The organism is Streptomyces sp. NPDC026538, from assembly GCF_055567535.1.
Genome location: NZ_JBVHQG010000008.1, coordinates 109,706 through 219,180, shown reverse-complemented (window position 1 = coordinate 219,180; position 109,475 = coordinate 109,706). Strand labels below are relative to the sequence as shown.

Annotated in this window: 105 protein-coding genes and 5 pseudogenes (1 of these 110 cut by a window edge); 56 read left to right on the top strand and 54 right to left on the bottom strand. The window is 72.1% G+C overall.

Features of this window, described 5'->3' with window-relative positions:
* Positions 1 to 213 precede the first annotated feature (213 nt).
* Positions 214 to 384, bottom strand: coding sequence for a hydrophobic protein (locus ACZ4N4_RS30530; protein WP_467594765.1), 171 nt, complete (start codon positions 382 to 384; stop codon positions 214 to 216).
* Between the two features lie 137 nt (positions 385 to 521).
* On the opposite strand from ACZ4N4_RS30530, the gene ACZ4N4_RS30525 reads away from it, so the two are divergent.
* Positions 522 to 695, top strand: a complete 174-nt coding sequence (locus ACZ4N4_RS30525; RefSeq protein WP_453564220.1) for a CsbD family protein — start codon at positions 522 to 524, stop codon at positions 693 to 695.
* A 146-nt stretch (positions 696 to 841) separates the two neighbouring features.
* On the opposite strand, the gene ACZ4N4_RS30520 is transcribed toward ACZ4N4_RS30525, so the two are convergent.
* The 4 genes from ACZ4N4_RS30520 to ACZ4N4_RS30505 all read right to left on the bottom strand — a co-directional run bounded on the left by ACZ4N4_RS30520 (position 842) and on the right by ACZ4N4_RS30505 (position 4,488).
* On the bottom strand, positions 842 to 1,180 hold the full coding sequence (locus ACZ4N4_RS30520) for an STAS domain-containing protein (protein ID WP_467594762.1): 339 nt from the start codon (positions 1,178 to 1,180) through the stop codon (positions 842 to 844).
* Positions 1,177 to 2,466 (bottom strand): PP2C family protein-serine/threonine phosphatase, encoded by a 1,290-nt coding sequence (locus tag ACZ4N4_RS30515; protein ID WP_467595154.1) that lies wholly within the window; start codon positions 2,464 to 2,466, stop codon positions 1,177 to 1,179. The genes ACZ4N4_RS30520 and ACZ4N4_RS30515 overlap by 4 nt, the downstream gene beginning before the upstream one ends.
* Positions 2,466 to 3,269 (bottom strand): alpha/beta fold hydrolase, encoded by an 804-nt coding sequence (locus tag ACZ4N4_RS30510; RefSeq protein WP_467594759.1) that lies wholly within the window; start codon positions 3,267 to 3,269, stop codon positions 2,466 to 2,468. The genes ACZ4N4_RS30515 and ACZ4N4_RS30510 overlap by 1 nt, the downstream gene beginning before the upstream one ends.
* Before the next feature lie 373 nt (positions 3,270 to 3,642).
* A complete protein-coding gene (locus ACZ4N4_RS30505; protein WP_467594756.1) occupies positions 3,643 to 4,488 on the bottom strand; it encodes an RNA polymerase sigma factor SigF in 846 nt (281 codons plus the stop codon).
* A 278-nt stretch (positions 4,489 to 4,766) separates the two neighbouring features.
* Between ACZ4N4_RS30505 and ACZ4N4_RS30500 the strand changes: the two genes are divergently transcribed.
* The 3 genes from ACZ4N4_RS30500 to ACZ4N4_RS30490 all read left to right on the top strand — a co-directional run bounded on the left by ACZ4N4_RS30500 (position 4,767) and on the right by ACZ4N4_RS30490 (position 7,479).
* Positions 4,767 to 5,027, top strand: a complete 261-nt coding sequence (locus ACZ4N4_RS30500) for a hypothetical protein (RefSeq protein WP_467594752.1) — start codon at positions 4,767 to 4,769, stop codon at positions 5,025 to 5,027.
* Between the two features lie 246 nt (positions 5,028 to 5,273).
* Positions 5,274 to 6,959 (top strand): ribonuclease J, encoded by a 1,686-nt coding sequence (locus tag ACZ4N4_RS30495; RefSeq protein ID WP_467594749.1) that lies wholly within the window; start codon positions 5,274 to 5,276, stop codon positions 6,957 to 6,959.
* Positions 6,960 to 7,173: 214 nt separating this feature from the next.
* Positions 7,174 to 7,479: a hypothetical protein gene (locus tag ACZ4N4_RS30490; protein WP_467594746.1), complete on the top strand. Its 306-nt coding sequence runs from the start codon at positions 7,174 to 7,176 to the stop codon at positions 7,477 to 7,479.
* Positions 7,480 to 7,601: 122 nt separating this feature from the next.
* Here the strand turns inward: ACZ4N4_RS30490 and ACZ4N4_RS30485 are convergent, their stop codons facing one another.
* Complete coding sequence (locus ACZ4N4_RS30485) at positions 7,602 to 7,865, bottom strand: SRPBCC family protein (RefSeq protein WP_467594743.1); 264 nt, start codon at positions 7,863 to 7,865, stop codon at positions 7,602 to 7,604.
* A gap of 12 nt (positions 7,866 to 7,877) precedes the next feature.
* The gene (locus ACZ4N4_RS30480; RefSeq protein WP_467594741.1) at positions 7,878 to 8,366 is read right to left on the bottom strand and encodes an AAA family ATPase; all 489 of its coding nucleotides are present in this window, start codon (positions 8,364 to 8,366) and stop codon (positions 7,878 to 7,880) included.
* A 360-nt stretch (positions 8,367 to 8,726) separates the two neighbouring features.
* Here ACZ4N4_RS30480 and ACZ4N4_RS30475 point away from each other — a divergent pair, with 360 nt between their 5' ends.
* Positions 8,727 to 10,097: an MFS transporter gene (locus ACZ4N4_RS30475; RefSeq protein ID WP_453564205.1), complete on the top strand. Its 1,371-nt coding sequence runs from the start codon at positions 8,727 to 8,729 to the stop codon at positions 10,095 to 10,097.
* Between the two features lie 24 nt (positions 10,098 to 10,121).
* On the opposite strand, the gene ACZ4N4_RS30470 is transcribed toward ACZ4N4_RS30475, so the two are convergent.
* From ACZ4N4_RS30470 to lnt, 4 genes are all read right to left on the bottom strand, one after another.
* Positions 10,122 to 12,089: a helix-turn-helix domain-containing protein gene (locus tag ACZ4N4_RS30470; RefSeq protein ID WP_467594737.1), complete on the bottom strand. Its 1,968-nt coding sequence runs from the start codon at positions 12,087 to 12,089 to the stop codon at positions 10,122 to 10,124.
* Between the two features lie 75 nt (positions 12,090 to 12,164).
* Positions 12,165 to 12,977 (bottom strand): 3-hydroxybutyrate dehydrogenase, encoded by an 813-nt coding sequence (locus ACZ4N4_RS30465; protein WP_467594734.1) that lies wholly within the window; start codon positions 12,975 to 12,977, stop codon positions 12,165 to 12,167.
* A 54-nt stretch (positions 12,978 to 13,031) separates the two neighbouring features.
* Entirely contained in the window at positions 13,032 to 13,511 is a 480-nt protein-coding gene (locus ACZ4N4_RS30460; protein WP_360491558.1) for an NUDIX hydrolase, read from the bottom strand.
* 66 nt (positions 13,512 to 13,577) lie between these two features.
* A complete protein-coding gene (lnt, locus tag ACZ4N4_RS30455) occupies positions 13,578 to 15,191 on the bottom strand; it encodes an apolipoprotein N-acyltransferase (RefSeq protein ID WP_467594731.1) in 1,614 nt (537 codons plus the stop codon).
* Positions 15,192 to 15,374: 183 nt separating this feature from the next.
* On the opposite strand from lnt, the gene ACZ4N4_RS30450 reads away from it, so the two are divergent.
* Positions 15,375 to 16,403, top strand: a complete 1,029-nt coding sequence (locus tag ACZ4N4_RS30450; RefSeq protein ID WP_467594728.1) for an O-antigen ligase family protein — start codon at positions 15,375 to 15,377, stop codon at positions 16,401 to 16,403.
* Positions 16,404 to 16,478: 75 nt separating this feature from the next.
* Here the strand turns inward: ACZ4N4_RS30450 and ACZ4N4_RS30445 are convergent, their stop codons facing one another.
* Together ACZ4N4_RS30445 and ACZ4N4_RS30440 are read right to left on the bottom strand one after the other, a co-directional pair.
* Positions 16,479 to 17,036, bottom strand: coding sequence for a hypothetical protein (locus tag ACZ4N4_RS30445; RefSeq protein ID WP_453564191.1), 558 nt, complete (start codon positions 17,034 to 17,036; stop codon positions 16,479 to 16,481).
* 88 nt (positions 17,037 to 17,124) lie between these two features.
* Positions 17,125 to 17,916 (bottom strand): glutamate racemase, encoded by a 792-nt coding sequence (locus ACZ4N4_RS30440; RefSeq protein WP_467594725.1) that lies wholly within the window; start codon positions 17,914 to 17,916, stop codon positions 17,125 to 17,127.
* 39 nt (positions 17,917 to 17,955) lie between these two features.
* Between ACZ4N4_RS30440 and ACZ4N4_RS30435 the strand changes: the two genes are divergently transcribed.
* The gene (locus ACZ4N4_RS30435; protein ID WP_467594723.1) at positions 17,956 to 19,149 is read left to right on the top strand and encodes a glycosyltransferase; all 1,194 of its coding nucleotides are present in this window, start codon (positions 17,956 to 17,958) and stop codon (positions 19,147 to 19,149) included.
* A 15-nt stretch (positions 19,150 to 19,164) separates the two neighbouring features.
* On the opposite strand, the gene ACZ4N4_RS30430 is transcribed toward ACZ4N4_RS30435, so the two are convergent.
* Positions 19,165 to 20,499, bottom strand: coding sequence for a TerD family protein (locus tag ACZ4N4_RS30430; protein WP_467594720.1), 1,335 nt, complete (start codon positions 20,497 to 20,499; stop codon positions 19,165 to 19,167).
* A gap of 278 nt (positions 20,500 to 20,777) precedes the next feature.
* Between ACZ4N4_RS30430 and ACZ4N4_RS30425 the strand changes: the two genes are divergently transcribed.
* From ACZ4N4_RS30425 to ACZ4N4_RS30410, 4 genes and pseudogenes are all read left to right on the top strand, one after another.
* Entirely contained in the window at positions 20,778 to 21,233 is a 456-nt protein-coding gene (locus tag ACZ4N4_RS30425; protein ID WP_351712867.1) for a DUF6643 family protein, read from the top strand.
* A gap of 128 nt (positions 21,234 to 21,361) precedes the next feature.
* Positions 21,362 to 21,475: pseudogene (locus ACZ4N4_RS30420) on the top strand (MOSC N-terminal beta barrel domain-containing protein); the annotation flags it as partial.
* 642 nt (positions 21,476 to 22,117) lie between these two features.
* Entirely contained in the window at positions 22,118 to 22,723 is a 606-nt protein-coding gene (locus ACZ4N4_RS30415; RefSeq protein WP_467594717.1) for an Rv1733c family protein, read from the top strand.
* 175 nt (positions 22,724 to 22,898) lie between these two features.
* Entirely contained in the window at positions 22,899 to 25,337 is a 2,439-nt protein-coding gene (locus ACZ4N4_RS30410; RefSeq protein WP_467594714.1) for a right-handed parallel beta-helix repeat-containing protein, read from the top strand.
* Here ACZ4N4_RS30410 and ACZ4N4_RS30405 read toward each other — a convergent pair whose 3' ends face one another.
* Complete coding sequence (locus tag ACZ4N4_RS30405) at positions 25,338 to 27,749, bottom strand: hypothetical protein (protein WP_467594711.1); 2,412 nt, start codon at positions 27,747 to 27,749, stop codon at positions 25,338 to 25,340.
* A 341-nt stretch (positions 27,750 to 28,090) separates the two neighbouring features.
* Here ACZ4N4_RS30405 and ACZ4N4_RS30400 point away from each other — a divergent pair, with 341 nt between their 5' ends.
* On the top strand, positions 28,091 to 28,906 hold the full coding sequence (locus tag ACZ4N4_RS30400) for a DeoR/GlpR family DNA-binding transcription regulator (protein ID WP_450764014.1): 816 nt from the start codon (positions 28,091 to 28,093) through the stop codon (positions 28,904 to 28,906).
* A 67-nt stretch (positions 28,907 to 28,973) separates the two neighbouring features.
* Positions 28,974 to 29,432, top strand: a complete 459-nt coding sequence (locus ACZ4N4_RS30395; RefSeq protein ID WP_453564177.1) for an SRPBCC family protein — start codon at positions 28,974 to 28,976, stop codon at positions 29,430 to 29,432.
* A 118-nt stretch (positions 29,433 to 29,550) separates the two neighbouring features.
* Here the strand turns inward: ACZ4N4_RS30395 and ACZ4N4_RS30390 are convergent, their stop codons facing one another.
* The gene (locus ACZ4N4_RS30390) at positions 29,551 to 30,675 is read right to left on the bottom strand and encodes a PLP-dependent cysteine synthase family protein (protein ID WP_467594708.1); all 1,125 of its coding nucleotides are present in this window, start codon (positions 30,673 to 30,675) and stop codon (positions 29,551 to 29,553) included.
* A 352-nt stretch (positions 30,676 to 31,027) separates the two neighbouring features.
* Here ACZ4N4_RS30390 and ACZ4N4_RS30385 point away from each other — a divergent pair, with 352 nt between their 5' ends.
* Both ACZ4N4_RS30385 and ACZ4N4_RS30380 read left to right on the top strand, forming a co-directional pair.
* Complete coding sequence (locus ACZ4N4_RS30385; protein ID WP_352222870.1) at positions 31,028 to 31,351, top strand: hypothetical protein; 324 nt, start codon at positions 31,028 to 31,030, stop codon at positions 31,349 to 31,351.
* 182 nt (positions 31,352 to 31,533) lie between these two features.
* A pseudogene (locus tag ACZ4N4_RS30380) lies at positions 31,534 to 32,049 on the top strand (ATP-binding protein); the annotation flags it as partial.
* Between the two features lie 414 nt (positions 32,050 to 32,463).
* Here the strand turns inward: ACZ4N4_RS30380 and ACZ4N4_RS30375 are convergent.
* Positions 32,464 to 32,754, bottom strand: coding sequence for an SHOCT domain-containing protein (locus ACZ4N4_RS30375; RefSeq protein ID WP_453564171.1), 291 nt, complete (start codon positions 32,752 to 32,754; stop codon positions 32,464 to 32,466).
* Between the two features lie 162 nt (positions 32,755 to 32,916).
* On the opposite strand from ACZ4N4_RS30375, the gene ACZ4N4_RS30370 reads away from it, so the two are divergent.
* The 3 genes from ACZ4N4_RS30370 to ACZ4N4_RS30360 all read left to right on the top strand — a co-directional run bounded on the left by ACZ4N4_RS30370 (position 32,917) and on the right by ACZ4N4_RS30360 (position 35,038).
* Complete coding sequence (locus tag ACZ4N4_RS30370) at positions 32,917 to 33,486, top strand: TetR/AcrR family transcriptional regulator (protein WP_467594704.1); 570 nt, start codon at positions 32,917 to 32,919, stop codon at positions 33,484 to 33,486.
* 62 nt (positions 33,487 to 33,548) lie between these two features.
* On the top strand, positions 33,549 to 34,133 hold the full coding sequence (locus ACZ4N4_RS30365; protein WP_467594701.1) for a DUF4865 family protein: 585 nt from the start codon (positions 33,549 to 33,551) through the stop codon (positions 34,131 to 34,133).
* Positions 34,130 to 35,038, top strand: coding sequence for a phosphotriesterase family protein (locus ACZ4N4_RS30360; protein WP_467594699.1), 909 nt, complete (start codon positions 34,130 to 34,132; stop codon positions 35,036 to 35,038). The genes ACZ4N4_RS30365 and ACZ4N4_RS30360 overlap by 4 nt, the downstream gene beginning before the upstream one ends.
* Positions 35,039 to 35,137: 99 nt before the next feature.
* On the opposite strand, the gene ACZ4N4_RS30355 is transcribed toward ACZ4N4_RS30360, so the two are convergent.
* Together ACZ4N4_RS30355 and ACZ4N4_RS30350 are read right to left on the bottom strand one after the other, a co-directional pair.
* Positions 35,138 to 36,373 carry an ROK family protein gene (locus ACZ4N4_RS30355; RefSeq protein ID WP_467594695.1) on the bottom strand — a complete coding sequence of 412 codons (1,236 nt, stop codon included), beginning with the start codon at positions 36,371 to 36,373 and terminating at the stop codon, positions 35,138 to 35,140.
* Between the two features lie 121 nt (positions 36,374 to 36,494).
* Positions 36,495 to 37,160 carry an alpha-ketoglutarate-dependent dioxygenase AlkB family protein gene (locus tag ACZ4N4_RS30350; protein WP_467594693.1) on the bottom strand — a complete coding sequence of 222 codons (666 nt, stop codon included), beginning with the start codon at positions 37,158 to 37,160 and terminating at the stop codon, positions 36,495 to 36,497.
* A 67-nt stretch (positions 37,161 to 37,227) separates the two neighbouring features.
* Here ACZ4N4_RS30350 and ACZ4N4_RS30345 point away from each other — a divergent pair, with 67 nt between their 5' ends.
* Positions 37,228 to 38,358 (top strand): methyltransferase, encoded by a 1,131-nt coding sequence (locus ACZ4N4_RS30345; protein ID WP_467594691.1) that lies wholly within the window; start codon positions 37,228 to 37,230, stop codon positions 38,356 to 38,358.
* On the opposite strand, the gene ACZ4N4_RS30340 is transcribed toward ACZ4N4_RS30345, so the two are convergent.
* Positions 38,345 to 39,205, bottom strand: coding sequence for a class II fructose-bisphosphate aldolase (locus tag ACZ4N4_RS30340; RefSeq protein ID WP_467594689.1), 861 nt, complete (start codon positions 39,203 to 39,205; stop codon positions 38,345 to 38,347). The two genes, ACZ4N4_RS30345 and ACZ4N4_RS30340, sit on opposite strands and share 14 nt — an antisense overlap.
* A gap of 2 nt (positions 39,206 to 39,207) precedes the next feature.
* On the bottom strand, positions 39,208 to 40,101 hold the full coding sequence (locus tag ACZ4N4_RS30335; RefSeq protein WP_467594686.1) for an SIS domain-containing protein: 894 nt from the start codon (positions 40,099 to 40,101) through the stop codon (positions 39,208 to 39,210).
* Between the two features lie 123 nt (positions 40,102 to 40,224).
* Here ACZ4N4_RS30335 and ACZ4N4_RS30330 point away from each other — a divergent pair, with 123 nt between their 5' ends.
* The gene (locus tag ACZ4N4_RS30330) at positions 40,225 to 41,004 is read left to right on the top strand and encodes a DeoR/GlpR family DNA-binding transcription regulator (protein WP_453564151.1); all 780 of its coding nucleotides are present in this window, start codon (positions 40,225 to 40,227) and stop codon (positions 41,002 to 41,004) included.
* 69 nt (positions 41,005 to 41,073) lie between these two features.
* Here ACZ4N4_RS30330 and ACZ4N4_RS30325 read toward each other — a convergent pair whose 3' ends face one another.
* The 3 genes from ACZ4N4_RS30325 to ACZ4N4_RS30315 form a co-directional block, all read right to left on the bottom strand.
* On the bottom strand, positions 41,074 to 41,469 hold the full coding sequence (locus tag ACZ4N4_RS30325) for a luciferase domain-containing protein (RefSeq protein ID WP_467594684.1): 396 nt from the start codon (positions 41,467 to 41,469) through the stop codon (positions 41,074 to 41,076).
* Positions 41,470 to 41,651: 182 nt separating this feature from the next.
* Complete coding sequence (locus tag ACZ4N4_RS30320; RefSeq protein WP_467594681.1) at positions 41,652 to 42,581, bottom strand: carbohydrate kinase family protein; 930 nt, start codon at positions 42,579 to 42,581, stop codon at positions 41,652 to 41,654.
* Complete coding sequence (locus ACZ4N4_RS30315) at positions 42,578 to 43,255, bottom strand: class II aldolase/adducin family protein (protein ID WP_467594678.1); 678 nt, start codon at positions 43,253 to 43,255, stop codon at positions 42,578 to 42,580. The genes ACZ4N4_RS30320 and ACZ4N4_RS30315 overlap by 4 nt, the downstream gene beginning before the upstream one ends.
* Before the next feature lie 57 nt (positions 43,256 to 43,312).
* Here ACZ4N4_RS30315 and ACZ4N4_RS30310 point away from each other — a divergent pair, with 57 nt between their 5' ends.
* On the top strand, positions 43,313 to 43,966 hold the full coding sequence (locus tag ACZ4N4_RS30310; RefSeq protein ID WP_467594675.1) for a TetR/AcrR family transcriptional regulator: 654 nt from the start codon (positions 43,313 to 43,315) through the stop codon (positions 43,964 to 43,966).
* A 141-nt stretch (positions 43,967 to 44,107) separates the two neighbouring features.
* Positions 44,108 to 45,259, top strand: a complete 1,152-nt coding sequence (locus ACZ4N4_RS30305; RefSeq protein ID WP_467595151.1) for an MFS transporter — start codon at positions 44,108 to 44,110, stop codon at positions 45,257 to 45,259.
* 101 nt (positions 45,260 to 45,360) lie between these two features.
* Here ACZ4N4_RS30305 and ACZ4N4_RS30300 read toward each other — a convergent pair whose 3' ends face one another.
* Positions 45,361 to 47,085 carry an alpha/beta hydrolase gene (locus tag ACZ4N4_RS30300; RefSeq protein WP_467594674.1) on the bottom strand — a complete coding sequence of 575 codons (1,725 nt, stop codon included), beginning with the start codon at positions 47,083 to 47,085 and terminating at the stop codon, positions 45,361 to 45,363.
* A 358-nt stretch (positions 47,086 to 47,443) separates the two neighbouring features.
* Here ACZ4N4_RS30300 and ACZ4N4_RS30295 point away from each other — a divergent pair.
* The 3 genes and pseudogenes from ACZ4N4_RS30295 to ACZ4N4_RS30285 all read left to right on the top strand — a co-directional run.
* Positions 47,444 to 47,944 (top strand): annotated as a pseudogene (locus ACZ4N4_RS30295) (arginine deiminase family protein); the annotation flags it as partial.
* 23 nt (positions 47,945 to 47,967) lie between these two features.
* Positions 47,968 to 48,672, top strand: a complete 705-nt coding sequence (locus ACZ4N4_RS30290; protein WP_467594671.1) for a lysostaphin resistance A-like protein — start codon at positions 47,968 to 47,970, stop codon at positions 48,670 to 48,672.
* Positions 48,673 to 48,818: 146 nt separating this feature from the next.
* Complete coding sequence (locus ACZ4N4_RS30285) at positions 48,819 to 49,553, top strand: maleylpyruvate isomerase family mycothiol-dependent enzyme (RefSeq protein ID WP_453564137.1); 735 nt, start codon at positions 48,819 to 48,821, stop codon at positions 49,551 to 49,553.
* A gap of 9 nt (positions 49,554 to 49,562) precedes the next feature.
* Here the strand turns inward: ACZ4N4_RS30285 and ACZ4N4_RS30280 are convergent, their stop codons facing one another.
* Entirely contained in the window at positions 49,563 to 49,955 is a 393-nt protein-coding gene (locus ACZ4N4_RS30280; protein WP_450764056.1) for a MarR family winged helix-turn-helix transcriptional regulator, read from the bottom strand.
* A gap of 86 nt (positions 49,956 to 50,041) precedes the next feature.
* On the opposite strand from ACZ4N4_RS30280, the gene ACZ4N4_RS30275 reads away from it, so the two are divergent.
* Together ACZ4N4_RS30275 and ACZ4N4_RS30270 are read left to right on the top strand one after the other, a co-directional pair.
* Complete coding sequence (locus ACZ4N4_RS30275) at positions 50,042 to 51,517, top strand: MFS transporter (RefSeq protein WP_467594668.1); 1,476 nt, start codon at positions 50,042 to 50,044, stop codon at positions 51,515 to 51,517.
* 91 nt (positions 51,518 to 51,608) lie between these two features.
* Positions 51,609 to 51,893, top strand: a complete 285-nt coding sequence (locus tag ACZ4N4_RS30270) for a DUF6332 family protein (RefSeq protein ID WP_467594666.1) — start codon at positions 51,609 to 51,611, stop codon at positions 51,891 to 51,893.
* Here ACZ4N4_RS30270 and ACZ4N4_RS30265 read toward each other — a convergent pair.
* The 3 genes from ACZ4N4_RS30265 to ACZ4N4_RS30255 all read right to left on the bottom strand — a co-directional run bounded on the left by ACZ4N4_RS30265 (position 51,854) and on the right by ACZ4N4_RS30255 (position 54,712).
* Positions 51,854 to 52,519, bottom strand: a complete 666-nt coding sequence (locus ACZ4N4_RS30265) for a response regulator transcription factor (protein ID WP_467594663.1) — start codon at positions 52,517 to 52,519, stop codon at positions 51,854 to 51,856. The two genes, ACZ4N4_RS30270 and ACZ4N4_RS30265, sit on opposite strands and share 40 nt — an antisense overlap.
* Positions 52,516 to 53,811: a sensor histidine kinase gene (locus ACZ4N4_RS30260; protein ID WP_467594660.1), complete on the bottom strand. Its 1,296-nt coding sequence runs from the start codon at positions 53,809 to 53,811 to the stop codon at positions 52,516 to 52,518. The genes ACZ4N4_RS30265 and ACZ4N4_RS30260 overlap by 4 nt, the downstream gene beginning before the upstream one ends.
* Positions 53,812 to 54,061: 250 nt before the next feature.
* Positions 54,062 to 54,712 carry a TetR/AcrR family transcriptional regulator gene (locus ACZ4N4_RS30255; RefSeq protein WP_467594657.1) on the bottom strand — a complete coding sequence of 217 codons (651 nt, stop codon included), beginning with the start codon at positions 54,710 to 54,712 and terminating at the stop codon, positions 54,062 to 54,064.
* A 288-nt stretch (positions 54,713 to 55,000) separates the two neighbouring features.
* Between ACZ4N4_RS30255 and ACZ4N4_RS30250 the strand changes: the two genes are divergently transcribed.
* On the top strand, positions 55,001 to 56,104 hold the full coding sequence (locus tag ACZ4N4_RS30250; RefSeq protein WP_467594654.1) for a medium chain dehydrogenase/reductase family protein: 1,104 nt from the start codon (positions 55,001 to 55,003) through the stop codon (positions 56,102 to 56,104).
* 182 nt (positions 56,105 to 56,286) lie between these two features.
* Here ACZ4N4_RS30250 and ACZ4N4_RS30245 read toward each other — a convergent pair whose 3' ends face one another.
* Complete coding sequence (locus ACZ4N4_RS30245; RefSeq protein WP_453564120.1) at positions 56,287 to 56,985, bottom strand: TetR/AcrR family transcriptional regulator; 699 nt, start codon at positions 56,983 to 56,985, stop codon at positions 56,287 to 56,289.
* Between the two features lie 204 nt (positions 56,986 to 57,189).
* Between ACZ4N4_RS30245 and ACZ4N4_RS30240 the strand changes: the two genes are divergently transcribed.
* On the top strand, positions 57,190 to 57,639 hold the full coding sequence (locus tag ACZ4N4_RS30240; protein WP_453564119.1) for a nitroreductase family deazaflavin-dependent oxidoreductase: 450 nt from the start codon (positions 57,190 to 57,192) through the stop codon (positions 57,637 to 57,639).
* Here the strand turns inward: ACZ4N4_RS30240 and ACZ4N4_RS30235 are convergent.
* Positions 57,629 to 58,906: a geranylgeranyl reductase family protein gene (locus ACZ4N4_RS30235; protein WP_453564116.1), complete on the bottom strand. Its 1,278-nt coding sequence runs from the start codon at positions 58,904 to 58,906 to the stop codon at positions 57,629 to 57,631. The genes ACZ4N4_RS30240 and ACZ4N4_RS30235 overlap by 11 nt on opposite strands.
* A 233-nt stretch (positions 58,907 to 59,139) precedes the next feature.
* On the opposite strand from ACZ4N4_RS30235, the gene ACZ4N4_RS30230 reads away from it, so the two are divergent.
* Complete coding sequence (locus ACZ4N4_RS30230) at positions 59,140 to 60,495, top strand: dipeptidase (protein ID WP_453564114.1); 1,356 nt, start codon at positions 59,140 to 59,142, stop codon at positions 60,493 to 60,495.
* Between the two features lie 61 nt (positions 60,496 to 60,556).
* A pseudogene (locus tag ACZ4N4_RS30225) lies at positions 60,557 to 61,124 on the top strand (MBL fold metallo-hydrolase); the annotation flags it as partial.
* 169 nt (positions 61,125 to 61,293) lie between these two features.
* On the opposite strand, the gene ACZ4N4_RS30220 reads toward ACZ4N4_RS30225, so the two are convergent.
* The gene (locus ACZ4N4_RS30220; RefSeq protein ID WP_453564097.1) at positions 61,294 to 62,334 is read right to left on the bottom strand and encodes an NUDIX hydrolase; all 1,041 of its coding nucleotides are present in this window, start codon (positions 62,332 to 62,334) and stop codon (positions 61,294 to 61,296) included.
* 145 nt (positions 62,335 to 62,479) lie between these two features.
* Entirely contained in the window at positions 62,480 to 62,674 is a 195-nt protein-coding gene (locus tag ACZ4N4_RS30215) for a hypothetical protein (RefSeq protein ID WP_453564095.1), read from the bottom strand.
* A 211-nt stretch (positions 62,675 to 62,885) separates the two neighbouring features.
* On the opposite strand from ACZ4N4_RS30215, the gene ACZ4N4_RS30210 reads away from it, so the two are divergent.
* Positions 62,886 to 63,239, top strand: a complete 354-nt coding sequence (locus tag ACZ4N4_RS30210; protein ID WP_467594648.1) for a hypothetical protein — start codon at positions 62,886 to 62,888, stop codon at positions 63,237 to 63,239.
* A 281-nt stretch (positions 63,240 to 63,520) separates the two neighbouring features.
* Positions 63,521 to 65,539, top strand: a complete 2,019-nt coding sequence (locus tag ACZ4N4_RS30205) for an NPCBM/NEW2 domain-containing protein (protein ID WP_467594645.1) — start codon at positions 63,521 to 63,523, stop codon at positions 65,537 to 65,539.
* 116 nt (positions 65,540 to 65,655) lie between these two features.
* Here the strand turns inward: ACZ4N4_RS30205 and ACZ4N4_RS30200 are convergent, their stop codons facing one another.
* Positions 65,656 to 66,612, bottom strand: a complete 957-nt coding sequence (locus ACZ4N4_RS30200) for an ROK family protein (RefSeq protein WP_453564089.1) — start codon at positions 66,610 to 66,612, stop codon at positions 65,656 to 65,658.
* A 194-nt stretch (positions 66,613 to 66,806) separates the two neighbouring features.
* Between ACZ4N4_RS30200 and ACZ4N4_RS30195 the strand changes: the two genes are divergently transcribed.
* Both ACZ4N4_RS30195 and ACZ4N4_RS30190 read left to right on the top strand, forming a co-directional pair.
* The gene (locus ACZ4N4_RS30195) at positions 66,807 to 67,883 is read left to right on the top strand and encodes a LacI family DNA-binding transcriptional regulator (RefSeq protein ID WP_453564088.1); all 1,077 of its coding nucleotides are present in this window, start codon (positions 66,807 to 66,809) and stop codon (positions 67,881 to 67,883) included.
* 7 nt (positions 67,884 to 67,890) lie between these two features.
* Positions 67,891 to 68,688: a hypothetical protein gene (locus ACZ4N4_RS30190; RefSeq protein ID WP_467594643.1), complete on the top strand. Its 798-nt coding sequence runs from the start codon at positions 67,891 to 67,893 to the stop codon at positions 68,686 to 68,688.
* Between the two features lie 119 nt (positions 68,689 to 68,807).
* On the opposite strand, the gene ACZ4N4_RS30185 is transcribed toward ACZ4N4_RS30190, so the two are convergent.
* Positions 68,808 to 70,112 carry a DUF6986 family protein gene (locus tag ACZ4N4_RS30185; protein WP_467594640.1) on the bottom strand — a complete coding sequence of 435 codons (1,305 nt, stop codon included), beginning with the start codon at positions 70,110 to 70,112 and terminating at the stop codon, positions 68,808 to 68,810.
* A 210-nt stretch (positions 70,113 to 70,322) separates the two neighbouring features.
* Here ACZ4N4_RS30185 and ACZ4N4_RS30180 point away from each other — a divergent pair, with 210 nt between their 5' ends.
* Positions 70,323 to 71,273 carry an endonuclease/exonuclease/phosphatase family protein gene (locus ACZ4N4_RS30180; RefSeq protein ID WP_467594637.1) on the top strand — a complete coding sequence of 317 codons (951 nt, stop codon included), beginning with the start codon at positions 70,323 to 70,325 and terminating at the stop codon, positions 71,271 to 71,273.
* A gap of 59 nt (positions 71,274 to 71,332) precedes the next feature.
* Here the strand turns inward: ACZ4N4_RS30180 and ACZ4N4_RS30175 are convergent, their stop codons facing one another.
* The 4 genes from ACZ4N4_RS30175 to ACZ4N4_RS30160 all read right to left on the bottom strand — a co-directional run bounded on the left by ACZ4N4_RS30175 (position 71,333) and on the right by ACZ4N4_RS30160 (position 74,489).
* Complete coding sequence (locus ACZ4N4_RS30175; RefSeq protein ID WP_467594634.1) at positions 71,333 to 72,295, bottom strand: electron transfer flavoprotein subunit alpha/FixB family protein; 963 nt, start codon at positions 72,293 to 72,295, stop codon at positions 71,333 to 71,335.
* A 55-nt stretch (positions 72,296 to 72,350) separates the two neighbouring features.
* On the bottom strand, positions 72,351 to 73,139 hold the full coding sequence (locus ACZ4N4_RS30170) for an electron transfer flavoprotein subunit beta/FixA family protein (protein ID WP_467594631.1): 789 nt from the start codon (positions 73,137 to 73,139) through the stop codon (positions 72,351 to 72,353).
* Positions 73,140 to 73,357: 218 nt separating this feature from the next.
* Positions 73,358 to 73,867, bottom strand: a complete 510-nt coding sequence (locus tag ACZ4N4_RS30165; protein ID WP_467594628.1) for a flavin reductase family protein — start codon at positions 73,865 to 73,867, stop codon at positions 73,358 to 73,360.
* A 208-nt stretch (positions 73,868 to 74,075) separates the two neighbouring features.
* A complete protein-coding gene (locus tag ACZ4N4_RS30160) occupies positions 74,076 to 74,489 on the bottom strand; it encodes a TlpA family protein disulfide reductase (RefSeq protein WP_453564075.1) in 414 nt (137 codons plus the stop codon).
* Between the two features lie 106 nt (positions 74,490 to 74,595).
* Between ACZ4N4_RS30160 and ACZ4N4_RS30155 the strand changes: the two genes are divergently transcribed.
* Both ACZ4N4_RS30155 and ACZ4N4_RS30150 read left to right on the top strand, forming a co-directional pair.
* Entirely contained in the window at positions 74,596 to 75,012 is a 417-nt protein-coding gene (locus tag ACZ4N4_RS30155) for a DUF4395 domain-containing protein (protein WP_453564073.1), read from the top strand.
* A gap of 186 nt (positions 75,013 to 75,198) precedes the next feature.
* Positions 75,199 to 75,927: a lysophospholipid acyltransferase family protein gene (locus tag ACZ4N4_RS30150; RefSeq protein ID WP_467594624.1), complete on the top strand. Its 729-nt coding sequence runs from the start codon at positions 75,199 to 75,201 to the stop codon at positions 75,925 to 75,927.
* Positions 75,928 to 75,930: 3 nt separating this feature from the next.
* On the opposite strand, the gene ACZ4N4_RS30145 is transcribed toward ACZ4N4_RS30150, so the two are convergent.
* The 5 genes from ACZ4N4_RS30145 to ACZ4N4_RS30125 all read right to left on the bottom strand — a co-directional run bounded on the left by ACZ4N4_RS30145 (position 75,931) and on the right by ACZ4N4_RS30125 (position 80,568).
* Positions 75,931 to 76,632, bottom strand: coding sequence for a B3/B4 domain-containing protein (locus ACZ4N4_RS30145; RefSeq protein WP_467594621.1), 702 nt, complete (start codon positions 76,630 to 76,632; stop codon positions 75,931 to 75,933).
* Between the two features lie 10 nt (positions 76,633 to 76,642).
* Entirely contained in the window at positions 76,643 to 77,236 is a 594-nt protein-coding gene (locus ACZ4N4_RS30140) for a transglutaminase domain-containing protein (protein ID WP_467594618.1), read from the bottom strand.
* A 79-nt stretch (positions 77,237 to 77,315) separates the two neighbouring features.
* Positions 77,316 to 78,386, bottom strand: a complete 1,071-nt coding sequence (locus ACZ4N4_RS30135) for a threonine aldolase family protein (protein WP_453564064.1) — start codon at positions 78,384 to 78,386, stop codon at positions 77,316 to 77,318.
* Entirely contained in the window at positions 78,383 to 79,132 is a 750-nt protein-coding gene (locus tag ACZ4N4_RS30130) for an SDR family NAD(P)-dependent oxidoreductase (protein WP_453564062.1), read from the bottom strand. Before ACZ4N4_RS30130 ends, ACZ4N4_RS30135 begins: the two co-directional genes overlap by 4 nt.
* Positions 79,133 to 79,170: 38 nt before the next feature.
* Positions 79,171 to 80,568: a DUF6421 family protein gene (locus ACZ4N4_RS30125; RefSeq protein ID WP_453564060.1), complete on the bottom strand. Its 1,398-nt coding sequence runs from the start codon at positions 80,566 to 80,568 to the stop codon at positions 79,171 to 79,173.
* 414 nt (positions 80,569 to 80,982) lie between these two features.
* Between ACZ4N4_RS30125 and ACZ4N4_RS30120 the strand changes: the two genes are divergently transcribed.
* Positions 80,983 to 81,666 carry a glycerophosphodiester phosphodiesterase gene (locus ACZ4N4_RS30120; RefSeq protein WP_453564057.1) on the top strand — a complete coding sequence of 228 codons (684 nt, stop codon included), beginning with the start codon at positions 80,983 to 80,985 and terminating at the stop codon, positions 81,664 to 81,666.
* Between the two features lie 4 nt (positions 81,667 to 81,670).
* Here ACZ4N4_RS30120 and ACZ4N4_RS30115 read toward each other — a convergent pair whose 3' ends face one another.
* Positions 81,671 to 82,210: a GNAT family N-acetyltransferase gene (locus ACZ4N4_RS30115; RefSeq protein WP_453564054.1), complete on the bottom strand. Its 540-nt coding sequence runs from the start codon at positions 82,208 to 82,210 to the stop codon at positions 81,671 to 81,673.
* Positions 82,211 to 82,348: 138 nt separating this feature from the next.
* Here ACZ4N4_RS30115 and ACZ4N4_RS30110 point away from each other — a divergent pair, with 138 nt between their 5' ends.
* Positions 82,349 to 82,741: a VOC family protein gene (locus ACZ4N4_RS30110; protein WP_453383471.1), complete on the top strand. Its 393-nt coding sequence runs from the start codon at positions 82,349 to 82,351 to the stop codon at positions 82,739 to 82,741.
* A gap of 78 nt (positions 82,742 to 82,819) precedes the next feature.
* Positions 82,820 to 83,584 carry a VOC family protein gene (locus ACZ4N4_RS30105; protein ID WP_467594612.1) on the top strand — a complete coding sequence of 255 codons (765 nt, stop codon included), beginning with the start codon at positions 82,820 to 82,822 and terminating at the stop codon, positions 83,582 to 83,584.
* A gap of 94 nt (positions 83,585 to 83,678) precedes the next feature.
* On the opposite strand, the gene ACZ4N4_RS30100 is transcribed toward ACZ4N4_RS30105, so the two are convergent.
* Together ACZ4N4_RS30100 and ACZ4N4_RS30095 are read right to left on the bottom strand one after the other, a co-directional pair.
* A complete protein-coding gene (locus tag ACZ4N4_RS30100; RefSeq protein WP_453564048.1) occupies positions 83,679 to 84,239 on the bottom strand; it encodes a MarR family winged helix-turn-helix transcriptional regulator in 561 nt (186 codons plus the stop codon).
* Positions 84,236 to 85,891: an FUSC family protein gene (locus ACZ4N4_RS30095; RefSeq protein WP_467594610.1), complete on the bottom strand. Its 1,656-nt coding sequence runs from the start codon at positions 85,889 to 85,891 to the stop codon at positions 84,236 to 84,238. The genes ACZ4N4_RS30100 and ACZ4N4_RS30095 overlap by 4 nt, the downstream gene beginning before the upstream one ends.
* A 200-nt stretch (positions 85,892 to 86,091) precedes the next feature.
* Between ACZ4N4_RS30095 and ACZ4N4_RS30090 the strand changes: the two genes are divergently transcribed.
* The 5 genes from ACZ4N4_RS30090 (at position 86,092) to ACZ4N4_RS30070 (ending at position 90,058) form a co-directional block, all read left to right on the top strand.
* The gene (locus ACZ4N4_RS30090; protein ID WP_453564042.1) at positions 86,092 to 86,637 is read left to right on the top strand and encodes a DUF5134 domain-containing protein; all 546 of its coding nucleotides are present in this window, start codon (positions 86,092 to 86,094) and stop codon (positions 86,635 to 86,637) included.
* Between the two features lie 95 nt (positions 86,638 to 86,732).
* Entirely contained in the window at positions 86,733 to 87,668 is a 936-nt protein-coding gene (locus ACZ4N4_RS30085) for a M56 family metallopeptidase (RefSeq protein ID WP_467594607.1), read from the top strand.
* Positions 87,669 to 87,724: 56 nt separating this feature from the next.
* Positions 87,725 to 88,393, top strand: coding sequence for a phosphatase PAP2 family protein (locus tag ACZ4N4_RS30080; protein WP_467594605.1), 669 nt, complete (start codon positions 87,725 to 87,727; stop codon positions 88,391 to 88,393).
* 136 nt (positions 88,394 to 88,529) lie between these two features.
* A complete protein-coding gene (locus ACZ4N4_RS30075) occupies positions 88,530 to 89,264 on the top strand; it encodes an HAD family hydrolase (RefSeq protein ID WP_453564033.1) in 735 nt (244 codons plus the stop codon).
* A 137-nt stretch (positions 89,265 to 89,401) separates the two neighbouring features.
* Positions 89,402 to 90,058, top strand: coding sequence for a TetR/AcrR family transcriptional regulator (locus ACZ4N4_RS30070; RefSeq protein ID WP_453564031.1), 657 nt, complete (start codon positions 89,402 to 89,404; stop codon positions 90,056 to 90,058).
* 9 nt (positions 90,059 to 90,067) lie between these two features.
* Here ACZ4N4_RS30070 and ACZ4N4_RS30065 read toward each other — a convergent pair whose 3' ends face one another.
* Positions 90,068 to 90,607 (bottom strand): DUF6214 family protein, encoded by a 540-nt coding sequence (locus ACZ4N4_RS30065; protein ID WP_467594602.1) that lies wholly within the window; start codon positions 90,605 to 90,607, stop codon positions 90,068 to 90,070.
* Positions 90,608 to 90,793: 186 nt separating this feature from the next.
* Between ACZ4N4_RS30065 and ACZ4N4_RS30060 the strand changes: the two genes are divergently transcribed.
* Both ACZ4N4_RS30060 and ACZ4N4_RS30055 read left to right on the top strand, forming a co-directional pair.
* Positions 90,794 to 92,143 carry an FAD-dependent oxidoreductase gene (locus ACZ4N4_RS30060; RefSeq protein WP_467594600.1) on the top strand — a complete coding sequence of 450 codons (1,350 nt, stop codon included), beginning with the start codon at positions 90,794 to 90,796 and terminating at the stop codon, positions 92,141 to 92,143.
* A 126-nt stretch (positions 92,144 to 92,269) separates the two neighbouring features.
* On the top strand, positions 92,270 to 93,622 hold the full coding sequence (locus tag ACZ4N4_RS30055; RefSeq protein ID WP_467594597.1) for a nucleobase:cation symporter-2 family protein: 1,353 nt from the start codon (positions 92,270 to 92,272) through the stop codon (positions 93,620 to 93,622).
* A 260-nt stretch (positions 93,623 to 93,882) separates the two neighbouring features.
* On the opposite strand, the gene ACZ4N4_RS30050 is transcribed toward ACZ4N4_RS30055, so the two are convergent.
* Positions 93,883 to 94,350: a MarR family winged helix-turn-helix transcriptional regulator gene (locus tag ACZ4N4_RS30050; RefSeq protein WP_453564019.1), complete on the bottom strand. Its 468-nt coding sequence runs from the start codon at positions 94,348 to 94,350 to the stop codon at positions 93,883 to 93,885.
* A 148-nt stretch (positions 94,351 to 94,498) separates the two neighbouring features.
* Positions 94,499 to 95,488: a pirin family protein gene (locus ACZ4N4_RS30045; RefSeq protein ID WP_467594594.1), complete on the bottom strand. Its 990-nt coding sequence runs from the start codon at positions 95,486 to 95,488 to the stop codon at positions 94,499 to 94,501.
* A gap of 237 nt (positions 95,489 to 95,725) precedes the next feature.
* On the opposite strand from ACZ4N4_RS30045, the gene ACZ4N4_RS30040 reads away from it, so the two are divergent.
* Both ACZ4N4_RS30040 and ACZ4N4_RS30035 read left to right on the top strand, forming a co-directional pair.
* On the top strand, positions 95,726 to 96,757 hold the full coding sequence (locus ACZ4N4_RS30040; RefSeq protein WP_453564014.1) for an LLM class flavin-dependent oxidoreductase: 1,032 nt from the start codon (positions 95,726 to 95,728) through the stop codon (positions 96,755 to 96,757).
* 10 nt (positions 96,758 to 96,767) lie between these two features.
* A pseudogene (locus tag ACZ4N4_RS30035) lies at positions 96,768 to 97,493 on the top strand (NADPH-dependent F420 reductase); the annotation flags it as partial.
* Between the two features lie 98 nt (positions 97,494 to 97,591).
* Here the strand turns inward: ACZ4N4_RS30035 and ACZ4N4_RS30030 are convergent.
* Positions 97,592 to 98,908 carry an SGNH/GDSL hydrolase family protein gene (locus ACZ4N4_RS30030; RefSeq protein WP_467594592.1) on the bottom strand — a complete coding sequence of 439 codons (1,317 nt, stop codon included), beginning with the start codon at positions 98,906 to 98,908 and terminating at the stop codon, positions 97,592 to 97,594.
* Positions 98,909 to 99,335: 427 nt separating this feature from the next.
* Between ACZ4N4_RS30030 and ACZ4N4_RS30025 the strand changes: the two genes are divergently transcribed.
* Entirely contained in the window at positions 99,336 to 100,130 is a 795-nt protein-coding gene (locus ACZ4N4_RS30025; RefSeq protein WP_467594589.1) for a pectate lyase, read from the top strand.
* A gap of 194 nt (positions 100,131 to 100,324) precedes the next feature.
* Here ACZ4N4_RS30025 and ACZ4N4_RS30020 read toward each other — a convergent pair whose 3' ends face one another.
* Together ACZ4N4_RS30020 and ACZ4N4_RS30015 are read right to left on the bottom strand one after the other, a co-directional pair.
* Entirely contained in the window at positions 100,325 to 101,623 is a 1,299-nt protein-coding gene (locus tag ACZ4N4_RS30020) for a lanthionine synthetase LanC family protein (RefSeq protein ID WP_467594587.1), read from the bottom strand.
* Positions 101,624 to 101,723: 100 nt separating this feature from the next.
* Entirely contained in the window at positions 101,724 to 102,479 is a 756-nt protein-coding gene (locus ACZ4N4_RS30015) for a PaaX family transcriptional regulator C-terminal domain-containing protein (protein ID WP_467594584.1), read from the bottom strand.
* Between the two features lie 71 nt (positions 102,480 to 102,550).
* Here ACZ4N4_RS30015 and ACZ4N4_RS30010 point away from each other — a divergent pair, with 71 nt between their 5' ends.
* Positions 102,551 to 104,212, top strand: coding sequence for an acyl-CoA dehydrogenase family protein (locus tag ACZ4N4_RS30010; RefSeq protein ID WP_453564001.1), 1,662 nt, complete (start codon positions 102,551 to 102,553; stop codon positions 104,210 to 104,212).
* Between the two features lie 128 nt (positions 104,213 to 104,340).
* The gene (locus ACZ4N4_RS30005) at positions 104,341 to 106,320 is read left to right on the top strand and encodes a HEAT repeat domain-containing protein (protein ID WP_467594581.1); all 1,980 of its coding nucleotides are present in this window, start codon (positions 104,341 to 104,343) and stop codon (positions 106,318 to 106,320) included.
* Between the two features lie 27 nt (positions 106,321 to 106,347).
* On the opposite strand, the gene ACZ4N4_RS30000 is transcribed toward ACZ4N4_RS30005, so the two are convergent.
* Positions 106,348 to 106,941 carry an Rv1733c family protein gene (locus ACZ4N4_RS30000; RefSeq protein WP_453563995.1) on the bottom strand — a complete coding sequence of 198 codons (594 nt, stop codon included), beginning with the start codon at positions 106,939 to 106,941 and terminating at the stop codon, positions 106,348 to 106,350.
* Between the two features lie 295 nt (positions 106,942 to 107,236).
* Here ACZ4N4_RS30000 and ACZ4N4_RS29995 point away from each other — a divergent pair, with 295 nt between their 5' ends.
* The 3 genes from ACZ4N4_RS29995 to ACZ4N4_RS29985 form a co-directional block, all read left to right on the top strand.
* Entirely contained in the window at positions 107,237 to 107,914 is a 678-nt protein-coding gene (locus ACZ4N4_RS29995; protein ID WP_450764165.1) for a uracil-DNA glycosylase, read from the top strand.
* Positions 107,915 to 108,021: 107 nt separating this feature from the next.
* A complete protein-coding gene (locus tag ACZ4N4_RS29990; RefSeq protein ID WP_467595148.1) occupies positions 108,022 to 108,951 on the top strand; it encodes an N-acetylglucosamine kinase in 930 nt (309 codons plus the stop codon).
* A 142-nt stretch (positions 108,952 to 109,093) separates the two neighbouring features.
* Positions 109,094 to 109,475, top strand: the 5' end (the start) of a protein-coding gene (locus tag ACZ4N4_RS29985) for a sirohydrochlorin chelatase (protein WP_450764167.1). It continues 545 nt past the right edge of the window; 382 of the gene's 927 nt are visible here — the first part of the coding sequence; the start codon lies at positions 109,094 to 109,096; the stop codon falls past the right edge of the window.

Genomic DNA, 109,475 nt, shown 5'->3' with positions numbered 1-109,475 from the left:
CTCCGGGTGAAGCCGGGGCGCGTGCGGCGGGAGGCTGCGCGGGTTCCTTCACGCATGTCCGTCCAGCCCCCGAAAGCAGCCCTGCTTTGCCCTTTGCGGCTCCTTCGCCCGGTTCCGTTGCGGTCGGTGTGCTTGATCGCCCGGCCGTGTCCGTAGGGCCCGGCCGTGACGACGGCCGGGCCCTACCGGTGGGTGCTCGGAAGCGGGGTCAGGTCACCATCGGTACCAGCGGCCGCGGCCGCCGCCGGCGTCGGTGGAGCGCATGACGAAGCCGAGCAGCCACAGCACCAGAACGGCGACCGCCACCCACCACAGGATCTTGACGGCGAAACCGGCGCCGAAAAGAATCAGTGCCAGAAGAAGAACAAGCAGCAAGGGAACCATAGTTATCGACCTCCTGAGTCGCCGGATGCCCCGTATCCCCTCCTTCACTCCCCGGCTGCGCCTTGTTTGTGCAGGGAAAGCCGGGGCACCAGTGGTCTACGCGAAAATGGCACCCACGCTACGAGGAGGCGTATTCCATGACTGCCGGCGAGAAGGCCAAGGCGAAGACCGAACAGGCCGAGGGCAAGGTCAAGAAGGCTGCGGGTAACGCCGTCGGCAACGAGCGCATGGCTGCCGAAGGACAGGTGGAGAAGAGCACGGGCGACGCGCGCGAAGCCAAGGAAAAGGCCAAGGACGCGTTCAAGCGCTGACCCGCTTTCTTTCCTTTTGCTCGAAGGGCCTTCCCGCGTATGAGCGGGAAGGCCCTTCGCTGTATTCCGTGCCCAGGACCGGTTCCCGCCGGGCCGTCTTCCGTCGCCGACGCGAGCGCACCGTCTCGTAGCCAGAACTCCTGCGGTCAGGTCTGGGTGGCGGTGCCGCTGTCAGGGTGGACGGGGAAGATCTGGTCGAGGCCGACGATGCGCAGGACGCGCAGGGTGTGGGCGGGTACGGCTGCGAGTGCCATGTCCGCCTGCGCGGCGTGGGCGTGGTTGTGGGCGGCTATCAGCGCGCCGAGGCCGCTGGAGTCGCAGAATTCCATACCGCTCAGATCCAGGACGAGGCGCTGGCCCGGCCGGAGAGTGATCGTGGAGATCAGTCCACGCAGCTCGCCGGCGGTGAAGTAGTCGAGCTCGCCGAAGATTTCCAGGACGGGACCGGTGGCAGCGTCCCGGACGGTGATCTCCAGTGGGCTCATGCGCTGATTCTCGTCTGTGGGTCGGGGGCCGGCGCGCCGAGGGCGAGCAGGGCGGTGTCATCGTCGAGGCCGTCTCCGAAGGTCTGCAGCAGGCCGGTCAGAGCCGCGATGAGGGCAGGCGGAGGCTTGCCGGCATGGCCGGCGGCGAACGCGAGGAGCGCCTCGTCTCCGAACAGGCAGGTGCGGTCCTCGCCGGTGCGGGCCTCGGTGATGCCGTCGGTGTAGAGCAGGAGGGCGTCGCCAGGGGCGAGGACGGTCTCGGCGGACGCGAAGGGTGCGGAGGGCAGGACGCCGACGAGCAGGCCCCCGGGAGTGGGCAGGAAGTCAGCCGTACCGTCGGCGCGCACGACGATGACCGGAGGGTGACCGCCTGAGGCGAGACGGACGGCGACCTGCCCGGTCGTGGGATCGGGTTCGAGGACGCCGAAGACGGCGGTGCAGTAGCGCGGGTCGCCGCTGGCGGCGTAGCGCTGGTGGAGCACCTTGTTCAGGGTGGTCAGGGCGGATATGGGGTCGGGGTCGTGCAGGGCGGCGGCGCGCAGGGTGTAGCGGGTCAGTGAGGTGACCGCGGCGGCCTGGGGGCCCTTGCCGCACACATCGCCGAGGAAGAACCCGAACCGTTTGCCGTCGATGGGGAAAACGTCGTAGAAGTCCCCGCCGAGCCGGTCGGCATGTGCGGTGTGGTAGTAGGCGGCCGCCTCCACTCCGGGCACCGGTGGCAGGGTATCGGGCAGCAGTGACTGCTGGAGTACGGCGAGGGCGTCCTGCAGCCGGGCGCGATCGGTCTCCGCCTGCTTGCGCGCCTCTTCGGCCGCCTTGCGGCCACGCAGGAGTTCCTCCTCGTAGGCGCGGCGGTCCCGCGCGTCGAAGACGCTGGTACGGATCAGCAGGGGCTCGTCAGAACTGCCGCGTTTGACCACGGAGGAGACCAGTACCGGTATCCGGACGCCGCCGGCCTGCTTGATCTCCAGTGCGATGCCGTTGATCTCGCCCTGCATGCGCAGCAGCGGCGCGAAGTGCGTCTCGTGGTACAGCTTGCCGCCCACGGTCAGGAGGTCGGTGAACCGCATCCGGCCCACCACCGCGTCCCGCTCCAGGCCCAGCCAGTTCAGCAGCGTGGTGTTGATTTTCGCGATGGTGCCGTCCATCAGTGTGGACAGATATCCGCAGGGCGCGTTGTCGTACAGTTCCTCCGCGCTGTCCTCCAGCAGTGAAGCGAACACCGCATTCGAGGTGCTGCTGTCGTCGGCCTCGTGCGGGTCCGGGTGTTGCCCGGTACGGCACATCATCGCAAGTCCGCCAGAAAACTATTTATCACCGCGTTGGTGGCTTCGGGTGCGGACAGGTGCGGGCAGTGTCCGGTCGCGTCGAGGGTGACAAGCGTCGAGCCGGGGATCGCCTGGTGGACGAAGGCGCCGACCTCGCGCGGGGCGATCACGTCCTGGGTGCACTCCAGTACCAGGGTCGGCACGTTGACGCTCTTGAGGTCGTCCCGTGAGTCAGAGAGGAAGGTGGTGCGGGCGAAGACGCGGGCCATGTCGGGGTCGGTGGCGCAGAAGCTGTTCTTGAGTTCCTCGCCGAGTTCGGGGCGGTCCGCGTTCCCCATGATCACCGGTGCCATGGCGGCCGACCAGCCCAGATAGTTGGACTCCAGAGAGGCCAGCAGCTCGTCGATGTCGCCGGCGCTGAACCCGCCGCGGTAGCCGTCGTCGTCGATGTACCGGGGGGACGGGGCGATCATCACATGTGCTCCGATCCGCTCCGGAGCCATGCCGGCGGCCAGCACGCCGATCATCGCGCTGACGGAGTGGCCCACGAACACCGTGTCGCGCAGATCGAGCGCCTCGCAGACCTCGGCCACGTCCCGGGCGTAGCCCTCCAGGGAGGCGTAACGGTCCTCGGAGAACGCGGACCCTTCCGAGCGGCCGGAGCCGACGTAGTCGAACAGCACCACCCGGTAGTCCTCGGTCAAGGCAGGCAACGTGAGCCGCCACATGTTCTGGTCGCAGCCGAACCCGTGCGCCAGCATTACCGTCCGCCCATCCGGGTTGCCGGTGACGGTGACGTTGTTCCTGCGGGCGACATCCATCCCGCGAGTCTCTCAGGCCCCGCCCGTTCTTCCGAAAAGGTCCCTGATCCTCCACGTTCCGTCCGACGCCTTCACATGCCGACTTCGAAAGAGAGGTGCCTTCTGCCGCCTGGCGACCGGCCTACGGGTGGAGTCGACGTTCAGTCCCACGGGCTGAAGCGTTCGCTCCGCACCGCCGATCAACCGGGGCGTGCCTCACAGAAACGGTCCGCTGGCGCCAGACTGGTTCGATCGTGAGCCGGTCGCCTCGCCGTCGCGGTGTTCGATGCGGCGCGGCAAGGGCGCAACTGCCATGCCGGCAAGGTCGGCAACCGGGCGTAATGAGGCCCGCCGCGTGTGCGGCGGGCTTCCGAGAGGGCGGCGGCCGTCGGGCTCAGTGGTGGGTGAGCATGCCTTCGCGCAGCCGGGCGAGCGTGCGCGACAGGAGCCGGGAGACATGCATCTGGGAGACGCCGAGGTGTTCCCCGATCTGGGCCTGGGTGAGTTCCTCCACGAACCGCATCTGGATGATCTGCCGGTCCCGCTCGTCGAGCTCGGCGATCAGCGGGGCCAGGACGTGGAAGTCCTCGACCAGTTCCAGCGCCTGGTCTTCGCTGCCGATGAAGTCCTGCAGGGCGCTCTCGCCGTCCTCGCTGCCGCTGAGGGCGGCGTCCAGGGAGGAGGAGTTGTAGCCGTTGGCGGCCAGACGGGCCTCCCGCACCTCGTCCTCGGGCAGGCTCATCAGCTCCGACAGTTCCTTGACTGTCGGCGTGCGGCCGAGGCGGCTGCGGAGTTCCTCCGTGGCGCGGGCGAGCTGGACGCGGGCTTCCTGCAGCCGGCGCGGCACGTGCACGGCCCAGGAGGTGTCGCGGAAGAAGCGCTTGATCTCCCCCACGATGTAGGGGATCGCGAAAGAGGTGAACTCCACCTCCCGGGAGAGGTCGAAGCGGTCGATCGCCTTGATCAGGCCGATCATGCCGACCTGGACGATGTCCTCCATCTCCTCAGCACCCCGGCTGCGGAACCGGCCGGCCGCGTACCGGACCAAGGACATGTTCATCTCGATCAGCGTGTTGCGCGCGTAGCTGTACTCGGCCGTGCCCTCCTCCAGCACCGCCAGCTGATCGAAGAACAACCGCGACAGCTCGCGGGCGTCCTTCGGCGCCACCCGGGAGGGGTCGGCGACCTCCGGCAACCGGGCCGTCCGCGTGTCCACCACCGGGGTGCTGATGAGCGCCATACTGTTCCCCTCCCAAAAGGTCGAGCCAACCGCTGCTGCCCGCCGAAACGGCCGACGACGCCGCGGTTACCCCTTCATCCTGCACCCATGCCCGTGTTGCGTACGAATCGACCCCGATGCATCGCCTGAACGGAGCGAGGCAACCATGCTGCGGGGCGCGGGCGGCCTGAGCAGGGCGGCGAGACGTGGGCCACCGGCCGGCCGGCTACCGGGGGCGCAGCCGACCGGGCAGTGTGAGAGTGCATACGCCACCGCCCAGTGGCACCCGGGAAGTGATCGTGGGCGAGAAGACAGAGGGTGATGCGGGTGGCCTGCAGCACCGCTCCTTCCCCGTCCTCGTCGTTCCTGCTGTCGTCGGCGAGCCGTGCGCACGTACGGAGGAGTTCTGCGTTGTGCAACCCGGCCAGTTCTTCCCGCAGGTTCGGGCCGGCACTGACGAGGACGGCCTTGAAGTGGTTGATCGCCGGGGTGCGGGCCTTGACCGCCGACCCCTTGGCGAATTTGTACATCCGAGCGATCTGCACCGGTCCATCGCCTGACTCGGCCTGGTCGCGTGCCCACTCAAGAGTCAGACCCCGCCGCAGGACAGCACCCGCCAATTCTCCCCACACTCAAAGCCCCCGGCCCAAAACCGCAGACTTGCTCGATCCCAGCTCTGGAACACCCTGGAAGCGACTCTGGCCGACCACAACGGACCGCGAAGGTCGACATAACGTTCAACCTCGATACTTCAGCGCCCGGGAGTGCGTGCGCGGGCCGTCCGCCTCTCCCGGTAACGTCAAGGTATGAGTCACCCACACCCCGACCTGAAAGCCGCCCCGCCCCTGTCTGAAGGGGGGCTGCGGGTCATCGCCCTGGGCGGCCTGGGTGAGATCGGCCGTAACATGACCGTCTTCGAGTACGCGGGCAAGCTGCTCATCGTCGACTGCGGCGTGCTGTTCCCCGAGGAGACCCAGCCCGGCGTGGATGTGATCCTGCCGGACTTCACCTCGATCCGGGACCGGCTGGAGGACATCGTGGCCGTGGTACTCACCCACGGTCACGAGGACCACATCGGCGGCGTGCCGTACCTTCTGCGCGAGCGGTCCGACATTCCCGTCGTCGGCTCCAAGCTGACGCTGGCGTTCCTGGAGGCCAAGCTCAAGGAACACGGCATCCGGCCGCGCACGGTGCGGGTGCGGGAGGGCGACCGGCGCGGCTTCGGGCCCTTCGACTGCGAGTTCGTGGCGGTCAACCACTCCATCCCCGACGGCCTCGCGGTCGCGATCCGCACCCCGGCCGGGATGGTGCTGCACACCGGCGACTTCAAGATGGACCAGTTCCCTCTCGACGACCGCATCACCGATCTGCGCGCCTTCGCCCGCCTCGGCGAGGAGGGCGTGGACCTGTTCCTCACCGACTCCACCAACGCCGAAGTACCCGGCTTCACCACCTCCGAGCGTGAGCTGAATCCGGCGATCGAGCAGGTGATGCGCACCGCGCCGCGCCGGGTCATCGTCTCCAGCTTCGCCAGCCATGTGCACCGCATCCAGCAGGTCCTGGACGCCGCCCACCAGCACGGCCGCAAGGTCGCCTTTGTCGGCCGGTCGATGGTCCGCAACATGGGCATCGCGCGTGACCTGGGCTATCTGAAGGTCCCGTCCGGTCTGGTCGTGAGCACGAAGGAGCTGGAGAAGCTCCCGGACCACAAGATCACTCTGGTGTGCACCGGCTCCCAGGGCGAACCGATGGCCGCGCTGTCACGGATGGCCAACCGCGACCACGTGATCCGCATCGGCAAGGGCGACACCGTCCTGCTCGCCAGTTCCCTCATCCCCGGCAACGAGAACGCCATCTACCGGGTGATCAACGGACTCACCCGGTGGGGCGCCCACGTGGTCCACAAGGGCAACGCCAAGGTGCACGTCTCCGGGCACGCCAGCGCCGGCGAACTCGTCTACTGCTACAACATCGTCAAACCCCGCAACGTCATGCCCGTGCACGGCGAATGGCGCCACCTGCGGGCCAACGGCGACCTCGCCATCCGTACCGGCGTCGACCCCGACCGGGTCGTCATCGCCGAGGACGGCGTCGTCGTCGACCTCGTCGACGGACGCGCGTCCATCACCGGCAAGGTCCCCGCCGGCAACGTCTACGTGGACGGCATGGAAGTCGGCGGCGCCACCGAAGCGTCCCTCAAGGACCGCCTCACTCTCGCCGCCGAAGGCGTGGTCACGGTGGTGGCGATCGTCGACGCGGACACCGGAGCCCTCGCCGAGGCCCCCGACTTCCTGGCCCGCGGCTTCGTCCACGACGACACCACCTTCGAGCCGGTCATCCCCATCATCGAGAAGACCCTGGCCACCGCAGCCGAGGAAGGCGTCGGGGACGCGCACCAACTCGAACAGCTCGTCGCCCGCGCCGTGGCGAACTGGGCGTTCCGCACCCACCGCCGCAAGCCCCTCATCATCCCGGTCATCATCGACGCCTGAGCCACCGCACGGCAGCACGATCCCCGGTTCCGGCCACGGCCCCGCCACCCCAGCAGGCCGGGGTGGCGACGTACTCCAGATGATGAGTCATCGGGAACACGTCCCATGGACTGGAGGCGCGAAAACCCCCAGTTCAACGGGGGCTCTCCCACCTCGGGGGTCTCTGGAGCGGCCGGAGCGTCCAACGAGCGTCACGGTCACGGCAGGCGACGGTGTGCAGGACCTCGCCCACCTGTACGCCGCCGTCACCCGCGACAAGACCACCGAACCAGCAGGCCGGCACGTCAGGTGTGGCGCCATGACGAAGGTGGACGAGGGCGGCCAGGAGCCGGTCCACGAAGACCAGCTTGTGTTTCGCCCCGGCGCCCACGGCCCGGCGACGGGGGCGCGAGGCGAGATCGGCTTGGTGTCGCTCGTGCCACAACGGCTGCAAGCCCACGGTCACCAGGTCAAGGCCTCCACCGCCCGTTTCCGCACACCTGCTGACATCGCAGCCTTCCTCACCCCCGACCACACCTGAACGAAGAACCCGTAGGAGGTTGGCGGGACGCCAGCCCCCTACGGGTTGTGACACGGGCTCAGCTCGGTTCGCACGACCCGGTCGGGCCGGTCGGGAGGCTGATGTCGTGCTGCTTCGGGCCGTCAGCTGGCCCGGGGTGGCACCGGCTCGCTGTTGTTCTCCGTTTCGATGACGTGGACGCACCGGTCGAGGGCGGCGGCCATGTAGCGGCGCCAGAGCGGGGCGAAGGGGCCGGCGAGGATCCAGCGTCGGCCGGGCAGCGGCTTGAACTCGTAGGTCCAGCGGATGAGTGTGCCCTCGCCGTCGGGGGTTGACGTTGAACTCGCCCCGAGCTCCCGCCTCGCACGTCGCGCCCCGAAGGAGCGAGACGCCCCGCGGGTCAACATCAGGCACAGCGGTCACATGCGTGTCACCAACTGTGTCGACGCACCTGAACCATAAGGCCCTGACCAGGGCAAACACTCCCGACCCGGACCACGTGGACGCCAGAAGACGGATCTGCCTACGTTCTCGCCGAACGTTTCGATCTCGGGGCGATCGACACGTATATCGTCGCCCGCTCTGCGTAGGGCCCGAACGGCCTCCCGGGGCGTCTCCTGGAGCACTACGGGCGAGTGCGTGGCAATGATCGCGATGCCGTTGCGGTCTCTCAGCAGCTCGAACCGGGTTCGCACGAACGTAGACAGCAACGGGGGGTGGAGATGCCCCTCCGGTTCGTCGATCAGGACGAGGGTGCGTTCGGTGGTGTGCTGCACCAGCCGGGCCAGGGTCAGCAGGACAAACTTGTGTCCCGAGCTGAGTCCATCGAAGGACGAACGCGCACCACACCCAGGCGCAGCGCTTTGTCCGTGTCCGCAGAGCCGAACGGCAAAGCCGGGTCGGCCCATCAGTCAGGTCGCCTACCGCGCAACGGCCCTGAGCCGATCAGCCCCAAGATGTCCGAGTTCAACGGAGTGTAGTCAGCACGGGAGCGGTGAGCACAGGTGATGACGTGGGCTTTTAGTCAGCACCAAACCAGCACGGGAGTCAGCACCGCACCGTCAAATCACCCTGAACTACGCGTCCCGGACGGCACTCGTTTCGACCACCAGCGATCCCCTGAACCGTCTTTCCACGAGCCGGCATGGTGGCCGCACGCATAGCCAACCCTCGAACTATGTTGCCCCGCCACATGTGCGTGTGACCTGCGGATTCCTACGGTGTGGCGACACGCAAACGTCCCCGTCACACCCCAGGAAGTGGTGCCGATGTCGTCGCCCGCAACCGCTCCACCGGCCCCGAACAACCTCAAGCGCATCGTCGCCGCGAGCCTCATCGGCACCACCATCGAGTGGTACGACTTCTTTCTGTACGGCTCCGCGGCCGCCCTCGTCTTCAACAAGCTGTTCTTTCCAGGCTCCGACCCGCTCGTCGGCACACTGCTGTCGTTCCTGACCTACGCCGTCGGGTTCGCGGCCCGGCCGCTGGGCGCGCTGGTGTTCGGGCACTACGGGGACCGGCTGGGGCGCAAGCGGCTGCTGGTGCTGAGCCTGCTGCTGATGGGCGGGGCGACCTTCGCCATCGGACTGCTGCCCACGCATGCCACGGTGGGCAGCGCGGCGCCCGTGCTGCTGACCCTGCTGCGGCTGGTGCAGGGATTCGCGCTCGGCGGCGAGTGGGGCGGCGCCGTGCTGCTGGTGTCCGAGCACGGGGACGCGCGCCGGCGCGGGTTCTGGGCGTCGTGGCCGCAGACCGGGGCGCCGGCCGGGCAGTTGCTCGCGACCGGTGTGCTGTCGCTGCTCACCGCCGTGCTGTCGGACGACGCCTTCGTGAGCTGGGGCTGGCGGATCCCGTTCCTGCTCTCCGGTGTCCTGGTGGTCGTCGGACTGTGGGTCCGCCTTTCCGTCGACGAATCGCCCGTGTTCCGCGAGGCGTTGGCACGGTCCGAGGCCCGCCGGAGTGCCGGAGCGCCCGAAGAGCCGCCGCTCGTCTCGGTGTTGCGGCACCACTGGCGTGATGTGCTGGTGGCGATGGGCGCGCGGATGGCGGAGAACATCAGCTACTACGTCATCACCGCCTTCATCCTCGTGTACGCCACCACGTCCGCCGATGTCTCCAAGCAGACCGCGCTGAACGCCGTGCTCATCGGCTCCGCCGTGCACTTCGCCGTGATCCCGGCGTGGGGCGCGCTCTCCGACCGGGTCGGGCGGCGGCCGGTCTACCTGCTGGGCGCGGCCGGGATCGGGCTGTGGATGTTCCCGTTCTTCGCCCTGGTGGACACCGGGCGGTTCGGGTACCTGGTGCTGGCGGTGACCGTCGGTCTGGTGTTGCACGGCGCGATGTACGCGCCCCAGGCCGCCTTCTTCTCCGAGATGTTCGCGACCAGGATGCGCTACTCAGGCGCCTCCGTCGGCGCCCAGTTCGCCTCCGTCGCCGCCGGGGCACCGGCTCCGCTGATCGCCACCGCTCTCCTGTCCGACTACGGCAGCTCGACCCCGATCGCCCTGTACGTGATCGCGGCCTCGCTGCTCACCCTGGTCGCGGTGGCCGCGGCGAAGGAGACCCGGCGGCGGGACCTGGCCGACGACGGCACCGGGACCGTGACGGCGGGCAGCAGGGCCGACGCGCACACCGGGTGAGCGTGCGCCGCTGGTTCCCGGGGATCAGCGGCGCTCCGCCGGTGCCACCAACCGGTGCAGGCGCAGCGCCAGTTGGATCTCCAGGACACGTGCGGGGCTCTGCCAGTCGTCGCCCAGGAGGTGGGCCACCCGTTCGAGCCGCTGCGCCACCGTGTTCACGTGGACATGGAGGTCGTCCTTGGTCCGGGCCGGGCTCATCCCGCAGGCGAAGTAGGCGTCGAGGGTGCGCAGCAGCTCCGTGCCGCGCCGTGCGTCGTACGCGACGACCGGACCGATGGTGCGTTCGACGAATCCGGCGACGTCCCGTTCGCCGGCGAGGAGCAGGCCGAGAAAGCCGAAGTCCTCGGCCGCGGCGCCGTCCCCGCCCCGGCCGAGGAGGTGGAGCACGTCGAGGCAGCGGCGGCCCTCGGCATAGCCGGCGACCACGGTGTCGGGCCGTGCGGCGAGATCGGCGACGGGCGCGGAGGCGCCGACGGTCACCGGCTGGTGGACGGCGGTGCCGAGGTGGCGGGCGGTGCGCCGGGCCACATCGGCGGCGGTGTCGCCGGGGTCGAGGGGCAGCAGCAGGACGGTGCCGCCGTCGCGGGCCGCGGCCAGGCCGTGCCGGGTGGTGGCCAGGTGGGAGGCGGCCGACCAGAGCCGGCGGCGGGCGGCCGCCTCGTCCTCGGCGGCGGCCGCCGGACCGTCCAGCCGGGCTGCCAGTACGACATGGGTCGCGTCGAGGTCGGCGTTCAACCGGGCGGCGCGGTCGCGTAGTTGGCGCGGGTCGCGGTCGCGGGCGTCGAGGAGGTCGTCCAACAGCTCGCCACGCACGCGCTGTTCGGCCTCGGCGGCGGAGCGGCGGGCCAGCAGGAGCAGCGAGGTGACCATGGCGGCGCGTTCCAGGGTGCGCTGGTCGACGGGGTCGAGGCCGGGGTGGCCACGCAGCACCAGCGCGCCGAGCAGCTCGCCGCCGGCGGCGACCGCGGCGATCCAGTCGGCGCCGTGCCGGACCGCGTGCCCTTCCGTGCGCGAGGTCGCCAGCGAGCGGGCATCCGCGGTTTCTGTGAACTCCACGATGCCGCCGAGGACTTGGGAGACGGCTGCGGCCACGTCATGGACTCCGCCGCCGCGCAGCACGAGTTCGGCAAGCCGGTCGTGGACGTCCGAGGCCCGTTCGATCACGGCGCTGCGGTCCTTGATGATCTCGTTGGCCCGCTCCAGGCCGGCCATGGCCGAACGGGTCTCCGTGAGCAGGTTCGCCCCGTCGATGGCGGCCGCCGCCAGCGCCGCGAAGGAGCCGAGCAGCGCGATCTGCTCCCGTTCGAAGACCCGCGCCCGCCGGTCCGCCGCGAACAGCACGCCGATGACGTGCGGCCCCAGCATGAGCGGCACCCCGAGGATGGCGACCAGGCCCTCGTCGCGCACCCCGGCGTCGATGGTGAGGGTGTGCTGGAAGCGGTCGTCCTTGAAGTAGTCGTCGGTGACGTAGGGCCGCGCGGTCTGTGCGACGAGCCCGCCGAGCCCCTCCCCCATGCCGAGCCGCAGCTGCTGGAAGCGGGCCGCGACGGAGCCCTCGGTGACCCGCATGTAGGTGTCGCCGCGCGCCGGGTCGTTGAGGCTCAGGTAGGCGACGTCCGTGCCGAGCAGGGAGCGGGCGCGCTGGACGATCGCCTGGAGTACCGCGTCCACGTCCCGCAGTCCCGCCAGGTCGTGCGCGGTCTCGAAGAGCGCGGACAGCTCGGCCTCACGCCGTCGTCTGCCCTCCAGCTCGGTGCGGACCCGCAGCGCGAGGAGTCTGGCCCGCTCCAGGGCGGCGATCCGCTCGGGCGGGCTGCCTTCGGCACGGGCGACCAGCAGCGGCTGCTCGTAGGCCTCCGCCGCGGCGCCCCTGGCCAGCAGTTCGAGGTAGGTGAACTCGGCACCGGAGAGCATCTCGGCACCCTCGGCGAGGGCGCCGACCGCTTCTGCCGGGGCCGGCCGCCTGGCGGACTGCACGTGATTGCGCGACATGGTCACAGGATTCCGCATCGCCACCGCGGCCCGTCGGGCCTGTGGAAAACTCGCGGACCGGCGGCTGCCGGCCCTTCAGTGGGCAGTCCAGCCGCCGTCGAGCACCAGCGAGGTGCCCGTGACGAAGGACGCCTGGGGACCGCAGAGATAGGCCACGGCCTCGGCGACCTCCTCCGGTTCGAGGAGCCGCTTCACGGCGGTGTCCGTGAGAAGCACCTCGGACAGCACCCGTTCCTCGGGGATGCCGTGCGCCTGGGCCTGGTCGGCGAGCTGTTTCTCGACCAGTGGGGTGCGCACATAACCGGGATTCACGCAGTTCGAGGTCACACCATGGGGTGCGCCCTCAAGAGCAGCCGTCTTGGAGAGTCCCTCCAAACCGTGTTTGGCGGCCACATAGGCGGACTTGAAGGCGGAGGCGCGCAGCCCATGGACGGATGAGACGTTCACGATCCGCCCCCAGCCCTGCCCGTACATGTGCGGCAGCGCGCCCCGGATGAGCCGGAACGGCGCCTCCAGCATCACCGTCAGCACGGTGTGGAAGACGTCCGGCGGGAACTCCTCGATGGGCCGCACCAGCTGGATGCCGGCGTTGTTGACGAGGACGTCGGTGCCGGCGGCGGCACGCTCGGCCGCGTCCAGGTCGGTGAGGTCGAGGAGGTACGGCTCGACGGCACCGGCCGCCGGGCCGGCGACCCGTCCGGCCGCCTCGCTCAGTTCGGCCAGCCCGGCCGCGTCCCGGTCCACGGCTCTCACCTCGGCTCCGGCGGCCGCGAGGCGCAGCGCGCAGGCGCGGCCGATGCCGCCGGCGGCACCGGTGACAAGAGCGGTGCGGCCGCGCAGGTCGAGGGTGGGCGCGTGGGGGTCGGGGAGGAGGCTGGGCGAGCTCATGATCCGACCCTAGGCGGCCCTCCCCCGGGACCACATAGGGTCAGCGCACATACTTCAGCTGAAAGTCGTAGCGTCGAACCATGTGGGTGCATCCGACATGGCCTGCTTGATCCGGAACACACCGAACTCGTTCAGCTCCGGCAGGGCGTCCACGTCGAACCAGGCCACCTCCAGCGACTCGTCGTCGTTGACGCGGGCCTCGCCACCGACGGCCCGGCAGCGGAAGGTGATGTCCATGTACTGGCAGACGTCGCCGTTCGGGTAGGTGACGGGGTTGAGCGCTTGGACAAGGACCACCCGCTCGGCGACACAGCGCACCGCCGTCTCCTCGAAGACCTCGCGCACGGCGCACGCCGCGGGCTGCTCCCCGGGATCCGGAATGCCGCCGATGACAGACCACTTGCGGGTGTCGGTACGACGACCCAGGAGCACTCTGCCCTCGTCGTCGAAGACGATGGCGGTGATCCCGGGCAGCCACAGCAGCTGGTGGCCGGCGGAGGCCCGGATCGCATGGATGAAGTCAGGAGTGGCCATGCGCCGACCCTAACCGCCCGGTTCTCCCGAACGGCCGAAGCCACGGGGCGTACAGCGGGTGTACGGCTACGCGTCACCGGCGCGCCGGGAGCGCAGCCCCGCGCCGATCGCCCAGCCGATCCCGCCCGCCGCTACCAGGACCAACGCGATCTCGGGCAGGATGCCCAGCTTGGTCGCGGGGGTCTCGGAGGTGCGCAGCGGCACCTTCTGGACCAGGTAGGCGGGCACGAACATGCCGGTCCTCTGGGTGATCTTCCCGTCCGGCATGATGATCGCGCTGACGCCACTGGTCACCGGCACGGTGACCGTCCGGCTGAGCTCGACGGCGCGGATCCGGGACATGGCGAGCTGCTGGTAGGTCATCTCGCTGCGGTCGAACGTGGCGTTGTTGCTCGGCACGGAGATCATCTCGGCGCCGTGCGTGACGGTGTCCCGCACGTCCCAGTCGAACGCGGCCTCGTAGCAGGTGGCGAGGCCTACCTTGGTGCCGTCGATGTCGAACACACCGGGCTTGGTGCCCCGGCTGAAGTCCTGCCGGACCATGCTGGTCCAGTTCTTGTTGATGGCGCCGACCAGACCGCGCAGCGGGAGGTACTCGCCGAAGGGCTGGATCTGCCGCTTGTCGTACGTCGCCGTCGGGCCCTTGGCCGGGTCCCAGAGGATCTGCTCGTTGAGGAGCTTGCCGCCCCGCTCGACGACCCCGCCGACCGAGATGGGCACACCCATCGCCGTGGCGGCCTCGTCGATCACGGCGGCCGCGTCGGCGTCGGTGAACGGGTCGACGTCGGAGGAGTTCTCCGGCCACAGCACGAAGTCCGGCTTGGCAACCTTGCCGGCCTTGACGTCGGCGGCCAGCTTGAGCGTCTCCTTCACGTGGTAGTCGAGGACAGCCTGCCGCTGGGACGCGAAATCGAGACCGGCGCGCGGCACATTGCCCTGGATGACCGCGACGGTGACGGAACCGTCCTGCGCCTTGTCGCTCACCAGCGTCCGCGCGGCGATCGCGCCGACCACCGGGACGGCCACGCTGAGCAGGGCCGCGGCCGCCGCACCGCGCCGGATCTCCGGCGTGCGGCGCCCCTCGACGGCCAGGCGCACCACCTCGTACAGACCGAATCCGCACAGCACGACGGCGAATCCGAGGACGGGGGTGCCGCCCACCGCGGCGAGCGGCAGGAAGACGCCCTCCGCCTGACCGAAGGCGATCTTGCCCCACGGGAAGCCGCTGAACGGCACGCGCGCGCGTGCCGCCTCACCGGTGATCCACACGGCGGCCGCCCACACCGGCCAGGCCGGCAGCCTGGACACGGCGGCGACGCCCACACCCACCAGGGCGACGAAGATCGCCTCGATCGCCACCAGCGCGAGCCACGGCCCCGGACCGACCTCGACGCCGGTCCACACCAGCAGGGGCAGCAGGAAGCCGAGTCCGAAGAGATAGCCGAGGCCGAGGGCCGCCTTCCAGGCGCGGCCGCGCAGCACCCATCCGAGTCCGGCGAAGGCGGGCAGGGCCAGCCACCACAGGGTGCGCGGCGGGAAGCTGACGTACAGCAGCACTCCGCTGAGCGCGGCAGTGGCGGCCGGGACCAGACGGAGCAGCAGCCGCAGGCCGCGTGCCCGGGGCGCGGGGCGCGGTGTGAGCTGGTCCGACTGGTCGACGGAAGTTGCGGTGGCGGTCACTCCGGGAGTGTACGGCGGCCGCCCTCGCGGCCGACAGCACGGTCTCGGCATGCAGGAATCACACCGTTCCCGCTCAAGTCATCCACAAACCGGGCATCACCGGTTACGGTGACCGAGGCGGGCGGCGGGGCCCGCCACAGGTCGGGGGACCGGGTACGGGGGGCGACGGTGGGGTCGACCGAGATGACGTCCGCTGCCGGAACGGATGCGGACAACGACAGACGAAACGTTTCTGACGCGGTGGGCGTCGTGGTGCTGGGAGCATGCGCCGTGTGGCCGCTGCTCTCGGCTGCCGGGCGCGACGGACGGCCCGAGGGCGTACTGCTGGCGGTGCTGGCCGTGGCCGCGGGCTATGCCGCGGGCCGGATGGCGGGGTCGCTGTGGCCGGTGGCCGCACCCTGTGTCGGCGCGCTGGCCGGACTGGCGACGGCGGTGGCGATGCCGCAGGCGGCCACGGGCTCTCAGTTCACCACGCCGCTCGGCCATGCCGGTGCCGTCGCGGCGCTGCTGGTCCTCGCGACGGGTGGCGTGTGCTGCGCCGCCTGGGCGACACCGGTGACGGAGCTGCGGTTCGGGCTGCGGGCGCTGGCCGCCGGGATCGCGGTGACCGGTGCCGTCATGGGCTCGGCGACGGGGTGCGCCGCCAGTGCCGCCGTGCTGCTGTGCTCCCTCGCTGCCGGCCGGATACGCCGCCGGGGCGCGGGCATCGCGGGACTGGGCTCGGCGGCCGCGCTGGTGACCGGCATGGTGTGGGCGGTCGCCGCGAACGTCCTGCCCGCCGGCCTCACCGCCGCCCTGGCGGGTCCCCTCACCGAGCGCCGCGTCCAGCTGTGGCGCGACGCCCTGCATCTGGCCCGCCGCAACAGCGCCCTGGGCGTCGGCCCCGGGCGGTTCGGCGAGCTGAGCGGCGCCGCGTCCAAAGCCCTGCCGCCCGACGGCAGGCCGCACTCCGCGCCGCTCCAGCAGGCCGCCGAACAGGGTCTGGTCGGTGTCCTCCTGCTGGCCGCCGCGTTCTGCTGGATCCTCTACGGGCTGTGGCGATCGACCCGCTCCACGCCGGTCGTGCTCACCGCGGGCGCGGCGCTCACGGCACTGGCCGCGGTCTCCGCGGTCGGCAACGCCCTGAGCTTCACGACGGTGTCGGCGGGCGCGGGCCTGCTCGCGGGTCTGGCGACGGCCCGGCCCTGGGTGGCGGGTGTCCCACCGAGTTGAAACCGACGTGCGCGGACGCCGACATCCCAATGGCAGGCACACATGTGTCCGAGCCACACAGTCCCGTGGGCTACCTCAGTGCGCGGTGCCGGGTGTGATCGTCCGCAGGCGTTCCCTGATGACCCGGACCGCCGACTCGGCGTTGTCCACGGTGATGGTGAAGGTGTGGCCGTCCCACAGGCGCAGCACGATGCCCTCGCCGCGGCGGACGACGACGGCCGTGCCCTTCTCGGGCCGCCAGCGATAGCCCCAGCCGCCCCACTGACGCGGCGTGATCTGCGGGGTGAAGTCGGCGCCGACCACATGGGAGAGCGGAATGCGACGGCGCGGTACCCCTATATGCCCGCACCGGACTTCGAGGCACTCCTTGTCGAGCTTCAGATCGACATGCACGAAGGCGAGGGTTCCGAAGAGGACCAGCAGCCCGGCGGCGATGCAGCCCACGACCGACATCACCAGCGGCGCGATCCCCGAGGTCCAGGCCGAGTCCACGGCCAGTTCGACGCCGAGCGCCATACAGGCCGCGCCGACCAGCGCCATCAGCCACTGGACCCGGTTGGTGGCACGCCCCGTCCAGACATCCGGGTGCGGGGCGTCCTCGGCCGGGGAGCGGTCGTGGGGGTGGTCCCTCATGTCTACGAGATTACTCAGGTTTCGCTGCGCGGGCACCGCGTTGCGGAGGGTGACTGCTCACATCGGCGGTATCCGCGACCCCGGAGGGTCACTGGGAGGCGGCGTGGCTGGCCGTTCGCAGCAGCCGGGCCTCGGCGTAACCGAGCGCGGCCTCCGGGAGCTCGCCCTCGCGGCCGTTGAGCAGCACCGTCACCGTCCCGGTGGCCGGTGCGTCGGGGGCGGGCTGCGCACCGATCCGGCGCAGCGCCTGGGCGGCCACCGCTCCGGCGGAGCCGTGCAGGACGACGGGCGCGGCGCCGGGGGGCTGCACGGCGGCGCGGATACGTTCCGCCAGGAGTTCGTAATGGGTGCAGCCCAGGACGACGGTCGTCACGTCGTCCGGTGTGAGCGCGGCCGCCGCGCTCACGGCGGCGTCGACGGCCGCCTGGTCGGCGTGTTCCACGGCCTCGGCGAGGCCCCAGCAGGGCACCTCGGTGACCGGCACGCCGTCGGCGAAGGCCGCGATGAGACCCCGCTGGTAGGCGCTGCCGGTGGTCGCGGGGGTGGCCCAGATCGCGACGGGGCCGCCGCCGGCCGCGGCCGGCTTGATCGCCGGGACGGTGCCGATGACGGGGATGCCGGGTTCCAGGCGGGCGCGCAGCGCCGACAGGGAGTTCACGGTCGCCGTGTTGCAGCCGACGATCAGCGCGTCGGGCCGACGGGCGGCGGCGGCCTCGGCGACGGCCAGGGCACGCTCGGTGATGCCCTCGGGGGTGCGAGGCCCCCAGGGCATGCCCTCGGGGTCGAAGGAGAGGACGAGATCCGCGTCGGGGCGCAGCAGTCGTACCGCTGCGGTGGCCGCCAGCAGGCCGATGCCGGAGTCGATGAGCGCGATCTTCACCCGGCCACGATAGACGATGGGCCGTTGGTGGCAGGTCCCATGGGGCAGACTGCGCGGGTGAGCGCCATCGTGTGGACCGCCGCCGTATCCCTCGCCGCCTGGCTGTGGCTGCTGCTCTGCCAGGGCTTCTTCTGGCGCACCGACGTCCGGCTGCCGCCCCAGGGCGATCCCGGGGAATGGCCGGATGTGTGCGTGGTCGTGCCCGCCCGGGACGAGGCGGCGGTACTGCCCCTGAGTCTGCCGTCGCTGCTGGCGCAGGACTACCCGGGGCGGGCGGAGGTGGTCCTGGTCGACGACGGCAGTACGGACGGCACCGGGGGGCTGGCCCGGGAACTGGCCGCACATCACGGCGGGCTGCCGCTGACCGTGGCCTCGCCCGGCGAGCCCCCGGCCGGTTGGACGGGCAAGCTGTGGGCGGTACGGCACGGCATCTCGCTGGCACGCGCGCGTGGCCCCGAGTATCTGCTGCTGACGGACGCGGACATCGCGCACGAGCCGGACAGCCTGCGGCTGCTGGTGGCGGCGGCGCGCACCGGGGGCTTCGACGTGGTCTCGCAGATGGCCCGGCTGCGGGTGGCGAGCCTGTGGGAGCGGCTCGTGGTCCCCGCGTTCGTCTACTTCTTCGCCCAGCTGTACCCGTTCCGCCGGATCGGCCGGAAGGGGGCGCGTACCGCGGCCGCGGCGGGCGGCTGTGTGCTGTTGCGCGCCGACACGGCGGAGAAGGCGCGCATCCCGGACGCGATCCGGCACGCCGTGATCGACGACGTGGCGCTAGCCCGCGCGGTGAAGGGTGCCGACGGGCACATCTGGCTGGGGCTCGCGGACCGGGTGGACAGCGTGCGGCCCTATCCCCGCCTGCACGACCTGTGGCGGATGGTCTCCCGCAGCGCGTACGCGCAGCTGCGGCACAACCCGCTGCTGCTCCTCGGCACGGTGGCGGGTCTCGCGTTGGTGTACCTGGTGCCCCCGGCCGCGGTGTTGGCGGGAGCGGTCACCGGGGACGCGGCGGCGGCGCTCGTCGGTGCGGGGGCCTGGCTGGTGATGACCGCGACGTACGTGCCGATGCTCCGCTACTACCGGCAGCCGCTGTGGCTCGCCCCCTTGCTGCCGTTCACCGCGTTCCTCTATCTCCTGATGACGGTCGACTCGGCGGTACAGCACTACCGCGGGCGCGGGGCGGCCTGGAAGGGCCGTACGTACGCGCGTCCGGGCGCCGTGGCCGACGAGGGCTGACCCGCTCCGTCACGGTCACTTGCGGCCGGGGGTCCAGTTCATGCCCCAGCCGTAGGCCCGGTCGACGGTCCGCTGCGGGCTCACCCCGCGATCCGGCACCAGATAGCGCGCCTCGCGCTGTACGACCAGGTCACCGCCGGTGTTGGTGAGCAGGGCGAGCGCGCACACGGTCGAGGGGACCGTGCACTCGTCCAGGGAGAAGTCGATCGGGGCGCCGTGCTGGGGCTGGAGGGTCACGGTGGCGTGCAGGTCGGCGAAGGACCTGGCGCCCTGGTAGATGGTCACGAAGATCAGGATGCGCCGGAAGTCCTGTTTGTGGTCGAGGTTGACGGTGAGGTTCTCCCCGCTCGCCACGGCACCGGTACGGTCGTCGCCGTCGAGATGGATGTACGGCGGCCTGCCGAGCGAGCCGAAGGCGTTGCCCAGTGCCTGGACGACGCCCTTGCGGCCGTCGGCGAGCTCGTACAGGGCGCACAGGTCGAGATCGAGGTCGGAGCCGCCGTGCCGGCCGCCCCAGCCACCCGGGGACTGCTTGCGGACCTGCCAGTTGAGGTTGACGCGCAGCGAGCCCGAGGTGCCGCCCTGTTTGGCCAGGGAGACGGCGGGCGCCGCCTTGGTGAGCGTCACCTTGGACAGGCGCACGGGCGCGGCCGGCGGGGGCGGCGGGACCGGCAGGCCGCCGGAGGTCGGCGCCGGGTGCTGCGGGAAGGGGAGTCCACCGGGCGGCGGGGGCACCGGGGCGGCGAGGGGCGCGGTCACCGTGGGCGTGACGGCTGGGGCGGCCTGGGGGACGGGCGGGGGCGCGGCATGCTGCGGTTCGTCCACGGTGATCCCGAAGTCGGTGGCGAGCCCTTCGAGCCCGCTGCTGTAGCCCTGTCCCACGGCCCGGAATTTCCAGCCGCCCTGGCGCCGGTACAACTCACCGAGGACGAAAGCGGTTTCCACCGTGGCGCCGGCACTGTCGAACCGGGCGACCACACTCCCGTCCGCCGCGTCCCGCACCTCGATGTAGAGACCGGGTACCTGGCCGAACGTTCCGCCGTCGGCGGAGGCCGCCAGGACGATCTTCTCGATCGGGGCCTCCACGCGCGCGAGGTCGACGAAAAGGGTGTCGGTGACCTGGCCGCCGGAGTGCCGCTTGCCCTCGTGGCGGACCGCGCCTGAGGCGTGTGCGGGCTGGTTGTAGAAGACGAAGTCACCGTCGGAGCGCACTTTTCCGGCGACCAGCAGCAACGCCGAGGCGTCCGCGTCGGGGGCACCGGGACCGGAGCGCCAGCCCAATTCGACACGCAGTGCCGTGGTCGGCACCGGTGTATTGGATCCTTTCGACATTGTCATGTCCGCCCCCATCGCGTGTCGACATGCCGGGCGCGCCCGGCGGTCCCAGGTCATCCCTACCCGCACAACCTATTCCCGAGGACAGGGAAGTCCCATGAGCGGCACAGGAAGATCCCTGGCCAACCGCCGGTAACCAGCGCGGAACTCGGCCTTTACGCGATCAGAACGTCGATTGCCGTCCTTTTTTGCCGAGTTCGCTCGGATTGGGGATCCAGCGTCACTGCCGACACGGAAAACAACCCTCTTATCGGTCTCCCCAACCAGCACATCGTGGGCTTAACTTATGTGCCATGACCTCCCCCCGCTCCACCTATGGCGGCGGCTACTACTCCGCCTCCTTCCCGGACACTCCGATCTACGACTCCCTCGTGGCCGAGCGGGGCACCCCGCAGATCGCCCCGATCCGGGTCCCCCCCGCCTACGACGCGCCCAGCAGCCTGAACCTGCCCGCGCTCCCGTCGGCACTGCCCGCCCTCCCGGCGGGCCCCTCCCAGCCGGCCCCCGGCTACGGCTACCCGCAGATGCAGCAGCCCGCTCCGCTGCAGCAGGCGCCCACGGCGTACATCCCCCAGCAGGCGACGGCACCGCGTGGCTACCCGGGCCAGCAGCAGCCGCAGCCGCCGCGCCCGATGATGGGCGGCACCGGGTACGAGGCGATGCGCCCGGCGGCTCCGCGCCCCGCGCCGACGGCTCCGTACCAGGACCCGTACAACAATCAGCAACAGCAGCAGTACCGCGGCTACTGATCGGCACCCCCTGATGTCAGTGCCGCCCGGCACGATGACGTCATGGGGTCGCCGAACCGCGGTCGACGCGTGTACACCCGGTCAAGGCGCTCCGGGGCCTCCCGCCCCGGCAGGCCGTCGCAGAGCCCTGGAGGCCGGCCGGTGACCGACGCTGGGCTCTGATCGACGACGGGGGAAAGGTCGTCACCCAGCGCACGCACCCACGCCTGCACGCACCCGCGCCTGCACGCGCCCACGCCTAGCGCCGGCCGCCGCCCAGTTGCCGTCCGGTGGCGGGATTCGTCCGTCCGCGCCCGGGCCCCGGGCGTGGCCCGCTGAAGGCTCCGGTCCCGGAGCCCGCGGCCGCAGTGCCGGCGGACGTCTTCGGCACGAAGGGGAAGGTACGAAGGGGGAGGCGGTCCTCGCGGCGGGTGCCTCGTACGCCTGGTGCGAGGAGGCGGCCCTCGCGGCCGGTGCCTCGTACGCCTGGTGCGGCGATCACCTGGCAGCCGCCGCCCGCCTCGTCCGCACGGACGCCCCCGCCGCCCGCTCTGCCCGGACCACGCGCTGCCGTGCGAGACCGTGCGCCGCGCCGCGAGGGCCGTCCGCCGCTGATCACCGCCCGGGCCCCGGGCCCGCTCGACGCCCTCCCCTTCCTGACGGCACGAGGCGACCACGCCGACGAGCGCCCGCCCGCTCCCCATGAAGCTCCCCCCCGAGCCTGCTTCGACTGCGACCCGAGTGATCTCCGCCCCTGGGGGAACCCAAGCCCGCAGTCCGGTCGTTGGGCGTCGTGAGTAGTTCCTGAAAGCCCTTGCCGGGGTGATTTCGCTCTCTCTTCGGCCGGGCTCCCGGATGAACGGCTCGGGCGGGGGTTATCACGGAGCGGAAGGGGGTGGTGGACGGTGCGAGCGATCCGCGGCCTGTGGCGTTGGCGGCGCAATCCGCTGCGCCGTGCGACCGACCTGGTCGAGGCCTGGGTGGCCCTGGTGGCACTGCTGCTGATCGTGGTGGCCGCGCCCGTACTCGGCTCGCTCGTCGGGGTGGCCGCCCAGGACACCCTTCAGCGGTCCGTCCGGCAGCAGCACCACGACCGGCACCTGGTCACGGCCACCGTCGTACGGAAGCTGGGCGGCTCCCTGGTCGAACCCGACCCCGACGCCACCAGCGCCCACGACACCCGCAGCCGCGTCCTCGCCGACTGGACCGCACCGGACGGCACCCGGCAGCACGGCGCGACCCTGACGGCCATCAAGTCCCCGCACAAGGGCGACCACTTCGGCATCTGGACGGACCGGCACGGTCTGCTGACGGCCCGCCCGCTGGACTCCGCCACCGCGACGACCCATGCCGTGCTGGCGGGGTTCGGCGCGACCCTGCTCGCCGCGGGTCTGGTCGAGAGCGGCAGAAGGATGATCGTCTGGCGTATGGTCCGTCGCAGGTACGCGCGTTGGGACCAGGCCTGGGACCGGGCGGGCCCGGACTGGGGCAAGGCCGGCACCGGCAGCTGAGGGCCTTTCTCTCTGTGGTCGGTGCACCACCTCGGCGCACGCTACGGTGGACCGGCCGAAGCGCATTCGGTATCGACCCGCGCGCGAGCGGACCGCAGGGGCCGGGCATCCTCCGAGGTGGCCGCCCCGAGGCGAGCAAGCGATCTGTACGACGAGGTGGGGGCTCAGCAACGCCATGGCACAGGGCACGGTCCAGGTGACGCACACCGGCACATCGAGGTGGCGGCGCCGCACAGGTGAGTACGCGTCGCTCGCCGCCGCCCTGGAGGCCGCCGCGGACGGCGACGTCCTGACGGTCGCGCCCGGCACCTACCGGGAGAACCTCGTCGTCCAGCGCGCGGTGACGCTGCGCGGCCCGGAGGGCTCGCCCGGCTCGGTGCGCATCGCGCCCGCGGACGGCGTGCCGCTGACCGTGCGGGCCTCTGCGGTCGTACAGGACCTGCATGTCGAGGGCCAGGACGCGGCCGCGCCCGCGCTGCTCGTCGAGGAGGGCACCCCCGAGCTGCTGGACATGCGGATCGTCACGCGCTCCGCCGCCGGCATCGAGGTGCGCGGGGGCGCGCGGCCGACCGTGCGGCGCTGCACGGTGGACAACCCGGCCGGCATCGGCATCGCCGTACTCGACGGCGGCGGTGGCGTGTTCGAGGAGTGCGAGGTCGTGGCGGCCGGTCAGGCGGGCGTCGCGGTGCGCGGCGGCGGCCACCCGCGCCTGGAGCGCTGCCGGATCCACCACGCCTCGGGCACGGGAGTGACGGCGACCGGTGAGAACTCCGCGCTGGAGGCCGTGGGTTGCGAGATCTACGAGGTGCGCGGCTCCGGCGTGCAGGTCACCGCTCGGGCCACGGCGCACCTCACCGACTGCGATGTGCACCGCACCACCGCCGACGGCGTGACCCTCGACACCGACGCGGTACTCACCCTCGCCGACTGCCGGATCCACGACATCCCGGAGAACGCGGTCGACCTGCGCTCGCGCTCGGTGCTGACGCTGACGCGGACGACCGTGCGCCAGTTCGGGCGCAACGGACTGTCGGTGTGGGACCCGGGCACCCGCGTGGACGCCAACCAGTGCGAGATCTTCGACAGCACGGGCGACTACCCGGCGGTGTGGGTGAGCGACGGGGCCACCGCCGTCCTGGACTCCTGCCGGGTGCACGACGTACCGGACGCGTTGTTCGTGCTGGACCGCGGCTCCCGCGCGGACGTCGTCGACAGCGACCTCTCCCAGGTGCGCAACACGGCGGTGTCGGTGAGCGACGGGGCGACCGCGCAGCTGGACGACTGCCGGATCCGGGACGCGGCCACCGGCGCCTGGTTCCGCGACCACGGCAGCGGCGGCACCCTCAACAACTGTACGGTGGACGGCACCCAGACCGGAGTGATCGTCACCAAGGGCGCCGACCCCACTCTCGAGCGCTGCACGGTGGACTCCCCCGCCGAGGCGGGATTCTATGTGTCGGCGGGCGGCCGCGGCACGTTCCAGAACTGCCGGGTCACCGGCAGCGGCGGCTACGGCTTCCATGTGATCGACGGCTGCCGTACGACGCTGCGCAAGTGCCGTACGGAGCGGTGCGCGCGCGGTGGTTACGAGTTCGCCGACGGCGGCCCGGACGCGGGCTCCGGCACCGGCCCGGTGGTGGAGGACTGCACCAGCGACGAGAGCGGCAGCCTGCGCCCGTCCGCGGCGCACGAGCCGGCCGTGCAGACCGCGCACCAGACCGCCGGCCTGCTGGGCGCGATCCCCGGCCAGCGCAGCACCGAACAGGAACCGCTTCTCACCCCCGCCGCGACCCAGGAGCCGGCCCGCACCTCCAAGGCGGTGCTCGGTGAACTCGACGCGCTGGTCGGCCTGGAGAGCGTCAAGCGTGAGGTCCGTGCGCTGACCGACATGATCGAGGTCGGCCGGCGCCGTCAGCAGGCCGGTCTGAAGGCCGCCTCGGTCAAGCGGCACCTGGTGTTCACGGGCTCCCCCGGCACCGGCAAGACGACGGTCGCCCGGCTCTACGGCGAGATCCTCGCCTCCCTCGGAGTGCTCGAGAAAGGCCATCTGGTCGAGGTGTCCCGGGTCGACCTGGTCGGTGAGCACATCGGCTCCACGGCGATCCGCACCCAGGAGGCGTTCCAACGGGCGCACGGCGGTGTGCTGTTCATCGACGAGGCGTACGCGCTGTCACCGGAGGACGCCGGGCGGGACTTCGGCAAGGAGGCCATCGACACGCTGGTGAAGCTGATGGAGGACCACCGGGACGCCGTGGTGGTGATCGTCGCGGGCTACACGGAGGAGATGGAGCGCTTCCTCTCGATCAACCCCGGCGTGGCGTCCCGGTTCTCCCGGACCATCACCTTCAGCGACTACGGCCCGGACGAACTCCTGCGGATCGTGGAACAGCAGGCCGACGAGCACGAGTACCGCCTGGCACCGGGCGCCTCCGAGGCGCTGCGGACGTACTTCACGGTGCTCCCCAAGGGCCCCGCGTTCGGCAACGGCCGTACCGCCCGGCAGACGTTCGAGGCGATGGTCGAACGGCACGCGAGCCGGGTCGCCCAGCTCGCCGACCCGAGCACCGACGACCTCACCCTGCTGTACGCGGAGGACCTTCCGGAACTCTCCTGATCAGCCCGCCGGTTGCGGCCGCTGCCCGGGCAGTTCCGGGCGTAGCCGGACCAGCAGCCGTTCCCGTTCCTCGGCGAAGGCCGGGTCAGCCTGGTAGTCGGAATGGCCCAGGATCGGGGCCGGGAGCGGGTGTCCCGGGGTGCGTCCGTAGGCGAGGGGGTCCTTCAGGGGCGTGTGGTCGACGGCAGGACCGTCGCCGTCGGCGATCCGCACCGGGCCGCCGATGGGGTCGGTGAGGCGGTAGAGGTTGCGCCAGCAGGCGACCTCACGGTGCAGGGAGCCGAGCTCGGCCGGGCCGAAGTGGGCGGGGAACCAACGGCCGTACAGGCGCTCCAGCGGGGATCCGTAGGTCAGCAGGGCGACCCGTTTGCGCACCGACGGGGTCAGCTGCCAGGCCGCCGCGGCCGCGAGGACGCTGCCCTGGGAGTGGCCGGAGATGACCAGCCGGCCGCCGGTGCGGCGGGTCCAGGTGTCCATGCGCCAGGTCAGGTCGGGGACCGCGCGCTCGGCGTAGCAGGGCGGGGCGAAGGGATGGGCGGCGCGCGGCCAGAAGGTGCCCACGTCCCAGAGGATGCCGATGGTGCGCCGGGCTGCGGCGTCCTTGTAGGCACGCCGGCCCCAGGTGACGAAGAGTACGAAGCCGAGCCCGACCAGCCAGGAGCCGAGTGCCTGGGAGACCTGGGCCGCGCCGTGCACCAGGGCGTAGGTCCGGTCGGCGGCCGCGTCCGGGGTCTTCCCGGTGGCGAGCGCGCCCACCAGCGCGCCGGCGCCCAGCACCAGCGTGGCGGCGCACAGCACGGTGACGACGAGCGGCGTCCGGTCGGTGAGGGCGGCCATGGCACGGACTCCGGCGATACGGCGGGTGCGTGCCGTGTCCTCCGGCTCGCCGACGTGGTCGAGGCCTACGGCGGCTCGTTCGGCGTGGCCGAGCCGCGAGGTCCGCCAGGAGAGCCAGGCGACCGCGGCGAGCAGCACCACGAGGACGGGCGGGATCGCCGAGGCCTGCCAGGTCAGCAGGACCGGCGGACCGGCGATGGAGGTTCCGGTGCCGTCCAGCCAGTCGGAGACCCGCTGGGCGACCCCGGCCGAGATCACCCCACCCAGCGCGCAGGCGAGCAGCGCGACCGCGGGGCCGCCCAGACCGCGCATCGCGGCACGCGGATCGGGCAGCCGGCGGTGCAGGTCGTGGGCGACGGCCCCGAGGACGATCACCAGCACGCCCTGGGCCAGCACCAGGCCGCCGAAGGCCGGATCCCCGGCAAGCCGCCCCACGGACCGCCATCCGGGCCGGGACCAGCCGGCGTACAGCGCGACGAGGACCAGCAGGGCGAGCGCGCCGAGCGGCAGGCGGCGTACCAGTTGCCGGTCGAGCTCCTGGTCGAGGAGGTTCTCGCTGCGGCCCCGGCGGCAGACCACCCACACCGCGGCGACCGCCAGGGCGGCCACTGCACCGGACAGCAGCCACCCGGCCGCGTCGAGTACGGCGGGTCCGCCGGTCCGGCGGTCGAAGGCGGCCGCCGGTGCGAGGACCGCGGCGGCGACGGTGAGCAGGCCCGCCGTGGTGTGGGCGGCACGCAGCCGGGCCACCAGCCGGCGCCCGTACCAGAAGCCGGGGCTGCCGAGGGAGGTGTGCCCGGGTTCGGCGTCGTGGGCCAGGGGCCGGGTGGACTCGTAGGCGCTCCAGGTGCGGTGCGAGAGGTACCAGAGCAGTCCGGTCAGCGCGGTGGGCACCAGGGCGGCCAGGCCGAGCCGGCGTCCGGGGGCACTCCACCAGCCGCCGGCGGAGCCGGTGGGTGAGAGGAAAACGAGCCAGGAGTGCCGGCCGGCGCAGGCGGTGACGCCCGCGCACTGCCAGGCGGCCAGGTCCAGGGCGACCTCGCAGGCGGCCGCGACCAGCAGCACCGTCAGGGTGAGGCCGACGAGCCGGACCAGCAGGCCGTAGAAGCGGACGGTGCGCGGCCGGTCCTGGGCGGCGGGGCGCATCCAGTGGGCGAGGTTGACCACCATGAACGGCAGGAGCAGCAGCCACAGGGCGCGGGAGGCGTTGCCGGAGGTGAGGTTGCACCAGACGTACGCCTCGGGCACCGGGCGGTCGCCGTAGTCGCCGGGCCGGGACTCGGCGTCGACGTCGACGGCGCGCCGGAAGACGGCTGCCGTGTCGTCGCCGGTGATCCGCACCGTGCGCGGGTCACCGAGCATCTTCTCGGGCGTGCTGCCGCCGACGCCGTGCACCAGCAGTTCCAGGTCGATCTCCGGCACGGCGGACCGCTCGACGGATTCACTGCTCCCGCCGGTGAGCCGCTGGACAGAACCACCCCGCCCGGCCGACCCGGCCGTCCGCGCGACGAGCCGCCCGGCCGGGTCGGGCCGTGGGGTGTCGGGCGGTCGGGCGGGTTCGGTCCCCGTTGCCACCGGTCGCTCCGCGGGGTCGCCGTTGGTGCGTTCCTGCGCGCGTTCCACTCTTCTCGCACTTCCCCCGTCACGCGCCGATGGTCAGTGTCCGTGCGGGCTTCAGGATCTCCGATTCCGGTGTGACGCACACCACTCGCCACGGAATCTCCCCGATGTGTGTGACACCTGAGGGAACACGTGGTGACCGAATGACATGTGCGCACCGACACAGGGAGTGGCGCAACCGGTGGGGGCCCGTGAAAGGATGGGGCGCCCACGCACCGGAGCCGGGCGGAATGTCCTGGTCGGAGCCGGTACGCAGGGCCTGTCGGACGGCTTGAGGCGAGAGGACCGGAGCGTACGTGAGCGAGAACCAGAACCTCCTCGCGGAGCAGCGCCGCGCCCTGATCCTGGACGAGGTCCGGCGCCGGGGTGGCGTTCGGGTCAACGAGCTGACCCGCAAGCTCGGTGTGTCGGACATGACCGTACGCCGGGACCTGGACGCGCTGGCCCGGCAGGGCGTGCTGGAGAAGGTGCACGGCGGTGCGGTGCCGGTGGTCGAGGCGAGCACGCACGAGCCGGGGTTCGAGGCCAAGTCCGGTCTGGAGCTGACCGCCAAGGAGGACATCGCCCGGGCCGCAGCGGAGCTGGTCGTGCCGGGTACGGCGATCGCCCTGTCCGGCGGTACGACGACGTACGCGCTGGCCCATCAGCTCCTGGAGGTCCCCGACCTGACCGTGGTGACCAACTCGGTGCGGGTCGCGGACGTCTTCCACGCGGCGCAGCGGGTCTCCGGGCAGCGGCAGGGCGCGGCGACCGTCGTCCTGACCGGCGGGGTGCGCACCCCGTCCGACTCGCTGGTCGGCCCGGTGGCCGACCAGGCGATCGGGGCACTCCACTTCGACCTGCTGTTCCTGGGCGTGCACGGCATATCGGTCGAGGCGGGTCTGTCCACGCCGAACCTCGCGGAGGCGGAGACCAACCGCCGCCTGGTGCAGTCGGCCCGGCGGGTCGTGGTGGTCGCCGACCACACCAAGTGGGGCACGGTGGGCCTGAGTTCGTTCGCCAAGCTGGAGCAGGTCGACACGCTGGTCACCGACGCCGGGCTGCCGGCCGGGGCGCGTGCGGAGATCTCCGAGCACCTGCGCCGGCTGGTGGTCGCGGGCGAAACCGACTGAGGGTACAGACAGCTGACGGGCCGTCAGCTACCTTTTCGGGACAGCGTCTCACGAGGAGGTCGGCCCGGTGGCTCACCAACTACGCCCGGTGGGACTCGACTTCGTCGAGACCGCCCCCGTACGGCTCGTGTTCGGACGGGAAATGACGGCAGCGCCCCGGACGGTCTTCCGGGCCCTGGCGGAGGACGTGCCCGGCTGGTCGCGGTGGCTCACCGGGGTGACGTCGGCCCGTCCGACGGAGCACGGCCGTCAGGTGCGTCTCCGGGGCGGTGTGCGTTTCGAGGAGACGGTGCTCGCGTCGCAGGCGCCCGAGGTGTACGCCTACCGGGTGGACGTGGCGAACGTACCGGGTGCGCGCGCGTGGCTGGAGGAGTGGCGCCTGGTGCCGTCCGACACCGGGACGCGGGTGCGGATGACGTTCGCACTGGACGGTACGGCGCCGTTCCGGGCGATGTGCCGACTGGCGGCGCCGGGCATGGGCCGGGCGATCCGCGAAGGGATACGCACCTTGGACAGCGGGCTGTGAACGCCGCGACGGGGGGCGGGACTTCGGGGACGCGGGGCGGTGCCGGACTGCGGCTCCGCCGGGCGGCCGCGACCAGCCCTGGACGGCCCGAGGCTTCAGGCAGCCCGCGGCATCCCCGTCATTGCGGCCACACCCCGGTCGTCAGCAGGGTCTCGATCGCGGCCGTGTAGGGAGCGATGTCCAGCCCCTGCTCCTCCAGCCAGGAATCCGAGTAGTACTTGTCGAGATACCGGTCCCCCGGATCGCACAGCAGCGTCACCACGCTCCCCGTACGCCCCGCCGCCACCATCTCGGACACGATCTTCAGCGCGCTCCACAGGCCGGTCCCGGTGGAACCGCCCGCCTTCCGCCCGATCGCCCGCTCCAGCGCCCGCACCGCCGCCACGCTCGCCGCGTCCGGCACCTTCATCATCCGGTCGACGGCCCCGGGCACGAAGCTCGGTTCCATCCGCGGCCGTCCGATGCCCTCGATCCGGGACCCGCAGTCGCAGGTGACGTCCGGATCGCCGGTGGTCCAGCCCTCGAAGAAGCAGGAGTTCTCGGGGTCGGCGACACAGATCCGCGTGTCGCGCAGGGTGTAGTGGACATAGCGCGCGAGGGTCGCGGACGTACCGCCGGTCCCCGCCGTGGCGACGATCCACGCCGGCTCCGGGAACCGCTCCAACTCCAGCTGGCGGAAGATGGATTCGGCGATGTTGTTGTTGCCGCGCCAGTCCGTGGCCCGTTCTGCGTAGGTGAACTGGTCCATGTAGTGTCCGCCGGTCTCCACCGCGAGGCGCGCGGACTCCTCGTACATCTTCCGGGAGTCGTCCACGAAGTGGCACTGCCCGCCGTGGAACTCGATGAGCCGGCACTTCTCGGAGCTGGTGGTGCGGGGCATGACGGCGATGAAGGGAACGCCGATCAGCTTGGCGAAGTAGGCCTCGGAGACCGCCGTCGAGCCGCTGGACGCCTCGATCACGGGACGGCCCGGCCGGATCCAGCCATTGCACAGACCGTAGAGGAAGAGTGAGCGGGCCAGCCGGTGCTTGAGGCTTCCTGTGGGATGGGTCGACTCGTCCTTGAGATAGAGGTCGATGCCCCACGCCTCGGGCAGCGGAAACCGCAGCAGATGGGTGTCCGCCGAGCGGTTCGCGTCCGCCTGGACTTTACGGACGGCTTCTTTGAGCCAGTCGCGGTACTCGGTGTCGCTGTGGTCGACGTCGAGGGTGGCGCCGGTTCGGATCTGCGGGGTGGTGCTCACGGCGGGCTCCTTACGCTGGGCGCCGAACGGCGTCCGGGCCGACGCACCGATCATAAACACCTTTCTCAGCCCTTCTCACCTGCATAAACGCATCTTTGGGCGCCTCAAAGGCCCCCTGAGGAACAGTGGCTCGAATCCTTCGGGGGCGCATTGTCGCGAGTGCTCCGGGCGCCCCCTGCCCGGCGGCCCGTGCGCACTGGTGCTCCTCGTCAAGGGCGGGCAGACTGCCACCGGACGGGACGAACGTCCCGAACGGGGGCGCACACTGGTCACAACACGAGCCGGAGCACGCCGGCCGGAGCCGCGAGCTCGCGGGCCGGTGACCGAGGTACTCGAAAAGGGGCGGGGCAGGATGGCGGAGCCGGAGTTCACGGCGAAGGGCGTGCGGATCGACAAGCGGCTGCGTTCGCTCACCCGGGCCGGACAGGTCCGGATAAGCGATGGCAGGCTGCAGCTGCTGACCAGCTACGGCAGCGAGATCGACAGCGCGCCCGTGCAGGCGGTACGGGCCTCGAAGCCATGGTTCGCGTCGGAGGACCGGGCCCTGGCCGACCTCAACGGCCAGCGCTACTCACTCACACTGGGCGACCATGATCCGGCGCCGGGCGAGCCCGGGCCGCCCGCGGCGCGCCGCTTCATCGAGGCCGTACGGCGGGCCGCCGGGCGTGACCACTGAACCACGGCGAGTTGCGGGACCGTGCGCACTGGGTCACGCTTGTCTCACGTCACTCTGGGTTTACCAGCGATAACGCTGCGAACCAGCCCGCCGGCCACGACAGCAGGCGGCCCCCTGGACAGCGGCGCCCGCTGGATCCGTTCTCCGTGTTCTTCCGGACCTCACGTCGGGGAGTCGCAGTCGTGATCGAACACCCAAGCAGACACTGCTCGGTGGAGCTCCAAGCCCTGCCCTCGCGGATCGGCCAGATCCGCAGAATCGTATCTGCACAGTTGCGCTACTGGCGCCTGGATCCGTTGATAGACCGGGCCGCGCTCGGTGTGACGGAGTTGCTGACCAACGTCCACCGGCACGCCCAGCCCGACAAGAACTGCACCGTGGAGATCGAGCTCCAGCTCGACCGGCTCACGGTGTCGGTCCGTGACCACGATCCGCGGCTACCGGTGGTCGAGGACGGGACGGACGTCGCGTCGATGGCCACCTGCGGACGCGGCCTGGCGATGGTGGCCGCGGTCAGCGAGAGCTGGGGGGTGCGGCCGCACGATGACGGCAAGGTCGTGTGGTTCACCCTGCCCGCGCCGATCGCCACGCCGAAGGCGGCCCGACCGCAACCCCCTACGGCCGAACCGGCACCCCGGCATGTCATAGCGGCGGGAACGGTGGCCACCGGGGGGCCCGCAGAGCACGCGACCGCCGGCGCCCCCGCCACCGCACAGGTCGGCGCCGGTACCGCCGCTGCCGCACACCTGACCGACGGTGCCTCCGTCGTCGCACCCGCGACCGCCGGCCCTTCCGCCGTCGTACCCGCGACCGCCGGCGCCCCGGACACCGCACACGCTCCCGCCCGCTCGGCTGTCGCCAGTTGAGCGGGCGGTGAGTTTCCTTCCCGGGCAGTGCTCAGAGGCGGCCGGGCGCCCGAGGTGAGGATGCCGAGGCAGACCGCCCGGTGCGTCAGGGCGGACCTGCCGGCACCGGACGGGCCCTGAACGCGGCGGAGTCCCACTCGGGGACGCCGCGTCAGCACCGTCCAGGGCGCGCACGGCGGTGTGGGTACCGCCTTGCGCCCGCCCGGCACGTGGCACGGTCCGGGGCCCGCACCACCGTCGTCGTACTCATGCCGCACCGCCCTTGCCGATACGGCCGAACTGCTCCTCCAGAACCGACAGCCGCCGCCAGTACTCGTCCTCGTCGATCTCGCCGGAGGCGAAGCGGCGGCCGAGGACGGCGAGCGGCGAGTCGCCCGCCGGGCGCCCGGCGTCCATCGGGCGCCAGGGGCTGCCGCGCCCGCGCCACGCGGTGCGGCGCAGAACGGTGACGACGCCGATCACCACGGCCGCCCAGATCAGCGGGAAGAACAGGATCCACGGGCCGGGCCCGCCGTCCCAGTTCGCCAGGGTCTCCATCTCGGTTCAACTCCCTTGCCGGAAAGTCTCGGTGTGTTGCCTAGAGACTGGCGCCCGGGAGGGGTCCGGGTCGTCGTGCGGCCGGCGGCAGTCGCCGTACCCCCCGGGGAGTACTCGGCGGGGGCCGGGCTGCTCCCGCAGGTGCCAACTGTAACTACTAGTATGTACAGTGACGGTGTGAGTACATCGGAGCGTCTGATCGAGTCCACCCGTGAGCTGCTCTGGGAGCGCGGTTACGTCGGCACCAGCCCCAAGGCCATCCTGGAGCGCGCCGGCGCCGGCCAGGGCAGCATGTACCACCACTTCAAGGGCAAGCCGGACCTGGCCCTGGCCGCGATCCGGCGGACCGCCGAGGAGTTGCTGGCCACCGCGGAGGGCGTGCTCACCGGGCCGGGCACGCCGTACGAGCGGATCGAGGCGTATCTGCGGCGCGAGCGCGACGTGCTGCGCGGCTGCCCGGTCGGACGGCTGACCATGGACCCGGACATCATCGCGAGCGACGAACTGCGGGCACCCGTCGACGAGACCCTCGACCGGATCCAGGAGCTGATCGCCGGGATCGTCGAAGAGGGCAAGGAGCTGGGTCAGTTCGGACCGCGGGTGGACGGTGAGGAGATCGCCGCGACGGTCCTCGCGACCGTGCAGGGGGGGTACGTCCTCGCCCGCGCCTCCGGCTCGCCCGCCGCGTTCGACGCCGGCGTGCGCGGACTGCTGTCACTGCTGAGGAGCTGACGTACCCGCGCACGTGTCCGCCCGACCACCCCCCGCCCGAGCGCTGGAGAGAGGCTTCCGCGATGCACGCCCTGCAGTACGAACTGACCCTGCCCGCCGACTACGACATGGGCGTCGTCCGTGACCGGGTGGCCCGCGTCGGGCATCTGCTCGACGACTGGGAGGGCCTCGGCCTCAAGACGTACCTGGTGCGCGAGCGCGGTGTGCACGGCTCGCCGGTCAACCAGTACGCGCCCTTCTACCTGTGGAACACCGTGGAGGGCATGAACCGCTTCCTGTGGGGAGGCGCCTTCCAGGGACTCGTGAACGACTTCGGGCGGCCCACGGCACGGCAGTGGTCGGGTCTTGCGTACGAGGAGGGCGGCGCGGCCGACGCGGGTGCGGCCTTCGCGGTCCGGCGGCGGGAGCCGGTGCCGGACGGGACCGAGCTGTCCGGGCTCATGGCGGACATGGTGCGCGAGACGCGGCGGGTCGCGGGCGAAGACGGCGCGGTGCTGGCGGCGGCCGCCGTGGACACCGCCCGCTGGGAGCTGGTCCACTTCTCGCTCTGGGCCCACGAGGCCCCGAAGGCCGAGGGGGACGTCTTCAAGGTGCTGCATGTGTCGGCACCCGGCCGGGACCGGCTGCCGCGCGGGCGCCAGTGGTGAGCGCCGTCCGTACGGTCCTCGGTGACGTGCGGCCCGAGGACCTCGGTGTGTGCGACGCGCACGACCACCTCTTCCTCCGCAGTCCAAGGCTCCCGGGGCAGGAGCTGGACGACGCCGCCGCCGCGCGGGCGGAGCTGGCCGCGTTCCGCGCGGCCGGCGGGGCGAGCGTCGTGCAGTGGACGCCGTACGGGATGGGCCGGCGGGCCGCCGACCTGCCCGCGCTGTCCCGTGCCACCGGGGTGCATCTGGTCTGCGCGACGGGACTGCACCAAGCAGCCCATTACGCACCGGAGTTGCTCGACGGGCTGGCCGGGCGGCTAGCCGACGTCTTCGTCGCCGAGCTGACCGAGGGCATCGGCACTTCCGGGGTGCGGGCCGGTCTGATCAAGGTGGCGAACGGTTTCCACGCCGTCGACGCACACGCCCGCCGGACGATGACGGCCGCCGCCGAGGCCCACCACGCGACGGGCGCGCCGATCGCCGTGCACCTGGAGCTGGGCACCGGCGCGCTCGACGTACTGGACCTGCTGTGCGGGGAGTTGGGAGTCCCCGGCGAGCGGGTGATCCTCGGCCATCTCAACCGCTCCCCCGACCTGGCCGTGCAGCGCCAGGCCGCCGCCTCCGGCTGCTGGCTGGCCTTCGACGGGCCGTCCCGCGCGAACCACGCCACCGACTGGCGGATGCCGGAGGCCGTCCGGGCCCTGGCCGAGGCCGGCTTCGGGGACCGGCTGCTGCTCGGCGGGGACACCGTGGTGGCGGAGGCGCGGTCGGTGGACGGCGGCCCCGGCATGCCGTACCTGCTGCGGCGGATTCGGCCGCGGCTGGAGGTGGAACTGGGTGCGGAGCAGGTACGACGCGTCCTCGTCGACAACCCGGCCCGGGCCTTCGCCGTCGACTGGCGGTAGCCCACCGGGATGCCGACCGGCGGCCGCGGCTTCGCGGCGGCGGACAGGGCCTCGTGGGCCGGGTGGGTGCGGTAGGCCTCACGGCTCAGTGGTGGGCCCTCACTGCAGCGCCCGCAGCGGATCGTCCAGGACCGGCTGCCACGCCAACTCGGCCGCTCCGACCAGGCTGTTGTGGCTCAGCGTGCACGGCAGGATCGGTACGCCACCGCTCTGGCCCCACAGGCTGCGGTCGGCGACGACGGCACGCAGCCGGTCGGGGTCGGCGTCCAGCAGGGTGCGGTGCAGCCCGCCGAGGATGATGCGGTCCGGGTTCAGGATGTTGACCAGGCCGGCCAGGCCCAGGCCCAGGCGGTCGATCAGGGCCTCGGCGGCCCTGCGCACGGTCGGGTCGGCGTAGTGGTCACGGACCAGGTCCTCGGCCTGCCGGAGCAGCGACACCTCGGGGCCGGGTTCGCGGCCCGCCTCGATGAGCAGCGCCAGCGGATCCGCCTCGACGTCCAGACAGCCCCGGCTGCCGCAGTGGCAGGGCCGGCCCTCGGGGTTGACGGTGAGGTGGCCGACCTCCAGGGCCAGTCCCGAACTCCCCGTGTGCAGACGGCCGTCGAGGACCAGCGCGCCGCCGACGCCCCGGTGCCCGGTGGCCACGCACAGCAGATCGCGGGCGCCCCGGCCCGCGCCGTGCCGGTGCTCGGCGAGCGCGGCCAGGTTCACGTCGTTGCCCGCGAAGGCCGGGCCGGTGATCCCTGCCGCGCGCACGCACTCCGCGAAGATCCGGCGCACCGGCGCGCCCACCGGCCAGGCCAGGTGGAGGGGGTTGAGGGCGAGGCCCTCCGGTTCGGCGACGGCGGACGGCACGGCGAGACCGGCGCCGACGCAGCGCAGGCCGGTGGTGCGGAGCAGGTCGGCGCCCGCCTCCACCACCGAGCCGAGCACCTTCGCCGGGTCGGCGTCGACGGTCTCGCAGCCGGGTGCGGTGGCGACGATCCGGCCGCCCAGGCCGACCAGCGCGGCGCGGAAACCGTCGGCGTGGACTTGCGCGGCGAGCGCGACGGGGCCCTGTTCGGCGACTTCCAGGCGGTGCGAGGGGCGGCCCTGCGAGCCGGCCGCGGCGCCCGGGTGCGCGTCGACCCTGATCAGGCCGAGCGCCTCCAGTTCGGCGGCGACGGCGCCGGCCGTGGCCCGGGTGACGCCGAGTTCGGCGGTGAGCACGGCGCGGGTGGGGGCGCGGCCGGTGTGCACGAGTTCCAGCGCGGGGCCGAGTGCGCCGCGTCCTCGGTCCAACCGGGGTTTCGAGGTTCCGTTCCCCGTCGGGCCGGGGGCCGCCTTGCCGCTCATGAGAGGGAGTCTGCCATGATCCGCACGAGGGGCCGTATCGAAGGTGCGGCGCCGTTGGGGCTGGTCGCGCCCACGCGGCGGCAGCCGCATGTCGATACAGCCTCGCGCCCCCGAAGGGGCGCTACAGCCCGGGCGCGTCGAAGCCGCTCACCCGCAGCGTGACGTTCAGACGGCCGGTCAGGCCCAGCTCCGCCGGGCCCGTGCCCGGGTACACCCTGGGTACCCCGTGATAGGCGAGCCGCGACTCGCCCCCGAACACGAACAGGTCGCCCGAGCGGAGTTCCACGTCCGTGTACGGCTTCGTCCTGGTCTCGGTGTTCCCGAAGCGGAACACGCAGGTGTCCCCCAGGCTCAGTGACACCACCGGTGCGTTCGACCTCTCGTCGGCGTCCCGGTGCATGCCCATCCTGGCGTCGGCGTCGTAGAAATTGATCAGTCCGATGTCGTACGACAATCCGCCCACCGCCTGCGGGCCCAGCGCGTCGGTCACCGCGCGGCGGCCCAGTTCGTCGAGCCAGGCCGGGAACGGCTTCACGGGGCTGTGATCGCCGTCGACGACGCTGCGGGCGTAGGCGTACGGGTACCAGTGCCAGCCCAGGCAGACCTGGCGCGCGGTCATGGTGCCGCCCTGCGGCGTGCGCACCGTGCGCAGTCCGGCGGGTGGCCGGGCCCACTCCCGGCAGGCGGCCAGCAGCTCACGCTGGCGCGGCGCGCTCAGCCAGTCGGGGACGTGCACGGCGCCCGGCGCGACCTGGGCGCACACCCTCGGGAACAGTTCGTCCTCCATGCCCCCATCCTGCCCGACCAGGTCTGAGCTGCGGCTCCGCTAGCCTGGACGCACGATGAGCGACCGTATGACGACTGCGTGGGGCGAGTACGAGCTGTCCCGTTTCCCCCAGGATCCGAGCGACCGGCTGCGTGCCTGGGACGCCTCCGACGCGTATCTGCTGAGGCATCTGGCCGAGGAACGGACCGGGCTGTCCGGCACGGTCGTGGTCCTCGGCGACCGCTGGGGCGCGCTGGTCACGGCGCTGGCCGAGCACCGGCCGACGCAGATCACCGACTCGTACCTGAGCCAGGAGGCGACCCGGGCGAACCTGGCGCGCGCGGGTGTCGAGCCGGGTACGGTGCGGTTGCTCACCACCCAGGACCCGCCGCCGGAGCGGGTGGACGTGCTGCTGGTGCGGGTGCCGAAGAGCCTGGCGCTGCTGGAGGACCAGTTGCTCAGGCTGGCGCCCGCCGTGCACGCGGACACGGTGGTGATCGGCACCGGCATGGTGAAGGAGATCCATACCTCGACGCTGCGGCTGTTCGAGCGGATCCTCGGCCCGACCCGTACCTCGCTGGCCGAGCAGAAGGCCCGGCTGATCCACTGCGCCCCAAACCCCTCGCTTGGGCGGCCGGTGAACCCGTGGCCGTACAGCTACGAGCTCCCGGACGGCGTCGGCGCGGTATCGGGGCGTACGGTCGTCAACCACGCGGGTGTCTTCTGCGCCGACCGGCTCGACATCGGTACCCGGTTCTTCCTCCGTCATCTGCCCGAGGGCGGGCGCCGGATCGTGGACCTGGGGTGCGGCAACGGGGTGGTCGGTACGGCGGTGGCACTGGCCGATCCGACGGCCGAGGTGCTGTTCGTCGACGAGTCGTTCCAGGCGGTGGCCTCGGCGGAGGCCACCTACAAGGCCAACGGCGTGCCCGGCCATGCCGAGTTCCGGGTCGGGGACGGGCTGGCCGGGGTCGCGGCCGGCAGCGTGGACACGGTGCTGAACAACCCGCCGTTCCACTCCCACCAGGCGACCACCGACGCCACGGCGTGGCGGATGTTCACCGGGGCGAAGCGGGCGCTGCGACCGGGCGGCGAGCTGTGGGTGGTCGGCAACCGGCATCTGGGCTACCACGTGAAACTGCGCAAGCTGTTCGGCAACAGCCAACTGGTCGCCAGTGACCCGAAATTCGTCGTGCTGAAGGCGGTCAGGCGGGGATAGTCCGCAGGACTCCGATGATCCGTGTGACCTCCCGGGCCATCGCGTCCCTGCCCACGCTGAGGTACTTGCGGGAGTCGACCGCCTCGGGGTGGTCCGCGAGGAAGCCGCGGATCGCGGCGGTCATCGCCATGTTGAGCGCCGTGCCGACGTTGACCTTGGCGATACCACCGGCGACCGCGGCGACCAGGCCGTCGTCCGGGACTCCGGAGGAGCCGTGCAGGACCAGCGGTACGGGCACGGCGGCGGACAGGCGTGCGAGGAGGTCGTGGTCGAGGGCCGCGGTGCGGGTGGTCATGGCGTGCGCGCTGCCGATCGCCACGGCCAGCGCGTCTACCCCGGTGCCGGCGACGAAGGCCCGTGCCTCCTCGGGATCGGTGCGGGCACCGGGCGCGTGCGCGTCCACCGGCGGGCGGCCGTCCTTGCCGCCGACCTCGCCCAACTCAGCCTCGATCCAGAGCCCTTGGGTGTGGGCCCAGTCGACAGCCGTCGCGGTCGCGGCGAGGTTCTCGGCATACGGCAGCCTGGAGGCGTCGTACATCACCGAGCTGAAGCCGGCCGCGGGCGCCTGCCGGAGCAGTTCGTCGCTCTGGACGTGGTCGAGGTGCAACGCGACGGGCACGCGGGCCCGTTCGGCGGCCGCGGTGGCGGCGCGGGCGAGCGGGAGCAGCCGTCCGTAGCGGAACTTGACGGCGTTCTCGCTGACTTGGATGACCACGGGTGAGCCGGACGCCTCGGCGCCGGTGACGACGGCCTCCACGTGCTCCAGGGTGATGACGTTGAACGCGGCGACGGCGGACCGGGCCTCGGCGGCCCGGGTCAGCAGCTCACCGGTGGCTGCCAGCGGCACGGTCACGCCTCCCCGGACGGGGCGAGGATCACCGAGCGGGTGAGGTGGCGAGGCTGGTCGGGGTCGAGGCCCCGGACGGCGGCGAGGGCGACCGCGAGGCGCTGCGCGCGGACGAGTTCGGCGAGCGGGTCGAGGGCGCCCTCGATCCACAGGGCCCCGGTGGCGCGGACCTGTTCGGCGAGTCCGGCGGGCGCCGGGCCGAGCATCCAGGTGGCCGTGGAGCGGGTGGTGATGCTGATCGGGCCGTGCCGGTACTCCATCGCCGGGTAGGCCTCGGTCCAGGCCAGCGCGGCCTCGCGCAACTTCAGCCCGGCCTCGCCGGCCAGTCCGACCGTCCAGCCTTGCCCCAGGAAGGTAAACTGCGTGGACTCGACCAGGCCTGACGGCAGGGGGGCCGAGAGCGCGGTGCGGGCGTCGGCGACCACCGCGTCGGTGTGCAGGCCGAGATGGGTGCGCAGGAGGGTGAGGGCGGTGGTCGCGAACCGGGTCTGGACGACGGAGCGTTCGTCCGCGAAGTCCAGGACGACAAGGTCGTCGGCGGCCCGCCGCACCGGGGTGCCGGGGTCGGCGGTGATCGCCGAGGTGCGCACGCGCCCCTTCAACTGCCCGAGCAGGTCGAGCACTTCGGTGGTGGTTCCGGACCGGGTCAGGGCGAGCACCCGGTCGTAGGAGCGTCCGTGCGGGAACTCCGAGGCGGCGAACGCGTCCGTCTCGCCCTGCCCCGCGGACTCCCGCAGTACCGCCGCCGCCTGGGCCATGAAGTACGAGGTGCCGCATCCGACGATGGCGACCCGCTCCCCCGCCGCCGGCAGCGCCCCCGCGTGCAGCCCGGCCTCTTCAGCGGCCCGTATCCAGCACTCGGGCTGGCTGTACAGCTCGTCCTCGACATGGGTCATGCCGCACCCTCCCCAGATTTGATTGTTCTTGCAAGATAGAGGCAACTTTCGCGCACAATCAAGCATTCCGACGGGGACGGGGTGGGTTAGGGTCGCGGGGAGATCGAGGAACGGAGGCGGTTGATGTCGCGCGACGCCCGCTGGAAGGCGCTGCTCGAGCTGCTCGTCGAGCGCGGCCGTCTGGAGGTCGAGGAGGCGGCGGCGGAGCTGGCGGTGTCGGCGGCGACCATCCGCCGGGACCTCGACCAGCTCGCCGAGCAGCAGATGCTGGTGCGCACCCGGGGCGGGGCGGTGGTGCACGGGGTGTCGTACGAACTGCCGTTGCGCTACAAGACCGCCCGGCGGGCTTCGGAGAAGCAGCGGATCGCCAGGGCGGTGGCGGAACTGGTCGCACCGGGCGAGGCGGTGGGGCTGACCGGCGGTACGACCACCACGGAGGTGGCCCGCGCCCTCGCCGTGCGCGGCGACCTCGCCACCGGCACGCCGGCCCTGACCGTCGTCACCAACGCGCTCAACATCGCCAACGAGCTGGCCGTACGGCCCCAGTTCAAGATCGTGGTGACGGGCGGGGTGGCACGCCCGCAGTCGTACGAGCTCATCGGGCCGCTCGCGGACGGCGTGCTGGGTCAGATCACCCTCGATGTGGCGGTGCTCGGGGTGGTCGCCTTCGACGTCGTGCACGGTGCCGCGGCCCATGACGAGGCGGAGGCCGCGATCAACCGCCTGCTGTGCGAGCGTGCCGCCCGTGTGGTCGTCGCCGCCGACTCCAGCAAGCTGGGCGGCCGGGCCTTCGCCCGGATCTGCGCGGCGGAGCTGGTGGACACGCTGGTGACGGACACGGCGGCGGCGCCGGAGACGGTAAGTCGGTTCGAGGAGGCGGGGATCCGGGTCATGGCCGTGTGACCCGGCCGCGGAACCCGTCGGACACCGGCGTGTCCGCGCCAGGCCGGACACCCCGGCATCCGCGCCGAGTCAGATACCGCTGATGTCCGCGCTGACGAAGCCCGTGCCCCGCTGGTCGTTGCAGCCGAACACGGGCCGGTCGGCCGGGTCGGGCCAGCTCTGGTGGGCCTGGAGGGCGACGCTCACCAAGGTCAGCAGCAGATCGACGTCGCTCGCGGCGTCGAGTCGTATGGTCACCCACTGCGAGCCCGGGACGATGCGGATCGCCCCCGTGCTCCTGAGGTCCTTGGCGAAGTGCCGGATGGCATGGGTGGTGAGACGCAGGTCCACATCGCGCTCCGAGTGGAAGTGCGCGATCTCGCCCTGCGACGAACTCACGGCCTGACCAAGACCACAGCTGGGTACCGCCTGGGTCAGGTGGGGCCAGGTCGCCAGTTGCGCCAGCGCGCGCGAGGCCAACGTCATGGGGCCATCATGGACCGCTCACTCTCCGGTAACCAACCAGCGAGCAGTTATTAACCGTGCTGTTGCCGGACTCCGTCCGAACACAGATGCCCGAGGTGAGTGAATATCCGCAGGATTTCAGCGGTTCGAGGGACGGAAGGTATCTCTCGGACGTCCGGGACTCGCGTGGCGAACGTCACGTTTTACGCACGTCTGGCACCGGTGGCCGCGAACGCGTCGGCGGCCGCGAGGTCGAAGTCCCCGTGGTCGCTGCCGAGGCCCTGGGCGACGAGGGCCGCCACGGCGTTGCCGAGCACCGCGGACTCCTGTGGGCCGCGGCCCAGCCCCATGCCGTAGACGAATCCGGCGGAGAAGGCGTCGCCGCAGCCGGTGGTGTCCACGACGTCGACCTCGAAGGCCGGGACGGCCTCGGTGCCCCCGGCGTTGACCAGCAGGGCGCCGTCACCGCCGCGGGTGACCGCGACGAGTCCGGCCCCGGCGCCGACCAGCTTCCTCGCGCCGGCCACCAGGTCGTCCTCGCCGGAGAAGCCCAGCACCTGGTCGTCGTTGGGGAGGAGGTGGTCGACGTAGGGCAGTGCCGCGGCGATCTGCTCGAAGCTGCCGAGCACACCGGGCGCGAGCAGGTCCACGGAGGTCGTCACCCCGTGCTCCCTGGCGAAACGCAGGATGCGCGTGGCGGCCTCGACGCCGATCAACTCCGGTCCGCCGAGGTGGAGATGGCCGGCCTCGGCAAGGGCGTCCCAGGGCACGTCGTCGACGCCGTAGGTGATGTTGGCGCCGAGCAGATGGAGGGAGGGCCGCTCGCCGTCGGGACGGATGGGCAGCACGCTGGCCGAAGTGGCGCTGTCGGTACGGCGGACGAGGAACCCGGTGTCGATTCCGGCCCTGGCCAGCAGCTGTACGAGCAGGTCGCCGGTCGCGTCGGTGCCGACGGCCCCGGCGCTCTGCACGGTGGCGCCGAGCTTGGCCAGGGTGAGCGCCGTGCCGCCGGCGGTCCCGGCGGCCGTCACCCTGATGTCCTCGACCAGCGTGGTGCCTTGCCCCTCGGGTATCGCGACCACCGGCCGCACCAGCACGTCCAGCACGTGCACGCCCATCGTGATGACCCTCATGGCCTGCCCTTCCGCAGGGATCGGGTGGTGCCGTAGTCCCGGGCGATCGCAGCCTCGATCACCGCGAGTTGCTGCTGCTCGTCGAGGACGCGGGGCGTTCCGATCGCCGCCGCACGCTGGTAGACGTCGCAGGCCCATTCGAGCAACAGGGCGTTCTCGACGGCCTTGTCGAGGGTCGGGCCGACGGTGACCGCCCCGTGGCCGGCCAGCAGCGCGGCGCTGCGGCCGTGGAGCGCGGTGAGTACCGACTCGGCGAGTTCCGGGGTGCCGAAGGTGGCGTACGGCGCCACCCGCACGGTGCCGCCGAGGGCGAGCAACTGGTAGTGGATGCACGGCAGTTCGTCGAGCACGCAGGAGAGGGCGGTGGCCACCGGTGCGTGGGTGTGGACGACCGCACCGGCGCCGTAACGCCGGTAGGCCCCCAGATGCAGGTCGAGTTCGGAGGTCGGCTGCAGGAACCCGGCGACGACCTTTCCGTCGAGGTCGACCACCGTCACCTGGTCGGCGGTGAGTCGGGCGAGCACCGCCCCGGTCGCGGTGACCGCGATCAGGTCCCCCGCCCGCACGCTGACGTTTCCCGTCGTGCCGAAGAGCAGGCCCGCCGCCCCCAGACGACTGCAGGCGTCCGCCACCGCTACCCGCTCCTGGATCAGCGCGGAGCTTGAGACCGTCATGGCCGCGACGGTAACGTAAACCTGAAACAAAGTCACGTTCAGATTCAGGAGCCGTGAGTGAGCGAGCCGACCGCCGAGGCGACCGGGGCCGCCCTGCGCAGAACTCCCCAACAGGCCCGCAGCAAAGCCCGGTTGGCGCGAGTACTGGAGGCCGCGGAGCGGGTTCTGGTCGCCGAGGGAGTGGCGGCGCTGACCACGACCCGGGTGGCGGCGGCGGCCAAGGTGTCGGTCGGCTCGCTGTACCAGTACCTGCCCGACCGGGACGCGATCATCGACGCGCTCGCGGCGACGTACTTCTCCCGGCTGGAAGGGGCGATGGACGATCTCGTCCGCGCCGCGGGCACCGAGCACTGGGACGACCCCGTGGGGGTGCTCATCGACGGCTTCGCCGCGCTCTACCGTGCCGAACACGGCTTCCGGGCCCTGTGGTTCGGCAGCGGACTGACCGACCGGGCCCGGGAGGCGGACCGCGAGCACAAGCGCCGTATGGCCGACGGGGTGCGCCGGACACTGCTCGCGCTCGGGATCGTCGGCGACACGGAGGCGCTCGGCCGGGCCTGCCACGCCGCCGTCCTCGTCGCCGACGCCCTCGCCCAGGAGGCCTTCCGCCGTGACCCCGAGGGCGACACGGCCCTCCTCGACGAGGCGAAGGTCATACTCCGCGGCTATCTCTCGGTCATCGTGGGGCGCGCGGAGCCACGGGACACCTGAGCGTCCACCGCGACCGCGATCGCCCACCTGAACACGGGCACCCTGGGGGCAGACCCGCCCGCCGACGGCCTTGCCCCAGGACGGCACCCCACCTAGCCTGATTTTGTGCCGCAAATAAACAAAGCCCGAACCCACAACGACGTGCCGGGCACCGACGACCGTCTCTTCCGGCTCCGCGTCATCCTCACGGCCTTCTTCGCCCTCGACGGCTTCGTCTTCGCCGGCTGGGTCGTCCGCATCCCCGCCATCAAGCACCAGACCGGCGCCTCGGCCGGCACCCTCGGCCTGGCCCTCCTCGGCGTCTCCGCCGGAGCCGTCGTCACGATGATGGTCACCGGCCGCCTCTGCCGCCGCTACGGCAGCCACCCGGTGACCGTGGTGTGCGGCGTGCTGCTGTCGCTGAGCGTCGCCCTGCCTCCGCTCACCCACTCGGCACTGGCCCTGGGCCTCGTCCTGCTGGTCTTCGGTGCCGCCTACGGAGGGCTGAACGTCGCCTTCAACAGCGCGGCGGTCGACCTGGTCGCCGCCCTGGGGCGCCCGATCATGCCGAGCTTCCACGCGGCCTTCAGCCTGGGCGGCATGACCGGCGCGGGGCTGGGCGGCCTGGTCGCCGGGGACCTCTCGCCCACCCGGCACCTGCTCGGCCTCAGCGTGATCGGCCTGCTGGTCACCGCTGTCGCCGGCCGTGCCCTGCTGCGCTGCGAGGCGCCGGTCCCGCACGCCGCGGAGCACTCCTTCACCGCCCCGCGCCGCCTGAACCCGCGCACGCGCCGGCTGGTCGTCGTCTTCGGCCTGATCGCGCTGTGCACGGCGTACGGCGAGGGCGCGATGGCCGACTGGGGCGCGCTGCATCTGCGCCAGGACCTGGATGCCTCGCCGGGTCTCGCGGCGGCTGGTTACACGTGTTTCGCCCTGGCCATGACGGTCGGCCGCGCGAGCGGAACGCGGCTGCTGGAGCGGCTCGGCAGGTCCCGCACGGTGGTCTTCGGCGGCAGCACGGCCGCGGCGGGCATGCTCCTCGGCTCGCTCGCGCCCTCGGTGTGGGCGACGCTGATCGGCTTCGCCGTCACAGGACTGGGCCTGGCCAACCTCTTCCCCGTGGCCGTGGAGCGAGCGGGCGCCCTGGCGGGCCCGTCCGGCGTGGCCACGGCATCCACGTTCGGTTACGGCGGCATGCTGCTGGGGCCGCCGGCGATCGGGTTCATGGCGGAGTGGACATCCCTGTCGACTGCGTTGACGAGCGTGGCGGTGCTGGCGGGGGCAGCCACCCTCATAGGCGTGACGACAAGGTGACGGACGCAGGTGACGGACCCGGGTGACGGACCCAGGATGTGGGGCTGCACGGGATGCGCCGCCGTACGGGACCCTCGTCTCTCAGTCCTGCGGCGGCCCCGTCAGTCCAGCAGCCCCGGCTCCCGTACCGACTCCAGCAGGCCGGAGAGTCGCGCCGTGTCGGCGGCCGTCCAGCCCGGTGGCCGCGTGATCTCGGCCCACGCGCTCGTCGGCATGGTGCCGTACCGGTGCCCGTAGCCGTCCGGCACGCTGTCCGCGCCGGCCAGATCGCAGGCCACCTGCCAGAACGTGAGCAGCGGGTGCCAGCGCATCGCCGGTGAGACGTCCCGGGCGCGCGGGCGGTCCAGCCAGTCCGGCTGGTGGAAGGCGAGGGCGGGTGACCACCAGACGACGGGGTCGGAGCCGTTCTGGAGGTAGACCGCGCGGGGCTCTCCCCAGGGCGCGAGCGGGATGCCGTAGTCCTTCGGCACCTGCGCGAAGCGCACATGCGCACCGTCGTCGACCACCGGCCGCCACTCGGGGCTGCCCGGCTGTCGCTGCGCGGTGACCTTCTTCCACAGCGGATTGTCGTAGGTCGGCCCGACGAACAGCGCGCCGCCGGTCTCCGAGGTGAGCGTGGACAGGGAGCCGTCGAGGGCGGACTCCATGGAGAAGGAGCCGAGGCTCTCGCCGTAGACGAGGAGGCGGGGGCGGGAGTCGGCCGGGAGGGTCTGCCACTTGGCGTAGACGGCGTCGAAGAGGGCGCGCCCGGTGTCGGCGGCCTCGTCCTCGGTGAGCGCGGAGACCCAGCTGGGCAGGTAGGAGTACTGCATCGCGACCTCGGCGGTGTCGCCGCCCCACATGTACTCCAGGGGTTTGCTGCCCTGGTCGTTGATCCAGCCGGTGCCGGTGGTGCCCATCACCGCGAGGATCTTCCGGGAGAAGCCGCCGGTGCGTTCGAGTTCGCGCACGGCGAGGGCCGCGCGTTCGTCGAGGGTGTCGGCGGTGCGCAGGCCGACGTAGACGCGTACCGGGTCCTTGGCCGGACGGCCGGTGAAGGCGGTGATGTCGGCGCGGGTGGTGGCCGTACCGACGAAGTCGCGGCCCCTGGCACCGAGAGTGTCCCAGTGGGCGGCGGACCGGGGGGTGCCGGAGAGGGTGGGCAGGCCGGGCTGGTGGACGCCCTCGGCGGTGCCCTGGTCGGCGAGGGACGCGGCGCTCTCGATCGCGTCCAGCGCCCCGCGCAGCAGGAATCCCTGGACGATGCCGACGATCACGAACGCGACGAGGGCGACCCCGGTGGCGTACGCGACCGGGCGCGGGATGTGCGCGCCGAGCGGGCGGGCGACCAGGCGGGTGCCGAGCCGTACCGTACGGCCGAGCAGGAGCAGCACCGTGCCGACGAGTGCGGCGACGACCGGGACCAGCGCCCACTGCCACCAGACCACCTGCGGGGGCAGGGTCACCGCGCGGCGGACCTGCCCCTCCCAGCGGACGCTCCAGGCGGTGACGGCGACGACCGCGGCGGCCCCGAGGACCCCGAGGGCCGCCCACACGATCCTGCGGACCCGCGGGCGGATGCGGAAGCCCGCCCAGCGGAGCAGAGACCGGGCGAGCGTCTCCAGTACGGCGCCGACGGCGTAGCCGACGACCGCCGAGACGCCGGCCACAAGGCCCTGGAGCAACCAGGCGCGCGGCAGCAGGGAAGGAGTGAGGGACAGGCAGTAGCACAGGACCGCCACGGCGATTCCGCACCAGCACGGCCGCCGCCGGACCACTCGGTCGGGGCCCGCGTGCCGGCGCACCCGCTCCGTCACCCGACGGGTCCAGTCCCTCGTACGATTCACGGCATCGCCCGCAACACCCACTTGGCCACCTCGGGACCACGATCGGCCACCGCACCGGCCGCCGCATCCGGAAGGTCGCCGAGCCCGCCCTCGAGCCCGCCCTCCTGGGCGGCAAAAGGTGCAGAGCAGTACGGGATATCTCATCGTGGTGGGCATGGCACAGGCCCAGACGACCGAGAGTCCCCGCTCCTCGCCGCCTGCGGCCAAGCTGACGCTGCCCACGCTCACCGCGATGGCGGTCGGCTCGATGGTCGGCGCCGGTGCGTTCCCGCTGCCGCGCCGGTTCGCCGAGGAGACCGTCAGCGTGGGGCTGATCGTCTCGGTGCTCGGCGCGTATCTGGCGTGGACGCCGATGGCCGCCGAGGTGCTGTTCGACCAGGGGGCGGCCCGGCACGTGATCGTCGCCGGGATGCCCAAGCTGCGCTTCGCGACGCACCTCGACACGGTGTTCACCTTCGCCGACCGCGACCTCGTGCCCCGCTACCCGGCGATCATGAACGGGGTGCACACCTTCCCGCTGCGCCCTGGCGACAAGGCTCCCGGCATCGAGCTGACCGACGAGGCCACCACCCCGTTCGTCGACGTGGTCGCCAAGGCGCTGGGACTGCCGGAGCCGCGCGTCGTCGAGACCGGCGGTGACGTCTGCGCCTCCGAGCCGCAGCAGTGGGACAGCGGCAACAACGCGGTCGCGTTGGAGCCGGGCGTGGTCTTCACCTACGACCGCAACCCCCAGACCAGCACCCTGTTGCGCAAGGCGGGCGTCGAGGTCATCACCATCGTCGGGGCCGAACTGGGCCGGGTAAGCGGCGGCGGGCACTGCAGGACCTGCCCGCTGCTGCGCGACCCGGTCGAGTTCTGACTCCCCCCGGCCCGGACCCGGAGATGCCCCTCCCCCGGCTTCCCACCCGGGCCGCCCTGGTCGCGGTGGTGGTCGTACTGGTGGCGGCCAATCTGCTGGACAACCGCTGGGCACGGTCCTGGATCCTGCTGACCGCGGTCGCCGCCTCGGCGGTCCTGGTGGCGCTGCTGTTCTGGGCCGGGGGCGGCTGGGCGGAGCTGGGACTGGGCCGGAACACGCTCGCGGACGGGGTGCGTTGGGCGGTCGCCCTGATCGGGATCGTCGCGGCGGTCTATCTGTGCGGGGCCCTGATCCCGGTCACCCGCGGGCTGTTCACCGACCAGCGGACCAATGCGCTGGACGGGGCGCAGATCGCCTTCAAGGCGCTGGTGGCGGTGCCGGTGGGGACCGTACTGCTGGAGGAGATCGCCTTCCGCGGGGTGCTGTTCGCGCTGCTGCGCCGGCTGCGCACGGCGACGACGGCCGCCGTCCTGTCCTCCGTGCTGTTCGGTCTCTGGCACATCCTGCCCTCGCTGAACCTCAACAAGGACAAGCCGACGCTGGGTTCGGTCTTCGGGCAGTCGGTCGCCGGGGCGGTCCTGGTGGACATCGGGGCGGTGCTGTTCACCGCCGTGGCGGGCTGTCTGCTGTGCTGGCTGCGCGACCGCAGCGGCTCCCTGCTGGCACCGATGGCCCTGCACTGGGCGGTCAACGCGCTGGGCTACGCGGTGGGGTTCCTGCTGCGCTAGGGCTTGCCGCCACGCCGACGGTACGCACCGCCGGGCCTGCCACAGTGGTACGTGCCGCACGGGTGCACACCGCCGGAGCCTGCCGCGCCGGCGCGTGCCACCGGGCCCGCCGTACGGGCGCGTGCCGTATCGGGCAGACTCGCGGCATGGAGACTGCCGAGTATCTTCAGATCCTGGACCGGGAGGGCAGGTCGCTGGCCGCGGCCGCCGTGGTGGCGGGCCTCGACGCCGAGGTGCCGACCTGCCCGGACTGGCAGGTGCGCGACCTGCTGCGGCACACGGGCACCATCCACCGGTGGGCCGCCGGGGTAGTCGCCGACGCCCACCCCGGACCCCGGCCCATCCCGGACCCGCCCGACCTCGACGGCACCGAGTTGACCACCTGGTTCCGGGACGGCCACCGCATCCTCGTCGACACCCTGGCCGGCGCACCGCGGAACGTGACGTGCTGGACCTTCCATCCGGCCCCCGTCCCCTCACCACTCACCTTCTGGCTGCGCCGCCAGGCCCACGAGACGACCGTGCACCGGTACGACGCCGAGGCCGCCCGGGGCGGGCCGGTCTCCCCGATCGCCACGGACTTCGCGGTGGACGGTATCGACGAACTGCTGCGCGGCTTCCACGCCCGCTCCCGCAGCCGGCTCCGTTCCGAGTACCCGCGGGTGCTCCAGGTGCGCGCCGCGGACCGGGACGCGGCCTGGACCGTGAGGCTGTCGGCGGAGCCGCCCGTCACGGAACCCGGCGCGCTCCCTGGCGCGACGGCCGAACTCTCCGGCCCCGCCGACGAGTTGTACCTGGCACTGTGGAACCGGGTACCGGTGCCGAAGGTGATCGGCGACCCGGAACTGGCCGACCTGTGGCGGACCCGGTCCGGGATCTGACCGCCGGCTCTAGCCGGCCAGCATCCGGGTGAGCACCGCGCGCTGCACCGGCAGCACCTCGCCGTGCAGCGCGCGCCCCTTGCCGGTGAGCGCCACCCGCACGCCCCGCCGGTCCTCCGGGCACATGGCCCGCTCGACCAGGCCGTCCTTCTCGAGCCGGGCGACCAGCCGGGACAGCGCGCTCTGGCTCAGGTGCACCCGCTCGGCGATCTCCTGGACGCGGTAGCTGCAGCCGCCGTCAGCCGCCGAACCGTCGGAGAGCAGGTCGAGGACCTCGAAGTCACTGGCGCACAGGCCGTGGCCGTGCAGGGCGCGGTCGAGTTCGCACTGGGTGCGCGCGTGCAGGGCCAGGATGTCCCGCCACTGCTCCACGAGCGCCTGCTCGGGCTTCTTCGCCGCCATTCCCGCACCGTAGCAGAGAAACAGGATTGTTGCATCGTAATTAAATGCACTTGCATCCGATGCATGTGCATGTAGTGTCTGTGGGCATGACCTCTCCGCTCACCGCCCCTGTCTCCGAGGGACGCTGGACTCCCCGCCTCTGGGGCACCCTGCTGGTGCTCTGCGCCGCGATGTTCCTGGACGCCCTGGACGTGTCGATGGTCGGCGTCGCGCTGCCCTCGATCGGCTCCGATCTGCAGCTGTCGACCTCCACGCTGCAATGGATCGTCAGCGGCTACATCCTGGGCTACGGCGGCCTGCTGCTGCTCGGCGGCCGTACCGCCGACCTGCTGGGCCGCCGCCAGGTGTTCCTGGTGGCCCTCGGCGTCTTCGCCCTCGCCTCGCTGCTCGGCGGCCTGGTCGACTCGGGCCCGCTGCTCATCGCCAGCCGCTTCATCAAGGGCCTGAGCGCGGCCTTCACCGCGCCGGCCGGCCTCTCGATCATCACCACCACGTTCCCGGAGGGCCCGCTGCGCAACCGGGCCCTCGCCATCTACACCACCTGCGCGGCCACCGGTTTCTCCATGGGCCTGGTGCTGTCCGGCCTGCTCACCGAGGCCAGCTGGCGCCTCACCATGCTGCTGCCCGCCCCCATCGCCCTGATCGCGCTCGTCGCCGGCCTCAAGCTGCTGCCGCGCAGCGCCCGCGAACGCGACCACAACGGCTACGACATCCCCGGCGCGGTCCTCGGCACCGCGTCCATGCTGCTCCTGGTCTTCACCGTGGTGGAGGCCCCGCAGGTGGGCTGGGCATCGGCCCGCACCCTGCTGTCCTTCCTCGCGGTCGCCGTCCTGCTGACCGTCTTCGCCCAGGTCGAACGCCGCTCCCCCGGCCCGCTCATCCGGCTCGGCGTGCTGCGCTCCGGCAACCAGGTCCGCGCCCAGCTCGGCGCGGTCGCCTTCTTCGGCTCCTACGTCGGCTTCCAGTTCCTGACCACCCTGTACATGCAGTCCCTGCTCGGCTGGTCGGCGCTGCACACCGCCCTGGCCTTCCTGCCCGCGGGCGCCCTGGTGGCGGTGTCCTCCACCAAGGTCGGTGCGATCGTGGACCGCTTCGGCACCCCACGGCTGATCGCGGCGGGCTTCGCGTTCATGGTCCTCGGCTACGCGCTGTTCCTGCGCATCGACCTGGACCCGGTGTACGCGGCGGTGATCCTGCCCTCGATGCTGCTGATCGGCGCCGCCTGCGCGCTGGTCTTCCCCTCGCTCAACATCCAGGCCACCAACGGGGTCGACGACCACGAGCAGGGCATGGTCTCCGGGCTCCTCAACACCTCGGTGCAGGTGGGCGGCGCGATCTTCCTGGCGGTCGTGACGGCCGTGGTCACGGCGGGCGCCCCGGCGCATGCGACGCCGCAGGCGATGCTCGACAGCTACCGCCCCGGCTTCATGGTGGTCGCGGGCGTGGCCCTCGCCGGGCTCCTGATCACCCTCACCGGGCTGCGCACCAGGCGTCCGCAGCAGAGCGTGGTGATCGCCAAGTCCACCACCCTGGAGGCGGAGCGCGTGTCCGTGCGCGACTGACGCGCGACGCGCGGCCACAGGGGGACGCCTCCGAACGTGCGCCCGGCGGGGCTGGTTGCTCCGCCGGGCGCACGGGCGTGAAACTGCCGGAATGACGGGTCACGGGGAACGGCGCGGTCAGGCCGAGCGGGACGCGATCACCGTGGAGATCGGATACGCGCTCTGCAGTGCGGTGTTCGCGGCCGTGGTGGTCCTCGGAGCGGTGGCGGGACCGGTACTGCTCTTCGATCTGCCCGGCGGCCTCGAACGTGCGCTGCCACCGGTGGGCGTGGCCCTGGCCACCGTGATGTTCTTCGCCCGGGTCGTCAGCGTGCTGGTCCGCTTCCAGCGGTCCTCTCAGCCCAGCCAGCCGGGCCGGACCAGCCCCGACTCATAGGCCAGGACGACCAGTTGGGCCCGGTCGCGGGCGCCCAGCTTGACCATCGTGCGGCTCACATGGGTCTTTGCGGTGAGCGGGCTCACCACCAGGCGGCGGGCGATCTCCTCGTTGGACAGGCCGATGCCGACCAGGGCCATCACCTCCCTCTCCCGTTCGGTGAGTCGGGCGAGGGCGTCCGCGGCGGCCGGCTCCTTGGAACGGGCCGCGAACTCCGCGATCAGCCGCCGCGTCACCCCCGGCGACAGCAGTGCGTCCCCGCCCACCACCGCCCGGACGGCCCGCACGAGTTCCTCCGGCTCGGTGTCCTTGACCAGGAACCCGGAGGCGCCGGAGCGGAGCGCCTCGAAGACGTACTCGTCCAGTTCGAACGTCGTCAGCATCACCACCTTGACGTCCTTCAGCTCCTCCTCCCCGGTGATACGGCGGGTCGCGGCCAGACCGTCGAGATGCGGCATACGGATGTCCATCAGGACCACGTCGGGGCGCAGTTCGCGCACCTTGCGCAGTGCCTCCTCGCCGTCCGCCGCCTCCCCGGCCACCTCGACGTCCGGCTGCGCGTCGAGCAGCGCCCGGAAGCCGGCCCGCACCAGCGACTGGTCGTCGGCGAGCAGCACCCGGATCATCGGTCCTCCCGGTCGGTCGGGGGCTGTCCGGCATCGGTCAGGGGCACCGCGACGTCGGTCGGGGGCAGCCCGGCAGCGGTCAGGGGCAGTACGGCGAGCACCCGGAAGCCCCCGTCGGCGCGCGGCCCCGCCTCGATCGTGCCACCCAGGGCGGCCGCCCGTTCCCGCATTCCGGCCAGTCCGTTCCCGCTGCCGCCCGCGTCCGCGCCGGTCGCGGGGCCGTCGTCGTCGATCCGCAACCGCAGCTCCCCGCCCCCGGGTTCGAGCCGTACGCGCGCGTGCCGTGAGCCAGAGTGCCGTACGACATTGGTGAGCGCCTCCTGCACGATCCGGAAGGCGGCCAGATCTGCGCCGGGGGGCAGCCGCGGCGGCTCCCCCTCCACGGTCACCGTGAGTCCGGCGCTCGCCGCCTGTTCGACCAGTTCCGGCAACCGCCCGAGCCCGGGAGCGGGCGCGCGCGGCGCGTCTCCCGGCGCGCGCAGGGTGTCGAGCACCTGCCGCACCTCACCGAGCGCCTCCTTGCTGGCGGCCTTGATGGTGGTGAGCGCGGTCCGGGCCTGTTCGGGGTCGGAGTCCAGGAGCGCGAGCCCCATGCCCGCCTGGACGTTGATGACGGAGATGCTGTGCGCCAGCACGTCGTGCAGCTCGCGGGCGATCCGCAGCCGTTCCGCGTCCGCCCGTCGCCGGGCCGCCTGGGCGCGGTCGGCCCGCTCCCGCGCCCACTGCTCGCGCCGCAGCCGCACCAGCTCGGCCACGGAGACGACGATCAGCACCCAGGTAGCGATGATCAACTCCTGGCCGGGATGCGCCCCCGTGTCACCCGGTGGAGGCAGCCGGCGGTACAGCCAGAGCGAGATCAGCAGGTGGCCGCCCCACAGCATGCCGACGGCCGCCCAGGCGGCCCGGCGGCGCCCGGCGACGACGGCACTGAAGCAGGCCACGGCGACGGCCGCGAAGACCGGCCCGTACGGGTAGCCGGCCCCGACGTAGACGAGCACGAGCGCCGCCGTGCCGAACACCACGGGCACGGGGCGCCGGTGCCGCCACAGCAGCAGTGCGCAGGTGGCCAGGAGCAGCAGGCGGCCGTATGCGTCGAGGGGTTCGCGGTGCGGCTGCTCGTGGGCGGCGAAGTTCGAGCCGACCAGTACCAGCACGGCGAGCGGGACGGTGGTGCGCCAGGGCAGCCGGCCGCGCGCCGGCTCATGCATGCCGTCGTCGTCGCGGTGCCACGACGGGGGGCCGTAGTGCCCCCACTGCGCGGGGCCGCGCTCCCGTTCCCGCTGCTCGTCCATGTCCGCCACGCTAGACGGCACCGGCCCGTGCGAGCGTCAGCCCGCCGAGGTGATCAGGCGTACTCCCAGGGAAGTAGGCAGCCGGGTGCGGTGGCGCAGCGTGCGGTGCGGTGCCGTACCCGGTCGGTGCGGCGCCGGTCGGTGCAGCGCCGTGCCGTGCCGTGCGGCGCCATGCCCGTGCGGCGCCGTGCCCGTGCGGCGCCGTGCCCGTGCGGTCCAGTGGCCTGCAAAACCGTGCCGCGCGGTGGCGTCAGCGGCCGGGCGTGAGTTCGGCGACCTCCGCGTCGAACAGCCGCTCCGGGTCGAAGCCCATGCCCGCGAACTGCCCGGCGAGTTCGAGGGAGAGGACGCCGTGCATCCGGGTCCAGAACGCCAGCGCCCGACGCAGCACCCCCGGCGACGCGGGGTGGTCCCCGGCCCACTCGCGGTGCTGGGCGAGGTGCGCGGTGAAACCGGCGGAGGCCGGCGCCTCGGGCTCGGCCGCCGCGCAGACGTCGAGCAGTGCGGCCATGATCTCCCGGGCGATGGCGGTGATGTCCTCGGGCGCGTGATAGCCGGGCACCGGCGTGCCGTAGATGAGGAAGTACCGCTGGGGGTCGTCGAGGGCCCAGTCGCGCAGGGCGCGCGCGAGGCCCTCGATGCCGGCCCGGGAGTCGGCGGCGGTGCGGAAGGTGTCGGCCAGGCCGCGGTAGGCGTCCCGGATCAGCTCGGTGATCAGCTCGTCCCGGCTGCCGAAGTAGCGGTAGAGGGCGGGGCCGCTCATGCCCAGTTCCTTGGCGATCGCGTTCAGGGACAGGCCCGACGCGCCGGACTTGGCGATCTGCTCCCAGGCGCGCGCCTTGATGTCGGCCCGTACCTGACTCCGGTACCGCTCGCGGGGGCTCACCGCATCTGCCGCCATGACCTGCACGCTCCTCTCGCTGCTGACGTCCCGGTCTCCCGAAGCCCCGGTGTCCCAGAGCCTCGAGCGCTTCGGGCTCCGGGTTTCCGAGCCTCTGACCTTCAGGACTATTTCGACCGTTTCAACCTATCAGTTTAGAGATGCCATCTAACAGTAGTTAGAGCACTCCGCGACGCGAGAGCTTGACACCTTGGCTAGACACAGTCATTTTAGTTATAGCTTCTAACGCAAGCGAGAGACTCTCTCGCTTGTGACTGCACCTACCGGGAGACCGTCATGGAGATCATCATGGAAACGGCAGGAAACGCCGCCCCCCAGGGCACCACCGCAGGCACCCAGCTCGTCGAGGTCGTCCTGCCGGGCATCGTGGAGCCCGAGGGGCTGCAGATCCGGCACGGAGAGATCCCGGCTCCTGGCGCCGGCCAGATCGTCGTACGCGTGGAGGCCACCGGCGTCTCCTTCGCGGAGCAGCAGATGCGCCGCGGCCGCTACTACGACCAGCCGCCGTTCCCCTTCGTCCCCGGCTACGACCTGGTCGGCACGGTGCTCACGGCCGGTGCGGGGGTCACGCCCGGGCTCGTCGGCAAGCGGGTGGCGTCCCTGGTCAAGGTGGGCGGCTGGGCCAGTCACGTCGTGCTCGAGGCGGCCGACGCCGTGGAGGTGCCGGCCGGGGTCGGCGCGGCGGAGGCCGAGACGCTGGTCGTCAACGGCATCACGGCCTGGCAGATGCTCCACCGCAAGGCCAGGGTGCGGCAGGGCGGAACGATCCTGGTGCACGGCGCCAACGGCGGAGTTGGCACGGTTCTCGTCCAGCTCGCGCGTGCGGCGGGCCTGCACGTCATCGGCACGGCCTCGCCCCGCCATCACGACGCGCTGCGGGAGTTGGGCGTCACCCCGGTCGACTACCGCGCCGAGGACGTCCCGGCCCGGGTCCGTGAACTGGCCCCCGGCGGTATCGACGCCGTCTTCGACCACCTCGGCGGCCGCAGTGTCGTCGACTCCTGGAATCTCCTCGCCCCCGGCGGCACCCTCGTCGCCTACGGCAGTGCCACCACCCGGGACGACTCAGGCTCCAAGCAGCTGCCCGTGCTGAAGATCCTCGGCCGGGTGTGGCTCTGGAACGCGCTGCCCAACGGCCGGCACGCGTACTTCTTCAACGTCTGGGAGGGCCGCGCCCTCGGCAAGGACCGCTTCCGGGCCCGGCTGAGCGCCGACCTCACCCAGGTGTTCGAGTCCCTCCAGCGCGGTGAGGTGACCGCCCGTATCGCCGCCCGGCTGCCCCTCACGCAGGCCGCCGAGGCTCTGCGGCTCGCCGAGTCCGGGACGGTCGCGGGCAAGATCGTCCTCGTCCCGGAAGACGGCGCCGGCACGTCGGCCGCCCCGGTGCGGTGACCACCGTCGGCGCGTCGACGGTCGCAGGTGCAGTGATGGCCGGAGGCACGGTGACGGCCGGGGGCGCGGTGACGGCCACCGGCCCGGCGACCGCTTTTCGCGAACGCCCCGTCGTCCGCGAGGACGGGCCGGCGCCGAGGCGGCGGCGAGTCCGGGTTCGTCGCCACGCTCGCCGGAGCCCGCTACGGGAAGACCAGGCCCACCCCGTGGGCGAGCTGGGCCGCCGCATGCCGGAAGAACCGGTCACGGTCCTCCACGACCCCCTTGAACTGGCCGAACAGTTCGAACCCGACCAGCCCGAACAGCTGCGCCCACGCCGCGGCCATGGCCACGGCCACCTCTGGCGGGAGGCCCGGCACGAGTTCGTCGGCCATCCGGCGGGCCTCGGGCGCGAGGTCGGCGGGCACGGGGGTACGGGCCAGACCGCGCCGCTCGAACGCGTCGAGCAGGATGCCGATCAGGACGAGGGCGACCCGGGCGGCCGGCTGGATGGTGGTGTCCGGGGCCGAGTAGCCCGGCACCGGCGAGCCGTAGATCAGCGCGTACTCGTGCGGGTGCGCCAGCGCCCAGCCGCGCACCGCCTCGCACACGGTGACCCAGCGCTGCGCCGGTACGGCGTCGTCGGCAACGGCGGCGGCGTGCGCGGCTTCGGCGGCCTCGCCGAGGGAGTCGTAGGCGTCGATGATCAGCGCGGTGAGCAGGTCGTCACGGCTCGGGAAGTAACGGTAGAGCGCCGAGGAGACCATGCCGAGTTCGCGCGCGACGGCCCGCAGCGACAGCTTGGCCGCGCCCTCGGCCGCGAGCTGTCTGCGCGCCTCGTCCTTGATGGCCGCGGTGACTTCCATCCTGGCTCGCGCGCGGGCGCCCTGTGCGGTGCTCATGAAGAGCAGTCTGCCACGCATGTAGAGCGGTGCACACAATTTGGAGCAGTGCACTCGCACGTGAGCACCGCACCCATTTCAGTGCACCGATCCCGAACAAGTGCACCGCACAAAAAAGAGAGCACTGCTCTTGCTTTGGATCGCCGATCTCCCCCACACTGGAGTCAAGCGAGAGCACCGCTCTCCCAAATAGTGGGGGTCACCGTGTCGACACACGTCCAGAAGCCCGGCTGGTTCACCGTCAACGTTTTCAACCGGACCGTGGCCTGGCTCACCCGGCGCGGTATCAGCATCTGGGGCTCCCGCGTCCTCGCCGTCCGTGGACGCAAGAGCGGGGAGTGGCGGACCACCCCCGTGAACCTGCTGACGGTGGACGGGCAGCAGTACCTGCTCGCGCCGCGCGGCCACGTCCAGTGGACCCACAACATGCGCGCGGCCGGCGGCGGCGAGCTGCGGCTCGGCAAGAACGTGGACGCCTTCACCGCCACCGAGGTCGCCGACGACGACAAGGTCGAGCTGCTGCGGGCCTACCTGAAGCGTTGGAAGGCCGAGGTCGGCGTCTTCTTCAACGGGGTCGGCCCCGACTCTCCCGACGCCGACCTGCGCCGCATCGCTCCCGACCACCCGGTCTTCCGGATCGCCGTCACGAAGTGACCGAGTCCTCGCTGTCCGTGTCGTCCGCGTCCGCCTCGGCGGTCTTCTCCGACCCGGCCGGCTCCGGGGCCAGGGTGGTGAGAGCGCGCTGGGCGAGCGGGTGGGAGCGGACGAGTTCGCCGAGCGAGGTCCGTCCCTGGGTGATCTCCTTGAACGCGCGCCAGGCGGGGCGGAAGCCGGTCAGGACCGCGTGGAACAGGCCGGGCCTGCGCTCGAACACCGCCAGCATCCGCTTGCCGACACTCATCTCGACGCCGAGGCCCGCCTTGACGGCGAAGGCGTAGTTCAGCGCCTGACGGCGGGTGTCCACCGCGTCGTGCGCCTCGGCGATCCGCACCGCCCACTCCCCCGCGAGCCGCCCGGAGCGCAGCGCGAAGGAGATGCCCTCGCGGGTCCACGGTTCGAGCAGACCGGCCGCGTCACCGCACACGAGCACCCGGCCGCGGGACAGCGGCGAGTCGTCGGCGCGGCAGCGGGTCAGGTGGCCGGAGGAGATGCTCGGCTCGAAGCCGGCGAGGCCGAGCCGGGCGATGAAGTCCTCCAAGTACCGCTTGGTGGCCGCACCTTCGCCGCGTGCCGAGATCACGCCGACGGTCAGGGTGTCACCCTTGGGGAAGACCCAGCCGTAACTGCCGGGCATCGGGCCCCAGTCGATGAGCACCCGCCCCTTCCAGTCCTCGGCGACCGGCTCCGGCACCGGGATCTCCGCCTCCAGGCCGAGATCCACCTGGTCGACCTTCACGCCGACGTGGGCGCCTATCCGGCTGGCGCTGCCGTCGGCGCCGACGACCGCGCGGGCCAGCACGGTCTCGCCGCCCTGGAGAACCACGGCGACCGTGCGCCGGTCGGGGACGGCCGAGCCGTGCTGTTCGACGCGCTGCACGGCGGCGCCGGTGCGCAGTTCGGCACCCGCCTTCTGGGCGTGCTCGACCAGCTGCTGGTCGAACTCGGGCCGGTTGATCAGCCCGAACATCATCTGCTTGGAGCGGCGGGTGCGGGTGAACCGTCCGTTGTTGGAGAAGGTGACCGCGTGCACCCGGTCCTTGAGGGGCAGCTCGAAGCCGGGCGGGAGCGCGTCGCGCGAGGGTCCGATGATGCCGCCGCCGCAGGTCTTGTAGCGGGGCAGCTCGGCCTTCTCCAGCAACAGCACGCGCCGTCCCGCGACCGCCGCCGCATAGGCCGCCGAAGCCCCGGCGGGTCCCGCGCCCACCACGACGACGTCCCACACCCGCTGCATGTCGTCCGCCGAAGAATTCTCACCGCTCACGATGGTCCGCTGCTCCGATCAAGCCGTAGAAGCCGTAGGTGCCGTATGCCATATCAAGCCATAGGTGCTGAACCAAGCCGTAGTGCCGTACGACCCGTGGGTCAGGCCCTGTCCGTCCGTAGCCGCGCACCTACCACCTGTCCCCCGCATCCTACGGCGGAGATCGCCGCAGGCCGCTGTGGGAGGATCGGTGTACTCACCAGTTCAACGTCGCACCCACGAGGAGCGTGCCCATGTCGTCCAATCCGGTCGCCGAGACCGTCGCCGCCCTGTTGCCCAGGGCGAAGGCGGAGCTCGCCGAGCTGGTGGCCTTCAAATCGGTGGCGGACTTCGTCCAGTTCCCGAGGAGCGAGAGCGAGGGCGCCGCGAACTGGGTCGCCGACGCGCTGCGCGCCGAGGACTTCGTGGACGTCGCCGTGCTGGACACCCCGGACGGCACACAGTCGGTGTACGGCTACCTGCCTGGGCCGGAGGGTGCCAAAACGGTCCTGCTGTACGCGCACTACGATGTCCAGCCGCCGCTGGACGAGGCCGCCTGGACCTCGCCGCCGTTCGAGCTGACCGAGCGGGACGGCCGCTGGTACGGGCGCGGTGCCGCCGACTGCAAGGGCGGCGTGATCATGCACCTGCTGGCGCTGCGTGCGCTGAAGGCGAACGGTGGCGTCCCGGTCAACGTCAAGGTGATCGCCGAGGGCTCCGAGGAGATGGGCACCGGCGGCCTGGAGCGGTATGCCGAGCAGCACCCCGAACTGCTGGTGGCGGACACGATCGTCATCGGCGATACGGGCAACTTCCGGGTCGGCCTGCCGACGGTGACCACGACCCTGCGTGGCATGACCCTGGTCCGGGTCCAGATCGACACACTTCAGGGCAATCTGCACTCCGGGCAGTTCGGCGGTGCCGCCCCGGACGCGCTGGCCGCGCTGATCCGGGTGCTGGACTCGCTGCGCGCCGAGGACGGTTCGACGACGGTCGACGGGCTCGCGCCGGAGTCCGGCTGGGAGGGGCTGGAGTACGACGAGGGGCAGTTCCGCAAGGACGCCAAAGTGCTGGACGGCGTCGGGCTGATCGGCGACGGGTCGGTCGCGGACCGCATCTGGGCGCGTCCGGCGGTCACGGTGCTCGGCATCGACTGCCCGCCCGTGGTCGGCGCCACCCCGTCGGTGCAGGCGAGCGCCCGTGCCCTGGTGAGCCTGCGGGTGCCGCCGGGCGTGGACGCGGCCGGGGCGAGCAAGCTGCTCCAGGCCCATCTGGAGGCGCACACCCCGTGGGGCGCCCGGGTGCGGACCGAGGCGGTCGGCCAGGGCCAGCCGTTCCGTGCCGACACCACCAGCCCGGCGTACCAGGCGATGGCCGACGCGATGGCCGTCGCCTACCCGGGCGAGACGATGCAGTACGCCGGTCAGGGCGGCTCCATCCCGCTGTGCAACACCCTGGCGAGCCTCTACCCGCACGCCGAGATCCTGCTGATCGGGCTGAGCGAGCCGGAGGCGCAGATCCACGCGGTCAACGAGAGCGTGTCTCCCGAGGAACTGGAACGCCTGTCGGTGGCCGAGGCGCTGTTCCTGCGGAACTACGCGGCGGGCTGAACCGCTCTGCCCACGGCAGAGGGCTCTCGTCTGCGGACGGGGGCCCTCCTACGGTCGGGGCATGGACGTCATCGAACTGCTCCCCCGGCTGCACCTGCTGCGCTTCCCGGTCGGGCAGGCCTACCTCTGGCACGACCCGGACACCGGCGCCTCGACGCTGGTCGACACCGGCCCGCCCGGCTCGGGCAGGCCGATCGCCGACGCGCTCACCGCGCTGGGGCGGTCCCCTTCCGCGGTACGGCGGATCGTCCTCACCCATTTCCACGAGGACCACGTCGGCGGGGCGGCGGAGTTCGCCGCGCTGAGCGAAGCCGAGGTGCTGGCCCACCGCCTGGACGCCCCGGTGATCCGGGGCGAACTCCCGGGTCCCCCGCCGGTGTTCGAGGACTGGGAGCTGCCGATCCACGCCGCGGCGGCCGAGCTGCTGCCCGTCGGTTGGGCCGGTCCCCCCGGCGGAGGTGACGGAGCTGTCCGACGGGGATGTCCTGGACTTCGGCGGTGGTGCCCGGGTGGTCCAGGTCCCCGGGCACACGCACGGCAGCATCGCCCTCCATCTGCCCGTGTACGGTGTGCTGTTCACCGGGGACGCGGTGGCGGCCGCGCCGGCCACCGGTGCGGTGATGCCCGGGGGGACATCACCGGGAAGTGTTCGACGAGGTCGCGGACCTGGAGGACGGGTTCGCCGGAGCCGCCGTGGCCGGGCAGCGGGGGCAGGGGGCCGGTCATGGGGCAAAGTCCTCCAGGGTTCCCCGTCAACTCGACCAAGATCGCGGTGACGTGACAGTCAGTCAGAATATGTCAACCGATCGGGACGCCGGCCTCCAGGTAGAGCGCGGCACCGCGCTCGCGGGCCCGCAGCGCCCAGCGCAGCCGTTCGTAGCGCACCGGGGGCAGCATCTCGGCGGCCTCCTGTTCGGTGACGAAGCGCCAGCCGCGCAGCTCGGGGCCCGGCAGCACCAGCCGGCCGGCCTCGGCGGAGTCCAGCCGGCCGCCGTCGAAGAGCAGCCGCAGGCCTCCGTAGCGGGGCGGCACGGGCTGCTCCCAGTCGACGACCAGCAGCCGCAGCACCTTCTCCAGCCGTAGCCCGGTCTCCTCCTCGACCTCGCGCACGCCCGCCCGCGCGGGGGCCTCGCCGGGCTCGACGACACCGCCTGGGAACTCCCAGCCGGCCTTGTAGGTGGGGTCGACGAGCAGGACGCGGTCCTGCTCGTCGAAGAGGAGCACCCCGGCGGCGAGGGTCTCGGCGGTGGGCTCCGGGGTCTGCACGATGTCGCAGACGGACGCGGCACCCGTGCCGACGGCCTCGGCGATGTACAGGGCCGTCTCGTACGGGGTGAGGGCGCTGGTGTCGACGAGATGGGCGTCGGCGCCGATCCAGGAGGCGAGGGCCGCACGGTAGGGCTCGATCTGGTCGTACGACCACTGCCGGACGCGCATCTCGCCGTCCGGCAGGCCGGACGGGATCTCCCGCCCGGCTATTCGCTCGCGCAGGATCGTTTCGGCCGGGGTGAGACACACATGCCGGACGGCGATCCGGCGGGCGGCGAGGCCGCCGAAGATCTCGTCGCGGTACTCCTGGCGCAGCAACGTCATGGGAACCACCAGGGTCCCGCCCAGCTCGGCCAGCATCGCCGCCGCCGTGTCGATCACCAGTCGTCGCCAGATCGGCAGGTCCTGGAAGTCGCCGGCCTCGGCGAGGTGCTTGGCCGGTAGCAGGTGTGTCAGTGCCCCGCCGATGACCTCGGGGTCGAAGAGCGTGCTGTTCGGGATCAGTTCGATCAGTTCACGTGCGGTGGTGCTCTTCCCCGCACCGAACGCGCCGTTGACCCAGACGATCACGGACTCCCCCTCTTCTGTTGGCCCCCTGAGGCTTGCCCGCTCCACACTGCCACGGAAACCAGTTCCCGTTGAGGGCGCGCAAAACGGAGTGCCGGTGCTCCCTCGGCGGAACACCGGCACCGTCGTTCGCTCCTGCCCCGCCGGGCTACTCCTGGCCCAGGAAGTCCCGATCGGTCTGGAAGCTGTCCTCGCCCACGAGATGCCCGACGTGCTCCAGGGTGTCCGAGATGTGCAGGTCGTCGAGCGGACCGTCGGCGGCGACGGCGTGCGACGGAGTGATGGCGGCCACGACGAATCCGGTGGCCAGGCTGGCGATGGCGAGCATGCTGCGCTTCTTCATGCCCCGTCCAACTACGCGGGCGGCCAGGGGTCACGGGCGGACCCGCGAGGGGAGCAACGCGGCGGGTCGGCGCGGCGGCGGTGACCAGGCGACGGCCCGCGGTGGGCGCCTCGTCGTCGGTCCCGCGCGGAAACCGGATGGCCCCGGCGATCACCGCGCGGCTAGCCTCGGGAGACCCGATCTCCCGACCGCACGGAAAGACCTGCGCGCCATGACCAGCCCGCGACCGACCACGACCCTCTGGCGCCCCACCGGCCCCGTGGAGCTCGCACTGGTCCGGGAGCTGGAGTGGGGCGCCTGGCCGCCCCGGCTGCCCGAGCAGCCGATCTTCTACCCGGTGCTCGACGAGGACTACGCGATCAGGATCGCCCGCGACTGGAACGTCAGGCACGACGGCGCCGGCTTCGTGACCCGCTTCGAGGTCGACACGGAGTTCGTCCGCCGCTACCCCGTCCAGCAGGCGGGCGGCAGCACGATCCTGGAGCTGTGGGTGCCGGCCGAGGAGCTGGACGAGTTCAACGCGCACATCGTCGGCACGATCGGCGTGGTCCACGAGTTCCGGTGAGGCCGGGTGCCGTCGCCGCACCAGGACATCGGATGTCCTACCCGGCCACCCCACAGACAGGTCCAAGAGACCTCATAGTCTCCCGGGTTCGTCAGTCAACACAACCCAACGCACGCGACGGCGCCCCATCCCCAACAGGCCCCATAACCAGGCCAGTACGGGAACTGGAGCAACCTTCACCACTTCCCTTCCAACACAGCTCAACAGCTCCTACCATAAGCGCGCACCGATGACGCCTCTCTGTCGTCATCCCACCTTTCGCGAGTCGGAGGAGCGTAACGATGCGTCACCCTCACACCCGCACAACCCGCCGAAGAGTGGTCGGAGCACTCACCGCGGCACTGCTGTGTACCGCGGGCCTCGCCGCACCCGCCGCCGCCGGCGGCGGGCCTGCCGGCTCGCCCGCCCCCGCCGACGGTCTCGCCCTCACCCCGCCGATGGGCTTCAACAACTGGAACTCCACGCACTGCGGTGCGGACTTCGACGAGACCATGGTCGAGGGCATCGCGGACCTCTTCGTGGCGAAGGGCCTCAAGGACGCCGGCTACCGGTACGTCAACCTCGACGACTGCTGGGCCCTGCCGAGCCGCGACGCGGACGGCAAGCTGGTCCCGGACCCGGCCCGCTTCCCCCACGGCATCAAGGCGGTCGCCGACTACGTGCACGCCAAGGGCCTCAAGCTCGGCATCTACACCAGCGCGGGCACCAGGACCTGCAACGACGCGGGCTTCCCGGGCGCCCTCGGCCACGAGTACAGCGATGCCCGGCAGTTCGCCGACTGGGGTGTCGACTATCTCAAGTACGACAACTGCAACAACCAGGGCGTGGACGCCAAGCAGCGCTACCTCACCATGCGGGACGCGCTGAAGGCGACCGGGCGGCCCATCGTCTACAGCATCTGCGAATGGGGCGAGAACAAGCCCTGGGAGTGGGCGTCGGACGTCGGCCAGCTGTGGCGCACCACCGGGGACATCAGCGACAGCTGGGGCTCGATGGTGTCGATCCTGAAGCAGAACCTGCCGCTCGCGCCCTACGCGGGCCCCGGGCACTGGAACGACCCGGACATGCTGGAGGTCGGCAACGGCGGCATGACCGACACCGAGTACCGCTCGCACTTCTCGATGTGGTCGATGATGGCCGCCCCGCTGCTCATCGGCACCGACCTGCGCAAGGCCTCCCCGGCGACCTTCGACATCCTGGACAACAAGGAGGTCATCGCCGTCGACCAGGACCCGCTCGGCAAGCAGGGCACGGTGCTCTCCTCTGCCGGCGGACGCTGGGTCGTGGCCAAGCAGTTGCAGGACGGCAGCCGCGCGGTCGCCCTCTTCAACGAGTCCAGCTCCCCCCAGCGCATCGCGACCACCGCCCAGGCGGCCGGCCTCCCGAACGCGCCCGCCTACACCCTGCGCGACCTGTGGCGGCACCGGAGCTACAACACCGCGGGCACCCTCTCCGCGGTCGTCCCGGCACACGGCACCGTCCTGGTCCGGGTCGCCGCCGACCGGCACTGGACGGCCAACCCGCCGGCCGTCGAACTCGGCCTGACCGGCAGCCGGTTCGTCGAGCCGGGCAGCACGGCCGCGCTCACCACCTCCGTCACCGACCTCGGCCGCAGCACCGCCCGCAAGGTCTCCGTGGCGCTCACCGGTCCCCGGGGCTGGACCGTCACCCCGACCTCGCCGACCAGGACCGCGGCACTGCCGACCGGCCGCGCCCTGCGCACCGGCTGGAAGGTGACCGCTCCCGCGGGGACGCCGAAGGGGTCGTACGACCTCGGGCTCCGGACGAGTTACCGGTCGCCGGCCGGAGTGCGCGCCGAGAGCACCATGACGATCACGACGACCGTCGCGGACCCGCCGCCGGCCGGAAGCTCCTATCTCAGCGACCTACCCTGGCTGTCGGCCGACAACGGCTGGGGCCCCGTGGAGCGCGACACCAGCAACGGGGAGACCGCCGCGGGCGACGGGCATCCGATCACCGTCGGCGGGGTGGTGTACGCCAAGGGGCTCGGCACCCATGCTCAGAGCCAGGTCGACTACTACACCGGCAAGGCGTGCGAGAAGGTCACCGCCGCGGTCGGCGTGGACGACGAGGAAGCCGCCGACGGAAGCGTCTCCTTCGAGGTCTGGGCGGACGGCACGAAGGTCGCCTCGACCGGCGTCCTGACCACGGACATGCCCGCCCAGCCGCTCACCGCCGACGTCACCGGCGCCGAGGTCGTCAGCCTGGTCGTCACCGACAGCGGGAACGGCGTCACCTCCGACCACGGCGACTGGGCGGACGCGCGGATCACCTGCTGACGGTCCGCGGCCACCGCGTCACACGTCCCGGCCGGCCGTCCCCGAGCGGCCCGGTCGGCCGGTCCTGAACCCCGGCCGACCGGGCCTGAACGTTCCTGCCGAGTATGGCGGCCGCTTCAGACGCCGGCCGCCGTCACGTCCGTGCCCATCCGCGCCAGCGCGGCCGCCGCGGCGCCCACCAGTCCCGCGTCCGTGCCCATCTGGGCCGGCACGATCGTCAGGCGCTGCACGAAGGAGAGGGTCGCGTAGTCGGTGAGGGCCTTGCGCAGCGGCGTGAAGAGGATGTCCCCCGCCTTGCCCACCCCGCCGCCGATCACCGCGATGTCGATCTCGACCAGGGTCGCGGTCGCCGCGATCCCGGCCGCCAGCGCCTGCGCGGCCCGCTCGAACGACGCCACCGCGACCGGGTCGCCGGTCCGGGCCGCGTCCGCGACCGCCGCCGCCGAGGTGTCGCCGTCGGGACCCGGCTGCCAGCCGCCCTCCAGCGCGCGCCGGGCGATGTTGGGGCCGCTCGCGATGCGTTCCACGCAGCCGCGCGATCCGCAGGGACAGGGGTCCCCGTCGAGGTCGACGCTGATGTGGCCGATGTGGCCCGCGTTGCCGGTCGGCCCGGGGTGCAGTTTCCCGCCGAGCACCAGCCCGCCGCCGACGCCCGTCGACACCACCATGCACAGCGCGTTGTCGTGGCCGCGGGCCGCGCCCTGCCAGTGTTCGGCGGCCGTGATGGCGACGCCATCGCCGATCAGCTCGACCGGCAGCCCGCCGGCGGCCGCACGGACCCGCTCGACGAGCGGGAAGTCCCGCCAGCCCGGCACGTTGACCGGACTCACGGTGCCGGCGGAGGCGTCCACCGGGCCCGCGCTGCCGATCCCGAGCGAGCCGGCCCTTCCCCACAGGGGTGAACCGGCGAGTTCGCCGACCACCTCCTCGACGGCCCCCATGACCGTCTCGCCGTCCTGCTGGGCGGGCGTCGCGCGCTGGGCACGCGCCTGGATCCGTCCGTGACCGTCCACCAGTGCGCCGGCGATCTTTGTGCCGCCGATGTCGAGGGCCGCCACGAGGTCGGTGTGCATCAGAGTCAGATCTCCCCGTCAACCATGAGTAACCGAGTGAAAGGCAGCCGTCCAGCGGTGGGGGCGCGGGCCGGAGATTGCGGTGGACAGTCTCCCTCGCATCTGACAACGTTGTCCAGGCTCTATGCTCGACGCCACATCCTCATACAAACCCATGGACCTGTGCATCCCCCGTGGACAACAGGAATCCCACCGTGGACGACAGGACAGGACGCCGCATCGTGCCCGAGACCTCCCGCCGCGCAGACCGTCTTCCCGGCTCCCGTTACGGGACCCGGCCGACGATGAAGGACGTGGCTGCGCGCGCCGGTGTGGGCCTGAAGACGGTGTCCCGGGTGGTCAACGGCGAGCCCGGGGTGACCCCGGACACCGAGCGCCGGGTCCAGGAGGCGATCGACGCGCTCGGCTTCCGCCGCAACGACAGCGCACGGGTGCTGCGCAAGGGCCGTACCGCGAGCATCGGTCTGGTGCTGGAGGACCTCGCCGACCCGTTCTACGGCCCGCTCAGCCGTGCCGTCGAGGAGGTGGCCCGGGCCCATGGCGCGCTGCTGATCAACGGCTCCAGCGCCGAGGACCCGGACCGGGAGCAGGAGTTGGCGCTCGCGCTGTGCGCGCGGCGGGTGGACGGGCTGGTGGTGATCCCGGCCGGGGACGACCACCGTTATCTGGAGCCGGAGATCAGGGCGGGCGTGGCCACGGTGTTCGTGGACCGCCCGGCCGGAAAGATCGACGCCGACGTGGTGCTGTCCGACAACTACGGCGGGGCCCGTGACGGGGTCGCCCATCTGATCGCGCACGGCCACCACCGGATCGGCTTCATCGGTGACATGCCCCGCATCCACACGGCGGCGGAGCGGCTGCGCGGCTACCGGGCCGCGATGGAGGACGCCGGGATATCCGTCGAGCCGGCGTGGACCTCCCTCGGCATGACGGACCCGGAGCGGGTGCGCCGGGCCGCCGAGGAGATGCTGTCCGGGCCCGCCCCGGTGACCGCGATCTTCACGGGCAACAACCGGGTGACCGTCACCGTGATCCGGCTTCTCGCCGAGCGGACCCGCCCGGTCGCACTCGTCGGCTTCGACGACATCGAGCTGGCCGATCTGCTGCATCCTGGCCTCACGGTCGTCGCCCAGGACGCGGCCCTGCTCGGCCGTACAGCCGCCGAGCGGCTCTTCCGTCAGCTGGACGGCACTCTCCTGGCACCGGAACGCATCGAGCTGCCGACCCGGCTGGTCACCCGCGGCTCGGGCGAGCTGCCGCCCGCGGAGTGAGCGGCGCATGAGCGGCCGTACGCTCGCGGAGCTGGGCCTCGACCAGGCACCGCGCGACCACCCGCTGACCTACCCCGGCGTCTGGCCCGCCGACTCCGGACTCCTCGACGGCGACCGGCTGTTGCCGCTGGACCGGCTGGTGCACGACGACGGCCGGGTACCGGTGCTCGCGGTCGGCTCCAACGCCTCCCCCGCCCAACTCCAGCACAAGATGGCCGAGTCCGGGGTGCCCGGGCCGATCCCCATGGTGCGCACCCGGGTGACGGGCCTCGACGTGGGCGTCTCCGCGCACGTCAGCCGGCTCGGCTATGTCTCGGCGTCCCCGCTCCAATCCCCCAACACGGTACGGGAGTTGTTCGTCGTCTGGCTGGACGGGCCCCAGCTGGAGGTGATCGACGCGAGCGAGGGCGTACCGCTGCCGGGCGGCAACTTCGAGCGGGCGTGGCTGCCCGCCCCGCACGTGCGCGTCGCCCTCGCGGACGGCACCACGCTCCCCGGCGTCCACACCTACGTCAACCGGCACGGCGTCCTGCACGACGGCACCGGCACGCCTCGCCGCCACCCCGGCGAGCACGCCCTCCTCACCGAACTCCTGGAGGAATCAGCCGCGTTGAGGGAGCTGTTCGGTGTCACCCCCGAGGAGTTCTGCACGCGTGCGCGGGCCGACGCCGAACTGTGCCGCCGGGGTACCCGGTTGTTCGCAGAGCGGAAGTGGGCGGTCGCGTCGGGCCTGGAGCGGTACCTGCGCGTCGAGCGGACGGGAAGTCCGGGGACCGGCTCGTCGTCCGCGCCGCCGTCGACGTAGACGTCGCTGATGTACCCGCCGGTGTCGCCGCTGCCGTCGGCTCTGACCCTCCGGACGTCGGTACGCCTGCCGTGGGTCTCCCGGCGGCCCGGATCTCCCGCACCCGGATACGCCGGCCGCTACTTGCCGGAGGCCGTCAGGTCGCCGCGCCGGGGTGCCGCGAAGCCCTCCAGGTCGGCTCGGGTCAGACCGGTCAGCCGGGCCACCTCGGCGATGTCGAGGGCGCCGCAGTCCAGTCCGCGCAGCAGGTAGCCGCTGAGGGCCTTGGCGGTGGCCGGCTCGTCCATGACGTCGCCGCCGGTGCGGTTGGCGTACCGGGCGAGCCGGGCGGCGGCCTGCTCGAAACCCTCGCGGTAGAAGGCGAAGACGGCCGCGTACCGGGTCGGGATGTGGCCGGGGTGCATGTCCCAGCCCTGGTAGTAGGCGCGGGCCAGGGCGCGCCGGGTGAGCCCGTAGTGCAGCCGCCAGGCGTCGTGCACCTTCGCGGTGGGGCCGACCGGCAGCACGTTGGTGGAACCGTCCGACACGCGTACGCCGGTACCGGCGGCCGCCACCTGCATGACCGCCTTGGCGTGGTCGGCGGCCGGGTGGTCGCTGGCCTGGTAGGCGGCGGAGACGCCGAGGCAGGCGCTGTAGTCGAAGGTGCCGTAGTGCAGTCCGGTGGCGCGGCCCTCGGCGGCCTGGATCATTCGGGCGACGGTGGCGGTGCCGTCGGTGGCGAGGATGGACTGGCTGGTCTCGATCTGGATCTCGAACCCGATCCGGCCGGGCTCCAGGCCGTGTACCTTCTCGAAGGCCTCCAGGAGCCGGGCCATCGCGGTGACCTGCTCGGGGTAGGTCACCTTGGGCAGGGTCAGCACCAGGCCCTCGGGCAGGCCGCCGGCCGCCATCAGCCCGGTGAGGAAGATGTCGAGGGTGCGGATGCCCCGGTCGCGCACCGCGGCCTCCATGCACTTCATCCGGATGCCCATGTACGGTGCCGCCGTACCCTCGGCATACGCGTCGGCGATCAGCCGCGCCGCCCGGGCCGCCGTCTCGTCCTCCTCGGCGTCGGGGCGGGGGCCGTAGCCGTCCTCGAAGTCGACGCGCAGGTCTTCGATCGGCTCGCGCTCCAGTTTGGCGCGGACCCGGGAGTGGACAGGCTCGGCGAGTTCGTCGGACAGGCCGAGGACGGCGGCGAAGGAGGCGGCGTCGGGGGCGTGTTCGTCCAGGGCGGCCAGCGCCCGGTCGCCCCAGGAGCGGATGGTGTCCGCGGCGAAGGCGTCACCGGGGACGTACACGGTGTGGACGGGCTGACGGGTGCCGGGGTCGCCCGGGTAGCGACGCTCCAGTTCGGCGTCGACCGGCGCGAGGGAAGCGCTGATCTCCTCGCTGACGGCGCCCGCGAGACTCGTCGCCACCTTCTGCTGCTGGCCCTGACCCATCCCACACCCTCCTGTTTTCCACTGTACGGAATCAACAATCCGTTGAATGAAGTTATCCGGGCGCCTTCGGGATGGTCAACACCATGTCCACCGTGCGACACGCCCCCATCTGGACATGTTCACGCTCGACTCACACCTGGGTAGCACACTCTCTGCGCAGGACTCGCCTTACGCACGCCGCGCCCGGCCGTCGCCACCGAAGGAGCACCCGTGCCGAACCAGCGCCGAGTCACCCGCCGTCTGGGCCTGAAGGTCCTGTTGGCCGCGGCGGTCACCGTGCCCCTTTCCAGCGCCGTGGTCTCCGCCTCGTCCGCCTCCTCCAGACCGTCCGCCACCCTGCGGGCCGGGCGGGCGGCCCCCTCGGCTCCGTCGCGGCGCGCGCCCCGGCTCGACGTCATGACCTGCAACCTGCGGTACGCCGACAACGCCGAGCCCAACAGCTGGGCCGACCGCCGCCCCGTGATGCGCGAACTGCTGCACCGCGCGCACCCCCAGGTCATCGGCACCCAGGAAGGCCTCTACCAGCAGCTGCGCGACATCGACGCCGACCTGGGACCGCACTACGACTGGATCGGCACCGGCCGCGAGGGAGGCAGCCGGGACGAGTCCACGGCGATCTACTACGACATCCGGCGCCTGGCCCCACTGGAGCACTACACCTTCTGGCTCTCCGACACCCCGGAGGTCATCGGATCCAACACCTGGAACGCAGCCTTCCCCCGCATCGTCACCTGGGTCCGGTTCCGCGATCTCGCCGACGACGGCCGGGAGTTCTACGTCGCCAACACCCACTTCGACCAGAAGAGCCAGTACGCCCGCGAGCGCAGCGCGACCCTGCTCACCCAGCGGATCGCGGAGTTCGACCCCGCGCTGCCGGTCGTGGTGACCGGCGACTTCAACGCCGCCGCGCACAAGAACCCGGCCTACGACACCCTGGTGGACTCCGGGCTCGTGGACGCCTGGGACGCGGCAGAGCGGCGCGGCACCCTGTACGGCACCTTCCACGGCTACCACCGGCTGAAGCAGGACGGCGACCGTATCGACTGGATCCTGACCTCGCCGGGTGTGACGACGCACCAGGCGACGATCGACACCTTCTCGATGCACGGCCAGTTCCCCAGCGACCATCTGCCCGTGCAGGCCTCGCTGAGCCTGCGCTGACACCACGAGGCCCCCGTGACCGGTGTCGGTCACGGGGGCCTCGGACAGCCTCGCGGTGATCAGCCCTTGCGGGTGTTGATCTCCTCGGTGAGCTGGGGGACGACGTCGAAGAGGTCGCCGACCACGCCGAAGTCGACCAGCTCGAAGATCGGGGCCTCGGCGTCCTTGTTGACCGCCACGATGGTCTTGGAGGTCTGCATGCCCGCGCGGTGCTGGATGGCGCCGGAGATGCCGTTGGCGATGTACAGCTGCGGGGACACGGACTTGCCGGTCTGGCCGACCTGGTTGGTGTGCGGGTACCAGCCGGCGTCGACGGCGGCACGCGAGGCGCCCACGGCCGCGCCGAGGGAGTCGGCGAGCGCCTCGATGATGGCGAAGTTCTCGGCGCCGTTGACGCCACGGCCGCCGGAGACCACGATCGCGGCCTCGGTCAGCTCCGGACGCCCCGTCGACTCGCGCGGGGTGCGGCCGGTGACCTTGGTGCCGGTGGCCTTGTCGGAGAAGGTCACCGCGAGGGCCTCGACCGCACCGGCGGCCGGGGCGGCCTCCACGGCGGCGCTGTTGGGCTTGACCGTGATGACCGGAGCGCCCTTGGTGATACGGGACTTGGTGGTGAAGGAGGCGGCGAACACCGACTGGGTGGCCACCGGGCCCTCGTCGCCGGCTTCCAGGTCGACGGCGTCGGTGATGATGCCCGAGCCGATGCGCAGCGCGAGGCGCGCGGCGATCTCCTTGCCCTCCGCGGAGGAGGGGACCAGCACGGCGGCCGGGGAGACGGCCTCGACGGCGGCCTGCAGCGCGTCGACCTTCGGCACGACGAGGTAGTCGGCGTACTCGGACGCGTCGTGGGTGAGGACCTTGACCGCGCCGTGCTCGGCGAGGGCGGCGGCGGTGTCGGCGGCGCCGTTGCCGAGGGCGACGGCGACGGGCTCGCCGATCCGGCGGGCCAGGGTCAGAAGCTCCAGGGTGGGCTTGCGGACGGCACCGTCCACGTGGTCGACGTAGACGAGGACTTCAGCCATGGGAATGCTCTCCTGCTTGCGAAAGTTGAGGGGCGGCGGTCAGCTACTGCAGGACTCAGATGAACTTCTGGCCCGCGAGGAACTCGGCGAGCTGCTTGCCGCCCTCGCCCTCGTCCTTGACGATCGTGCCGGCCGTGCGGGCCGGACGGGCGGTCGCGGTCTCCACCGCGCTCCAGGCACCCTCCAGACCGACTTCCTCGGCCTCGATGTCCAGGTCGGACAGGTCCCAGGACTCCACCGGCTTCTTCTTCGCGGCCATGATGCCCTTGAAGGACGGGTAACGCGCCTCACCCGACTGGTCGGTCACCGACACGACCGCCGGAAGCGAGGCCTCCAGCTGCTCGCTGGCGGCGTCGCCGTCACGGCGGCCCTTCACGGTGCCGTCCTCGACCGTGACCTCGGAGAGCAGGGTGACCTGCGGGACACCCAGCCGCTCGGCCAGCAGGGCCGGGACCACACCGGCGGTGCCGTCGGTGGAGGCCATACCGGAGACCACCAGGTCGAAGCCGGCCTTCTCGATCGCCTTGGCCAGCACCAGCGAGGTACCGATCACGTCGCTGCCGTGCAGGTCGTCGTCCTCGACGTGGATCGCCTTGTCCGCACCCATGGACAGCGCCTTGCGCAGCGCGTCCTTCGCGTCCTCGGGGCCCACGGTCAGGACGGTGACCTCGACGTCGTCGTCGGAGTTCTCGGCGATCTGCAGCGCCTGCTCGACCGCGTACTCGTCCAGTTCGGAGAGCAGACCGTCCACGTCGTCACGGTCGACGGTCAGGTCATCGGCGAAGTGCCGGTCGCCAGTGGCGTCGGGCACGTACTTCACAGTGACAACGATCCTCAGGCTCACGCCGGCTCTCCTACTGCATCGTCTTTTCTGGCCTGCCTCTTGAAGGCAGCATAGGCGCCTCAAGCGGCTCATCCCGGTCGGGGCGGCCGCGCGCTCCGAACGAAATATTACTCGTCAGTACACCCAGTTCGTACCCGCTAAGCAAGCGCTTTGAACTGTGACCTTCGCAACGCAGCGTAACCGGAACTCGACGCCTCCGCAGAACGAGGAGCGCGTGATCAATCACGCAATCCGTTGAAACCACCCTGGTGATAGAGGAGCGGCCGGCCGGCCCGGGAGGGATCTCCGACGACCACCTCGGCCAGCACGATGCGATGGTCGCCGGCCGGTACCCGTGTGACGACCCGGCACACCAGCCAGACCAGCACGTCGTCGAGGACCGGAACCCCCGCATGACCCTCGCGCCAACTGGTGGGCGCCCCGAACCGGTCGGCGCCGCTGCGCGCGAAGGTGGCCGCGAGCTCGGCCTGGTGCTCGCCGAGGATATGGACGCCTATGTGCTCGGCGGTGGATATCGCGGGCCAGCTGGAGGCGCCCGTGCCGACGCCGAAGGAGAGCATCGGCGGCTCGGCGGAGACGGAGGAGAGGGAGGTGGCGGTGAAGCCGACCGGGCCGCCGGCCCCGCGCGCGGTGATCACCGCGACTCCGGCGGCATGCCGCCGGAAGGCTGAGCGGAGCAGGTCGGGAGAGGCGAGCCGGGAGGTGCCGAGGTCGGGCGTGGCCGTCATGGAGTTTTCCTTCTGGGGGAGGCGGCGTTCGGGTCCGGGGGCGTTCAGCGACCCGGACAGCGCGCGCTCGCGGTGCGGGCCAGATCGACGTGGACCCGCCCGAAGAGAAGGAGTTCATGGGGCATACGGTCAGGCTGACGATAGGTGGTACGCCCAGTCAAGTACGTTCCGCGATATGGGAGCTGCCCCTCCGTCATCGGCACGTCCGTCAGACCGCCTCTCCCAGCGCGGCGATGACGTCCGCCTTCCGGGGCTGCCCGGTGGCCCGGCGCACCACCCGGCCGTCCGCGTCGAGCACCAGCACGGTGGGCGTCTTGAGGATCTCCAGTTCGCGCACCAGGTCCAGGCGGGCCTCGGCGTCGATCTCGACGTGGGTGACCCCGGGGACCATCTCGGCGACCTCGCCGAGCACCCGCCGGGTGGCCCGGCAGGGGGCGCAGAAGGCGCTGGAGAACTGCACCAGCGTTGCCCGTCCACCCAGTTCGCCGCCGAGTTCGGCCGCTCCGAGCCGCTTGCCGTCGTCCCGCCCGCGCACCCTCACCCTCCCGCTCCGCCGCTTGTGCAGCACTCCGTAGACGCTCGCCATCGCGAGCACCGCCGCGCACACCATCAGTCCGGTCATCACGCGCACCAGCTTTCCCGACGCCGCCCGCCCTTTCGACCAGCGTTCACGAGACTGCAAAGATTCCCGGCTCCCCTGACGGCCTTCGGGGCGGAATCCTGGGTTCATGGACATCGACGCACGTGGACCGCGTTTCGCGGCGGCCGTGACGACGGTCGTACTGGCCGCCGCGCTGATCACCCGGAGCCCCTGGATCCTCGCCTGGCAGACGCTGGTCTTCGCGCTCGGCGCGGCCGCCGGCGTGAGCCGTTCGCCGTACGGCTGGGCGTTCCGGACGGCCGTACGCCCGCGGCTCGCTCCCCCTACGGAGTTCGAAGCACCCGAACCCCCGCGATTCGCACAGGCGGTGGGCCTGGTGTTCGCGGGACTCGGTCTGGTCGGCTTCACGCTGGGACCCGGCTGGCTGGGTCTCGCGGCGACCGGGATGGCGCTCGCCGCGGCCTTCCTGAACGCGGCGTTCGGGTACTGCCTGGGGTGCGAGATGTTCCTGCTCATCCGCCGAGTAGGGGTACGCGCAGAGTAAAGGCAGGTTAAAAATACGAGGTGGATCATAGGCCGACGTGACGAGGATCTCGCCACTCCGGGGCACCAGGGCTGGCTACCCGTCCGTTCTTCGGGCACGATCTGCGATACGCCGTAAACCTACGGCTCCGTAACTTCCCGCCGGGATCCCCTTTCCCAGGCAGAGCAGAAAGGGTCCGCCCCGCCCATGGCCGAGCTGGTCTACCGTCCCGTCATCGGTTTCGCCAAGACGCTGTTCAAGGTCTGGGACCTGAAGATCGACTGCCAGGGTTCCGAGAACATCCCGCGCTCGGGCGGAGCCGTGCTGGTGAGCAATCACATCAGCTATCTGGACTTCGTCTTCGACGGCCTGGCCGCTCTCCCGCAGAAGCGCCTGGTGCGTTTCATGGCGAAGGAGTCGGTCTTCCGGCACCGGATCTCCGGTCCGCTGATGCGCGGGATGAAGCACATCCCGGTGGACCGCACGCAGGGCGAGACCGCGTACCAGCACGCGCTGGACTCGCTCAAGTCGGGTGAGATCGTGGGGGTCTTCCCGGAGGCCACGATCTCCCAGTCGTTCACGCTGAAGAGCTTCAAGTCGGGTGCAGCGCGCCTCGCCCAGGAGGCCGGCGTCCCGCTGATCCCGATGGCGCTGTGGGGCACGCAGCGGCTGTGGACCAAGGGCCAGCCGCGCAACTTCAAGCGCAACCACCTCCCCGTCACCATCCGGGTGGGCGAGCCGGTCGAGGCCCCGCGCGACCAGTACGCGGGCGCCATCACCCGCCGCCTGCGCGACCGCGTCCAGGACCTGCTGGACGCGGCCCAACGCGCCTACCCGGCCCGCCCGAAGGACACGACCGACACCTGGTGGCTCCCGACCCACCTGGGGGGTACGGCGCCCACGCAGGAGCAGTTGAAGGCCGCCGAGGCGATCTGAGTCTCAGCCCGCCGACTCGGGCGCCCGTACCTCGATACGCGCCCCGGGGCTGAACTTCTCCAGCAGCTCGGCGAGTTCGGCGCCCGCCGCCTCGACGTCGGCGACCGGCATCGGGGCGAGGCTCTCCAGGAGGAAGAGCGCCGAGGTGGTCCGCTCGGTCAGGCGGGTGCGGGGGCCCTGGCGCCAGTTCCAGCGGCGGCAGGTGACGCCCGCTTCGTCGCACCACACGACCTCGCCGGCGTCCGGGTGCTCGACGGCCTCCTCGCCGCCCGCGACCGTCACGAAGTCCTCCTCGCCCGTGGCGCGCACGAGGCGCATCCCGCCCTGGATGAGATCGAGGTCCTCGCCGCCGACGGGGATCAGGTGGGCGACGCTGATGGCGTTGTAGAGGTCCACGAGCAGGTTGATACGGGGCAGACCGCCGTCCGCGAGGGCCCGCTTGGCCAGCGCCTCGGCGGAGTTCCGGGTACGGGACGGCTTGGAGCCGAACGCCGTGTAGGCCGCACGCCAGGCCGCCATGTGCGGGTCCTCGTGCGGGGCGCGCCCGTCCAGGCGGGCGGCGAGCCGCCGGGCCGCTTCGTCGAGGAGGGCCGAACTCGCCTCCGTGCTGGGCCCGTTGACCAGACCGTGGGCCTCGATCGCGAGATGCGTGAAGCCGGGCGCGAGTGCGCGCACCTCGTCGGACACGGTGAGCGTGAGAGTCATCTGCCTTGCCTCAGAGTGCGGTGGGGAGCGTCTTCCACAGGTACGGACGGTCGGGCGCCGCTTTCAACGCGCCGAGCACAGCCGGGTGAGGTTCAGCGTACAGGACCGGATAGTCCATCTCACTGGACTCCGGATCAGGGATCCAGGCCAGCCGCTCACCGTCGAGGGAGAACCGCGCATCGACGCCCGGTCTATTGCCGCGTGGATCCTGCCGGTGCCAGCCACCGTTGAAGCGCACGGCGACCAGTCCGTGCACGACGTGGCCGGCCCCGTCGTCGGCCGCCAGCCGCTGGTAGCACAGGGCCGTGGGGATGTCCTCGGCACGCAGCAGGGCGGCGAGGGCGTGGGCCTTGGCGTAACAGATGCCGGTGCGCAGCTCCAGCACGTCCGACGCACGCCAGGTGACACGAAGATCACCGGAGTCGGCGGAGTGCGGGATGGCGTCCCGTACGAACTCGTACGCGGCCTGTGCATAGGCATACGAGTCCTCGGCATCCGACGCCAGCCGGGCCGACGCCTCCCGGACCAGCGGATGATAGTGGTCGATGACCTCGTCAGCGGCCAAGTACGCGGACAGGTCGGGGGTGCTCTGGATCAGCTCCATGGGTGCAGAGCATAGAAATGCGACCACCCGAGCGTCAATGACTTTTCAGGTGACCGCATATCTATGCATCAATTCCCGGTCAGCGCGCCATCTCCTCCTTGAGCGCCGCCACGAACGCGTCCACGTCCTCCTCGGTCGTGTCGAAGGCGCACATCCAGCGCACGTCTCCGGCTGCCTCGTCCCAGAAGTAGAACCGGAAGCGCTTCTGGAGGCGCAGGCTGACGTCGTGCGGGAGCCGGGCGAAGACGCCGTTGGCCTGCACCGGGTGGAGGATCTCCACACCGTGCACGGCGCGGACGCCCTCGGCGAGCCGCTGGGCCATCTCGTTGGCGTGCCGGGCGTTGCGCAGCCACAGGTCCTTGGCGAGCAGGGCCTCCAGCTGCACGGACACGAAGCGCATCTTGGAGGCGAGCTGCATGGACAGCTTGCGCAGGTGCTTCATGTGGCTGACGGCGTCCTGGTTGATCACCACGACCGCCTCGCCGAACACGGCACCGTTCTTGGTGCCGCCCAGGGAGAGGATGTCGACGCCCACCGCATTGGTGAACGTGCGCATCGGGACGTCCAGGGAGGCCGCCGCGTTGGCTATCCGGGAGCCGTCCAGGTGCACCTTCATGCCGTGCGCGTGGGCGTGCTCGCAGATCGCGCGGATCTCGTCCGGCGTGTAGAGGGTGCCCAGCTCGGTGCTCTGGGTGATCGAGACGACCTGCGGCATCGCGCGGTGCTCGTCCTCCCAGCCGTACGCCTGCCGGTCGATGAGCTCCGGGGTGAGCTTGCCGTCGGGCGTGGGCACGGTGAGCAGCTTGAGGCCGCCCATGCGCTCGGGGGCGCCGCCCTCGTCGACGTTGATGTGCGCGCTCTCGGCGCAGATCACCGCGCCCCAGCGGTCGGTGACCGCCTGGAGCGCGACGACGTTCGCACCGGTGCCGTTGAAGACCGGGAAGGCCTCCGCGGTCGCGCCGAAGTGGCCGCGGACGATCCGCTGGAGGTTCTCGGTGTACTCGTCCTCGCCGTAGGCCACCTGGTGGCCGCCGTTGGCGAGAGCCAGGGCGGCCAGTACCTCGGGGTGGGTTCCGGCGTAGTTGTCACTGGCGAAACCGCGGACCTCCGGATCGTGGTGGCGACGCGCGTCGGTCTTCGGAGGGTTCACGGCTGCTCGGTCAGCCACAGACGGTTTCCGTTCACTTCGGAGGCGGGCCTGCTCCAGACGCCCTCGACGGCCTCGGCGAGGTCCGTGACGTCCGTGAAGCCCGCGAACTTCGCGTTGGGCCGCTCGGCGCGCATCGCGTCGTGCACCAACGCCTTCACCACCAGGATGGCAGCAGCGGAGGCCGGGCCCGCCTCGCCCCCGGCCTTGCGGAAGCCGTCGGCCATGGCGAGCGTCCAGGCCTCGGCCGCGGCCTTGGCGGCGGAGTACGCGGCGTTCCCGGCGGTGGGCTTGGACGCACCGGCGGCGCTGATCAGCACGTACCGGCCCCGGTCGCTGCGCTGCAGGCCGTCGTAGAAGGCCAGGGAGGTGTGCTGGACCGTGCGGATCAGCAGCTTCTCCAGCAGGTCCCAGTCGGCCAGGTCGGTCTCGGCGAAGTTCGCGCTGCCGCGCCAGCCGCCGACCAGATGGACCAGGCCGTCGACACGGCCGTGGTCCTTCTCGATCCGGTCGGCCCACGCCCGGGTCGAGTCCAGGTTGAGCAGGTCGACCGTCTCACCGGTGACCACGGCGCCGCCGCCCGCGTAGCGGGCCGCGTCCACGGCCTCGGCCAGGCGCTCGGGATTGTTGTCGGCGCCGACGACGGTCGCGCCCGCCTCCGCCAGCCTGACCAGGGTCGCGTGCCCGGCGGGTCCGCCCGCCCCGGCCACCGCGATCACCGCACCACTGAGAGACCCGTTGCCCGCCATGTGCTTCCCCTCTTGAGCCGTGTTCCGGAGGCGGTCGCTCACGCGGCGACCGGCTCGGCGCTGTCCGCCGTGATGCCCTTGGTCTCGGCGATCACGTTCTTCAGTTTCTTGGACAGGGCCTCGTAGAACATGCTCAGCGGAAACTCGTCCGGAAGCACGTCGTCCACGAGCTTGCGCGGCGGCAGTGTCAGGTCAAGGGCGTCCGGGCCCTTGGCCCACTTGGAGCCGGGATGCGGGGCGAGGTAGGTGGCGACCAGTTCGTAGCCGGCGAACCAGTGGACCAGCTTCGGGCGGTCGATGCCGTCCCGGTAGAGCTTCTCGATCTCGGCGCACAGCTGGTTGGTGACCTGCGGGGCGCGCTCCCAGTCGATGGTGAGCTTGTTGTCGGTCCAGCGGACCACGTCGTGCTTGTGCAGGTACGCGAAGAGCAGCTGGCCGCCGAGCCCGTCGTAGTTGCGGACGCGGTCGCCGGTGACCGGGAAGCGGAACATCCGGTCGAAGAGCACCGCGTACTGCACGTCACGGGCCTGCGGAACGCCGTCGTCGGCCAGCTTCACGGCCTCCTTGAAGGCGGTGAGGTCACAGCGCAGCTCCTCGAGGCCGTACATCCAGAACGGCTGGCGCTGCTTGATCATGAACGGGTCGAACGGCAGGTCGCCGTGGCTGTGGGTGCGGTCGTGGACCATGTCCCACAGCACGAAGGCCTCTTCGCAGCGCTTCTGGTCGTGGACCATGGCGGCGATGTCCTCGGGGAGTTCCAGGCCGAGGAGGTCCACGGCCGCGTCGGTGACCCGGCGGAAGCGGGCGGCCTCGCGGTCGCAGAAGATTCCGCCCCAGGAGAATCGTTCCGGCGCCTGGCGCACGGCGATGGTCTCGGGGAAGAGGACGGCCGAGTTGGTGTCGTAGCCGGCCGTGAAGTCCTCGAAGGTGATGCCGCAGAACAGCGGGTTGTCATACCGGGTGCGCTCCAGCTCGGCCAGCCAGTCGGGCCAGACCATGCGCAGCACGACCGCCTCCAGGTTGCGGTCCGGGTTGCCGTTCTGGGTGTACATCGGGAAGACGACCAGGTGCTGGAGGCCGTGCGCGCGGCCCGCGGCCGGCTGGAAGGCCAGCAGCGAGTCGAGGAAGTCGGGCACCTGGAAGCCGCCCACGGCCCATCGCCGCAGGTCGGTCACCAGGGCACGGTGGTACTCGGCGTCGTGCGGGAGCAGCGGGGACAGCTCCTCGACGGCGGCGATCACCGTGTCGACGGCCCGCTCCACGTCGGCGCGGGCGGGGGCGCCCTCGGCGTCGAAGTCGATGGACCCGTCCTTGGCCTGCCATGGCCGGATCCGTTCCACGCCATCCTTGAGCACGGGCCATGCCGGGTGCTCGACCACCCTGGTCACGGGAGGAACCCGCTCCTCCGAACCCACCTGCACAAGAATTTCCGTCATGACCCATCCTCCACGGGAGCACCTCGCGTTAGGACACCGTATGCATACGTGCTTTCTCCCAGCAAGGGGCCCCTCGGGAAATTATCCTGCGGCGCTCCACCTTCACCGCGCTTTTTCCTGTCCGAAACCGTGAAGGCGCTCACATTCACTACGAGCGGTGACGAGGTGTCAGTTCCCGGGCATCGCATGGATCCGGCCGGTCAATACACGGCGGGACGCGCCCACCCCCGGGTGACCGCCGACAGGGGCACGAGCCAGGCACCACGCGCCCGGCGCACCAATCCCCCGTGTACGTACGGGTTCATCGCGACGGGCGGCCATTAGGCTGCGCCCAGCCGCGTGGACAGCGACGTCCCGTCGTAACGGTCCGCGCGCGTGCATCCCCCGCCGCCGTCGACGGAAGCGAGTTGAATCTTGAACTTCCTTACCATCGGTCACCGCGGAGTCATGGGCGTCGAGCCCGAGAACACCCTCCGTTCCTTCGTCGCCGCCCAGCAGGCCGGCCTCGACCTGATCGAACTCGATCTGCACCTCAGCAAGGACGGCGCCCTCGTCGTCATGCACGACGCGGAGGTCGACCGCACGACCGACGGCACCGGCCCGATCGCCGAGAAGACCCTGGAGGAACTGCGCACCCTGGACGCGGGCCGCGGTGAGCGCGTGCCGGTGTTCGAAGAGGTCCTGGACGCGGTACGGGCGCCGCTGCAGGCCGAGATCAAGGACGTGGCGGCGGCCCGCGCGCTGGCCGAGCTGATGCAGCGGCGGGATCTGGTGTCCCGGGTGGAGGTGTCGTCGTTCCACGACGAGGCCGTCGCCGAGATCGGCCGGCTGGTGCCGGGCGTGCGCACCGCGCTGATCGCCAGCCGCTACGGCCCCGACGTGGTGGAGCGGGCCAGGGAGGCGGGCGCGGCGACCCTCTGCCTCAACATCCGGCGGCTGACCCTGGAAGTCGTCGAGCACGCCCGCAAGGCGGACCTCAGGGTGATCGGCTGGGTGGTGAACACCCAGGACGACCTGCGGCTGGTGCGCGCCCTCCAGCTGGACGGCGCGACGACCGACTATCCGGAGATCAAACGCACCGCCCGCTTCACCGCGTGAGCCGTCACACCAGGGGCTTGACCAGCAGCTCGAACTGCAGGTCGGCGCGGAGCGGGATACCGAAGCGCTCGTCGCCGTACGGGAAGGGCGTCATCTTTCCCGTACGGCGGTAGCCGCGTCGCTCGTACCAGGCGATCAGGTCGTCGCGCACGGAGATCACCGTCATGTGCATCTCCGTGGCGCCCCAGTCCTGCCGGGCCCGGCGCTCCGCCTCGGCGATGACGACCTTGCCGAGGCCTGCGCCCTGGAGGGCGGGGCTGACCGCGAACATGCCGAAGTAGGCGTGGGTGCCGCGGTGTTCCAGCTGGCAGCAGGCGACGACCCGGCCGTCCCGCTCGACCGTGAGCAGCTTGCCGTCCGACGCCTTGACGACCTCGAGGACGCCCTCCGGGTCGGTCCGCTGTCCCTCCAGGATGTCCGCCTCGGTGGTCCAGCCGGCCCGGCTGGCGTCGCCCCGGTACGCCGACTCGATCAGCGCGACCAGCGCGTCCACGTCGGCGGCGGTGGCGTCGCGGAAGGTCAGTCCGGCGGCGGCGTTCTCCATGGGCGGTTTCTCCGATCTCGGGCGGGCTGAGCCGGCCACGAGCCTAACGTCGCCGCTCGGCGGCCGGCGGACCGGTGGTCCCCGAGGCGGCCCCCGGATGCGGGGCGCCGGCGTCGGCCGGCACTACGCTCCGGTCGCATGGTGCACGTACTGAGCAGTCGTACCCTTGTCCACCCGACCGACCCCGAGCGCTCCCGGGCCTTCTACGGCGAGCAGCTCGGCCTCCCCGTCTACCGCGAGTTCGGCACGGGCCCCGAGCGGGGCACGGTGTACTTCCTGGGCGGCGGCTTCCTGGAGGTCTCCGGGCGCGCGGACGCCCCCGCTTCCCCCGCCGTGCAGCTGTGGCTGCAGGTCGCGGACGCCGGCGCGGCACACGAGGAACTGGTGGCCAAGGGCGTCGGGATCGTACGTCCGCCGGTGAAGGAGCCGTGGGGCCTGGTCGAGATGTGGATCGCGGATCCGGACGGCATCAGGATCGTGCTGGTGGAGGTGCCGGCCGACCATCCGATGCGGTACCGCCCGGGGATCTGACGATGCGCCGGTGTCCGATGGCCGCTGTCGGTGGCGGGGTCTAGCGTTCGGAGGAGAGATCCCCCTGGAGGAGTGGCCATGGAGTTCGACAAGCCGGTGCCGGGCGGCCCCTGCTGGACGGAGCTGGGGACCGACGACCTGGAGGGCGCCAAGCGGTTCTACGCGGAGCTGTTCGGCTGGCGTCCGGAGACGGATCCCCGGCAGGAGGCCGGCGGCTACACCGTGGCGCATCTCGGGGACGCGGCGGTCGCGGCCATCAGCCCGCTGTACCAGGAGTCCCAACCGGTCGCGTGGAACGTGTCGTTCGCGGTGACCGAGGCGGACGCGACCGCGCGGCTGGTGGAGGAGGCCGGCGGCACGGTGGTGGTCGGACCGATGGACATCTTCGACGTGGGCCGCTTCGCGGTCGCCCTCGACCCCACCGGCGCGGCCTTCCAGCTGTGGCAGGCCCGGAGCTTCCCCGGTGCCGGGCTGCTCAACGCGCCCGGCGCGCTGGGCTGGGTGGAGCTGGCGACCCGGGACACCGGGCGGGCCGGCGGCTTCTACACCACCGTCTTCGGCTGGAGCGCGGAGCCCTCCGAGTGGTACACGGAGTTCGCCGTCGGCGGGCGGCGGTTCGGCGGGATGGCCGACATGGGCGACCGGTTCCCGCCCGAGGTGCCGCCGCACTGGCTGCCGTACTTCGCGGTCGAGGACGTGGACGCCACGGCCGAGGTCGCGGTGGCGGCGGGCGCGACCGTGCGGGCGGCACCGATGACGGTCCCGGACGGCCCGCGCATCGCCGTACTGGCCGATCCGCGGGGTGCGGGGTTCGGCGTCTTCCGGGCGGAGGAGAAGAACTGAGCCGGGGATCACCCGTGCCGCGTACGGTGCCCGCCGGAAGCCGGTCGGCGGCCGGCGCTCCAGCTGTCGCCGTACCGTCCGTCGCGTTTCGCGGTCAGGCCCGCAACGCGGCCGCCCGGCCCTCCAGTCGCCCCAGCAACTCGGCCAGCAGACCGGCCAGTTCGCCCTGTCCGTCGGGGGCGAGGACGGACAGCACGGCCGTCTCGTAGGCGAGTTGCTCGGGCAGGATGCCGTCGACCAGGTCCCGTCCGGCGTCGGTGAGGCGGAGGTGGGCCACCCGCCGGTCGCGGGCGTCGCCGCGCCGCTCGACGAGGCCGCGCTCGGTGAGCTGCTTGAGGCGTTTGGTGACGGCGGCGCCGGAGGAGAAGGTCTCCTTGGCCAGCTCGCTGGGGGTCAGTTCGTGGCCGGTGCGGCGCAACGCGCCGAGCAGGTCGAACTCGGGGCGGCTGAGTCCCGCCCGGCGCAGCGGGGCGTCCTCGGCCTGCTGGAGGAGGGCGGCACAGCGGTTGATCCGGCCGATGACCTCCATGGGTCCGGTGTCCAGCTGGGGGTGGACGGCCTGCCACTGCCGGACGACGCCGGCGACCGTGTCGTCTCTGCCCGTCCCCCCTTCCGCGTCGCCGCCGGCCGCCGGTCCTCCGTTGGTCGCCGTCATGGCCGTACGTCCTCCGTAGTCCTCGTGCCGTCCCAGGAGTGCGGTCCCTGGCGTCGTACCGTCGCCGCGAGCGTACGGTGTCCGGACTGCTCGGCGAGCACGACCCGCTCCTCGGGCAGTGCGCGCTGCCACCACTCGCCGGACGCGGCGTCGGCCGTGGCCCTCAGCTCGGCCAGGGCGGCGGACAGGGTGCGCCGGGCGGTCCCCAGGGCGCGCGGGGCCGGATGCGGCTCGGCCAGCAGCCGGGCGGCCTCCTCCCGGGCCCGCTCGACGGCGGTCAGGGCGTGTTCGATGCGGTCGCCGGCCCGCCGGTTGGTGACCACGACGGCGGCGACGAAGCCGACGAGCGCGCCGACCAGGGTGTCCAGGACCCGCTCGGTGATCAGCTGCCCGGAGTCCTGGGTACGGGCGAACTCGGTGATGAGCAGCGCCATCGGGGTGACGCAGACGCTGCCGAGCCAGTAGTTGCGGCCGATCAGCGCCTCGGCGCCGAAGTTGAAGGCGAGGCAGCTCAGCACCAGGACGGCCGGGTGCAGATGGGCCAGGGGCACGACGGCGGCGAAGACCAGGACGCCGAGCAGGTTGCCGACGACGCGCTGGACGCCGCGGCTCCAGGTGAGGGTGACGTTGGCCTGGTACAGGGAGGCGGCGGTGACCAGCGCCCAGTAGGGGCGGCCGACGCCGAGGGCCAGGGAGGCGTATCCGGCGAGGGCGCAGCCGAGCGCGGTACGGGCGGCGAGCGGGGCGAGCGGGCCCAGCCGGCGCCACAGCGGGCGGTGCGGCAGGGCGCGTTCGGTGTCGACGCCGAGGAGTTCGTCGTCGGCGCCGGCCACCCGCGGGACACGTCCGGTGCCGCGCAGTTCGCGGGCCCAGCCGCGCAGTCGCCCGGGGTCGGCGTCGGCGGGCGCGGCGAGGGCGACCTCGGCGCGGACGACGAGGTGTTCGAGGGCACGGCGGGTGCGGTCGGTACGGGCGCCGGTGGCGAGCAGGGTCTGCCAGGCGGCCTGCACGGCGGCGGCCGCGGCGGCCCGGGTCCGGGCGTGGTCCGCCCCGGTACCGCAGGTGGCGGCATGGGCGGCGGTGGCGTTCAGGGCGTGGGCGGTGGCCCGGCGCTCCGGGCCGTGCGGGCGCAGCAGCCCGGGTGCCATGCCGACCAGCCAGGCCCAGGCGCCCGCGAGCAGGGCGAGTCCGACGTGACCGGGCACCTGGCCGAGGGTCCCCGGGGCGAACAGGGAGGCGGAGCTGATGAAGGTGAGGACCACGTTCCCGGGGGGACCGACCCGGGTGGCGTCGCACAGGGCCTTCTGCGCGGCCGCGAGCAGGGCGCCGACGGTGACCAGGACGACCGCGTTCGTGGTGAGCGAGGCGGCGAGCAGGGCGACGGCGAGACCGCAGGTCATGCCGAGGACGACCCGGGCCAGGGTGCGGGCGCGGGCGGGGTAGGGGCGGTTGTGGCCGTAGAGGGCGCACAGCGAGCCGGCCATCATGTACATCGCCAGGTCGAGGCGGCCGAGGGCGAGCAGGGTCAGGTTGGGCGGGGCGACCGCGGCGACCACGCTGAATGCGGGTTTGAACCAGATGTCGGTGGGCCGGCCGAGGCGCAGCACACCGGTGAGGGGCAGACGGCGGGTGGTCGGGGTCGCGGTGCTCATATCCATCAATTTAGCATGTGTTTTACTCGTAAAACAATCTCGAACATGCCGCACGGCCGGTCGTCGGCCATATCTCGAGCAGGCCGCCCTCACCTGCTGTGCTCCGCCGAGTGCTCCCCGTGTACATCTCTGCGCTCGCGTGCGCGCCGTGCGGGCGGGGCATCGCATTCCTCGACGCGACGTCGAGCGGGGAGGTGCGCGTGCACGGACCGGCTTCGCCCGGCTGGCTGCTGGTCGCGCTGTGCGCGGCGACCGGGGCCTACTGCCTGCTGCGGATGCGCAGCAGCGTCGAGGAACAGCGGCGCGCCGCGGGCGGCGAGGCGCTGATGGGGTTCGGCATGGCCGCGATGGCCGTGCCCGCGACCGTCTTCACCCCGCCGCTCTGGGCATGGCCGCTGTACGCGGCGGTGTTCGGCGCGGCCGCGCTGCGTGCCCTGTGGAGCGCCCGCGGCAGCATGCACCATCTGCACCACCTCGTGGGAACGGCCGCGATGGCCTACATGGCGGTGGCCATGGCGGCCTCCCCCGGCGCCCACCACCACGGCGGTGCCGGAGTACCGGCGGTGACCGGGCTGTTGCTCCTCTACTTCACCGGCTACGTCCTGCTGTCCGGGGCGCGTCTGGTTCCGGTCGCGGTGGCGGCGGCCGGGAGCGGGACGGCCGGATGGGGCGACCGGCCCGAGCTGGCGCGGGCGTGCCGGCTGTCGATGGGAATCGGGATGGTGGCGATGCTGCTGGGGCTGTGAGCCGGTGACGGCACTCGGGGCGCACACGTTGCTTGCGTCACTTTGGCGCAATGGGCTGTACCCCTGGGCGGTCCCCCGCTCATAGGGTGCTGGCCATGATGGTCCCCGTGGCACTGCTGCTGCTCGGCACCCTGACGGCCGTGGCCGGTCCCCGGCTGCTCGCCCGGGCCGACTGGACGGACCGGGAGCCGGTGGTCGCCCTGTGGGTCTGGCAGTGCGTGGTGGCGGCCGTACTGCTGTGCTGTGCGCTGTCGATGACGCTGAGCGCGGCGGCGGCCTGGCAGGCGGCACGGGGACAGCTGTTCGCGACCGCCCCGAGCGGGGTGGCGGACGCCTATCCGCTCGTCGCGACCGGTCCCTGGGCGGCGGCGACCGCGGTGACGCTGGCCCGCGCCGGACTGTGGAGCGGGGCGATGCTGGTGCGGGAGATCGCGGGGGCCAGGGCCCGACGCCGACAGCGGCGGGCCGAACTCCTGCTCCGGGCACCACTGTTGCCGGGCGAGGAGAGGTCCGCCGACCGCCTCGTGGTGCTTGAGGGGGACCGCTCCGACGCCTGGTGGCTGCCCGGCGCCCCGCCCCGACTCGTCGTGACCACGGCCGCGTTGCGCCGGCTGAAGGGGCGTCAGCTGGACGCGGTCCTCGCCCACGAGCAGGGGCACGCCCAGGCCCGGCACGACTGGCTGCTGCACTGCTCGGCCGCGCTGGCCGGCGGGTTCCCGCAGATCCCGGTGTTCGCCGCGTTCCGCGACGAGATGCACCGGCTGGTCGAACTGGCCGCGGACGACATGGCGTCACGGCGTCACGGCCGTCTCACCACCGCGCTCGCCCTGGTCGAACTCAACGAGCACCGCGGCGTGTTCGGCCCCGGCCCGGCCCCGCACGCTCATGTCCCGCAGCGCGTCGACCGGTTGCTCACCGCCCCCGACCGGCTCCCCGCCCGGCACCGGCTGCGGCTGACCGCGACCGCCGCCCTGGTTCCCGTGATCCCGGTGCTGGTGGCGCTCGTTCCCGGACTGCGCGCGCTCGGGTAAAGCCGTATCCGGCAGGGGAATTGCCCTTCGAGCAATGATTCGGCAAAGATCACGCCATGCGCCCCCCGCCCAGCGACCGTCCCGCCCCGCTTCTCGCGACCGCCGTCCTCGCCCTCTCCTCGGCGCTGCTGCTCGCCCTCGTCGCCGGCGAGTGGCCTCCGCTGGTCGCGCTGGACGAGGACATCGCCGGCACCACTCATCGCTGGGCCGTCGCGGACCACGGCACCACCCATGTACTGCGCGTCCTGACGGACTGGGCCTGGGACCCGCTGACCATGCGCCTGCTGTGCGCGGGGGTCGCGGTGTGGCTGGTGTGGCGGCACTCGGCGTGGTGGACCGCACTGTGGCTGGCCGTGACCTGCGCGCTCGGCACCGTCGCCCAGCAGTCCCTCAAGGTCGCCGTCGGCCGGCCGCGCCCACAGTGGCCCGACCCGGTCGACTCCGCCCACTACGCGGCCTTCCCCTCCGGGCACACCATGACGGTCACCGTGGTCTGCGGCCTGCTGCTGTGGCTGCTGCACCGCTGCGGCACCGGCGGCGCGCTGTGGCGTACGGCCCTGGTCGCGGCCGGTGTCTCGGTCGTCGGCGTCGGCCTGACCCGGGTGTGGCTCGGCGTCCACTGGCCCTCGGACGTACTGGGCGGCTGGCTGCTCGGGGCCCTGGTGGTGGCACTGGCGGTGGTGGCGTACGAGTGGGAGCGCGACGGCCGGGGACGCGCTCACTAGGGCCTGCCCGACCTTTCCCGTCGGCCTCGCGACGCCCTTCGCGCACTCTCGCCGCACCGGACGCGGGCCCGAGTACGGAACCGATCTCCCCAGGCGCCGGCCCGCGCCGGACAACGGCCCGGGTAATGTCCGGCGCATGACTGCCGTGCTCTTCGACTTCTCCGGGACCCTCTTCCGTATCGAGTCCACCGAATCCTGGCTGCGGGCGGTGCTCGCCGAGTCCGGAGCGGAGTCCGGGGCGCGGCTCGCCGACTCGGAGTTGGCCGCCGCCGCGCGGGCGCTGGAGGCGGCCGGGGCGCAGCCCGGCGGAGCGAACCCGCTGGAACTGCCCGCGGAACTGGCCGGGGTGTGGGCGGTGCGCGACGAGAGCGCGGAACAGCACCGGGCCGCGTACACCGGGCTGTCCCGCCGGGTGCCGCTGCCGGACCCGGCCCTGCACGAGGCGCTGTACGAGCGGCACATGGACCCGGACGCCTGGACGCCGTACCCGGACGCCGCCGAGGTGCTGCGGACGCTGCGCCGGCAGGGGATCGCGGTCGGTGTGGTCAGCAACATCGGCTGGGACCTGCGCCCGGTCTTCCGTGCCCACGGGCTCGACGCGTACGTGGACGCCTACGTCCTGTCGTACGAACACGGTGTGCAGAAGCCGGATCCGCGGCTCTTCACGGTCGCCCTGGAGGCGCTCGGGGCCGCGGCCGCCGAGACGCTGATGGTCGGGGACAGCAGGCCGGCCGACGGCGGGGCGGCGGCGCTGGGCTGCCGGGTGCACTTCGTGGACCATCTGCCGGTGGCCGAACGGCCGGACGCGCTGCTGCCGGTGCTGGGCCTGGTGGGCGTGGCCCGCCGACCGGCCACGCCCACACAGGCCTGACCTGTTGGCGCCGCCCGCCCGAGACGCTCCCCCGTGTCGTCCCGGACGGACGGCAGCCCTGAACAGGCCCCGCGCAGAGCGGTGCCCGCTGCGTCGATTATAGTTGGCTGGCAGCCAGTCAACGCAGGAGTTCCAGCATGTCCCCTCGCAGCGCCTCGGTCAATGAAGAGTTGCGGAGGCGTTCCCGGGAGCGGCTTCTGCAGGCGGCGGTCGAGCTGGTCGACGAGCACGGTTTCGAGGCCACCACCCTGGGCGCCATCGCCGACCGGGCCGGGTCGGCGCGCGGACTGGTGTCGTACTACTTCCCCGGCAAGCGCCAGCTGGTCCAGTCCGCCGTGCACCGGCTGATGCACCGCACGCTGGAGGAGGGACTGGAGCGCGAGCCGCACACGGAGGACGGCCGGGAGCGGCTGGCCCGGGCCATCGACGCCATCCTGGGTCTCACCCGCGACCGGCCGGTGCTGATGCGCCAGCACATGGCGGGCCTGCTCCAGGCGGAGGGCTTCGTGCAGTGCCCGGAGCAGCGCCGGCTGTCGGAGCTGCTCGGCGACACCGTCGCCCGGTACGGCTCGCACGACGTCACGGCCGACTACCCGATGCTGCGCGCCCTGCTGATGGGCGCGGTGTACGCGGCGCTGGTGCCGGGGGTGCCGATGCCGATCCCGGTGCTGCGGGCGGAGTTGTTCGAGCGCTACGGGCTCGACTGGGAGCTGGGCGTTCCCCCGGGGTCCGCGCCGGAGCCGCAGGACCTGTCCCGGTTCTTCGCCACGGAGGACCGGACCGGGTCCGAGTGACCTGCCGCGTCAGCGGCGTGCGTGACGCGGTGTCAGAAAGCCCGCGTCGCGCGCCTGGGCGATGAGCCGGAGCGAGCGCCGGCGGCCGTGCCCGGTCGCCGACATCACGGCGAGGACGGGATCGGCGCCCTCCTCCTGAGCAGCCCGGTACTTCTGGGCGACCAGCCACCGCCCCTCGATACCCCGCGGCCAGGCGGGCCGGGCGCGCCGCGGACCCATGGCGCCCTCCGTACCTTCCGCGCCCTCCACACCCACCGCGCCGTCCGCGCCGTCCGCGCCGTCTTCGAGGTCCTCCCCGGCGGGCTCCTCGTCCGCGTACGACTCCATCCCGCACGCCCTGAACAGCGGCTCCTCGATCCAGTCGGCCAGCACCGTCAGATCGGCCAGGGACAGCGCGGGCCGCGCCTTGACGTCCTCGATCGACACCCGCCCCCCGGCCACCACGGCGAGCGCGTCGACCTGTGCGCCGTCGCCGAAGGCCAGCCTGACCTGGAACCAGGACGTGGCTCCCGTGTGCTCCTGCACCTCCCAGGCCGGCGACACGGACACCGTGCCGTCCTCCGTACGCCGATCAGAAAGATTAAGAAAGGATGCTTCTAGCACACACGAAACGTAACCGCATGATCACACTCCATGCGAACGGACACGCGTCCGCTTCACCCCAGCGGCCCCTGTCGAGGCGGCCACGCCGGTGGGATGCTGGATTCACCAGCCCCTCGGGCAAGGAGTTCCCCCGTGTTGCGTGTCGCCGTCGTCGGCTCCGGGCCGAGCGGGTGCTACACCGCCCAGAACCTCGTCCAGCTCGACCCCACGGTGGTCGTGGACGTCCTGGACCGGCTGCCGTGCCCGTACGGACTGGTGCGGTACGGAGTCGCCCCGGACCACGAGAAGATCAAGTCGCTGCAGGGCAATCTGCGCACGGTCCTCGAACACGAACGGGTCCGGTTCCTCGGCGGGATCCGGATCGGCGGCGGCCCCGGCGAACTCCCGGTGGATCGGCTTCGCGAGCTTTACCACGCGGTGGTGTACTGCGTGGGGGCCGCCGGCGACCGGCGGCTCGGCATCCCGGGCGAGGAGTTGCCGGGCAGTTGGTCGGCGACCGAGTTCGTGTCCTGGTACAGCGCGCATCCGGACGCGATCGACGCCGGTTTCGTGCGCGACGCCCGCTCCGCGGTGGTCATCGGCGTCGGCAACGTCGCGGTGGACGTGGCCCGGATGCTGGCCCGTGGCGTGGCGGAGCTGAGCCCGACCGACATGCCGCAGGCGGCGCTCACCGCGCTGGCGGCGAGCCGGATAAGAGAGGTCCACGTGGTGGGCCGGCGCGGCCCGTCCCAGGCCCGCTTCACCACCAAGGAACTGCGCGAGCTCGGCGCCCTGCCGGACACCGAAGCCCGCGTGGATCCCGACGAGTTGGCGCTCGACCCGGGCTTCGCCGACCCGTCCGCGCTGCCGGCCGCGCAGCGCCGCAACGTGGAGGTGCTGCGCGGCTGGGGCGCGGCCGGTGCCCGTGGTGCGGAGCGCCGTATCTGGCTGCGGTTCTTCCTGCGCCCGGTCGAACTGCTCGCGGACGGCGGGCGGGTGAGCGCGGTGCGCTTCGAGCGGACGGAGCCGGACGGGCACGGCGGGGTGCGGGGCACCGGGCGGTACGAGACCGTCGACGCACAGCTGGTGCTGCGATCGGTGGGCTATCGCGGGGTACCGCTGGACGGGCTCCCGTTCGACCCGGTGACCGGCACCGTGCCGCACACGGCGGGCCGTGTCCTGCACGGCCCTGCCGGAGTCCCGGGCGGCGACTACGTGGCCGGCTGGATCAAACGCGGCCCGACCGGCGTCATCGGCACCAACCGGCCGGACGCCAAGGAGACGGTGATGTCGCTCCTGGCGGACGCGCCCGTACTGCTCGGCAGGGCGGTGCCGGAGGATCCGGTCACGGAGCTGCGTGCGCTGGGTATCGAGCCGGTCGCGTGGTCGGGCTGGCAGGCGATCGAGCGTGCCGAGGCGGCGCTCGGCGCCCGGCTCGGCCGCAGCGTGGTCAAGCTGGCCGACTGGGACACGCTGCTGACGGCGGCGCGGTCGGGGGCATAGCGGAGTCGACCGCGACCAGGTGGGCAGGACACGTAGCGGCAACACCGCGGAAATCAACAAACTGTTCAATCCGCTTACGGTCTGGTCCTGACCGGATGTCGTCCCCGCCGCCGCTCTGGAGTCCTCGTGTCCACCACCGCCGCCCCCGCTGCCTCCCCCGTCCATCCCGTCGACGAGGTCCCACCCGTACGGCGACTGGCCGCCTTCGGCCTGCAGCACGTGCTCGCGATGTACGCGGGTGCCGTCGCCGTCCCGCTGATCGTGGGCGGTGCGATGAAGCTGTCGCCCGCCGACCTGGCTTACCTCATCACCGCCGACCTGCTGGTGTGCGGGGTCGCGACGCTCATCCAGTGTGTCGGCTTCTGGCGCTTCGGCGTCCGGCTGCCGATCATGCAGGGCTGCACCTTCGCCGCGGTGTCGCCGATGGTCCTCATCGGTACGACGGGCGGCGGACTGCCCGCGATCTACGGCTCGGTGATCGTCGCGGGCCTGGCGATCATGCTCCTGGCCCCGGTCTTCGGAAAGCTGCTGCGCTTCTTCCCGCCGCTGGTCACCGGCACGGTGATCCTGATCATCGGGGTCTCGCTGCTGCCGGTCGCGGGCAACTGGGCGGCGGGCGGCGCGGGCGCCAAGGACTTCGGGGAGCCGAAGAACCTGGCGCTGGCGGCCTTCGTCCTCGCGGTGGTGATAGGCGTCCAGCGGTTCGCCCCGGCCTACCTCGCCCGGATCGCGGTCCTGATCGGCATCGTGGTCGGCCTGGCGGCGGCGGTGCCCTTCGGGTTCACGGACTTCGGCGGGGTCGGCGACGCGGACTGGCTGGGCATCAGCACGCCGTTCCACTTCGGCACGCCCACCTTCAGGGCGTCCGCGATCGTCTCCATGCTGGTGGTGGCCCTGGTCACCATGACGGAGACCACCGGTGACCTGATCGCGGTCGGCGAGATGACCGGCCGGAAGGTCGAGCCGCGCTCCCTCTCCGACGGTCTGCGCGCCGACGGTCTCTCGACCGTCCTGGGCGGTGTCTTCAACACGTTCCCGTACACGGCGTACGCGCAGAACGTGGGCCTGGTCGGTATGACCCGGGTGCGCAGCCGCTGGGTGGTCGCGGCGGCCGGCGGCATCCTGGTGCTGCTCGGCCTGCTGCCCAAGCTGGGCGCGGTGGTCGCGGCCGTACCGGCGCCGGTGCTCGGCGGTGCGGGACTGGTGATGTTCGGGACGGTCGCGGCGAGCGGCGTGCGCACGCTCTCGACCGTCGACTTCAACGGCAACAACAACCTGACCGTGGTGGCCGTCTCGGTGGCGGTCGGGGTGCTGCCGATGGGGGTGCCGACGGTCTACGAGAAGTTCCCCGACTGGTTCCAGACGGTGATGAACAGCGGTATCAGCGCGGGCTGTCTGACGGCGATCGTCCTGAACCTGCTCTTCAACCACCTGCCGGCGAAGGCGGATCCGGGCGCGCAGGCGGTGGAGGCCGCGTAAGAGATCGCCCGGGGTCCGGGCCGGTCGCCCACCGCCGCGCGGACGGCCTGCCCGTCCGCGGCGTCGGCCGGGAGCGCCGCGCGGCCCGCGCCCGTCGATCCCACACGGGCCGCCCTGCCTGCCGGGCCAGGTCAGCCCAGCTCGATCTTTATGTTCACTCGCCGGTGGGACGCTCCCCCAAGGGAACGCATCCGACCGCGCCCACGCCCCTCAGGCCCGGGTACTCCCTCGCACCTCGCCGCCCACCCCGGGCCGCCCGATCAGGTCGGGTCCTCGTCCAGCCTCTCCACCACTCGGTCGGAGAGCTGAGCCAGCATTCGCAGCTCCGCCGGCGTGACATGGTCGAGGAACAGTTCGCGCACCGCCTCCACATGCCGCGGCGCGGCCGCCTCGATCGCCGCGCGCCCCTCCTCCGTGATCACCACGAAGGCGCCGCGGCCGTCCTCGGCGCACTCGTCCCGAACCACCAGCCCACGCTTCACCATGCGGGCGATGTGATGGGACATCCGGCTCTTCTCCCATTCCAGCGCCCGGGCGAGATCCAGGATCCTCCGCCGCCCGTCCGGTGCGTCCGTCAGCTCGACCAGCACCCCGAAGTCCGCGGCCGACACATTCGACTCCGTCGACATCAGACGCGACAGCCGGCCCCGCAGCCTGTCGTTCAGCCGGAGGAAGCTCCGCCACGCGTGCTGCTCGTCGGCCGTCAACCAACGCACCCTCTCGCCCATGAGTCGAGTGTAAGCGTGGTTGACATTTCACCGACCCCCTGTCGTCCCGACCTCGTCCCGTGGTGGACACCTCACGTCTGGTTGATGTGTCATCACGCCCCACGGGCCCCCTTGCGCCCCCTTGAGGAGGCACCGCCGCGCCGGGATTTCAGCGGCGTGGCGGATTCCCGCGCGCAGTGATGACGGCGTTCGGCAGGGCGGGGGCGGGAAGACGGCGGCCGGGGTAGCCGTCGACGGTTCCGAAGCGGTCGGAGGCCGCCTCCCAGTCCGCTCGGGCCCGGACGATGTCGTCATGGCTCCGGCCGATGAAGTTCCACCACATGACGATCTCCTCCTCGAAAGGAGGTCCTCCGAGCAGGATCGTCCGCGCCGGGCCGTCCGACTCGTTCACCAGCGTCAGGGTGTCCGCGCCGCAGGGGACGTACCCCAGTTCGGCCGGCCGTATCACGGTGTCGATCAAGCGGACGTCCCCGCTGTCCACGAGGAGGCCGTGCTCGAAGTCAGGCGCCACGGCGAGGGTGACCGTCGCCCGCGGTTCGAGAACGACCTCTGCCCCGAGGAGCGGGGTGAAGCTCCGCACCGGAGAGGCGCTGCCGGCGAGCGAGCCCAGAAAGACCCTGATCTCCGCCCCGTCGACACGCGCGGGTTCCGGCACGTGGTGCTGGAAGTCCCGGTCGGCGCCACGGTGCTGCCCGGGCAGCGCCACCCACAGTTGCACGCCGTGGAGGGCGGTGGTGTCCGGGGTGGAGACCTCCGAGTGGGCGATGCCGTGACCGCCGGTCATGAGGTTCATCTCTCCGGGACGGATCAGGGCATGGGTGCCGAGGCTGTCCCGGTGCTCGATCTCGCCGCTGAACAGCCAGCTCACCGTCTGCAGTCCGGTGTGCGGATGCGGGGCGACGTCCATGCCACCCGTGGCGGACACATCGACGGGGCCGTAATGGTCGGCGAAGCACCAGGCCCCGATCAGCGTCCGGGCCCGCTGAGGCAGCGTCCGACGTACGAGCAGCGCACGCGGGCCGCCCAGGGGCACTTCGCGCGCAGACAGCACATCGACCCGGGGTGCTCCGGCCGGCCGGTTCCCGTCGGCCGGGGCACCGCACCGCACTTCCCCAGGCCGGGTTTCCACGTTGCTCATGGGGACCATCTCCCGCACACTTTGGTTGCCGTATCAACTATCATGCCATGAGCACGGCCCCGACGGGACACAGGGCTGCGACCGACGCCCCGCTCGACCGCAAGCACCGGCCGGCGGGACACGCCGTGCACCGTGCCGCGGACACGACGCCCTCCCCTTTGGTTGACATATCAAGTACATTCCTCGGGGATGGAAGTCACCCGCGGGTGAACCGACCACTCACGAAGGAGTCCACCCATGTCCGATCTCGTCTTCGGCCTGGACACGTTCGGCGATGTGCCGGAAGACGACTCCGGCACCCCGGTCTCCGACGCTCACGCCATCCGGCAGGTCCTCGACGAGGCCGTACTCGCGGAGGAGACCGGCGTCGACGTCATCGCCCTCGGTGAACACCACCGCCCGGAGTTCGCGATCTCGGCCCCGGAGACCGTCCTCGCCGGGATCGCGACCCGAACCAGCCGCATCCGCCTGTCCTCCGGCGTGACCGTGCTGAGTTCCGACGACCCGGTAAGGGTGTTCCAGCGGTTCGCAACCGTGGACGCGCTCTCGAACGGCCGGGCCGAGGTCATCCTGGGCCGCGGCTCCTTCACCGAGTCGTTCCCGCTCTTCGGCTACGACCTCGCCGACTACGACGTGCTGTTCGAGGAGAAGATCGAGCTCTTCGCCAAGCTGCTGGAGGAGAAGCCGGTCACCTGGAGCGGCACCAAGCGCGCAGCGCTCAAGGACGCCGACGTCTTCCCCAAGACCGAGTCCGGGCACCTGAGCACCTGGGTCGGTGTCGGAGGTTCACCCCAGTCGGTCATCCGCACCGCCCGCTACGGTTTCCCGCTGATGATCGCCATCATCGGCGGCGCGCCAGAACGCTTCACGCCGTACATCGACCTCTACCAGCGCGCCACCGAGCAGTTCGGCACGACCGCTCATCCGGTCGGCGTGCACTCGCCCGGCTTCATCGCCGACACGGACGAGGAGGCCAAGGAAGCGCACTGGCGGCACTACAAGGTCATCCGGGACCGCATCGGCGCACTGCGGGGCTGGCCGCCGGTCCGCAAGGAGGAGTACGAGGCCGAGATCGAGCGCGGCTCCCTCTACATCGGGTCGCCGGAGACGGTCGCCCGCAAGATGGCCCGCACGATCAAAGCCCTCGGCGTCGGCCGTTTCGACCTCATCTACACCACGGGCGCGCAGCCGATCAGCGCTCGTCTGCGCGCCGTCGAGCTGTACGGCACCAAGGTCATCCCGATGGTCCGCGACCTCCTCGCGGGCTGACACCAGGAACGGAGAAGAGATGTCCGCCACCACCGTCCGCACCGTCGGCATCCTGGGTGCCGGAAAGGTCGGCACCGTGCTGGCCCGCCTGGCCCTGGCCGCCGGGTGTCGCGTGCTCGTCGCGGGATCGGGCGACCCCGGCAGGATCGCCCTCACCGTCGAAGTCCTCACCCCCGGCGCGATCCCGGTGACCGCGGCCGAGGCCGCGGCGGGGGCGGATGCCGTCATCCTGGCCCTTCCGCTCGGCAAGTACCGCAGCGTGCCCGCCGACGCCCTGCGCGGCAAACTCGTCATCGACGCGATGAACTACTGGTGGGAGGTCGACGGCAGCCGCGAGGACCTCACCGACCCGCTCACCTCTTCGAGCGAGACCGTGCAGGCCTACCTGCCCGAGGCACGCGTGGTCAAGGCGTTCAACCACATGGGCTACCACGACCTGGAGGACGGGGCCCGGCCCGAGGGAGCCCCGGACCGCAAGGCGATCGCGATCGCCGGCGACGATCCGGACGACCTCGCCACCGTGGCCGGCCTCGTCGACGCGTTCGGATTCACTCCTGTCATCGCGGGCCCGCTCGCCGAAGGGGTACGCCTCGAACCGGGCACCGAGCCCTTCGGCGCCGACGTCGGCGCCTCAGAACTGCGCGCGATGCTCGGCCACTTCTCGGAATCGGAGCGAGGACGGGCCGTGATCAGCGCGCGGACCGCGGCTTCGGCACGGGGTGCGGACGCGGCCTGACCACCGGTCGGCCGCCGCGGCCAGGAGGGCACCGGCCGTCGCGCCTCGGCGGACCCTGGTGGCGCGGCACGGCAACGGTGCCGAACGCCCGCGAATCGTCAGCCACGGAGAAACAGTTCCGCCGGCACCGCCCCCGCCAGGACCCGGTAACCGGCCGGGTTGAGATGCAGCCAGTCCCCCACCTGGAGGCCGGCCCGCAGTCGGCTCGGATCGGCCGGATCCCGTACCACCCGGTCGAAGTCGACCACGGCATCGAAATGACCGCGGATCCAGGCGTTCACCCGCTGCCGGGCCGCCTCGCGGACACCCGCCCCGTCGTCGTACGCGTTGCCGCCGAAGGGCAGCAGGGTGGCGCCGTAGACCCGGATGCCCTGGGCGTGGGCGCGGATCACGATCTGCCGGTAGGCGGCGATCAGGTCGTCGGCCACGGCGCGCTGGGCGTCCGGGGTGGCCGCGGTGGTCCCGATGTCGTTGACGCCCTCGAAGACGATCAGCCAGGAGACCCCGCTGCGGGACAGGACGTCCCGGTCGAGGCGGGCCAGGACATTGGGGCCGAGGCCGTCGTCGAGCACACGGTTGCCCCCTGCCGCCTGGTTGAGGACCGCGATGTCCGAGGTGGCCGGGCGGGCCTGGAGGCGGTCGAAGAACTGGTCGGGCCAGCGGTCGTTGCCATTGGTCGTGGATCCCCGGCCGTCGGTGAGCGAGTCACCGAGCACGGCCACCGCCCGGGTCGCGGCCGGTGCCGCCACCTCGACGTCGCTCAGCAGATACCAGTGGTCGGCCGAGGCGGCGCCGGTCAGGTCCGGGTCCCGGGTGTGGTCTCCGTTGACGAGGTACGACGTGGTGCGCGACCCCGGATGCGAGGTGAGCGCCAGATCGGGCTGGCCCTGCGCGGTGTAGGCGGTGACGGTGAGGTTGGATCCGGGGGCCAGCTCGAAGTCGACGGGATCGGAGACGACCTGGGCGCCCACCGGGACCACGGTCGCGGTACGGCCCGAGAAGGTGACCGGGTGCAGGCTGCCCGGCACGATCGCGCTGACCCCCGCCCGCCCGTCCCGCGGGAGCGCCACGGTCACCGCGGTGAGCGGGAGCGGGGTGTCGCCGTAGGCGTTGGAGAAGCGCAGCCGCAGCCGATGACCGCCGCTGGTGACGCGGACGGTCTGGCGCAGGGTGGTGTCGACCAGCACCGACCTCTCCCCCGTGAAGGGCGCGGGCGGCAGGTTGCCGGCCTCGGTGAGCTGCGGCATGCCGGTCCAGGTGTTCACCCAGTGGCCGCCCCGGTCCGGCTGTGCGCCGGCCGGCCGGGGACCCCGGACCAGCGCGGTGACGGCCGTGGCGGTCACCACCAGGGCGAGAGCCAGGACGCAGGCGCTGAGGAGCGTGACGAGCGGTGTTCTGCTGGACTGCGGCTTCACGGGAGCCTTCCTGACGAGGGACGACGGGGGCGCCGTCGTCGACTGACCGTGCAGGTGGTGCCGTTGCGGGTGTCTGTCTGTGGTGGGGGCGCGCTGTTGCCCGTCGTTGTCCCTTTCCGGTCGCGGCTCGGTGCGGCTTCGTCGTGCGGGGATCCCCCGGCATCGTGGCATGGACATGGTCGCCATGGAAGCGCTCCCACGCGAGTTCGGGAGGCAAGGCCCGGACGGGAACTGATGCTGCGCGAGGCGTTGACTAGAAAGCGCTTGCATCCTACGTTCCGTTCAGCACCGTGACCACCGAGCCCAGCAATGGTCCCCACCGGGCAGGCGTCAGCATTTCCGGTTTGGCCATTTGGACGTCGTTCACGTACGCGTTCATTCGTCGAACCTCCAGAAGGCCCCCCACTCGACAGAAGGCATACGGGACATGACTTCACGAGCACCAACCAGCACGCGGGCACTGGCGGGCGGGCTGGCCGCCTTTGGACTCTCACTTGGCATGATCATGGCTGACGGAGCACAGGCGGACGCGGCCACCTGGCCGACCGCGAGCGGCAGCCAGGCCGTCACCGCGACCATCAAGCTGTCGGGCACGAAGGACTACGGGATGCTGCGCCTGTACGGCAGCGGCGACCTGGGCAGCGGTGGCCAGAGCGAGGACCAGGACCCGATCCTCGACCTGGCGGCCGGCACCGTCCTGAAGAACGTCATCATCGGCACGCCCGCCGCGGACGGCATCCACTGCGAGGGCGGTTGCACCCTGCAGAACGTGTGGTGGGAGGACGTCGGCGAGGACGCGGCGACCTTCCGCGGCTCCTCCTCGTCCAACGTCTACACCGTCTCCGGCGGCGGCGCGAAGGAGGCCGGCGACAAGGTGTTCCAGTTCAACGGCGCCGGGACGCTCAACGTGTCGGGCTTCGCCGTGCAGAACTTCGGCAAGCTGGTCCGCTCGTGCGGCAACTGCTCCACGCAGTACAAGCGCACGATCAACCTCAACACCATCGAGGCGACCTACAAGGGCAGCGCGCTCGTCGGGATCAACACCAACTACGGCGACAGCGCGACGCTGAAGAACATCACGATCGTCGGGGACAGCGGCAAGAAGATCGTGCCGTGCCAGAAGTACATCGGCAACAACACGGGCGCGGAGCCTCCGACGAACGGAAGCGGGCCGGACGGGACGTACTGCAAGTACGCGAGTTCGGACATCACCTACAGGTGAGCCCGAGCGGTGGGGTCGTCGCCCCCTACCGGGCGGCGGCTCCACCGCAGCGGGTCCGTGTCCGCTCCGGGGCGGGGACCCTCACCGGTGTGAGGGCCGAACGAGGGGACCGGGAGAGGGAGTCGGGGATCACGGCGGAGAACGTCGAGCCCCGGCAGGTCATGCGGACAGGCCGGGCCCACACCCCCGGCCCGTCACGTCACGGCGTCGGTGGCGCCGTGGTGGGCCGTGGCCCGGGCGGGCACCGGAGGCTGGTCCGGCCAGGCGAACGCGTACCGGGGATCGCCGCCGCGGTTCAGCCGTACGAAGCGCAGGAGTTCGCGGACGATGCCCGCGTTGCCCATCGCCCAGCCGGTGCGCGGTTCGAGGTCGCTCGGGGTGGCCCGGTGTTCGACGTTGGACCAGCGAGCGCCCTCCTCGTCCCGGATCGCGCGGGCGGCCAGGTCCGCGACGAGGACGTGGGCGAAGTCGTACGGGTCCTGCTGTTCGGCGATCCGGTCGCAGGCCAGCGCGAGGACGCCCGCGGTGCCGCAGCAGCGGCCGTTGTTGTCCCAGAAGCCGGGGCGCAGCCGCTGGGGCAGGCCGGAGTGCGTGACCGTGTGCCAGCAACGGTCGGCGAGGGCGGTCCAGCCGGGGTCGGCCGTGACGTCCCGCAGCAGCCGGAAGGCCTGGGCGTCGCCGGCCGGGCCGTGGCACCAGCCGTAGCTGATGGGCTCGATCACGTCGGGGCGGAACTGAGGGCTGGAGTGCGGCACCAGGAAACCCTCCGGCCCCGCCTGGTCACGCGCCACGACGTCCGCGGCACCGGCCAGCGCCAGTTCGACCAGATCCGCACGGCCGGTGGCGCCGCCGACCCGGGCCAGCGCCAGGACGATACCGAGCGCACCGTGGGAAACGTGGTGCAGGCGGGAGTCGACACCCGTGCGATGGGGCCACTGGACGCCCGCCGGAGTCGGCTCCGCCGTCCGCAGGTACGGCTCCACGGCCAGGACGGCCAGTTCGGGGTCGCCGGCCACGAGTGCCCCGAGGCCGATCCCCGCGTTCCCGCCCATCAGCTCGAACAGGTCGCCCCAGCGGGTGCCGTCGAAACGTGACCGCACGGCCGTCAGCGCGCGGTCGGCCGCGGCACCGGCGGCGTTGTCGCCGAGTACCTGCTGAAGTGCCCGCAGGACGAGCGCCATTCCGGTACGGCCGAAGTACAGGGAGTCGTCGTCGATGCCGTCGACGGCGTCCGCGATGCTGCGGCCGGTGCGCAGGGCGGTGTCGGCGTAGGAGTCGTCGCCGAAGTGCCGCCACGCCTCCAGGAGCACCAGGACGTGCCCGGCCGTACCGCTGTAGAACATGGGGTTGAGTTCGTCGTCGGAGCGGCGGTTCGGCCAGGCGAGTGCCCCTCCTGGGGTCTCCCGTGCGGACTCGGTCAGCCAGCGCAGCCCGTCCAGCGCGAGTCCCTCGACTTCGTCAACCGCCAGTGTCGTGGCCTGTGATGCAGTCATGGGCCCACTCTTCCATGATCTTCAAGGGTCCCCCGGGCCGGAGTTCCTCGGAGCCCCGGAACCCGAGGCTCTTCAGCGCCCGGTCCGACGTCCGGTGGCGTCAGCCGGCCGGATCCCCCGTCGGCTCGCCCAGTTCCGCACGGTAGGCCGCGTAGGCGGTGCGCAGTCGGTCGCCCGGCCAGTCGGCGGGCAGGAGTTCCGACGGCAGGACGGGGTCCGTCAGCAGGTGACGGACCACCGCCGCGAAGAGCGTCAGGCGGTCGGGGGGACGGGGGGATTCGGCCGCGCGGGTCAGCAGGGCGCGGGCGGTGTCGGACCAGGTGGTCAACGGCCAGAGCTGGGCGGCCAGTTCGGGGGCGGGTCGGGAGGGGCGGGCCGTGCAGGGCTCGGCGATCGCCAGCACCTCGTCGGGGAGGGGTCTGGTGAGGTTCGCCGGGCGCAGCCAGACGCCCTCTCGGAGTTCGGCCAGGCGCAGGGCGGTCAGCCGGGTGCGCAGGTCCGCGCGTTCGGCGGGGCCGCGGCCCGTGGTCGTGATGATCAGCATCTCCCAGTCGCCGTCCCACGCGCGTGTGCGGGGCCGTACCGCCTCGTCCTGGCGCCGCTGGCGGGCCAGGAGCCGGTCGCTGAGGCCGTAGACGGCGTCGTCGGTGCGGCGCAGGTCGCCGGCCGCCGTCATCCGGCTGAGCGCGGCCCGGAGCGCGGAGCCGCCGACCCCGAACGGCTCCACGAGGCGGAGCAGGTCCTTCACCGGCAGCCGCGGCGGATGCGTGCCCAGCAGCAGGCTCAGCACGACCGACCGGGCGGACAACGGCCGCAGGTCGACGCCGGCGGGCTCGGCGGACACGTTCATGCGCATGGTCACGTACTGTACGTGCGGCTTGTTATTGCATCATTGCTACAGCCGTAGCGAGAGTGCAACATGGGGGCATGGACTCGACCGCCGCGCTTCCGCAGCCGCAGTACGCCACTCACGACGTCACCAACCAGCCACCGCCGCTCGCCCCGTACGACGCCTCCGACGATGCGGCCCTCCTGGAGGGGCTGCGCCGGGAGGGCGCCGAGTGGGCCGAGCAGGGGATCCGGCGGCTCGGGGCGCGAGCCGGGAGCGCGGAGGCTCAGGAGTGGGGCGAGCTGGCCAACCGGCACGAGCCGGAGCTGCGCAGCCACGACCGGTACGGCAACCGGATCGACGAGGTCGACTTCCACCCCAGCTGGCACCACCTGATGCGGACGGCCGTGGCCGAGGGGCTGGCGGGGGCGGCCTGGGCGGACGGCCGGCCGGGTGCCCATGTCGCGCGGACGGCCGGCGGCCTGGTGTGGGGGCACACCGAATCCGGCCACGGTTGCCCCACCTCGATGACCTATGCGGCGGTCCCCGCGCTGCGCGCCACACCCGAGCTGGCCAAGGTGTACGAACCGCTGCTGACCAGCCGGGAGTACGACCCGGAGCTACGGGTGCCGACCGAGAAGCCGGGCCTGCTCGCCGGCATGGGGATGACCGAGAAGCAGGGCGGTTCGGACGTACGGACCAACACCACGGCCGCCACGCCCACCACCGAGCCGGGCGTCTACACCCTGCGCGGGCACAAGTGGTTCACCTCGGCGCCGATGTGCGACGTCTTCCTGGTGCTGGCACAGGCACCGGGCGGGCTGTCGTGCTTCCTCGTGCCGCGGGTGCTGCCCGACGGCAGCCGTAACACGTTCCGCATCCAGCGGCTCAAGGACAAGCTCGGCAACCGGTCGAACGCGTCCTCCGAGCCGGAGTTCGACTCCACCGTGGCCTGGCTCGTCGGACCCGAGGGGCGGGGTGTGAAGACCATCATCGAGATGGTCAACTGCACCCGGCTGGACTGTGTGATGAACTCGGCGACCCTGATGCGCAAGACGCTCGTGGAGGCCGGTCATCATGTGCGCCACCGCAGCGCGTTCGGCGCCCGGCTCGTCGACCAGCCGCTGATGCGCAACGTCCTGGCCGACCTGGCGCTGGAGTCGGAGGCCGCGACCACGCTCACGCTGCGGCTGGCCGGCGCCGCCGACCGCGCGGTGCGCGGCGACGAGCAGGAGCGGGCCTTCCGGCGGATCGCCACGGCCGTCGGCAAGTACTGGGTCACCAAGCGCGGCCCGGCCTTCACCGCGGAGGCCCTGGAGTGCCTCGGCGGCAACGGCTACGTCGAGGACTCCGGTATGCCCCGCCACTACCGCGAGGCACCCCTGCTGTCGATCTGGGAGGGCTCCGGCAACGTCAACGCGCTCGACGTACTGCGGGCGCTCGCCCGTGAACCGGGCGCCGCCGACGCCCTGTTCGGGGAACTCGCGCACGCGAGCGGGGCGGACGCCCGGCTGGATGCCACCGTGACCCGGCTGAAGACGGAATTGGCGGAAACCGATCAGGCGGGCGCCCGCCGGCTGGTCGAGCGGATGGCGCTCGCCCTCCAGGCCTCCCTGCTGGTCCGGTACGCTCCGGCCGCCGTCGCGGACGCCTTCTGCGCGACCCGGCTCGGCGGCGACTGGGGATACGCGTTCGGCACGCTGCCCGCCGGAGCCGGGCTCGACGCGATCCTGGAGCGGGCGCTGCCTGGCGGGAACTGACCCCTCCACGGAGTGTCGTCGGCCGGTGACCGTCGACGGACCGCACACAGTCGTCGTCCGATTCCGCATTGTTGTCAGTGCCGTGGTGCAGACTCCTGATCAGGTGGTACTCGCCCGGGGAGGACAACGTGTTCACGGGGATCGACGAGGTCGACTGGGCCTCGCTGCGGCACGCGTACGGCAGCGCGGAGGACGTGCCCGGCCTGCTGCGCGCACTGGCCTCGCCGGACGCGGCCGAACGAGAGGTCGCGCTCGACGGGATGTACGGCTCGGTGCACCACCAGGGGAACGTGTACGACTCGACGCTCGCCTGCGTCCCGTTCCTCTTCGCGCTCGCCTCCCGCGCGGAGGTGCCGGACCGGGGCGCCATAGTCGAACTGCTGGTCAGCATAGGGGCGGAGGGCGCCGGCCCGTCGGCCCAGGCCGCGGTGCGCGCGGGCGCCGAGGCCTTCGTGCCGCTGGCCGACGACCCCTGCCCCGGGGTACGGCGGGCGGCCACGGCCGCGCTGGTCCGGTTCCTGGACGAACCCGCGCGGGTGCTGGAGCTGCTGCGCCGGCGGATCACGGTGGAGCGCGACGAACAGGTGCTGCCCACCCTGACCGCGGCCCTCGGCCTGTTCGTACGACGCCATCCCGCCGACGCGGCCGGGGCGGTGGAGCTGCTGGTCGCGCAGAGCCGGCCGCCGCACTCTCCGGGGATGCGGCTCGCCGCGCTCGGCCAGCTGGCCCTCGGTGCGCCGGAGCGGCTGCCCGCCGGCCTGGTGCCGACGGCGGTCCGGCTGCTCCGGGAGCGGTCCGAGCGGCGCGCCACACATCCGGACCGGATGGAGCCGGACACGCTGGTCGGCCGGATACGGCGGCTGCGGCCCTCGGACGAGGAGGGCTCGTATCTGCTGCGTACCCTCCACCGGGCGCTGGACGACCGGGTGGCCGACCGGATCGCTCTGCTGGTGGGCCAGTTGGGCAGTCCGGACGCGATGGACCGGTGCAACGCGGTGCGGATGTCGGCCGGCCTGTTCCGGGAGTGGCGGGCGGACTTCAGCGCGCCCGTCTCGTTGATCGGCGCCCAACTGGGCTGCCAGGAGGATCAGTTGCGCGACGCGGCCGTCTCGGTGCTCGCGGAGCTGTTCGGGCTGGCCGCGCCCGCCGCCGACGAACTGCACGCGCTGGTGATCGCGCGGCCCGACCTGTGGGTGCACACCTGGGAGCGCGGCAGGCCCTCGCTGGGCGGACCGCTCAAGGCGCTGGCCAGAAGCGGTGATCCGCGCGCGGTCCCGGTCCTGGCCCAGTTACTGGCGGGCCCGGCGGCTCCCGCCGGGCTGGGCTTCGAGGTGGTCCGGCTGGGCCCGGCCGCGGCTCCGCTCGCCCCCGCGCTGCGGCACCGGCTCGGCCAGGTCCCGCTGGACTCCCCCGAGACCGCCGAACTGGCCGCTCCGCTGCTGGCGGCGCTCACCGCCCTCAGGGATCCGGCAGCGGTGCCGGAGGTGCTGCGGCTGCTGCGCGGCGCGCCGGACGGACTCGGGGCGCGGGAGGCCCTGGCAGGGCAGGCGGTGCGGGCACTCGACGCCCTGGGTACGGCGGCCCGGGCGGCGGCGCCGGTCCTGCGCGGGCTCCTCGACACCGGGCACGCGGCCCTGGCGGCGGGGGCCCTGTGGGCGGCGGAGGGCGACGCCGGCGCCGTACTCCCCGTGCTGATCCGGGAGTTGACGCACGGTCGCGGCCGCAGCACCCGGACGGCTGCCGAGCAGCTGGGGCGGCTCGGGGCCGCCGCCCGCGACGCGCTGCCCGCGCTGCGCGGGCTGGCCGGATCGGGCCGGGTGTGGGAACGGACCGCGGCGGCGCAGACCTGGTGGCGGATCGAGGGGGATCCGGATCCGGTACTGCCGGTGCTGCGGGCCGCCTGGGCGGAGAATCCGTACGCCCGCGGTGCGATCGCCGAGTGCCTGGCGGAGATGGGCCCGGCGGGCGCACCGCTGCGCGACCTGCTGACGGCCGAACTCGCCACCGACCGACGGCACACGGCCCGGCCGGGCGGGTACGGCAGCCACGACATCGCCCGGGACGAGCGGCTGCTCGCCAACTGCCGGACGGCGCTGGCGAGTCAGTGACCCCGAAGCCCCGGAGCGGGCGCCGGCTCAGCCGATCGTCCGGCCCCATTGCGGCCCGAGCCGCGACCACTCCGCGTCCCAGCGGTCCATCCGCCGCCGCTCCAGCCGGCCGCGCACCACGAGTCCGGCGACGAAGGGGACGGCGGCCGCGCTCAGCCCGACCAGACCGCCGATCAGCGCGGACCGGAAATGCGCCTCGGACGCGGTGGCGGGCCGGGTGACCAGATGCCCCTGGAGATCCGTCCAGACGGTGACCGGGGTGCCGACCTCGCTGCCGGCCGGGACCCGGGCCTGGCCGGTGTGCGCGGAGCCGTCGTCGACGGTCCAGCCCACCCTTGCCCAGACCCGTTCGCCGCCGGAGGACTCGGACTTCGGCCCGGAACGTCCTGGGGCCTTGTCCATGACATGGGCCACGACCGGGTGCCATTCGGCGCGCTCACGGGCAAGACCGTCCTCGACCGACCGGGCCGCCGCGAGCCCGCCGAGCACCCCGGCCAGCAAGGTGAACAGCCAGGCGCCGAGCAGCACCCAGGCCTCCAGTGTGTCGGCGCGCCGCTTCAGCGGGTTGCTCCGCCAGCGCCACAACCAGACCTTCGGACCACGGAACGCCTTCAAAGGCATCCTCCTCACGCGCGCACGGACAGCCCGGACCGCCCTCCCATACGGGAGAGGCCGCCCCGTTGCTCACGGCGAACCTCCGAGTCGACGGTCGCACGACTGAGCCCGCTCGCGCAGGCGTCTCCCGGAACGAGTCCCGGCACCCTGTTCGGCCGGGTCGGCACGGCGGCCGCGACCTGTGCCGACGAAGGGTCCGGAGGCCGCGGTTTCTGTCATACGAGCCGACGGTCCGGTCATCCTCGGTCGTCCCGCGACCGTGGCTTGATCACCGACCTGTGTACGGCAGTAGGGTGACGCCGTGGCACCACGACCCTTGCATGAAATCGTCGAACCGGGCTGGGCGAAGGCCCTGGAACCCGTGGCCGGGAAGATCGCCGCGATGGGCGACTTCCTGCGCACGGAGATCGCCGCGGGACGCACCTACCTCCCGGCCGGGCCGAACGTCCTGCGGGCCTTCCAGCAGCCCTTCGACGACGTTCGCGTCCTGATCGTCGGTCAGGACCCGTACCCCACCCCGGGGCACGCGGTGGGCCTGTCGTTCTCGGTCGCGCCCGAGGTACGCCCGCTGCCGGGCAGCCTGATCAACATCTTCCGGGAGCTGAACACCGACCTGGGCCTGCCCCAGCCGTCCAACGGCGACCTCACCCCCTGGACCCGGCAGGGCGTCCTGCTGCTCAACAGGGCGCTCACGACGGCTCCGCGCAGCCCGGCCGCGCACCGGGGCAAGGGCTGGGAGGAGGTCACCGAGCAGGCGATCCGGGCACTGGCCGGGCGCGGCAAGCCGCTGGTGTCCGTCCTGTGGGGCCGCGACGCCCGCAACCTCCGTCCGCTGCTCGGCCAGTTGCCGGCGGTGGAGTCCGCGCACCCCTCGCCCATGTCGGCGGACCGCGGTTTCTTCGGCTCCCGCCCGTTCAGCCGGGCCAACGACCTGCTGATCCAGCAGGGGGGACAGCCGGTGGACTGGCGTCTGCCGTGAGCGCAGGCGGCGGCAGGGTCCCCGGCGTCGAGGGCCGCGCCGTCGGTTCCGGGGGCGCCGAGGGCCTCGGGTCCGGCTTTCTCGCCGTCGACTCCGGCGGTTCCGGGCTGCGAGCCGTAGTAGGCGTACCGGGGCGGGAGCCGTCGGTGCCGCGGGAGTCCCGGGAGCCGGTGCGTACGGGCGCGCGAGGCCTCGACCCCGGGCATCTGCTGGAGCAACTCCTACCCATGGCACGGGCGCTGATCGGCGAGTACGGCCTGGACGGGGTGACGACGGCGGTCGTCGGCGCCGCCGGACTGGCCAGTCTCGGGGACGCCCTGCGGGCCGACCTGCCGGACGCGCTGGCCCGTGAACTCGGGGTGCGGACGGTCGCCCTGGCCGCCGACGCGGTGACGGCGTACGTCGGCGCCCTGGGCCCGCACCCGGGCGCGGTGATCGCCGCCGGTACGGGGCTGATCGCGATCGGCACGGATCTGGCCGGGTGGCGCCGGGCGGACGGCTGGGGGCATCTGCTGGGCGACTGCGGCGGTGGCGCCTGGATCGGCCGGGCGGGCCTGGAGGCGGCGCTGCGCGCCTTCGACGGGCGGGACGGCGGCTCGGCCGCGCTGCTGGCGTGCGCCGAGGAGCGGTTCGGGCCGCCGGCCGGGCTGCCCGGGCAGCTCTATCCGCGCGCCGACCGGCCCGCCGTACTGGCCTCCTTCGCCCCGCTGGTCGCCGACTGCGCCGCCCACGACCCCGTCGCCGCCGGGATCCTGCGCGCGGCGGCCCGGCACATGGCGGAGTCGGCCGCCGCCGTCTGCCCCACGGCCGGTGCGCCCCGAGTCGCGCTAACAGGCGGCCTGTCCAAGCTGGGCGACCCGCTTCTGGTGCCGCTGGCCGAGGAGTTGGCGAGGCTGCTGCCGAGGGCCCGGCGGGTTCCGGCGGAGGGCGGTCCGCTGCACGGAGCGGTACGCGTCGCGACTGACCTGGTCACCGGACGGCTCACTCTGCCGGGTGATGAAAAGCTGCTCTCCGTAGTACATACAAAAAGGGATTGATCCCACTGGGACACGAAGTGTCCGACAGTTGACGGGATCACCTCCGAATCATGCGTAACTCATCAGACAAAACCGGACGGATACCGCTCACCTGCACCCTCCCCGAACAGGGGAGCCCAATAAGCCAGTAACATGCGTCGCCATGAGCTCCCCCACTGGGCCCGCGTCCGGCCTGCCAGTACGAATGCCGCGACCTCGCCAGCCCGGGCGGCACCGCCGACCCGAGCCGCTGGTGGCTCCCGAGGACGCGCCCGCGCTCGTCCTCGCGGTGCCGGGTACGCCCAGCGCGGTCACGCGCTCCCTCGCCGAGGAGGTCGTGAGCATCGCCCGCTCCGAGCTGCCCGGCCTGGACGCCCGCATCGGGTACCTGGACGGGGACGACGCGGAGTTCCCCACCCTCCAGTCCGTGCTCGCCCGCGGCGCCGAGGAGCGCGCCGCCCGCTACGAGCAGGCCGTCGCCGCCGGTGTCGAGGGCGTCAAGATGCCCGACGGCCCGGTCGCGGTCGTCGTGCCGCTGCTGGCCG

Bases quoted from the DNA above. Each gene is read 5' to 3' on its own strand.
- ACZ4N4_RS30530 (WP_467594765.1), bottom strand. From the start codon at position 384: ATGGTTCCCTTGCTGCTTGTTCTTCTTCTGGCACTGATTCTTTTCGGC.
- ACZ4N4_RS30525 (WP_453564220.1), top strand. From the start codon at position 522: ATGACTGCCGGCGAGAAGGCCAAGGCGAAGACCGAACAGGCCGAGGGC.
- ACZ4N4_RS30520 (WP_467594762.1), bottom strand. From the start codon at position 1,180: ATGAGCCCACTGGAGATCACCGTCCGGGACGCTGCCACCGGTCCCGTC.
- ACZ4N4_RS30515 (WP_467595154.1), bottom strand. From the start codon at position 2,466: ATGTGCCGTACCGGGCAACACCCGGACCCGCACGAGGCCGACGACAGC.
- ACZ4N4_RS30510 (WP_467594759.1), bottom strand. From the start codon at position 3,269: ATGGATGTCGCCCGCAGGAACAACGTCACCGTCACCGGCAACCCGGAT.
- ACZ4N4_RS30505 (WP_467594756.1), bottom strand. From the start codon at position 4,488: ATGGCGCTCATCAGCACCCCGGTGGTGGACACGCGGACGGCCCGGTTG.
- ACZ4N4_RS30495 (WP_467594749.1), top strand. From the start codon at position 5,274: ATGAGTCACCCACACCCCGACCTGAAAGCCGCCCCGCCCCTGTCTGAA.
- ACZ4N4_RS30485 (WP_467594743.1), bottom strand. From the start codon at position 7,865: ATGTTGACCCGCGGGGCGTCTCGCTCCTTCGGGGCGCGACGTGCGAGG.
- ACZ4N4_RS30480 (WP_467594741.1), bottom strand. From the start codon at position 8,366: ATGGGCCGACCCGGCTTTGCCGTTCGGCTCTGCGGACACGGACAAAGC.
- ACZ4N4_RS30475 (WP_453564205.1), top strand. From the start codon at position 8,727: ATGTCGTCGCCCGCAACCGCTCCACCGGCCCCGAACAACCTCAAGCGC.
- ACZ4N4_RS30470 (WP_467594737.1), bottom strand. From the start codon at position 12,089: ATGTCGCGCAATCACGTGCAGTCCGCCAGGCGGCCGGCCCCGGCAGAA.
- ACZ4N4_RS30465 (WP_467594734.1), bottom strand. From the start codon at position 12,977: ATGAGCTCGCCCAGCCTCCTCCCCGACCCCCACGCGCCCACCCTCGAC.
- ACZ4N4_RS30460 (WP_360491558.1), bottom strand. From the start codon at position 13,511: ATGGCCACTCCTGACTTCATCCATGCGATCCGGGCCTCCGCCGGCCAC.
- ACZ4N4_RS30450 (WP_467594728.1), top strand. From the start codon at position 15,375: ATGACGTCCGCTGCCGGAACGGATGCGGACAACGACAGACGAAACGTT.
- ACZ4N4_RS30445 (WP_453564191.1), bottom strand. From the start codon at position 17,036: ATGAGGGACCACCCCCACGACCGCTCCCCGGCCGAGGACGCCCCGCAC.
- ACZ4N4_RS30435 (WP_467594723.1), top strand. From the start codon at position 17,956: ATGGGGCAGACTGCGCGGGTGAGCGCCATCGTGTGGACCGCCGCCGTA.
- ACZ4N4_RS30430 (WP_467594720.1), bottom strand. From the start codon at position 20,499: ATGGGGGCGGACATGACAATGTCGAAAGGATCCAATACACCGGTGCCG.
- ACZ4N4_RS30425 (WP_351712867.1), top strand. From the start codon at position 20,778: ATGACCTCCCCCCGCTCCACCTATGGCGGCGGCTACTACTCCGCCTCC.
- ACZ4N4_RS30410 (WP_467594714.1), top strand. From the start codon at position 22,899: ATGGCACAGGGCACGGTCCAGGTGACGCACACCGGCACATCGAGGTGG.
- ACZ4N4_RS30385 (WP_352222870.1), top strand. From the start codon at position 31,028: ATGGCGGAGCCGGAGTTCACGGCGAAGGGCGTGCGGATCGACAAGCGG.
- ACZ4N4_RS30375 (WP_453564171.1), bottom strand. From the start codon at position 32,754: ATGGAGACCCTGGCGAACTGGGACGGCGGGCCCGGCCCGTGGATCCTG.
- ACZ4N4_RS30370 (WP_467594704.1), top strand. From the start codon at position 32,917: ATGTACAGTGACGGTGTGAGTACATCGGAGCGTCTGATCGAGTCCACC.
- ACZ4N4_RS30365 (WP_467594701.1), top strand. From the start codon at position 33,549: ATGCACGCCCTGCAGTACGAACTGACCCTGCCCGCCGACTACGACATG.
- ACZ4N4_RS30355 (WP_467594695.1), bottom strand. From the start codon at position 36,373: ATGAGCGGCAAGGCGGCCCCCGGCCCGACGGGGAACGGAACCTCGAAA.
- ACZ4N4_RS30350 (WP_467594693.1), bottom strand. From the start codon at position 37,160: ATGGAGGACGAACTGTTCCCGAGGGTGTGCGCCCAGGTCGCGCCGGGC.
- ACZ4N4_RS30345 (WP_467594691.1), top strand. From the start codon at position 37,228: ATGACGACTGCGTGGGGCGAGTACGAGCTGTCCCGTTTCCCCCAGGAT.
- ACZ4N4_RS30335 (WP_467594686.1), bottom strand. From the start codon at position 40,101: ATGACCCATGTCGAGGACGAGCTGTACAGCCAGCCCGAGTGCTGGATA.
- ACZ4N4_RS30330 (WP_453564151.1), top strand. From the start codon at position 40,225: ATGTCGCGCGACGCCCGCTGGAAGGCGCTGCTCGAGCTGCTCGTCGAG.
- ACZ4N4_RS30325 (WP_467594684.1), bottom strand. From the start codon at position 41,469: ATGACGTTGGCCTCGCGCGCGCTGGCGCAACTGGCGACCTGGCCCCAC.
- ACZ4N4_RS30320 (WP_467594681.1), bottom strand. From the start codon at position 42,581: ATGAGGGTCATCACGATGGGCGTGCACGTGCTGGACGTGCTGGTGCGG.
- ACZ4N4_RS30315 (WP_467594678.1), bottom strand. From the start codon at position 43,255: ATGACGGTCTCAAGCTCCGCGCTGATCCAGGAGCGGGTAGCGGTGGCG.
- ACZ4N4_RS30290 (WP_467594671.1), top strand. From the start codon at position 47,968: ATGCCCCTCCCCCGGCTTCCCACCCGGGCCGCCCTGGTCGCGGTGGTG.
- ACZ4N4_RS30285 (WP_453564137.1), top strand. From the start codon at position 48,819: ATGGAGACTGCCGAGTATCTTCAGATCCTGGACCGGGAGGGCAGGTCG.
- ACZ4N4_RS30280 (WP_450764056.1), bottom strand. From the start codon at position 49,955: ATGGCGGCGAAGAAGCCCGAGCAGGCGCTCGTGGAGCAGTGGCGGGAC.
- ACZ4N4_RS30275 (WP_467594668.1), top strand. From the start codon at position 50,042: ATGACCTCTCCGCTCACCGCCCCTGTCTCCGAGGGACGCTGGACTCCC.
- ACZ4N4_RS30270 (WP_467594666.1), top strand. From the start codon at position 51,609: ATGACGGGTCACGGGGAACGGCGCGGTCAGGCCGAGCGGGACGCGATC.
- ACZ4N4_RS30265 (WP_467594663.1), bottom strand. From the start codon at position 52,519: ATGATCCGGGTGCTGCTCGCCGACGACCAGTCGCTGGTGCGGGCCGGC.
- ACZ4N4_RS30260 (WP_467594660.1), bottom strand. From the start codon at position 53,811: ATGGACGAGCAGCGGGAACGGGAGCGCGGCCCCGCGCAGTGGGGGCAC.
- ACZ4N4_RS30255 (WP_467594657.1), bottom strand. From the start codon at position 54,712: ATGGCGGCAGATGCGGTGAGCCCCCGCGAGCGGTACCGGAGTCAGGTA.
- ACZ4N4_RS30250 (WP_467594654.1), top strand. From the start codon at position 55,001: ATGGAAACGGCAGGAAACGCCGCCCCCCAGGGCACCACCGCAGGCACC.
- ACZ4N4_RS30245 (WP_453564120.1), bottom strand. From the start codon at position 56,985: ATGAGCACCGCACAGGGCGCCCGCGCGCGAGCCAGGATGGAAGTCACC.
- ACZ4N4_RS30230 (WP_453564114.1), top strand. From the start codon at position 59,140: ATGTCGTCCAATCCGGTCGCCGAGACCGTCGCCGCCCTGTTGCCCAGG.
- ACZ4N4_RS30215 (WP_453564095.1), bottom strand. From the start codon at position 62,674: ATGAAGAAGCGCAGCATGCTCGCCATCGCCAGCCTGGCCACCGGATTC.
- ACZ4N4_RS30210 (WP_467594648.1), top strand. From the start codon at position 62,886: ATGACCAGCCCGCGACCGACCACGACCCTCTGGCGCCCCACCGGCCCC.
- ACZ4N4_RS30205 (WP_467594645.1), top strand. From the start codon at position 63,521: ATGCGTCACCCTCACACCCGCACAACCCGCCGAAGAGTGGTCGGAGCA.
- ACZ4N4_RS30200 (WP_453564089.1), bottom strand. From the start codon at position 66,612: ATGCACACCGACCTCGTGGCGGCCCTCGACATCGGCGGCACAAAGATC.
- ACZ4N4_RS30190 (WP_467594643.1), top strand. From the start codon at position 67,891: ATGAGCGGCCGTACGCTCGCGGAGCTGGGCCTCGACCAGGCACCGCGC.
- ACZ4N4_RS30185 (WP_467594640.1), bottom strand. From the start codon at position 70,112: ATGGGTCAGGGCCAGCAGCAGAAGGTGGCGACGAGTCTCGCGGGCGCC.
- ACZ4N4_RS30175 (WP_467594634.1), bottom strand. From the start codon at position 72,295: ATGGCTGAAGTCCTCGTCTACGTCGACCACGTGGACGGTGCCGTCCGC.
- ACZ4N4_RS30165 (WP_467594628.1), bottom strand. From the start codon at position 73,867: ATGACGGCCACGCCCGACCTCGGCACCTCCCGGCTCGCCTCTCCCGAC.
- ACZ4N4_RS30160 (WP_453564075.1), bottom strand. From the start codon at position 74,489: ATGACCGGACTGATGGTGTGCGCGGCGGTGCTCGCGATGGCGAGCGTC.
- ACZ4N4_RS30155 (WP_453564073.1), top strand. From the start codon at position 74,596: ATGGACATCGACGCACGTGGACCGCGTTTCGCGGCGGCCGTGACGACG.
- ACZ4N4_RS30150 (WP_467594624.1), top strand. From the start codon at position 75,199: ATGGCCGAGCTGGTCTACCGTCCCGTCATCGGTTTCGCCAAGACGCTG.
- ACZ4N4_RS30145 (WP_467594621.1), bottom strand. From the start codon at position 76,632: ATGACTCTCACGCTCACCGTGTCCGACGAGGTGCGCGCACTCGCGCCC.
- ACZ4N4_RS30140 (WP_467594618.1), bottom strand. From the start codon at position 77,236: ATGGAGCTGATCCAGAGCACCCCCGACCTGTCCGCGTACTTGGCCGCT.
- ACZ4N4_RS30130 (WP_453564062.1), bottom strand. From the start codon at position 79,132: ATGGCGGGCAACGGGTCTCTCAGTGGTGCGGTGATCGCGGTGGCCGGG.
- ACZ4N4_RS30125 (WP_453564060.1), bottom strand. From the start codon at position 80,568: ATGACGGAAATTCTTGTGCAGGTGGGTTCGGAGGAGCGGGTTCCTCCC.
- ACZ4N4_RS30115 (WP_453564054.1), bottom strand. From the start codon at position 82,210: ATGGAGAACGCCGCCGCCGGACTGACCTTCCGCGACGCCACCGCCGCC.
- ACZ4N4_RS30110 (WP_453383471.1), top strand. From the start codon at position 82,349: ATGGTGCACGTACTGAGCAGTCGTACCCTTGTCCACCCGACCGACCCC.
- ACZ4N4_RS30105 (WP_467594612.1), top strand. From the start codon at position 82,820: ATGGAGTTCGACAAGCCGGTGCCGGGCGGCCCCTGCTGGACGGAGCTG.
- ACZ4N4_RS30100 (WP_453564048.1), bottom strand. From the start codon at position 84,239: ATGACGGCGACCAACGGAGGACCGGCGGCCGGCGGCGACGCGGAAGGG.
- ACZ4N4_RS30095 (WP_467594610.1), bottom strand. From the start codon at position 85,891: ATGAGCACCGCGACCCCGACCACCCGCCGTCTGCCCCTCACCGGTGTG.
- ACZ4N4_RS30085 (WP_467594607.1), top strand. From the start codon at position 86,733: ATGATGGTCCCCGTGGCACTGCTGCTGCTCGGCACCCTGACGGCCGTG.
- ACZ4N4_RS30080 (WP_467594605.1), top strand. From the start codon at position 87,725: ATGCGCCCCCCGCCCAGCGACCGTCCCGCCCCGCTTCTCGCGACCGCC.
- ACZ4N4_RS30075 (WP_453564033.1), top strand. From the start codon at position 88,530: ATGACTGCCGTGCTCTTCGACTTCTCCGGGACCCTCTTCCGTATCGAG.
- ACZ4N4_RS30070 (WP_453564031.1), top strand. From the start codon at position 89,402: ATGTCCCCTCGCAGCGCCTCGGTCAATGAAGAGTTGCGGAGGCGTTCC.
- ACZ4N4_RS30050 (WP_453564019.1), bottom strand. From the start codon at position 94,350: ATGGGCGAGAGGGTGCGTTGGTTGACGGCCGACGAGCAGCACGCGTGG.
- ACZ4N4_RS30045 (WP_467594594.1), bottom strand. From the start codon at position 95,488: ATGAGCAACGTGGAAACCCGGCCTGGGGAAGTGCGGTGCGGTGCCCCG.
- ACZ4N4_RS30040 (WP_453564014.1), top strand. From the start codon at position 95,726: ATGTCCGATCTCGTCTTCGGCCTGGACACGTTCGGCGATGTGCCGGAA.
- ACZ4N4_RS30025 (WP_467594589.1), top strand. From the start codon at position 99,336: ATGACTTCACGAGCACCAACCAGCACGCGGGCACTGGCGGGCGGGCTG.
- ACZ4N4_RS30020 (WP_467594587.1), bottom strand. From the start codon at position 101,623: ATGACTGCATCACAGGCCACGACACTGGCGGTTGACGAAGTCGAGGGA.
- ACZ4N4_RS30015 (WP_467594584.1), bottom strand. From the start codon at position 102,479: ATGCGCATGAACGTGTCCGCCGAGCCCGCCGGCGTCGACCTGCGGCCG.
- ACZ4N4_RS30010 (WP_453564001.1), top strand. From the start codon at position 102,551: ATGGACTCGACCGCCGCGCTTCCGCAGCCGCAGTACGCCACTCACGAC.
- ACZ4N4_RS30000 (WP_453563995.1), bottom strand. From the start codon at position 106,941: ATGCCTTTGAAGGCGTTCCGTGGTCCGAAGGTCTGGTTGTGGCGCTGG.